The organism is Pseudomonas sp. TE3911, from assembly GCF_054062775.1.
In genome coordinates, this window is record NZ_JBSSFP010000001.1 from 3,206,717 (window position 1) to 3,320,955 (window position 114,239).

A 114,239-nucleotide genomic window follows, 5' to 3' on the forward strand; every position below is an offset into this window, starting at 1 on the left:
ACAGGGTGAGTCGGCTCGAGGCGAAGTTATGCATGTGAGCCATCGAGGGCACGACAAACACCGAAACGTCGCGGGCCTGGGCAAACGCACTGGGCTCCCGCTGCGGATGCTGACTGACATCCCGCTCACCCATGGCCATCAGCACAGGGACCGTGATCAGGTTCGCCTCTTCACGAATAAACCCTTCAGACATCATCGCCACGGCGCAGGGCGGAACGGTCAGGCTGCCAAACGGAGGGGCTTTGAGTCGGATGGGGTAGCCACCGCTCATATCAGCCTCGAGGATGTCCCGAGGAACGTCTTCCCAGTGGAAGGGGTAGACGAAATCCACGACTTGCAGGCTTGATTGCTGCACAGACAGCTCGGCTGGAGTGGCCTCGCGTCCTTGGTTGTGGGCGTCGATACCGCGCTTCACGTCCTCGGGATTACGTTGTGGCAATACCGTATGCAATGCGCTGTAGCCCAACGCCGCCACCGCATCAAAGGTCGCGTGCCGCCCTTGCATGATCAGCGTGATGCAGCCGCCCATCGATTGACCGATGCCCACCTTGCGCAGCATTGGCAACGCTGCGTAGCCCTCGGTCAACGTGCCGCTGCGCAATAGCTCGATCACTTGACGCACTGAGCTGTCATTCGCCGCAGCCAGGTGCTCGACGGTATAGGCGCCGAGGTGCTCCGTGGAGCTGTCGCCAACACCCAGATGATCGTAGGCAATGAAAATCACCCCCTGCGCGCAGTGATATTCAGCTTCGCTGTAGCCTGCGTGGCCGACAAATGACATGTCGTAATAGTGACGCGTGTAGCCGCCACCCGGCGAGGCGAAGATAGCGACCGGCGGCTGGGCCAAGCATTCGACATCCGGCAAATACACCGTCATCGCCACCCGATGCGGGCCTGGCAGGGGAATCACCGCACTGACATCGACGTGCATATCCAGGCGTTTGCTGATAGAGGAAGCACTCATAGATCACTCTCGTTTTTGTTGTGAGCATCAAGGATGGGGAGAGCACGTAGGCTCGCGCCATACGTCGGCACTCCCCTGTGAGGAACTTACGGCATGCAATTTATATTTGTAAACACCGTTCACAATAACTGAATAGTGTGGGAGGATGAGTGCGTTCGAGGCCTTATCGACACCAGCGCAGGTTGCGGTTGGAACAGGTGCTGGACTTTCCAAGACACTGCTAACAGGCAGGTAAAGACATGAAAACAATAATAAGCACGTCTGTTTTGTTACTTTCGATCATGGTGTTTGCTGCCGCAGTGAATGAAATTCGCATCGCGAATCCTCAAGCGGCAATCAATAATTGCAAGATGAATCCCCTTCAGTGCGTGACACCCTCCGTGAGCTTTGCCTCATTGCGTTGAAGCGTCGGCTGGCATCCGGGGTCATCTGTGCTCGCTCGCAGCCATTGCTGCGAGCGAGTATTCGACTGCCCAGCGATATCCAGCGCCGGGATTCACCTCAGGACAACAACGCCCGTAAAGTACTGATCAAGCCCAATGGCTGATCCAGCATCAAATGGTGATGCCCCTGAGGCATGACTACCGGTCCTCTGGCATTGGGCAGTGTCGCCAGGACTGCGCCAATACGTTCCGCACGGGCGCTACTGACCACCTGGCTAAGCTCACCACAGACGAAATCCAGCGGCACCTTGATCTGTTGCAAGACAGACTCACCGTCGCGTTCGAATATTGCGAACGGCAGGTCGGGATCGAACTTCCAGGTCCATCCCTGTTCGGTCTCACGCAACGAATGCCGCGCGATGTATTCACGCGCCCATTGGTGGGCCGGCTGCTCAGGCATCAGACGAAAGCGCTGCATCGCGGTGTCTGCATCCGGATAGACAGTGCCGCCGTATTGACGCGGCACAGGTGGCGTATCGGTGTCGATAAACGGGACATAGCTGTCGACCACCACGGCGCGATGAATCAGCTCGGGGCAGACCGAACACGCCCGAAGTACACGGGTACCGCCGTAGCTGTGGCCCACCAGGGTAGCGGTGCCCATGTCGGCGTGTTCGATCACCGCTCGTAAGTCTTCGACGAACACTTCAGCGCTGTACTGTGTCCGCCAGGCGCTGTCGCCCATGCCGCTGAAGTCCAGGGCAAACACCCGATAGTTTTCGCGAAAAAACGGCGCGATAAAGTCCCACCAGTGCGCATGTCCACGGTAGCCATGGGCGAACAGCAACGCCGGTTTGTGCCGCTCCTCTTCGTTCCAGGCCAGGTAATGCACCGCGACGCCCTCGCTCGTAGCGAAATGAGAGCGTGCGGGACACCCGATAGCCTGGTCGAACCAGGCCGGTGTTTGCTCATTGAAGGTCGTCATATCACAGCAGTTCACTGTAGCGTTCGACATGGTGATCAGCGTCTCCCCAGGTCATGTCGATGCAGGTCAGTCGCTTGAAATACCAACCCACCGCCAGTTCATCGGTCATGCCCATCCCGCCGTGCAATTGCACCGCCTGTTGCCCGATGAGGCGCCCTGCCCGCCCGATCAAGGCTTTGGCAGCCGACACCGCCTTGCACCGTTCTACGGCCGGCAAGTCGAGGCAGGACGCCGCATACAGGGTGATTGAGCGGGACTGTTCGACATAGCCCAGCATGTCGGCAAGTCGGTGCTGAAGTGACTGAAAGCTGCCAATCGCCTTGCCAAACTGCTTGCGGGTCTGCAGGTAGTCGACGGTCAGCTCGGTGAGTCTGGCCATGCAGCCCACAGCCTCGGCACACAGGGCAAAGAGCCCCCGATCAACCGCCCAATCCAGGTCGTCGAACCCCAGATCAACCCGGCCCATCAGGGCTTCAGCGTTGACATGAACATCGTTCAGCCTGATCTCGGCGACACGTTGACCATCGAGACCGGAAAAGCCCCTGGTTTCAAAACCGGCGGCTGTGGCGGGGACCAGGAACAGACTGATACCCTGCCGGTCGCGCTGCCGGCCAGAAGTGCGCGCAGAAACGATCAGCCAGTCGGCCGAATCACCATGGGCCACCACGGCTTTTTGCCCGTTAAGCACATATCCATTATTCGAACGCTTGGCGTCGGTCAATACATCACTCAAGTCGAAACGAGCCTGTGGCTCCAGTGCCGCCAGCGCTACGCGCAACGAGCCAGCCGCCAACTCGCCGAGCAAATCGCTTTTGAGTGCGTCAGTGGCCGATTTACCGATCAGCGCTGCACCGACCACGGCGGTGGGCAGATACGGCTCAAGCAACAAACCCCGGCCAAACGCCTCCATGACTATCATGGTTTCTGCCGGACCGGCCGCCAGACCGCCATAAACCTCGGCAACGTTCAACGCCAACAACCCGGTGTCGGCCAGCGCGGCCCAGTTTTGCGTCGACCAACCCTGTGCGGTCTGCGCCAGCGTGCGGCGGTTTTCAAATGCGTACTCGCGCTCAATGAAGCGGTTGACCAGGTCGGTCAGCATTCTTTGTTCTTCGTTCAGCGAAAAATCCATGGCAGTACCCTCATGGCCAACCCACCCGCACGCTCGTCGTCCGGGCGTCGTTCAAGCGAATGGACCGATCCGTCGACAGTCAGAGACCAAGCGTCAACTTGGCGATAATGTTCTTCTGCACCTCGTTGGAGCCGCCATAGATCGAAATCTTGCGCCAATCGAGGTAGTGCGCCGCCAAGGCGTTGAGCAACTCGCCATTGGCCGTGTCGACCTGCGCATCGGCCTCCATCGCCTCGCTGGTGAACGGCACGGCGTAAGGGCCGGCACATTCCATGATGAGCTCGGTCAGGGTCTGCTGGATTTCAGATCCGCGCACCTTCAGCAGTGATGCTTCGATGCCTTTGCTTTGCTGCTTCTGTTCCTGGTCGATCAGCCGCAGTAAAGACCACTCATGGGCCAACAACTCCATTTCGATACGTACTACTTTGTCGCGAAAGCGCACATCTTCGATCAGTGGTTTTCCGTGTTTGCTGACGCTGGCGGCAATTTCCTTCAAGCGCCGCATGAAGCGCTTGCAGTTACCCAGCCCGGCAATATTGGTTCGCTCATGGCCCAGCAAATATTTGGCGATGTTCCAGCCGCGGTGTTCTTCGCCCACCAGATTCTCGACCGGGACCTTGACGTTATCGAAGAACACTTCGTTGACGTCATGACCGCCATCCAGGGTTTTGATCGGGCGCACCTGGATGCCGGGGGTGTTCATTTCGATCAATAGAAACGAAATACCTTCCTGCTGGCGTCCCGACGCATCGGTACGCACCAGACAAAAAATCCAATCGGCCCATTGGGCAAACGAGGTCCAGATTTTTTGACCGGTGACGTGATAAAAGTCCCCCTCGCGTTCGGCCCGGCAGCTCAGTGACGACAGGTCAGAACCGGCTCCGGGCTCCGAATAGCCCTGACACCACCAGTCCTCCATGCTGAGAATGCGTGGCAGAAAGCGCTCTTGCTGAGCCGTAGTGCCAAACTTCTGCAGCACCGGCGCGACCATCGATAGCCCGAACGGCATTTGTCTGGGTGCGCCGGCACAGAAACACTCTTCGTCGAATATATTGCGCTGGGCTGAGTTCCAGCCGGCACCACCGAAGGACTGCGGCCACGCTGGCGCGCCCCAGCCCTGGGCCGCGAGAATGCGCTGCCAACGAACGTAGTCTTCACGCACCAGGTGCTTGAAGTTGAGCACCCGGTCGCGAATGTCAGTTGGAAGTTGGGTAGCAACGAATTCACGCACCTGCTGGCGGAAGGCTTGGTCTTCCGAGCTTTCACTTAGGTTCATAGGCTTATCTCAACTCAGTATGATCAGGCCGTTATTCAGCACGATTACATCCCGTGCATCGATCCGCGCGAGCAAGTGCCATTGACCGTTATCACCTTTCCAGAACTGAAAGCGCAGGGTCTCGCCGGGATAGACCGGTGCGGTAAACCGCGCGGCGACACGCTTGAGTCGACGGGCATCGCCCCCCGCGAGACAACTGATCGCCGCGAACGCCGCCATGCCGTAAGTCGCCAGACCGTGCAGGATCGGCTTGCTGAAACCGGCTTTGGCCGCGATCTCCGGGTCCGCGTGCAGCGGGTTGGAATCCCCCGACAAACGATAGATCAAGGCCGCCTGGGCCGGAGAGGTCAATTCGAACTCCGCATCCGGTGCGCGCTCAGGCACTCCTGGTAACCCCGCGGGGGGAGCGTCGGTCACGCCTGAAACTTCGCTGAAGCCACCGTCGCCACGTAAAAACGAGATTTGTCGGGTTTCGGCAATCCGTTCGCCGCTGGCGGTATCGATGATGTCGCGCAGCAGCTCTACAATCGCGCCCTTACCCACGCCCTTGTCGCAGATCCGGCTGACCCGGGTGCGGCTGGTCACCGTGCCACTGGCTGGCATTGGTTTGAACAAGCGGGTGTCTTGCTCACCATGAACCAGTTTGAGGTAGTCGATACCGGTCTCGGGATTGCGCATCCACGATTTTGGCCAGGCAATCGCTGCCGCCAGCGTCGGCACAGCTTGCAGATCTTTTTCGTAGGTGAACCGCAACTGGTTGGCATCCATAGGATCGCCACCCACGCCCAGCCCCAGTGCGTAGAGGATGCTGTCGCGCTCAGTCCAGGTCTGTGTGACGTCTTCTATGGGCCAGTGTTTGACTTTGTCGTAGTTCAGCATGTTCGGGTCCTCAGGGTTTCCAGACGCAGTGATGGGTTGACCGACGGTTCAGATCGGGTCCCAGCTGTAGACTTCATGGGTCTGTTGCAACGGCAGGAAACTCGCGCGCAACGCCGGAATAGCGTGTTCGGCGACCGATTGCGCGGTCCAGCCAGCGTCGCGGTGGACTGAACGAACCACCCGTGGCTGGCTGACCAGCATGATTTCGTTGGAGCGCACATAGAAAATCTGACCCGAAACATCCTTGGCCGCATCACTCGCCAGGAACACCGCCAAGGGCGCCTGCTTGGAGGGGTGCATCATTTTTTCCATGCGTTCGGCTTGCAGCTTTTTCTCCGGAGTGTCGGTGGGGACCGCGCCGATCATGCGGCTCCAGGCGGCCGGCGAGATGCAGTTGGAACGCACGCCAAAGGCCGCCATGTCCAGCGCTATCGCCTTGGACATACCCACGATACCCAGCTTGGCGGCGGCATAATTGACCTGGCCGACGTTACCCACCAGGCCGGTGTTGGAGGTCATGTGAATGTAAGAGCCGCCGTTTTGCTGGCGAAAGTACGGTGCAGCAGCACGCGCCAGAAAAAACGAGCCGTTGAGATGGACGCTAAGCACCGCCAGCCATTCTTGCTCGTCCATCTTGTGGAACATCCGGTCACGCAGAATGCCCGCATTGTTAACCACCACATCAATACGCCCAAAGGTGTCCATGGCGGTCTGCACGATACGGTGCGCGGAATCCCATCCCGCAACGCTGTCGGTACTGGCCACGGCATCGCCCCCCAATGCCTTGATCTCATTGACCACTTTCTGCGCAGGACCTGCATCCTGGCCCTCGCCGTGTACCGAAGAACCCAGGTCATTCACCACCACACGGGCGCCTTCAGCCGCCATTTCCAGGGCGATTGCACGACCGATGCCGTTGCCGGCGCCACTGACGACTACAACCTTACCTTCCAGCATTGCACTCATGTCTGCGTCCTCTTGTCATTATTTGAGCGCCGGGAGCAGTTCCCGCAACGCTATCGATAGCTTTCGTCTGGCCTGTAGCCCACGGGTGATGCTTACAGGTCGTCCGGGAATTCGGGTTTGCGTTTTTCCATGAAACTGGCGATGCCTTCTTTGTAGTCGGGGCTCTGATTGGCAATCGGCATGTCCAACCCGGCGCTCATCACCGCTTCATGACAGGTCTGGAATGGCACTTCCCAGAGTTGCTGCTTCATCACTCGCATTGAACGTGGAGAACAGTTTTCAGCCAGATCCCGGGCATAGGCGTAAGTCTCTTCAACCAACCGATCTGCCGGGATAGCCCGGTTGACCATCCCCATGCGCTCGGCCTCACGACCTTTGATCTTGCGGCCCGACAACAGCAGGTCGAGGGCATGGGCATGGCCGACGTGACGCTCAAGAATCCACGCCATGCCATATTCAGCCGTCAACCCGCGACGAGCGAAGGCGGTGGTGATGGTGGCGTCTTCAGCCACAAACCGGATGTCGCAGAACAGCGCGTGAATCAGTCCGATCCCGACCGTAGCGCCATTGAGCATGGCAATCACCGGCTTCGGAATCGCCGGGTAGTAGGAACAACGCGTCTGCCAATCCGGACGCTGGCGCATGTCGAACGGGCGCGGCAGCTTGGTCATCAAGCGGTTCGGGTCGCCGCCAAAGCTGTTGATGTCGCCGCCGGCACAGAAGGCCTTGCCCGCGCCGGTGAACACGATGACCCGCACGCCTTTATCCGCCCCGGCCTTTTGCATCGCGTCGTAGACGTCGGTAGCGACCGCGTCGTTCCAGGTATTGAGCTGATCGGGTCGGTTGAGGGTAATGGTCGCAATGCGATCCTTGACCTCATACAGAATCGTTTCATAGCGAGGGGCTTCAACGCTCATGGCGTGACTCCTGTCAGAAAGAACGTGGCAGACCGAGGATGTGCTCGGCCACGTAGGAAAGGATCAAGTTGGTGGAGATGGGCGCAACCTGATACAGACGCGTCTCTCTGAATTTGCGCTCGACGTCATATTCACACGCGAAACCAAAGCCGCCATGGGTTTGCAGACAGGCATTGGCGGCTTTCCAGGACGAGGTCGCCGCCAGGTGCTTGGCCATGTTGGCTTCGGCGCCGCACGGTTGATGACTGTCAAACAGCGAGCAGGCCTGGTATCGCATCAGGTCGGCGGCGCGAATGTCCATGTAGGCTTCGGCAATCGGGAACTGGATGCCCTGGTTCTTGCCGATCGGTCGGTCGAACACGATGCGCTCATTGGCGTACCGCGTCGCGCGATCAACGAACCAGTAACCATCACCGATGCATTCGGCAGCAATCAATGCGCGTTCCGCGTTCAGGCCATCAAGGATGTACTTGAACCCCATGCCCTCTTCGCCAATCAGGTTTTCTTCAGGAATCTCCAGATTGTCGAAAAACAGCTCGTTGGTCTCGTGGTTGACCATGTTCGGAATCGGCTGCACGGTCAGGCCGTTGCCAATTGCGCTGTGCAGGTCGACCAGAAAGCACGACAAGCCTTCGGACTTTTTCTTTACGTCAGCCAGCGGCGTGGTACGCGCCAGCAGAATCATCAGGTCCGAATGCTGTACACGGGAGATCCAGACCTTCTGCCCGTTGACCACGTAGCGACCGTCTTTTTTGACGGCCATGGTTTTCATTTTGGTAGTGTCGGTACCCGTCGAAGGCTCGGTAACCGCCATGGACTGCAAGCGCAGTTCACCACTGGCGATTTTCGGCAGGTACAGCTGTTTTTGGGCTTCAGAGCCGTTACGCAGCAGGGTATTCATGTTGTACATCTGGCCGTGACAGAAACCGGAGTTGCCGCCATTGCGATTGATTTCTTCCATGATCACCGACGCTTCGGTGAGTCCAAGACCCGAGCCGCCGTACTGCTCGGGGATCAGCGCGGCCATCCAGCCGGCATGGGTCAGCGCATCGACAAAGGCTTCCGGGTAAGACCGTTCATGGTCGATCTTGCGCCAGTACTCGTTCGGGTATTCGGCGCACAGGTCGCGCAAGGAGTCGCGCAGGTCACGGTACGGATCGTTGTTGGCGTGTTTCATCGTGCTCTTCTCCGGAAAAATCAGGCGTTCTCTGCGATCAGGCCGCCATCGCGGGCCAACTGCGCCAAGTGATGGTCGGTATCACCGAACATGAATTCGAGCATCGACAAGCGACGCATGTAGTGGCCGACCTGGCACTCTTCGGTGACGCCAATGCCGCCATGTAACTGCACCGCTGTTTGCGAGACGAAACGTGCCGAGCGACCGATTTGCACCTTGGCGGCCGAGATCGCCCGGCGGCGCTCCAGAGGGTCCGGGTCATTGCTCATCATGCTGGCGTAAAGCGCCATGCTGCGGGCCTGCTCGGTCATCACCAGCATGTCTACCGCCTTGTGCTGCAGACTCTGGAAGGAACCGATGGCCACCCCAAACTGTTTGCGCACTTTGAGGTACTCCACAGTCATCGTCTGCGCTTGTTCCATAGCACCCACGGCTTCAGCGCACAGCGCCGCAATGGCGGCATCGACCGTCTGCTCGATTGATTCAAGGGCCTTGCCGGCTTCACCCAACAGGGCCGCCGACCCGACCCGGACCTGGGACAAACGGATGTCGGCGGCGCGCAGTTGGTCCTGCATCCTGTAGCCACGCCGCGAAACGCCTTCGGCCTGCGCATCGACCACAAACAAAGCGATACCGTCACGCTCGCGTCGTCCACCACTGACACGAGCCGAGACCAGTAGCGTGTCGGCGCAGTCACCATGCAGCACGAAGCGTTTGGCGCCGTCGAGAATCCAGTCATCGCCGTCTTGCCGGGCGGTGGTCGCCACATCAGCCAGGTCATAGCGCGACTGGTCCTCACTGTGGGCGAAGGCCAGCAGCCGTTCTCCACCGATCAACGCCGGAAGCCAATCTGCACGTTGTGCGGGGCTGGCCAATGCGCGTAGCAACCCGCCCGCGAGCACCACCGTCGCCAGGTAAGGCTCCAGCAGCAGGGAGTGTCCCATGGCCTCCATCACAATCATGGTCTCCACGGATCCACCGTTGAAGCCGCCGTCTTCTTCCGAAAACGGCAACCCGAGCAGCCCCAGTTCGGCAAACTGCGCCCACAACCGCCGGCTCCAGCCGTCTGGCTGCGCCAGGTAACGCCCCCTCTGGTCAAAGCCGTACTGATCGGCTACCAGACGCTCGACCGCGTCCTTGAGCATGCGTTGTTCTTCGTTAAGATCGAAATTCATGCTTAAAGCCCCAGCAACGTCTTGGCGAGAATGTTGTGCTGAACTTCATTGGAGCCGCCGACAATGGAAACGTGGCGGACCCAGTAGTAATTCGGCGCGATGGTCAGGGCCCAGTCATGCTCGCCGGACGACGTATTTTCGCCGGTGACAAACGACAGATCGAATTCCAGTGCGTTGTAGCCAGCGACCTCCATCAACAATTCAGTGGCCGCCTGTTGCAGTTCGGAGCCTTTCATCTTCAGGATCGAGCTGCGCGGATCCGGGACATGGCCATATTTTTCGCTGTCCGCGATAACACGCATCTGGGTCATTTCAAGCGCTTTGAGTTCCACCTCGATGGACGCTACCCGCTCGCGAAAACGCGGTTCGTCCGCCAGGCAACCATCACCGACGCTCACGCTGCGGGCCAGTTGTTTGGCGCGCCTTACGCGAAACTTCGACAGGCCAACCCGAGCAATCCCTCCGCGCTCACTGCCCAGCAGGAACTTGGCGACATCCCACCCCTTGTTCACTTCTCCAATGACATTGGCGATCGGCACACGCACGTTGTCGAGGAACATTTCGTTGGTTTCGTGATGCCCATCCAGGGTGATGATCGGCCGCACCGTGATACCCGGCGTGCGCATGTCCATCAGCAAAAACGTGATGCCCTGTTGTTTTTTCGCGGTGGCATCGGTACGTACCAGCATGAAGCACCAGTCGGCATGGTGCGCGGTCGAGGTCCACATTTTCTGGCCGTTGATCACGTACTCGTCACCGTCACGTACCGCGCTGGTACGCAAGGAGGCCAGGTCCGACCCTGCGCCCGGCTCCGAAAAGCCCTGGCAGAACCAGTAGTCCATGTTGGCGACACGCGGCAAGAATTCGCGTTTCTGCGCCTCGGTACCAAAGGCAATCAACACCGGACCGATCATGTTCATATTGAACGAGATCGGTTCTGGCGCCGGCGCCATGTGCAGCTCTTCCTTGAAGATGTATTGCTGGGTTGCGGTCCAGCCCTGCCCTCCCCACTCCGGGGACCAGGCAGGGGCCGCCCAACCCTTGGCGTTCAGAATGCGCACCCAGTCGACCATCTCCTCTTTGGAGATGCGCTGGCCAGACTCCACCTTGCGCCGAACCGCCACCGGCAGCGCACTTTTAAGGAATGTCCGCACTTCATCGCGAAAGGCGACTTCCTCAGCCGTAAAGCGTAGATCCATGGAAACATTCCTTCTCAGTCGATGATGCCGTCGCCACGCAACGCGGCAATTTCGCTGGCACTGAACCACGCGGCGAGCGCGGCATTGGTGTTCTCAGGGGTAACCGGTTTTGGCGCCGTCGGGGTCGAAGGCTCGCTGCGGGAAAAACGCGGTGCCGGGGCTGGCTGCACTACGCCATCGACCTTCACGAACGTGCCGCGCGCTTTAAGATGTGGATGCTCGGCGGCTTCGGTAAAACTCAGTACACCGGCGGCACACGCATCGCTGGCCTCCAGCAGGCTGACCCATTCGTCACGGCTGCGACTGAGGAAGCGCTCGGCGATAATCTGTTTGGCTTCAGGCCAGGCACTACGGTCCATCTGTGCTCCCAAGCTGACGGGATCAATATCCATCAGGCTCAGCAACTGATCGTAAAACTTGCTTTCGATCGGCCCGACGCTGATGAATTTGCCGTCCTTGCAGGCATAGCAGTCATAGAAAGGTGAACCGCTGTCCGTGATGTTGGTGCCCCGCCCTTCTTTCCATATGCCGGCGGCGAGCATGCCGAAAAAGGTGGTTGCCAAGTGCGCTGCACCATCGACGATCGCTGCATCGACCACCTGGCCTTTGCCGGACTGCCGAGCTTCCAGGACACCCGCCAGAATACCCAGGGCCAGGTACAGCGAACCGCCCGCATAATCACCCAATAGATTAAGAGGAATGGTGGGTGGTTGACCTTCACGACCAATGGCATCGAGCACCCCTGTCAGTGCCAGGTAGTTGAGGTCATGACCGGCATACGCTGCCATCGGGCCTGTCTGGCCCCAGCCCGTCATACGCCCATAAATCAGTTGAGGATTACGCGCCAGGCAGTCATCGGGCCCCAGCCCCAGACGCTCGGTAACACCGGGACGGAAGCCTTCGATCAGCGCATCGGCTTGCTCGACCAGCTTAAGCACGGTCTCTACGCCCATCGGGTCTTTGAGATCCAGGGCAATCGCATAGCGGTTGCGCAATAACGTGTTGTATTGCAATGGGCGCTCGATCCCCAGCTTGACCGGTTCCTTGCGATCGACCCGAATCACGGTCGCGCCCAGGTCGGCCAATAGCATCGCGCACATTGGCCCAGGGCCGATGCCGGCCAGTTCGACCACCTTGAAGCCGGTTAGCGGGCCGGCCATGGTTATTTGCGCCCCTTGTTGCGCATGGCTTCCCACTGATCGTCCGACCAGCCCTGCATGGCACGGGCAGTCGGGCCGCCAACGCCCTGCATCCAGCGTCCGCCATCGATCACGATCATTTCACCGGTAATGTACCCAGAGCCATCACAGGCAAGGTAGCTGTACAGATCAGCCAATTCCTGATGCTCACCAAAACGCCGTAGCGGCACACTCAGGTCTTGCGGTTCCACTTGAGAGCCTTGCGGGTAGAGCTGCTCCCAGGCGCCCGGAGTCGGAAACAACCCAGGCGCCACACAGTTCAAGCGAATGCCTTTAGGGCCCCACTCCACTGCCAGGCTGCGGGTCATCGCCAGCACGCCGGCCTTGGCCGCGGCGCTGGGGGCGGTGAATGCCGAACCGGTCATGGTCGGCGTTGACACCGTACTGATGACATTGCCCGGCCGGCCTTCAGAGATCCAGCGCTTACCTGCGGCGATAGCGCAATAGAAGCTGCCATGCAGCACGATATCCAGCACCGCATCGACCGCCCGAGACGAAAGGGTTTCGGTGCGCGCGATAAAATTCGCCGCTGCGTTGCACAACAAAACGTCCAGGGGACCGTCCCGCCAGATAGTTTCCATCATCGTTTCGACCGATTCGGCGTCGCGTACATCGACCTGCACCGCGCTGGCGCGAACCCCTGGCATGGCCTCGCGGAACTCGTCCAGCGTCGCGTTCAGGACCTCAAGGCGACGCCCGGCGATCACCAGTTCGGCCCCCAGCTCCAGGTAACGTCTACCGATGCTTTTACCCAACCCTGTGCCGCCACCGGTGATCAGGATTTTCTTTCCGGCCAACAAATCACTTGCATACATGGCATCAGTTCCCGCTAAAGGTCGGTGGGCGTTTTTCCATAAAGGCCGCAACGGCCTCCAGGTGATCCTGGGTCTGGCGGGTCAAGGGGTTAAGATCGACTTCCCGGCGCCAGGCCGCGCTGATGGTGTTATTGCCGTTGACCAGGCTTGCCTTGAGCAGCGCGAGGGTGACGGGCGGAAGTTGTGCCAGCTGAGAGGCACGCGACACCGCCAGGGCCAATGCTTCACCGGGCTCGGCGACTTGATTGAACAGGCCGATACGCCCAGCCTCAACGCCATCAAAGGCAGCGCCACTGAGCATCAATTCCCGCGCCTTACCACCGCCCACTTTTTGCGGCAGGGTCCACAGCAAACCGGTATCCGGCAGCAAGCCGACCTTGACGAAGGCGCAGGAAAGCTTCGAAGCAGAGCTGCCGATGGCCAAATCGCATGCAGCCGCCAGCGAGACCCCGGCGCCCATGCAATTGCCTTCGACGGCGGCAACCACAGGTTTGCTTCCCGTGAAGATCATGCGAAACAGGCGCGTGCCGATGGCGATCCGTTCCCGCATGGCGAGCAGCGACGGGTCTACAGAGGTCATCTCCGACAGGTCCCCCCCGGCACAGAAATGACCACCAGCGCCGGTCAGCACGATGGCCCGACTCTCGCTGTCTTCGTTAAACAGCGTATGGAAGGTGTCCAGTAGCGCCAGACGCATCTTCATCGAGAACGCATTCCTGCGGTCCGGGCAGTTCATCGTGACCACAGCCACCGCGCCTTCGCGGTGCACCTGGACGATGTCGTTGTGTTCGCTCATCGGTATCTCCCTACTGGCCGGTGAAGACAGGCGCGCGTTTCTCGATAAAGGCGTTGGCGGCCTCCAGATGGTCTTTGGATTGGCGCAGCAATGGCTGAAAGTCGATTTCGGCACGCAATGCGGCGTCCATGTCATCGGCACCGAAGGTCAGTGCGGCCTTGAGCAGCGCCATGCCCAAAGGCGGTTGTTTGGCCAGCTCCTTGGCATAGGCCATGGCCGCCGCCAAGGCTTGCCCAGGCTCAACCAGCTGATTGACCAAGCCAATGCGCGCCGCTTCGACGCCATCGATTTCGCGCGCCAGGGACAGCAGTTCGCGCGCTTTGCTCATACCGATTTTTTTTGGCAGCGTCCAAAGAATGCCAGTGTCGGGAATCAACCCGATGCGCAGGAATGCCGCGCAGAAACGCGCCGAAGAGGACGCCACGATGTAGTCGGTTGCCACGGCCAGCGACAGGCCAGCGCCGAACGCAATGCCCTCTACCGCACAAATCACCGGTTTCGGGCCGCCCAGCATGTGGCGCACGACCTGGCAGGATTCATCGAGTATTTCCCGGCTTTGCAACACGGTGCGCTGGACCATCTCGGAAATATCGGCACCCGCACTGAACTGGCCGTCGGCGCCCGTCAGCACGATGACCCGCGAATCCTGGTCGGCCACCAATAGGTGATGGAGGGTGTCGCGCAGGGTCAAGCGCATCTGCCGCCCCAGTGCATTGCGTCGCTGCGGGTTAGCAATGGTCAGGATTGCGATTTCACCGTCGCGAGTGACCTGGATACGCTCGTCCGCATGTTTCAGGTTAAAGGCATTCATGTCTGCTGCTCCTTAGTTGCCGACGAAAACCGCGGGGCGTTTTTCCATGAAGGCTTTGGTCGCCTCGACGTGGTCCTGGCTGCGACGCAAAATCGGTTGCAGATTGACTTCGGTTTCGATCGCTTCATCCAGTGAATCGATACCGTTGGCTAATGCAGTCTTCAGGTGCGCAATGGCCAGCGGCGGCATCAGCGCATACTCATGGGCAACCTTCAGCGCGGCGGCCAACGCCGTCCCCGGCTCGACCTGTTGATTGGCAAAGCCGATGCGAGCAGCCTCTTTCCCATTGAATTCCTGGGTGGTCAGCACTAATTCTCGAGCCTTTGCGGCGCCCACACGCTGGCTCAATGACCAGAACAAACCCGTATCCGGCATCAGCCCCACCTTGAGGAATGCGCAGGCGAAGCGGGCATTGGATGCGCAGACCACATAGTCGCTGGCCGCTGCCAGCGACACCCCAGCGCCCATGGCAACGCCTTCGACGGCAGCGACTATGGCTTTGGGGCCTTCGACCATTAGCTTGAAAATGTCCAGAGGCAATTGGTTACGTTCGCGGTATTCCAGAACGGTGCGCGCCTGCATCTCGGAAATATCGCCACCTGCGCAGAAAGTACCAGCGGCACCTGTTAGAACAATGGCCCGGCACGGATCGCGGTGCATCAGTTGATTCAGACGTTTAAGCAGGGCTTGGCGCATCCTCAACGAGAACGCGTTGCGCCGCTTGGGGTAGTTGAGGGTAACGATAGCCACCGCGCCTTGATGCTCGATGTAAACGATGTCATCCGAAGCCACGTGCTCAGAAGTGCTCATAGTGTGTCCGCCGTACCAAGAATGAGGGTCGCCTGGCTGGACAGAACACCGCCGTTACCATGGGCAATCGCCAGTTTCGCCTGCGGGACTTGTCTCGCATCGCACAGCCCCATCAGCTGCTGCGTGGCTTCGACCATGGTGAACAGCCCGTACATCCCGGGGTGCACACAGGAAAGACCGCCGCCATTGGTGTTGACTGCCAGATGGCCACCGGGGGCTATGCCTCCATTGGCGACAAAGTTGCCGCCCTCGCCCTTCGGACAAAAACCCAGGTCTTCGAGAAACAGGATCGGGTTGATGGTGAACGCGTCGTACAACATCACCACATCAACATCAGCAGGCCCTACGCCGGCCATGGTGTAGGCGCGCTGTCCAGACTCGCGCGCCGCCGTCACGGTGAGGTCGGCCATGGAAGCGATTTCGCGGTGGCTGGTGGCCGAACCCGCGCCCAACAGGTAGGCCGGTTTGCTGGCCAAATCACGTGCACGATCGGCACGGACCATGACCACTGCGGCAGCACCATCGGTCACCAGGCAGCAATCGCGTACGCTCAATGGGTCGGACACCATCCGGGCACCGAGCACATCGTCAATGTTCAGATCATCACGCATGTAGGCCTCAGGGTTGAGCTGCGCCCATTTACGGGCCGCCACCGCCACCTCAGCCAAATGCTCGCGGGTGGTGCCGTACTGGTGCATATGGCGAGCGGCTGCCATGGCATAAGACGAGACTGGATTCATCGGACGGTAAGGCGCTTCCCACGGCGAGGGCCGTGAGGACTGGATCAGTTTCCCGGAGGCGCTTTTCTGGTTACTGCCATAGGCGATTAACGCTACGTCAATCTGCCCGGTCGCCAGGGCCATCGCCGCCGTATGAGCATAAATCTGGAACGCAGAACCGCCGGTACGGTTGTTGTCGGTAAACGTCGGGTGAATACCCAGGTATTCGGCAAAGGTCAGTCCAGACAACATGTCATCCGGCACACACACAAACAGTCCATCGACGTCAGCCGGGGTTAATCCCACCTGGGCCAGTGCCTTGACGCTCGCACTGGCGGCAAGGTCCATGGAAGAAAGGCCGGGCGCTTCACCGATACCGTAAGTGGCAGCGGCAACAATTGCCGTACGCCCACGCAAGTTGTAATCCATAGGGTCCTGCCTTGTTGTTATGGCTGCAGGTAAATAGAAAGACACTGGCTCTTTGAAGCGATGCCCGTTAAACCGGTTCGAAAATCAGCACCGCCACATCACTGGCGTCACGCACGATACGGGCTTGAACGTTTTGCCCGATCTGCACGGCCTCAGGCGCGATCCCTTCGACGCGGCTCATCATGCGCACGCCTTCAGCGAGGTCGATCAGGGCTACGTTGTAATGAGGTGTCGGAGGGCGCTGACGAACGACGGTGGTGGAATACACCACGCCACGGCCGCTGGCCGGGACCCATTCAAGGTCAGTGCGCCCGGATCCCGGCTCGGCAACACGCGGGTAGAACACGAAAGCACCGCTCTGCCGACTGCGCTGCAGCATGAATCGCCCCTCGCAGAGGTGGCGCTGGTAATCAGACTCAGGGAGCAAGGCATCCATGGGTTTTACCTTCGTATATTCGCAGAAAATAAGTTGTTTTTATGAACGTCATTCCGAATAGTAAACGCCGTTCTTCTGCAACGTCAAGCATGCTGCATCTATTGCGTACTCACAAGACATACATAATACCGAACGGTATTTTCATATTTTTTGCCTGATCCCCCCTCAAATATCTCCCCTGCAGATTTTTTGAAAGCCTCCAAGACGCGCCAGCCACCCGGAAAATCTCGGATATACAGGGTTCTCAGCCCTCTGCGAGGGTCCATCCCCTGCATTCAGCTTAAATGCGCTTGACACAAAACCTGAACGACGTTTACTTTTACGAACGACGTTCAGAAACATGGATGCCGGCTTCTGACAGCGTTGCATTGGCCGACCCCGTTGGTAGGTTCGAGCCGCCGCCGTAACCAGTGTGTTTGGGGAGTAAGCATAACCGTGACGTACGAACTGACCGATGATCAGCGTGAAATTCAGGATCTGGTCCGCCGGGTAGCGAGGGACAAGGTTGCCCCACGTGCCGACGCTATCGACCGCACCGGTGAATATCCTCACGATATGTTCGCCCTTCTCAAAGAGCTTGGATTGTTTGCCCTGCCATTCCCCGAGGAATACGGCGGCACCAACAGCTTGTTGTCTGCGTGTATCGCCGTCGAAGAGCTGGGTCGGGTTTGCTACAACACCGGCTATCTGTTGGTGGTTCAGTGGACGCCGTTCGGCGCGATCCTGGGCGGCGGGACTGAAGAACAGAAGCAGCGATTGTTGCCGGGCCTGGCGTCGGGTGATTTACGCGGCGCGCTGTCATTGACCGAGCCGCAGAGTGGTTCTGACGTTTCCGGAATCAAGACCACAGCGCGCAGAACCGAAGGCGGTTATGTGCTCAATGGTGCAAAAATCTGGTGCACCAACTCGCACATCGCGGATTTCATCCTCGTGGCGGCCAAAACCGTGGCCGAAGACGGCACCGCGCTGGGGATCAACCTGTTCATTGTCGACCGTACAACACCAGGCCTGACCATTGGCGCCCCCGAACACAAGATGGGGGCACGCGGCATTCCGGCCTGCCCGCTGTTTTTCGATGATGCCTTCATCACCGATGACAACCGCCTCGGCCCCGAAGGCGGCGAAGGATTCAAAGTCGCCATGGAAGCGCTGAATACCAGCCGCCCGTTGATTGCCGCGAGGGCTGTGGGCCTGGCCCAGGGCGCCACCGATCACGCCATCGACTACATCCAGAACCGGGTGGCGTTCAAACAGAAAATCAGCGATTTCCAGGGCATTCGCTGGATGGTTGCCGACATGGTGACCCAGACCGAAGCCGCCCGCCAATTGGTGTACCGCACCGCCTCAATGGTTGACGCCGGTATCAGCGGGAGGGCTCTCGCGCCAATGGCGGCCATGGCAAAAATGTTCGCCTCGGACGTCGCCATGAAAGTCGCGACCGATGCCGTGCAGCTATTCGGTGCCGCCGGTATTTCCAATGAGTACCCGATCAACCGCTATTTCCGTGACGCCAAGGTGATCCAGATCATTGAGGGCACCAACCAGATCCAGCGAAACATTATCGCCGACAGCGTATTGGGCCGAGTGGCCCGGCGCGACGCCTCATGACTTCAGCGCGCGGTGACCTGTCACTCGCACTCACCAACAAAAACGAGAAAGGACAAAACCATGGAGCAGATTGAGACCGTAGGCCTGGGCATCCATTGGGAAGATCTGCCTGTCGGGAGGAAATTCCAGACCGTTGGGCGCACCGTGACCGAAACCGATGTCGTCAACTTCGTTTCCGTGACAGGCATGCTCGAAGTGTTGTTCACCAACATTGAGTTTCTCAAGGAACAATCTGCGATCAAAGGCCGCGTTGCACCCGGCGCACTGGTCTTTACCTTCGCGGAGGGGCTGCTGACTCAAGCCACCATGCAAGGGGTTGGTTTTGCCTTCCTAAACATGGAACTGGACATCAAGGCACCGGTGTTCGTCGGCGATACCATTCACGTCGAATGTGAGGTCATCGAGTGCCGCGAAAGCGCCAATCGCCCTGGGCTCGGTCTGGTACGCACGCGTAACCGGATCATCAAGCAAGATGGCACGCTGGTGCAGGTCTACACCCCGCTGCGCCTGGTCAAAGGCAAAGACTATAAGGGTAATTGACCATGGCCCAGCAGGAATTGGAGAAACCGACCGGCCCCCTCGCTGGTCTGCGGGTCATTGATTTGTCGATCAACGTCCTCGGCCCGGTGGCGACCCAGATCCTCGGTGATATGGGCGCTGACATTATCAAGATCGAACCGCCCTCCGGAGACCAGAACCGGCAGAATGGCCCAGGCAAAAACCCGGACATGGCGGTGTTTTACCTGATCATGAACCGCAACAAGCGCAGCGTGGTGCTCGACCTCAAGCAGGCCGAGTGCATGGAGGCACTGCTCAAGCTGGTAGAGACCGCCGATGTGGTGGTGCACAGCATGCGTCCCAGTGCTGCCAAGCGCTTGGGTATTTGCTACGAAAAGATCCGCGAGCGAAACCCGAAGATTATCTACGCCTTCGCTCCGGGTTATCGCGGCGACGGTCCGTACAAGGACATGCCGGCATTCGACGATGTCATTCAGGGCGAAAGCGGTTTGGCCGCGATCAACCGGGGGCTCGACGGCCAACCTCGCTACTTCCCGACGGTCATCGTCGACAAGTTCTGCGGTTATGTCCTGGCCTCCTCAATCAGCATGGCATTGCTGCACCGCGAGCGCACCGGAGAAGGTCAGCAGGTGCTGGTGCCCATGCTCGAAACCATGCTGCAGTTCAATCTGTTCGAGCACCTGTGGGAAGGTGCGTTGGGCTCATCCAACGGTGAAGGTCTGGGCTACACGCGGATGTTTTCAACCCACCGCAAACCCTACGCCACCCTGGACGGGCACATCTGCCTGCTGGCGGTCAACGACGAGCAATGGCGACGGGTGCTCAAGGCCATCGGCAGGCCCGAGCTATTGGAAGACCCGCGCTTCTGCCGCATGAGCGAACGCATGCTCAATATCAACGAACTCTACGGAATTCTCGGTGAGGCCATTGCCACCAAATGCTCTGCCGACTGGGAAAAAATCTTCGCCGAAGCCGATGTGCCTCACGGCCAGGTGCGCGAGCTGAACGATTTGATGAAGGACGAATACCTCAAGGAGACCGGGTTCTTCCAACACGTGGAGCACCCCACTGAGGGAGAACTGGTGATGACCTCCATCCCTGTTCAGTTCTCGGCGTCCCCCGGCAATGTCCGTTATCTCCCCCCGAATCTGGGTGAGCACAGCCTGGAAATTCTGGCCGAGGTCGGTTACAGCGCTGAGACGGCAACCCGACTGTCGCAAAGCAAGACGAAAAAAGCCGCTACGGCGAGCAGTACGGCCGCCCAGCCCATGCCCTTGGCTGCGGCCGAGTCTCCAAAACAATAAATGCCCTTGGGGCCAGTCCGCGAATCGACTGTTAGAAAAAGGTATTGAGCATGAAAGGATTGAAAGACAAGGTCGTATTGGTCACGGGCGGTGCCGGCGGAATCGGCGCCGCCATCTGCCGCCGCTTCGCCGAAGCCGGTTCGACCGTCGCCGTGTTCGACCTCAATAGCGACGCCATGCAAGAGCTGACCAGCGGCCTTGAGGCCTCGGGTGTGCGCGCGCGCGGCTACAAGGTCGATATCACCGATCACGACGCTGTGAACGCGGCCGTTGCCAGGGTTGAGGATGAGCTCGGGCCCATTGATGTGCTGGTCAATAACGCCGGTTGGGACATTGGGGCGTTTTTCCTGCAAACCGAAAAACCGTTTTGGGACAAGGTCGTTGCGATCAACCTTTACGGTCCGCTGAACATGCACCACGCCGTACTCAAGCGCATGAGCGCACGCGGTACCGGGCGCGTGGTGAATATTTCCTCGGACGCCGGTCGGGTCGGATCTTCGATGGAGGCGGTCTACTCGTTCTGCAAAGGCGGCCTGATCGCGTTCAGCAAAACCATGGCCCGTGAAATGTCGCGCCAGCAGATTCCCGTCAATGTCGTGTGCCCAGGCCCGACCGAAACCGCGCTGCTGGACAACCTGGCCCAAGGCGAAAAAGGCGAAAAAATCAAAGCGGGCCTGGTCAGGGCCGTTCCGTTCGGTCGCATGGGGCAACCCGACGACGTGGCAGGCATGGTGCTGTTTCTGTCCAGCGACGATGCCGCGTTTATCACCGGCCAGGTCATCAGTGTGTCTGGTGGCTTGACGATGGTCGGCTAAGCCCACTCATTTCATTCAGGAACTGCCCATGGAATTCAAAGACATTCTCTACACCGAAGACAACGGCATCGCGACCATCACGATCAACCGTCCGCAGGTGTACAACGCCTTTACCGCCAACACCTGTGAGGAATTGATCCAGGCGTTCAGCAAGGCTGGCTACAGCAAAGACATTGGCGTGGTCGTGTTGACCGGCGCCGGTGACAAGGCGTTCTGTACTGGCAGTGATCAATCCGGTGGTCGCCATGCGGGTCGCGGCGTGGTCGGCCTGCCCATCGAAGAGCTGCAAAGCATCATTCGCGACATCCCGAAACCGGTCATTGCCCGCGTCAACGGTTATGCCATCGGCGGCGGTAACGTACTGGTCACGCTCTGTGACCTGGCCATCGCAGCCGACAGCGCGCAACTGGGCCAAGTCGGGCCTAAAGTCGGCTCGGTCGACCCCGGCTTTGGTACCGCCCTGCTCGCCCGACTGGCAGGTGACAAGCGCGCTCGAGAAATCTGGTACCTGTGCCGCCGTTATTCCGCCAAGCAAGCGCTGGACTGGGGGCTGGTCAACGCCGTCGTGCCATTCGACCAGCTCGACGCGGAGGTGAAGAAGTGGTGCGACGAAATCCTGATGATGAGCCCGACCGCCATCGCCTTGGCCAAGCGCTCGTTCAACATGGACAACGAAAACATCCGTGGGATTGGTGCATTCGCCATGCAGGCGTTGGCCATGTACTACGAAACAGAAGAGTCCAAGGAAGGCGGCAACGCGTTTCGCGAGAAGCGCAAACCGGAGTTTCGCAAGTACGTGAAATAGCCCCGGGCGGCAGTCTTGGCTTCAGCGGGCTGCCTTCTCCTTGAGTACGATCAGGAATAACAAGAATGGCAACGTTATCGAGCCAAGGGGCAAGGCGCTCCAGGGTGGTTCTGTTTTGGGCGGCGTTGGGTGCGGTTTTTCTGGCCACCCAGCTGTATGTGTATGGCGCCTGGATCACCTCAGCTGACTTTCGCCCGACGTTGCGTGGCGGCGACCCAATACCCGAGTACTCCCGAATGGCGATGACGGTGTACGAGACCCTTAACCTGGTGACACTGGCCTTCGTTCTACCCTGGTTCTTCAATGGACTGCGCCGGGGCAGGGAAATCGACAGCACCCGCTTGATGATGATTGGCTGGCTGTCCGCCTACTGGCTGGATCCCTTCCTGAACTTCTTGCGCCCCATGTTTACTTACAACGCCTATGCGCTGAATTATGGTTGCTGGTGCGAGTTCATTCCAGGCTGGCAATCAGTCAACGGATCGAGGATCGCCGAGCCGCTGCTGATTGACGGCCCATCCTATTTTTATGCGTTTACCGGCACCGCGCTGATTGGCTTGTCCTTCATGAAAAAGGCCAAGGCGCGCTGGCCTGGGGTTGGTAACGCCGGCCTGACGCTGGCGGGATTCGTTGGGGTCTGGGTGTCGATGGGGCTTCTGGATGTGGTCGCGACCCGTTACTTGCACTTCGATGCCTGGCCGATCGCATTTCAAGGCCTGTCATTCTGGGGCGGGCGCTTTTATCAGTTTCCTGTTTACGAGTTCCTGCTGTTTCCTTCGACCTTCATTGCCTGCGCGTTCCTGCTGCTGCATGCCGACAGCAACGGCAGGACCGCCATCGAACGCGGCGTTGACACATTGGGTATTTCCCGAGGCACACGCACCCTGTTGCGCATACTGGCCTATATCGCTTTTTGCAACCTGTTGAACCTCACCTACACCTCAGCCATGGGGGTACACGCGTTGTATGCCGACCCATGGCCCACAGACATGCCAAGTTGGCTGAGCAACGAGCAGCCAAAATAAGAGCATAAGTCCTCGTCCCTTATCGGATGATTGACAGCCGCCTGTTCCACGACTGGCGGCTTTTTTCATCCTCATGCGCAAAGGCTCATACGACTGCAGCTATCCAGGGCCCAATAGTGTTTATGTCTGATTCCTCAAAAATAACAACAAGGAGAACACGATGGCTTCACGTCAAACGACTCACTGGCTGATCACTGGCGTTTCCAGTGGCTTCGGCCGAATACTCGCTCAAGCCGCGCTGGCGCGTGGCGATTGCGTGGTCGGAACCCTGCGGCGCACTTCGCAGATCAGCGAATTCGAAGCCTTGGCGCCAGGCCGTGCCCATGGTGTCCAACTCGATGTCACCGACGCTGAGCGCATCGCTCCAGTGATTGCTGAATCCCTCGCGGCGCTGGGGCATATCGACATCCTGGTCAACAACGCCGGCTATGGCTTGTTCGGCGCCATCGAAGAAGCCACGGATCAAGAGCTGCAACAGGTGATGGACACCAACTTCACCGGTCCGCTGCGTCTGATTCAAGCCGTCCTGCCACATATGCGCGCCCGTAAACAGGGGCACATCATCAATTTCTCCTCGCTTGCGGGGATGATTGGCATGCCGGGCGTCGGCCTCTATTGCTCGGCGAAATTCGCGCTTGAAGGCATGAGCGAGTCGCTGGCGGGAGAGCTTGCGCCGTTCGGTATCCAGGTCACGCTGATCGAGCCGGGAGGCTTTCGTACCAACTTCGCCAGCAGCTCGCTGGCGATTGTGGCCAACCCCATTGCGGCCTATGACGCGACACCGGCCGGGCAGACACGCAAACACATCACCGGCTACGCCGGCCATGAGCCTGGTGACCCAGTCAAAGGCATGCAGGCGATTCTGGACATGCTTGACGCACCCAAGGCGCCGCTACGGCTGGTGTTGGGCGCCAATGCAGTCGCAGCGATCCGCGCAAAGCTAATCCAGGTCAGCGCCGAGATCGACAGCTGGGAACGCATCTCTGTCGCCACCGCCTTTGACTGACCATCGCCGGCATGAACTACGACGCGATTCAAGACATGGACGATTGAGTCGCTGAACTGCGCCGTAATGATCACTACCTCATGAGTGCCAGCGGCACGTCAGCGCAACAACTCCAACGTGCCATGAGTCAGTGCAGCATCGCCAAAACGCGCCGCATAGGCGGTATTGACCGACTCGCTTTGAAAGCGGGTTTCATTTATCAGGAACACGAACAACCCCCAGGCAATTTCGCGGCGATAACACTCCAGCGCGTCTTCAAAAGCCGGCACGTCTATCCCTTCCTCGGTCAGGCATTTCAAGTAGTGTTGAAGCAGAGGCAGTTCCCATTCGCGGCGATCGACGATGTCCAACGCGCAGATCAGGTGGTAAGTCACGTCAGCAAACCACGGCGCCCGGTTGATTTGCATATCGAGAAAACCCGGCGTCCCCAGAGGATCTTCGTACAGATTGCCCAGGTGAGTATCGCCGTGACTGAGGGTCGGCGGATGAGCCTCGTGCAGTCGTGCCAGCTCATCAAAGGCATGGCGCATCCACTCCAGGTCATGCAGGCGCGTCGACACTGCGGCACCACGGGGCGATTCAATGTAGCCACGCCAGACCTCGGGCTGCAGATAACGCTCGGCGTACATCAGCGTGTCACCGGTCATGCGTGGTTCGACCCACGCCATGGGCGCGCCCGCCTGGAAATCCGAGTGATCCCACCATTGGGCATGATAGCGGGCCATCGCCTGCAGACGTCTTTTGACCTGGTCGGGACGTTGTGGCAGCAGCGCATTGCAAAATCGTACGCCGGCCAGATTCAGGTCCTCCATCAATATGATGGACTGGTGGCTCGCAGGGTCCTCATCGCTCTGCGCGAAAAAACACCGGGGCGTGTTCATGGCGACCCGAGGCAGTACCTCACGGTAGGTGCGCGTTTCCTTGGCATACATGAACCCCATGGACGCGCTGTGTGCTTCGAACCCACCTTTAACAATCATGCGCCGTGGCAACCCGGCCAGCTCACCCACCGCGTTGTAGCGCAATTCAACCCGGATCTTGGTCGAGGTGCCGAGCAGGACATCGACGACCCTGACCTCTCGCACCTCGACCCCGGGCCAATTCAAGGCCAGCGCCTCGCTCAACCATTGTGCGGTGATGCCTTCGATCGTCAGTGGAAGCCGCATGCTGCTACCTCAATCGAAACAAAAAACACCGGCACGCTCGCCTAGGAAGGTCGCAACTCAATAAACGGTAGAGCTGGGCACCTTGGAAATGGGTTTTGACTCACTCGCCTCACCCGTGGCCAACTCGTCCGCGCATGATGCGCTGACATCGTCGGACCGAAAGTCCGCCGGGCCTCGCAACAGGAAATAGGACATCGCTGGTATCAGAATCAATGCGCCGACCATGTTCCCCAGGAACAGGAAGGTCAGCAGGATGCCCATGTCGGCCTGGAATTTGATCGGCGACCAGACCCAGGTCACCACGCCCGCCGCGAGGGTCAGGCCCACTAAGGCCACGACACGTCCGGTAAATTGCAAAGCATGGCGATAGGCTTCGAGCAGACTTTGGCCGGCCCGCTGTTGTTGCAACTGGACACTGAGCAGATACAGCGCGTAATCCACGCCAATCCCGACGCCCAGCGTAATCGCGGGCAAGGTCGCGACTTTCATGCCAATCCCCAGCGCCACCATCAACGCCTCGCATAAGAGGGTGCTGATGAACAGCGGTACCACGGCAATAACGGCGGCTTTCCAGTTACGAAAGGCGATCAGACACAGCAAGCTCACCGTCGCATACAGCGCGATCAACATCTTGGCATTGGCGCGTTCCACCACAATGTTGGTCACCGCTTCGATCCCGGCGCTGCCTGCAGCCAACTGGAATTGGCGATCTTCGGTGTCATGTTGTTTGGCGAAGGCTTCCGACGCTTTGACCACACGCTCCAGCGTGTCGGCCTTATGGTCTTGAAGATAAGCCACGATAGGGGTGACCGAACACCGCCGGTCTACCAACTCGGGCTTATCCACCTGAACCTGCTCAATCGCGCCATTGAGGTTGCTGGGATTGCGCGGAATGCTCAGCCATTTGGGGCTGCCCTCATTTTGACCGGAAAACACCATGCGTACCGAGTCAGCCGCTGACATCGTCATCTGCACCCCGGGGACCTGACGCAGCATGTTGCTCATGCGGTCGGCCTCGACCAGGGATGAGTATTGCTGGCAGCCACCTTCCGGAGTTTTCATCATGATTACGAACATGTCGCTGGACAGCGCGTAGTGCTGGGTCAAATAACGCACATCCTTGTTGTAGCGCGAGTCAGGACGCAGCTCCGGAGCGCCGGCGTCCAGGTCGCCGATCTTGAGTTGGGTACCAACCACGAAACCGCCGATAGCCAGAAAAACCGCAACCGATACGGCTTTTATCGCCCGGCCACGTTGGGTGAAACTGGCGAAAAACTCCCAAAATCGACTGGTTCCTTCTCCACGTTCCTGTCGAATGCTGCGCTCGGCGGCGCTTTTGCTCACCCCGACATAAGACAGCGACACCGGCACCAGAACCAGAATGGTGAAGATCAGAATGCCGACACCAATCGACATACTGATAGCCAGCTCCTTGATCACCGGAATGTCGATGATGATCAACACAGCAAAGCCCACCACATTCGCCAGCAATGCGGTCAACCCGGCGCGGAACAAACGGCGAAAGGTATAACGTGCGGCGACATATTTATGCGTACCACGCCCGATATCCTGCATGATCCCGTTCATTTTCTGCGCGCCATGGGACAAGCCGATGGCGAAGATCAGAAAGGGCACCAGAATAAGATACGGATCCAGCACATAGCCGATGACACTGAGAATACCAAGCAGCCAACACACGCCCAGCGTGGCGTAAAACACCAACAATAAGGTGCTGCGAATGCAGCGCGTGTAGAGGAAGACAAACAGCGCAGCGATAGCGGCGGCAAAGGCAAAAAACTCGCTGACCTGCCATAACCCATCGATAAGATCTCCCACCAGTTTGGCAAAACCAACGATGTGAATTTTTATCTTGTCGGTTTCCAGAACCCGGACTTTGCTTTCCAATTGATGAGAAAAGTCGTTGTAGTCCAGGGGCAGATTGGTGTCCTGATTCTTGTCCATCAACGGCACGATGATCAGGCTCGAACGGAAATCGGACGCGACGTAGTTGCCGACGATCCCCGACTGCAGAATGTTGCCACGCAAGGCAGCCATCGCCGCGGCGGACCCATCGAAAGGATCCGGCATGACCGGCCCACCGCGATAGCCCTCCTCCGTCACCTCGGTCCAGCGCAAACTCGATGTCCATAGGCTGCGCAATGCCGACCGATCGACACCAGGCATCAGGAACAAGGTATCGCTGGCTTTTTGCAAGGTCTCAAGGAAGTCTTTGTCAAAGATGTTGCCTTGGGTATTCTCCACCACCACGCGTACGGAGTTACCCATCCCGCGCAGCGCATCCTTGTTCTGAAAGTAGTTCTGAATATAGGGATGGGACTGGGGGATCATTTTTTCGAAACTGGCATTGACCGGCAGTTTCGAAGCCTGCCAAGCCCAGAACACAGTCGCCAGCAGACAAATCAGGAGGATCGGCAGACGATGGTTGAAGATAAACCGTTCGAACCAGATGCCGCTGTTTCGATCAAAATCCTTGGGATCGCGGATGACTTGCATGTCACCCTGATTGCCGGCAGGAATAGCCATAAATGTCTTCTCGATTATTATTGTTCAGTAAGACTGGCCATAGCACGATAGCCGCCCTGATCAATCCCCGGCTTTCACCGGTTACTGACCACTTGCACACCTGACAAGCCAACGATGGCGACCTGCCCTTTGAGCAGCGCCAGCCCGGCAAATAATGCAGGGTGAACGTCTGGCAATGGGGCAAAGCTCTTGCCCTGATCGGTGCTGACAAGGACCGCACCGGCTTGACTGGCCAGCAGAATGCGCCCCTTCTCATCGATAGCACCGTCGACTAGCCCTGCACTGCCAGCGGTTTCCACGCGTGCCCATGTGCTGCCCTGGTCGCTGGACTTGTAAGCGTTGCCGCGCAATCCGTAGGCCATCAGATAGTGCTCGTTACCCAGCACCCCGAAAAAGCTGCCGGGGTAGCCTGTGGAAAGCTTGATGAAGCGTTGCTGGTCAGTATCGAGCACAAAGACCGCGCCTTGCTCGCTGGCGATATAAAGGCGCCCATTTATCCCGGTAATCGAGTTGTAATGGAACATCTCGGGGTTATCGACCTTCTCCACCCAGGATTCCCAGGTTTTACCGCCGTCATGGGTCCCCACGATAGTGCCGAATGCGCCAACGGCGAACCCGTTTAACGGATCACTGAACCAGACGCCCAGCATCGGCTGTTCAGGTCCGTTGGCAAAGTTCAGCTTGATCAAGTCCAGGTACTGGGCGGCTTTTTCATCGCCCTGGCTGGACAGGGTTTCAAAATGGTCGACCAACAGTTTCTGCAGGCTGTTGCCGTCGAGCTGTTTCTCCCAGGTGCTTGCACCATCCCCGCTGTGCAAGACGATGCCATCGTGGCCCACCGCCCAGCCCTGCTGGTCAGTGACAAACTGCACGGAGACCAGATCAGAACTCGCCGGCACCTTGGCTTGTTGCCAGCTTTTGCCTTGATCGTCGGATAACAACACCATGCCTCTTGCGCCGACTGCCACCAGGCGCTGGCCGGCCAGCGTCACCGCCGTCAATTGCGATGTACTCGCGAGCCGATTGATCTGCGCGGGCGCATTCAATGGATCTTCATAGGGTTGTGCGTGCAGCGCGGCATAAGGCAGCAACCCTAACGACAACACTCCGAAGAGCAGTTTGCGGTAACCCGTCAAGAGCACCTCCAAAACGGTCAAAACAGGGGGTAGCAATCACCACCCCGCCCTGTGTTAATGGCTGGATCCGGGCGCAGCAGGTTATCGCCGCTCGCCCAGAATATCCTCAGCGAATACCGGCCCCGGCCATAGCGGCAGGCGACAGTAAGTTGGGGGAGAAAGGTTCCGATGTGTACCAACCCGTGCGGGTGTCAAAAGGAATCGATGCCAAACCGTAGGAGCCTTTGGTATGGTCGTACATCAACACCCCTTCACTTCGCATCATCGGTGTGCCCTCATAAGCGACAAACGGCAAAAAGTTCTGCGAGCGATACAACTTACCTGCAGCGTCATAGGCGTTGTACATCGTCGTGTTCCAGCTGTCTTCGTCGAGGTAAAACACCTTCTTGGAGTTGACGTGACGCTGACCCGCTTTGAGCGTTGCTTCCACAACCCAAACCCGATGCAGTTCCCAGCGGACTTTGTCGGGGTTGGCAAAGCCTTTCTTGACCAGTTCATCCACCTTTGCCGAAGCAGTGCGGTAGGTGTTGTAAGGAACGTACATCTCCTTCTTGCCAAGCAGTTTGAAGTCGAAACGATCCATCTTTCCGTCAAAACCGCTAATCTCGTCGAAGGTAATCAGGCCCCCGTACTGCGCAGAAACGGTGTCGTACTTGAACTCCGGCGCGAGTCGCACCCGGCGCTGGCCTGGAGAATAGGACCAGGCGCTGTCAGCCTTGATATCCAGTCGTAGCGGCGAGTAGCGCATATCTTTGGAGCCCGACTTGGACGCGGGCGCATTGTTGGTATTGAGCAAACGGTTACTGTACTCAGAACTGGTTTTGGAACCGTCCCAGTACTGATGCTCGTAATGCACGTTAGAGTCGGTCACCAGCGTTTTTTCACCCGCACTGTCGATCAGGTAGGTCGCAAAATTGCCCACTTCGTAGGGCCGGAAAAAGCGTGTGGAGAAGTTCCACATGGCCTCATAACCCGTTTTTGGAATTGGAAATGCGATCTGTGCATGCGCATCGGCCAGGCCAGTGTTATCGCCCTCAGTGTGAGGCTTGGCGATATTGTTGATGGTATTGTCGTGAGCAAACTTGGGCAGCGGTGGCGCACTTCGATGTGTGGGGTAAACATCGATGCGATAATCTGGGTAGCGAGACAACAGCGCCTTGTTACCATCATCGATTTTATCGGCATACTGCGCCATGTTTTTGCCGGTGATGGAAAATAACGGCTTTTCATTGGCATAGGGGTCGATGTAAGGGAACCCACCGGCAGCGTTGATCGGTTTGTACCCTGCCGGTGGCGTGGTCAATGCCTTGGCAGGATCATAGGCAGGAATGCTGCCATCACTGTTACCCGCGATGGTCGCGCCAAACTCAGTCAAGGTGGTGCCGATCTGCTTGATCTCGTCGGCACTAGGAGCACCGAAGCCTTGGGCCGCCATGGCATAGGAGACTGCGATGGAAAGAAGGTATTTCTTGTAGTTCATGTTTTTCACCCGTCCGTTCCGCACTGTTGAAAAAACTCAGAAAGAAGTTTTCAAGCTCAACGACAGCCAACCATGATCGTTCTGCGACCAACTCCCGGCACCGGTCATGCCTTCTCCTCCGGTCGCTGGATGGGTCGTATGGTTAGGCGACCAGGAATCGTTCCATGCCAGCTTTACAACGTGTGTCTGGTAAATATCCGCTTGTACGCCAAACGAATAAGTGATCTGCCCTTCCGCACCGGTCATACCGCCGGTGGCTGAGTTGCCTTGAAGGCCATAGCTGGCAAACACCGGCGAGCTGATATCGACGCCCGGGAACACTTGCAACCAGCGTGGCGTGAAGTTGGTGGAGAATACCGTCGAGTTGCGAGTCACACACCCGTAGGTTTCATCGCCTGAACCCGGACGGCCGCTACGATTGGCACACAGTGGCGAATCGGACCCTTTCAGCGGGTAATTATTGCCACCCAGAGGGGTGAACACGCCGCCTGCACTGATGCCAAATTCCGGGTTGTAGGTGACCTTATCCAAATGCTGGAACGCCAGTTCGGCGGACACTTCACCCGCGTCCCAAAACATGGTTTCAGGCAATAGCTTTACCGCGTTCAGTACCAGGCCATAGACGTTTCCGCGGGGAGCATTTTGGGAGTCGAACCCAGCGATCACTCCTGGGGCAACTTGAGCAAGCCGTCCCGTTACCGGCGTAAATAACTGCGCATTGCGTCGATAGGTTGCTTCCATCCCGAAGTTAACGCCTTCGATGTTTTGCTCCATCGCAAAACCAAAGAGCTGGTTCTTTTTCGGGTTGTAAAAGCTATCCAACGTACCGTCAGGCGCGGTCGCAAACGGATTCGGGGTCTTCTCGTAGAACTCGCGGTAAACCAGGCTCATGTTGCCGCCATCGAGGAAATCGGGTTGCCATTTGGCCATAATCCCCCAGTCGTGGTCGCCGCTGCCCGGTTTATTGTGAGTGGAGCCGATCAGCGGGCCGTCAGCCCCATAGAAAGCCGGCGATGCGGCTTCAAAATAAGTACCGCCCTCTGGATAGCGATCACGACGCCATTCCAGTGAGTACTGCCAGGCAAGCGAGAACTCAGGCGTGAGCTGCGTAGTACCGGTAAATTGATTCTGCGGCAGAAATAGCTCCTTGGCTTCCAGGCCAGGACTGAGTGCCGCCTTCTGTAGGTCCATCGCCGCTTGGCTATAGGCGATCGACGACTGCTTCGATTGCGGGAAGAGCGAGTTCCCCCAATAGATGTTGTGTCTGCCGAATTTTACCGATGTTGTGGTTTGACCAAGGTCAAAGGTATTGAACACAAAAGCATCAAGCACTTCAGCATACGGCCCGCTTGTGTAGTTTCGGGTGTAGTCCGAATACTTGCCGTTTTTGAAAAACCCATTGGAAAGAAAGTTATTCGTTGTGGGGTCATCCACCCCACCACCGTAGGTTGAGTCGTACCAGCCTGCCGCGCTGACCCGCAGGCCGTAGCTCCCCTTGACGATCAAATCGAATTCGGACAGTACGTCGAGGCGATTCAGAATCACATCACCCTTCTTGAAGCGATTATTACCCAACGCAACCGCGTTGTTGTTGGCATCCGCCGTGCCATTAGGCCCCAGCTTCAACCGAGAATCCGTGCCTTCGCCGCGGATACCCAGGTTGTAGCGAACCGTGGTGTCCAGACGGCTCTGAATGTCCGGATTGCCAAAATCAAGACTGATTGCGTTGGCGTCGTTGATCACACCGGCCACCGCCAATGCCAACACTGACACCTGCAGGAGATTACGCCGGTAAAGCCTATGCTGAGGTTGTGCGAAGCGAAGATTCATTATTATTGTTCTCCATCTCTGATGCCACACCCGCCAGGTGCCCATAGGAGCCGCCAGATACCGGCAACCGCTCCCGTTTTTTATTTTTATCTACTCCCTCGCCAGGTTTCGCGAAAGAGTGCCTATCGCCCCATTTTGATGAACGACGTTCAGATAATTGTACATGAGCACTCAGTTGTCAATCCCACCCCAGTAACGATTCGCTCGCCCGACCATCCCTACCCCGCCCCTCACGCACAGAGACCAATCAATTGCTGAAGCGACTTCATCACTTGATCAAGACTGCATTGACGGTGGACACATATATGAATACCGTTCAATAATAATTCTACAACACCATACAACACCAATAACAATCAGAGGGTCGTTTTATGAGCAAGGTGGATTTCAGCGGACGTGTCGCCATCGTCACGGGTTCAGGAGGCGGCCTTGGCCGGACCTACGCGCTGGAGCTCGCCGCACGCGGCGCTTCAGTGGTGATCAATGATTTGGGCGGTAGTTTTGATGGCAAAGGTGGCTCTCATCGGATGGCCGATCAGGTGGTCGAGGAAGTCCGCTCTGCCGGCGGCAAGGCGGTGGCCAACTATGACTCAGTTGCAACCCGCGCGGGAGGCGAGGCCATCGTTCAGGCTGCGTTGGATGCCTTTGGCAAAGTCGATATCGTTATCAATAACGCGGGTCATCTGCGCAATGCGCGGTTTGAAGACCTGAATGACGAAGACCTGGACTCGCTCCTTGATGTGCATCTCAAAGGCGCGATCTACGTCACCCAGCCTGCGTATAAGATCATGAAAAAGCAGGGCTATGGCAGGGTGGTATTCGCCTCCTCAGCGGCAGGCGTTTTTGGCAATGCACAACAGACTGCTTATGGAACAGCCAAAGCGGGCTTGATCGGTCTGATGAATATCCTGTCACTTGAAGGCAAGGAACACGGCGTCCTGTGCAACGCGTTGCTGCCGACAGCCAACACGCGCATGGGGGCAGCCATGGACCCTAAACAACTCGAAGCCTTCGGCGCCCAATACGCCGCCTTCGGTGAGTATTTGGGTAATACCCATGAGCAGGTGTTTGTCACCCCCTTGGTGGTGTATCTCGCCAGCGAGGCATGCCAAAGCACTCACGCCATGTATTCGGCCTCGGTTGGTCGTTACGCACGCGCCTTCATCGGCGTTGCCGATGGCTGGAACGGTCCTCGCCTTGAACCTGCCACGGTTGAAGAGGTGGCGGCCAACTTCGAGCAAATTACCGACACCCGCAGCTATAGCATTCCCGGCTCGTTGTCCGACGAATTCGACATCATCAATCGTAATTTCCGCAAGTAAAGCGCTACCGACAGCAACCGCCTCATGGAGGCGGTCGCATCGCTGACGAAGCCCGCCCCTAACAATAATAAAGGCACGCAACCATGGGCAACTTCTCGATCAAATCGAAACTGGCTTTCCTGGCCGGGTTTGCAACGTTGATGCTGGTGCTGGTCGGTCTCAGCGGCTGGAATGGCATACGCCAATTGAACGCCGCGCTAGACCACATCAGCAACGAAACAGATCCTGCGGTGAGTCATCTGCTGACCCTGCGCCTAGGGCAACTTGGCACGGTCAACTCGACCCGGGAAATGATCGGCTGGAATCTGGACCAGTTCGATACCATCGACGATAAAACCTTGATCATTGAAGAGGCCCACGCCTTCTACAGCAGCGTGGCACAGGACAAAGAGTCGGCAGAACGCATGGCCGCTCAAGCCTATGACAGCTACGCAAAACTGCCTAAAAACCCGGAAGAAATCGAGTCATGGAAATCCGTTCAGAGCGAATGGGCGAATTTCAAAGACAGCAATGACTCAATCCATCGGCTACTCGAACAGTTGCGTACGGCCACATCCTGGAATGCATTACGGCAGAACATGAGCGAGGTAACCGGTCTGGATCAGGTCGCCCAAAGCGCGGTCAACAACCTGGCCGTGGCACTGGATAAACTGATCAAGCTCAACAAAGGTTATGCCAACCAGGCAAAACTCGACGGCGAACATGCCCAACAACGCGCACTGCAATGGATCCTGCTCATGTCTGGCGCAGCCGTGATCGGCCTGAGCTTGATCACCTTTCTGGTCGCCCGCAACATTGTCGGTGCCCTCACCACTATGCGCGGCACCATCGTCGAAGTCGCCCAAAGCAATAATTTCACCTTGCGCGCTCAGGTTCGCGGACGTGATGAGACCAGCCAGACCGCCGGCGCCTTTAACCAATTACTCGATAAGCTGCAGCTGTCGTTGCGAGAGGTGCTGAACAACGCCGACCAACTCACCCAAGTGGCCGACAGCGCCTATAACGCCTCGCGCCACGTGTCAGCCTCCTCCACCAGTCAGAGCGAGGCTGCGACCCTGATCGCTGCGGCGGTCGAGCAGATGTCGGTCAGCATTGGTCAGGTCAGTGAAAGCACGCAGGACGCACTGCTGCGCGCTCAGCAAGCCGGCGAAACAGCAAGTCAGGGCAGCGCCATTATCACGCGCAATACCCTGGAAATGGATCTGATCGCCTCAACGGTCAGTGATACCGGCGTCACCATTACTGATCTGGGGCAGCAATCAGACAAAATATCCCTGGTCATGCAGGTTATTCGTGACGTCGCGGAGCAAACGAATCTGTTGGCGCTTAATGCCGCCATTGAAGCTGCACGCGCCGGCGAGCAAGGACGCGGTTTTGCCGTGGTGGCAGACGAAGTTCGCAAGCTCGCTGGGCGCACCTCAGTGTCATCGGATGAAATCGCGCAGGTGGTGACAACGATCCAGGCATCCGCGCGCGAGGCGATGAGCCGAATGCTCAGCGTCACCGATCGCGTGGTGGCCGGCAAGCAGCTGTCGGACCAGGTAGCTGATCGGATGCAGACGATTCGTGTCAGCGCCAGCCAGGTCGGCGATGCCATCGACTTGATCGCCAGCGCCATCGATCAACAGAACACCGCCACACAAGACATCGCACGCCGGGTAGAATTGGTGGCGCGCATGAGTGAAGAAAACAGTCATTCAGCGAGTCAGACGTCGGAAATCTCCAACCAACTCAATACCCTCGCGCGCTCGCTGCAGGCCACGGCTGGCCAGTTCCGGGTCTGAATCGGATGTACCACGGGAAACGTTATGCAAGATGACTTGATTCCACTGAACGCTTTTTACGGTCAGGGCTGTTATCGACGACGGATATTGCTTCAACGCAATGGCCGCACCGTAGTCGCCGAACTGGAAGATGACTATCACGGTTTTCGCCTGGCGCTGGAGCATGACGAGCAGTACTTGACCCACATTACCGCCCAGAGCCTGCGCATTCCGACCACCGCCTGCCTGGAAGCACCAGCCTTGTTGCACGCGTTGGTGGGTCACCCTCTGACGCCGGATCGTCTGCAATTTCGCAAAGACACGGCGCCTCGCCTGCATTGCACGCACTTACATGATTTGCTGTGGTTGGCGATGGCACACGCTGGCCGGTGCGAGAACACGCGCCTTTACGACATTGAAGTACCGGACGTGCGCGAGGGTATGACTCGGGTCAATGTGCAACTCAACGGCCGGGAAATCCTGGCCTGGGAGACTGATCTCGACGCCTTGCTGGGGCCTGCCGAACAAGCGGGAAAACCCTTGCGCAATGGCTTTTCACACTGGGCCGCGCAGGACTATTGCGGTGACCGGCTGGAAGCGGCCTATATCCTGCAAATTGCAATGATGGTCGCTCGCGCCCGCCGACTGGATGTGGAGGCGATGCGTGCCGCTCGGGACCAGCCTGTCAAAGCACTGCTGGGCGCTTGCCATGCGTTTCAAGCCAACGTCATTGACCGCGCCCTGCCCGTATTGGGCACCGTGCGCGACTTCAGTGAGCGACCGCAGGACCTGTTGCTGTTCGAGTGAAGGGCCCGATGGCACCTCATGCCAGCATTGGTATCTACACAACTTCCATAGGCTGACAAATCTCCCTGTGGCGAGCCCACTTTCCATAAATTTTGCGTTCGCAGGAAGTTGTGTAGATACCTATGCTCATGCCAGTCAGTTAAGGCTTTTTTGTAGGAGCGAGCTTGCTCGCGAAGAACTCCAGCACACCGCGTCAAACCAGGCAGTACGCGTTATCGTTGGCGTTTTTCGCGAGCGAGCTCGCTCCTACGGCATTACCCGTTGGCGCCCTCCTCTTCCGAGTGCCGCTCAGACAATCCGCTTTTTTCGCAAGTCCTGGACCGCAAAGTCATCCAATCCCAATAAACCCTTGAGAATTTCGTCCGTGTGTTCTCCCTGGATCGGCGGCGCCGTGTACTCGGTGATCGGCGTCCCGGAGAACTTCACCGGGTTGGCCACCAGCTTTACCGTGCCACTGGCTGACAAGGCATGTTTGGCCTCAACACACATAGTGCGCGACTGAACGTGAGGGTCGGCAAACACCTTGTCCAGGGTATTGATGGGACCAGCAGGCACTCCGGCCTCATCCAGCGCAGTCAGCAAATCGTTTAATTGCCACGTGGCCACCAGCGGTTCAAACACTTCTCCCAACGCGCGACGATTGACCACGCGCAAGGCGATTTCCGAGAAACGCTCGTCGGTGGTCAACTCCGGATGACCGAGCACATCGCACAGGCGTGCGTATTGCTCGTTATTACCGGCGACCACCATTATGTCGCCGTCTGCACAATGGAACATACGTGACGGCATGCCGCCATTGCCCTCGGTCCCGCGCCGTACCGGCACGTCGCCGGAGACCAGGTACTGACTGGCGTAATGCGAGGTCGCGGCGATCAACGAGTCCAGCAGGGCGACGTCGATATGCTGCCCCGGCTCGCCATTCAGATCCCGAGCATAGAGGGCTGCCTGAATCGCATACGCCGCATATTGACCCGCCAGGATGTCGGCCAGGCTGGGTCCGGTTTTCATCGGGCCACCGCCCGGGACATCGTCCGGCAGACCGGTGATACTCATCAACCCCCCCATGGCCTGGAAGATCGAGTCGTAACCCGGACGAGGCGCATAGGGGCCAGTCTGGCCAAACCCGGTCAATGAACAATAAATAAGGTTCGGGTTGACCTGTTTGAGGCTTTCATAATCAAGCCCGTAGCGCTTCAGATCACCGACCTTATAGTTTTCCAACAGCACGTCGCACTTGGCGACCAGTGCGCGGATCAACGCCTGCCCCTCCGGTTTCGCAATGTCACAACTGAGGGATTTCTTGTTGCGGTTGGTGCTGATGTAAAACGACGACTCGCGCGTGTTGTTACCCTCGGCATCCTTGAGGAAGGGTGGACCAAACTGGCGTGAATCATCGCCCTTGCCTGGGCGTTCGATCTTGATCACTTCGGCGCCGAGGTCGGCAAGCATCTGTGCTGCCCAGGGGCCGGCGAGAATTCGGCTCATATCCAGCACGCGGATACGAGAAAGCGGGCCTTTAGCCATTTTGTTATGTCCTTTCCTTAACGTCCGATAAAACGCGCAGTACGTTTTTCGACAAACGACTGTACGCCCTCTTTGGCGTCTTCAGTGTTGTAGAGAAACTTCTGCGTCGATTGAATCTTCGAGTACGCCGTCAGCCAGCCTTGCCCGAGGGAAACACGCGCATTCTCACGTGTTGCCTGAACCGCCAGCGGCGCTTGAGCCGCGATTTTTTCCGCGTACTCAAGGGCCTTTGCAAACTCTTCGCCGGGCTCAACCACATCCTGCACGAAGTTCATGCGATAGGCCTCCTGGGCACTGAACTCGTCGCCGGTCAGGAGCACCTTCATCGCATTGCCCCAGCCTGTGCGCTCGACCATCCTGATCGTCGCGCCGCAGCCGGCCATGATCCCGCGCTTGACCTCCAACTGAGAGAACCGGCAGTTGCTCGCAGCGACCGCAATGTCGCTGGCCAGCATTAACTCGACCGCAACCGTGAAGCAAATACCTTTGAGGGCGATGACCACCGGCTTTTTGCGTAACGGTTCACGCAGGTTGAAAGGGTCTGCCTCACTGGCCGGAAACAGCGCTTTGCCTTCCTTTCGCAGCGGCGCGATCTTTGGCATGTCCAAACCGGCGGTGAAGTGATCACCTTCGGCGTACAACAATCCGCAAAACAATTGCGGCGACGCTTCCAGTCGGGTAAACGCCCTTGCCAGTTCTTCGAACATTTTGGGTGTGAAGCCGTTGCGCTTTTCTGGCCGATCGATGCCGATCAGCAAGATATTGCCCTGTTGCCGGGCGGTTACTTGCCCGTCTGGATCGCGTGTGTCGGTCATGCCCCTGCCCCCTAGTTGACTGCCTTGCATCGTGACATCGGTACCCTGCTCAACCCGCCATAAACCCATGCAAGCGCATTGACAGCCACCAAAGTCGTGTTCAGAATGATAAACACTGTTCACAATATTGACAATAGCATCAGTCCTGTTCAAGGACCGTTCCGACACCGGGTGGACACATGCCGCAGCGTGAACCTGAAACCTCTGCCGTCTCCTTGTCGCCGCTGCACTATCCGCTGTTTCGCGCAGTTTGGATTGCCACGCTCACTGCCAATATCGGTGTCTGGATGCAGAACGTCGCGGCGGCCTGGCTGATGACGTCCATCAGTGACTCACCGCTGATGGTCGCGCTGATTCAGACCGCAATTACGTTGCCTGCCTTTATGTTCGGGTTGCCTGCGGGGGTCATGGCCGACCTGGTCGAAAAACGCAAGTTGTTGCTGCTGACCCATACTTGGATGTTGATCGCCACGGGACTGTTATGCCTTCTATTGCAGCTCGATGCCATTACCCCATGGAGCCTCTTGCTCCTGACCTTTTTGCTGGGCAGTGGCAGTGCCGCAAGCATCCCCGCCTGGCAGGCCTCCACCTCGGACGCTGTACCTCGCGTCGCCTTGCAGGCGGCCATCAACCTCAACGGCATTGCCTATAACGCCGCTCGCGCTGTCGGACCGGCCCTCGCCGGGCTGGTCATCGCAGCAGCGGGTGCCAAAATGGTGTTCACCATCAACATCGTGTTGTTCCTGATTGTGCTGTCGCTCTTCATCTTCGCGTACCGCCCCAACGTTGCCCCACCGCTGACAACAGAGCGACTGTTTCCTGCCATGCGTGGAGGATTGCGCTACGTCCGACATGCCAAACCCTTGCATGGCCACATCATTCGCACCTTCGCCTTTATCGGCTGCGCGAGCGGTTTATGGGCGCTACTGCCACTGGTGGCAAAAAATATCGAGGCAGGAGGTTCCAGTGTTTATGGGCTGTTGCTAGGCAGCCTGGGCGTGGGTGCGGTGGCGGGCGGTTTATTGCTACAACGCTTTCGCAATCACGTCAGCAACCTGCAGCAGTTGGTGATGGTGTCGAACCTTGTGTTTGCCGGCGCCATATTAATTGCCGCCTGGGCGACTTCACTCTGGGTGATCTGTCCTGCTCTGATCATGGGTGGCGCGAGTTGGATCAGTTTCAACTCAACCATCAGTGCAGCCTATCAGACCAGCCTTCCCGCCTGGGTCAGGGCGCGGGCATTGGCCATTTTCATGCTGACCTTTCAGGGTTCCATGGCTCTTGGAGGGGTGTTTTGGGGCAGCATTGCCAGTCATTTGAGCGTCGCACAGACGTTGACGCTTGCAGCTGGCCTGATTGGCCTGAGCCTGTTACTGACCCGTAGGTTGCCCGTTCGCATGGGCCACGATGACGATGTCACATTGTCTCAACACTGGGCAGAACCAACGATCGTGGGCCACCTGGGCCCCGACGATGGCCCGGTAGCGGTGCAGGTCGACTATCACATCCCGTACGAAAACCGTCTCGCGTTCACCCAAGGCATTTATCAGTTAGGCAAGGTTCGCCGTCGTGACGGGGCAAGCCATTGGCTGTTGTACCGTGATATCGCCGACCCGGAGCATTTCAGCGAGCGCTTCATCATTGCCTCCTGGGGTGAACATCAACGCCAGCGGGGACGCTCGACGCTGGCCGACCGAGAGCAGGAACAAGCACTGAGTCAGTTCTTCAAGCCCGGTTCAAGCGCGGTGATGTCGCTGTATATCGTCGCGCCCTATCCCGACGCCGCGGCAGATACCGCTATCCGAAAAACAACCGAGGCCATCGTAGCCGCCGGTACACCGCCCCCTGGAGGAAAGAGTTTTGTCTGATCGTGAACACATGGAATTCGACGTGGTCATCGTCGGTGCCGGCCCCGCCGGCCTTGCCGCCGCTTGCCGTCTGAAGCAGAAGGCCGCCGAAGCCGGTAAGGACATCAGCGTCTGCGTGGTCGAAAAAGGCTCCGAAGTCGGCGCACACATCCTCTCCGGCGCCGTGTTCGAACCCCGCGCCCTCAACGAACTGTTCCCGGAATGGAAGGCGCTCGGCGCCCCGCTCAACACCCCCGTGGTGCGCGATGACATCTATGTGCTGCGCAGCGCCGACACCTCGACCAAGGTGCCCGACTTCTTTGTGCCCAAGACCATGCACAACGAAGGCAACTACATCATCTCCCTGGGCAACCTGTGCCGCTGGCTGGCCCAGCAGGCCGAGAACCTGGGCGTGGAAATCTACCCAGGCTTCGCCGCCCAGGAAGCGCTGTTCGACGAGAACGGCGTGGTGCGCGGGATCATCACCGGCGACCTCGGTGTCGACCGTGAAGGCAACCCGAAAGAAGGCCTCTATACCCCCGGCATGGAGCTGCGTGGCAAGTACACGCTGTTCGCCGAAGGCTGCCGTGGCCACATCGGCAAGCAACTGATCCAGCGCTTCAACCTGGACAGCGACGCCGACGCCCAGCACTACGGCATCGGCCTCAAGGAAATCTGGGAAATCGACCCGGCCAAGCATCAGCCAGGCCTGGTGGTGCACACCGCCGGCTGGCCGCTGGACATCATGCGCAACGAAAACACCGGTGGCTCGTTCCTCTATCACCTGGAAAACAACCAGGTGGTGGTTGGCCTGATCGTCGACCTGTCCTACAGCAATGCCTTCCTGTCGCCGTTCGATGAGTTCCAGCGCCTCAAGCATCACCCGGTGATCAGCCAGTACCTGGAAGGTGGCAAACGCATCAGCTACGGCGCTCGTGCCATCTGCAAAGGCGGCCTCAACTCGCTGCCAAAAATGGTCTTTCCGGGCGGCGCGTTGATCGGCTGCGACCTCGGCACGCTGAACTTCGCCAAGATCAAGGGCAGCCACACTGCGATGAAGTCCGGCATGCTCGCCGCTGACGCCGTGGCTGAAGCGCTGTTCGCGGGTAAGGAAGGTGGCGATGAGCTGAACACCTACGTCGACGCGTTCAAGTCGAGCTGGCTGTATGAAGAGCTGTTCGCCAGCCGTAACTTCGGCGCGGCACTGCACAAGTTCGGCCCGATCCTCGGCGGCGCGTTCAACTTCGTCGACCAGAACCTGTTTGGCGGCAAGATTGCGTTGACCCTGCACGACACCAAGCCGGACTACGCCTGCCTGAAGTTGGCCAAGGACAGCCAGAAAATCGACTACCCGAAACACGACGGCAAGCTGAGCTTCGACAAGCTGAGTTCGGTGTTCCTCTCCAGTACTAACCACGAAGAAGAACAGCCGTGCCACTTGAAGCTCAAGGACCCGAGCATCCCGATCGGCACCAACCTGCCGCTCTACGATGAACCGGCGCAGCGCTATTGCCCGGCCGGCGTGTACGAAGTCATCGCCCGGGAAGACGGCGAGAAGCGCTTCCAGATCAACGCCCAGAACTGCGTGCACTGCAAGACCTGCGACATCAAGGACCCGTCGCAGAACATCACCTGGTGGGTGCCTGAAGGGGCCGGTGGTCCCAACTATCCCAATATGTAAACCGCCGCAGACCGTCCTTGCGACGTCCAGCAACCTGGAGCCAGACATGAGCTATCAACACTTGACCCCGCACACGCTGATCCTTGAGGTGCATGACCGGGTCGGCCTGATCCGCTTGAACCGACCCGAAGCCTACAACGCCCTCAACGATCAGTTGATGGATGAACTGACACTGGCACTCGATGCTTTCGAAGCTGACGACGCTATTGGCGCGATTGTCATCACTGGCAGTGACAAGGCCTTCGCCGCCGGGGCAGACATCAAGATGATGCGCGAGTGGGACATGATGGACGTGTTCAAACGCCAGTTCATCACTGCCAATTGGGAGCGCGCAACGCGCTGTCGCAAACCGGTTGTGGCGGCAGTCGCCGGTTTGGCATTGGGTGGCGGCTGCGAGCTGGCGATGATGTGCGACATCATCCTCGCTGCCGACAACGCACGCTTCGCCCTGCCGGAAATCACACTGGCCACGATTCCCGGTGCCGGCGGTACGCAGCGGTTGACCCGCGCCATTGGCAAATCCAAGGCCATGGAAATGATCCTGAGCGGGCGTCCCATGCTCGCCAAAGAGGCCGAACACTGTGGATTGGTCAGTCAGGTGCTACCCGTCGCCGAGCTGCTGGATCAAGCCCTGCTGCTGGCGAAGAAAATTGCCAGCTTCTCGCTGCCGGTCTCGATGATTGCCAAGGAGTGCGTCAACCGAGCGTTCGAAAGCTCCCTGACAGAAGGTGTGATGTACGAGCGCCGCATGTCCTATGTCACATTCGGCACTGAAGATCAGAAAGAAGGAATGGCAGCCTTCAGCGAAAAACGCGCTGCCGTGTTCAAACATCGCTGAGGGCGGAGTCATGACCATAAAAAAAGATAGCGCAACGCTGATGCCCTATTCCGAATACCGCATGGAAGTACCGTTTCTCGATCACTTGAACGTTATGGTCGAGCGCCAGGACAAAGGCGCAACCATGGTGGTTAATCTCGATAGAAAGCACATGAACGGCGGCATGCAGGCCCATGGGGGCTTGATCATGACGTTGCTCGACATGGCGATGGCCAGCGCCGCCCGGCATGGCGATGACCTTGATCGTTCCAGTGTCACCGTGGAGATGAAATGCAACTTCATCCGCCCCGGTGGTGCGGTTGGCGCAACCTTGCGCGCCAGCGGCCGATTGCGCCACGGGACTCGCTCTCTGGCATTTTGCGAAGGTGACGTATATGACCGTGAGGGGCAATTGATTGCCACCGCCAGCGGCACATTCAAGTACATGAACAAGCCGCTCAACGGCGATATCTGAACCTGACGATAACTCGGAGACTCTCAATGCGTGAAGCTCTGTTCAAGACGCGGATTACCGAAATGCTTGGTATCCGCCACCCCATTCTGTGCGGCGGCATGGGGCCCAAAGTGTCTGACTCACGCTACGTGGCCGCCGTTGTCAAGGCTGGCGGCATGGGCTTTATCGTCGCCGCTGGTTTTCCGGACCCCGACGAATTTCGTGACCAACTGCGTACCTGCAAAGCATTGACCGGTGGAATGCCTTTTGGCGTAAACCTCTATATTTCCCGCCAAGCCGGCGGTGCCGAGCGCCTGGACCGTCAATTGCAGATCCTTATCGACGAAGAAGTGATGTGCGTGGAGACCGCCGGGGCCAGTCCGGAACCCATCGTGGCGCGCCTTAAAGAAGCCGGGATCAAGGTTCTGCACAAGGTACCCGCCGTGAAATACGCTCATACGGCTGCCCGTTTTGGCGTCGATGCCGTAATCATCGTCGGGAATGACTGCGGGGGACACCCCGGTATATTCGGCATCAGCAGCATGGTCCAGGGCGCACATGGTCCCGCCGTCATTGATCTGCCGGTGATCATCGGCGGCGGTATCGGCACGGGTAAGCAAGTCGCGGCAACCCTTGCCATGGGGGCCGATGCAGTGATCATGGGCTCGCGCATGCTGGTGGCTGAAGAGTTGAACATTCATGAGCACTACAAACAACTGGTAGTGAGGGGGGATGGCAGCGAAAGCGTAGTGGTCAAGAGAGCCATCCGCGACCACCACCGGGTATTGCACAACGACAGTGCTCGGGCCGTGATCGAGCTGGATGAAGCCCAGGTAACCGACTTCGAACAATACCGTCCGCATGTGATCGGCGCTCTTGCCACCCAGGCCTACGCTTCGGGGGACAGCAGTAAGGGCATGCTGGACTATGGGCCAGCGGTGATTTTTGCCGATGCCATCAAGCCGGTCGAACTCATCTTCGATGAAATGCTCGACGACGCAATGCAAGCCATGCGGCGTCTCAACGAATTGGCACTGGTCGACAGGCACTCCGTATGACGACTGACGTTCTGATTCAATCCCGAAGTAAAGGCGTGCTGGCACTGACCCTTAACCGCCCGGCAGCGCGCAATGCGCTTAATCTGGAACTGGCCCGGGCGCTGATCCTGGCGCTGACGGCGTTCGAGAATGATCCCGAGTTACGCGTGGCCACCTTGACTGGGAGTGACCCGGCATTTTGCGCCGGGCTCGACCTCAAAGACTTTTCAGCACCCGATGCACCTCGCCATGAAGTCGCGGCACTGCTCGACTTGGTGCCCAACCTGAGCAAGCCGATTATCGCCGCCGTGAACGGAGCGGCCATGACCGGCGGGCTGGAACTGGCCTTGGGCTGCGATTTCATCATTGCCTCCACACTGGCTCGCTTTGCCGACACCCATACCAAAATCGGCGCGTTGTCGGGAAGCGGTGCGACATCGCGCTTGCCTTTCGCTGTTGGCGTGCGGTGGGGCAAACAGCTGAGCCTGACCGGCCAGCCGATCGACGCCGAAACAGCCCTGCGCATCGGGCTTGTCAACGAATTGCAGGCACCAGAGACCTTACTCGCTTACGTGCAGAGCCTTGCAGAATGCATCGCAAGCCACGACGCTCATCTGGTGGGCACGGTCAAACGTGTACTGGATGATGGCGCGCGCAGCTCGTTGGCCAACGCCCAACAGCTGGAAAAGAAGGCGCTGGCGGCCAGCAAGCTAAAGGGCGGCACAACATGGAAAACTCCCTGAAACAACCGCCTTACTCTGGAGCTGCGATGAAACTTAACGGCGTAAAAGTCTTGGACCTGACACAGTTCATGCCCGGTTCCGTCCTGACAGGGATGATGGCCGACCATGGAGCCGAGGTAATTAAGATCGAATCCCCTGGCGGCGACCCGACCCGCCAACATGAACACCGCGACGATCCTGATCTAGCTGCTGCAACCGTGGGATTTTTTGCCAGTTGCAACCGGGGCAAATACAGCCTGTCCCTGGACCTTAAGCACATCGCCGCCAAGGAGATCCTCTACAGTCTGGTCAAAGACGCCGACGTGTTGGTCGAGTCATTTCGTCCGGGCGTGGCCGAACGTCTTGGCATGGATTACGAGACTCTGCGCCAGCGTAACCCCCGGTTGACCTACTGCTCGTTGAGTGCCTTTGGCCAAACCGGCCCCTTGCGCGACACCCCGGCCCATGACAGCGTTGTTCAGGCGTTTGGAGGCTCCCTCCCCTTGGCCGATGACGCAACGCCGGTGACCGACTGCCTGCCCACTGCGGCGCTGGCCGGCGCACTGAACGGGTTAGTCGCGATTCTGATGGCATTACTCAGCGCCCGCAGCAACGGTCGCGGTGAACGCATCGACATAGCCATGCGCGACTGCCTCTTGCCGGCGCAACCCTTCCGCTCCCGTACAGGCGACCCTGCGGAGAATCAGAGTCTGGCAATGTGCAGCGCTTACCGTACCTCTGACGGTCTGTGGCTTTGCCTGGGTGGCCGGGAGCGCGTGTTCTGCGAAAACCTGCTGAGGCCTCTGGGCCGAGCGGACCTGATCGAAGCCGCCACAGGAGCGACGAGCGGTGACCAAGGGCCCGTGCATGCCTTCCTTGCAGAGGTTTTCAGCAAACAGCCGCGGACCTATTGGCTACCCTGGCTGGAGACGCGTGGTATCAGTGCCGCGCCAGTGCTTGATTTGCGGGATGCCCTCAGGCACCCGCAGACGCAAGCGCGACAGATGCTCCTTGTCGATAATCAAGGCCGTGAGCACATTGGCACGCCACTCAAATTCCAAGAAGAGCCCGGCACTCCGAACCTGCGCGTACCGCGTTTGGGTGAGGACAACGCCACGATATTGGCGGCGCTGGGTTATCGCGAACAGGAGATTGCCGCATTGCGTCGCGCGGGGGTCATCCACTCACACTGAATGATCAACGGGCACTTCGTCGGGTGCTGCACGCTCACGCTCGGCAATGCGTTCGATCAGGCTGATCATCGCCCGCAGGGCAGGGGTCAATGCACGAGGTACCCAGGCGACCGCTGCTTCACCATGCATCGAATCAGGCAGGTCTCGTACCGTGACGAATCGCACACCTTCTATCGGCAGGTGCCGCGCAGTGTCCTGCACGAAACCGATCCCCAGCTCGTTGGCGACCAGATTGAACATGCTGTACGGCTGCGCAACTTGTTGAATGCGCTTGGGTGAAAACCCGGCTTTGCGGCACGCGGACTCAAGTGCCGTGTGAAAGTGAGGCGTCAGATGCTGCGGCGACAGCACAAACGAATGACCGGCGAGTTCTGCCAGCCGCAAGGTTCCATTCTCGTCAGCCAGCTTCCACCTGGCGGGTACCGCTGCAATGACTCGGGAATACTCAATGACTCTGACGTCAAGGCCGTCGGTATTGACCATGTTGCGGTTGAGAATGCCGATGTCCAGGCTACCGTTACGCAGCCCCTCGATCTGTTGGGTGCTGAGCTGTTCATCAAGGTGGACTTCGATATTGGGCCAGCGCTCATTGAACACCTTGACCGCCGCCGGCAAGATCCGCATCGCGCTCATCGGTGAGAACGCGATTCGCATTCGGCTCAATTCTCCCCGCGCCTGGCGGCGTACTGCCTGCTCGGCAAAATCAACCTGAGCAATGATAGTCATGGCCTCTCGCTGCAGGACTTTGCCAGCAGGCGTCAAACTGACTTGTCGGCTGGTACGGTCCAGCAAGCGCGCATCCAGTGACTCTTCCAACCGCTGAATGGATTGGCTAAGAGGGGGTTGCGCCATTCCAAGCCGCGTGGCCGCTCGACCGAAATGCAACTCTTCGGCTACCACGATGAAGTGTCTGAGCTGCCGCAGTTCCATCATTGATACCTGCTCATAGGGACTTGGGGGAAATCAGATTGCGCTCCAACGCGGGGCTGAGAAGTGCTCGACCAGACCGGCGTGAACATCGGGGTGCAGGCCGGCAACGCCCGGCTGGATCAAGTTATAGGCGAATTGCGTGTCCCCGTACCAGATCGCCCCGTCGCTAAGGTCGGCCCGCCAGCTGGCTGCAATGCTGCCATTGGGAAAATGCTGTTTGAGCAAGCGAATCAGGAACAACTCAGCCGCCTTTACCGTGGCGGGCTGAAGTTCAGCTTCCATTCTGAAATCTACTTCCAACTGGCGGCGCTTGCTGGTCGGAGCACTCGTGTCCTTTATCAGTGTTTTTACGCGGCTACTTTGGGAGCGTGTTTCGCCGCTCTGCCATGCCTGTTGGTGGCTGGAAACGTCACGACTGGCACGCGCCAAAGAACCGGGCTTGGCGAGCAAGGTGTCGAAATACAGTTCGGCCGTTGCCACTTCCTGAGGACGGAGTGTCGGCGAAGGGACGCAGATCACCAGAAAATCGTCGATAAACTCAGGAGTTCCTTCAATGAAAAGCGTGACCATCACCTTCGCGACAGTTGGAAAAGCGGGCAGATGTGCCATGTAAACCTCATGGGATGCAGTGAGCAGATACGGCAGCGGCCAAAAGGCAATAAATTGAACGCCGTACACAAATATAAACATACGCACGGTCTTCAGCGCTACAGGGCTTCCTGAGATTGTGCCAGCCACTCCAACAGAAACCAGATCTCGTCAGTCTGGTTTGTGTGTACATCGGGTAAGGCATGGGCCCTTGAGGCGAAAATTTTCTGTGGGATCAATATCGATATGATATCAATCGTGCGAAATACGATATTGCGTTTGCACATACCGGACCTTTCTATAAGAATGACCCAACGCACACAAGCGTGAACAGCGTTCATAAAAAAGCAACCGGAGATTAGTGATGACCACGTACACAGGCGCGATTTTCGACGGCGATACGCATATCTACGAGCAACCCGACTCCTGGAGTCGTTACCTGCCCAAGGAATTGGAAAAGGATTGGAGCTTTCAGTGGCGTGTCGGCGCCGACGGCGAGTACGCGCTTTATGTAGGTCAGAAGAAGGTGGAGGTCAGCGCCGGTTACTTCACCGCCGACGGCAAGGTACCGCCACCTGGCAAGCTGCATGAATGGTTGCGCGCAATGAAAGACGGTCATGGTGAAGTTGAAATGCGCGTCGACATGACGCCAGATATGTACAACGCCGCAGACCGCCTGAAAAAAATGGACGAGTTTGGCGTAGAAGGCTGCTTCATGTACTGCGGCAACATGGTCGCAGCGGTCAGCTACCTCAACGACCCCAAGCCTGCGGCCGGGGTATTGCATGCCTATAACCGCTGGATGCTCGACGAGTGGAAATTCAATCACTCCGATCGGATCTACTCAGCTCCGCTCATTTCCCTGGCCGACATCGATTCGGCCATTAAAGAAGCCGAGTTCGTGGTCAAGAACGGCGCCCGTCTGGTGCTGATGCCAATGGGCCCGAACGAAATCGGTCGCTCTCCTGCCGATCCTTACTACGACCGCTTCTGGTCAATTCTCAATGAAGCGCATGTACGTGTTGTCTATCACGTCTCGGAAGCCATCTACCTCAAACACCACATGGCGGTCTGGGGCGAGTTGATGCAGCAATCGCGGATGCGCCAGTCGGCGTTCGTCTGGATGCACGGCTACAGTGAACGCCCGGTGATCGAGACCCTCTCGAACTTCATATTCTGGAACTTCTTCGAACGTTTCCCGAACATCAAGCTGCTTTCGGCCGAGAACGGTGCCGAGTGGGTCCCAAACATGCTAGTGAAAATGGACAAGGTCCGCGGCATGGCGAAGATGGGTCTATGGCCAGCAGGGCAGTTGAAAGAGCGCCCAAGCGCAATCTTCAAACGCCACGTGGGTGTAGTCGCCTACCCGGAAGACAACATTCGCAGCCTGATCGATCAAACGGGCAGCGCCGATTGGATCATCACCGGCTCCGACTATCCCCACGCCGAGGGTGTACCGACCCCGGCCGACTTCATTGGTGAGGCATTGACCAACTGCAGCGTCGAAGAACAACGCAAAATCATGTATGAAAACGGCAAGAACTTCATCGCCATGAGCTGAAATTCGCTGCCGCGCAAAAAAGCCCTCACTGTGTGAGGGCTTTTTTGTTGGCGTTGAAAAAGCACTTGCGACTTGTCCTCAGCACCATGCTATTCTGAACGCAGTTCATAATAACGAATGACGTCATGACTCTGCATACCTCCGTCGAACGCATCGACCTGTCCCGTTGGATCCTGCCCGGTGATACCGTCCTTTGGGGTCAGGCGAATGCCGAGCCTCTTCCCCTGACGCAAGCATTGATGGCGCAACGGGCTGCAATCGGCCAGTTCAGAGTCATGCTCGGCATCAGCAACAGCGACACCTGTCGGCCCGAACATGCCGACTACGTCAGCTTTCTTTCCTACTGTGGCGCAGGAGCGAATCGCGCACTGGCCAAGGCCGGTGTGCTGGATATCCTGCCCTGTCATTACTCGCAGTTTCCCGAAATGATCCGGGACGGTTCGTTAAAGATCGATGTGCTTTTGCTGCAACTTGCGCCTCCCGATCAGCACGGCCGTTACAGCCTGAGTCTGGCCCATGAATACCTGCTGCCAGCGCTTGAGCACGCTCGCGTGATCATCGCTGAGGTTAATCAGCAGGCGCCCTGGACCTTCGGTGAGCGCTATCTGTACGAAGAAGACATTGATTGCATGGTGGAGACTTCGCGGTCGCCGCTTGAAAGCTCTGCGTCGAAGCCCGGTCAGGTCGAACAGGCAATTGCCAATCGGGTCGCTGGCTTGATCGAGGACGGTTCCACTTTGCAGTTCGGCCTAGGGGTCATTCCCGAAGCGATCCTTAGCGCCCTCGGAAACCATCGCAATCTCGGTGTGCATTCCGGTGCAATCGGTGATGGCGTCGTCGACCTGATGGAAAAAGGTGTGATCAACAACGCACACAAAACCGTCGATCGTGGCGCCACAATTGCTGGCGTGCTCATGGGCAGTCACCGCCTGAACCTTTTCGCCCATTGCAATTCAGCCATCCAGATGCGCTCGACGGCTTACACGCATGACCTGCAGGTGCTGAGCAGCCTGGAGCGTTTCGTGGCGCTGAATTCGGCCATCGAAGTCGACCTGAGCGGCCAGATAAACGCTGAAACAGCTGGCGGTACCTATATTGGCGCAGTCGGCGGCGCACTGGATTTCCTCCGTGGTGCACGGCGGTCCCGGGGTGGTTTACCCATTATTGCGCTGCCCTCCGTTTCCGGGAGCCACAGCCGCATCGTCTCGCGCATCAACGGTCCTGTCAGTACCCCGCGCAGCGACGCGGGCCTGATCGTCACCGAATACGGCGTAGCTGATCTGCGAGGCCTGAGTATCAGCCAGCGCCGGTCAAAGATGCTGGACATTGCTCACCCCGATTTTCGCGAACAACTGGAACAAGCCGCCGGCCTCTAAAGGCAGGCCTTACCTGGAGAATAAGTGATGAGACGTGCCGCGATCGTTGCGCCCTTACGCACCCCTGTTGGAACCTTTGGCGGCACTCTGCGGCCGGTGTCCGTCGAAGTGCTGGGCGCTCATGTCGTCAAGGCGATACTGGAGCGGACAGGTCTGGATCCAGCCCGTATCGAGGACATCGTTTTTGCTCAGTCCTACGCCAGCAGTGAAACACCATGTATTGGACGCTGGATTGGGTTGCAGGCCGGGCTGCCCACCGAAGTCCCCGGCATGCAACTCGATCGTCGCTGCGGAGGTGGCCTGCAAGCGGTCATTACTGCCGCCATGATGGTTCAGACGGGGGCCGCCGATGTCGTACTGGCCGGCGGCGTAGAAAGCATGAGCAACATCGAATATTACTCGACCGATATGCGCTGGGGCTCACGCGCCGGCAGTGTAACGATGCATGATCGACTCGAGCGTGGACGTGAACGCTCGCAACCCGAGGAACGCTTTGGCCAGATATCGGGAATGATCGAAACGGCCGAAAACCTCGCTCGGGAATACCACATCAGCCGAGAGGAAGCAGATGCTTTTGCCTTGCGCAGTCATCAGCGCGCAGCCCAGGCATGGAGCGATGGTCGTTTCAATGACGAGGTCGTGCCTATCAGCGTGCCACAACGCAAGGGCGAGCCAATTTTGTTCGAACGAGATGAAGGCTTTCGTGCTGACTCGAGCCTGATTTCACTGGGGAAATTACGCCCGCTGATCAAGGACGGAACAGTTACCGCGGGCAATTCAAGCCAGCAAAACGATGCGGCGGCGGCGTGCTTGATCGTAGCGGAAGACAAGCTTGAAGAGTTAGGTCTCAAGCCGATGGGCTTTCTAGCGGGCTGGGCAGCCAGCGGTTGCCATCCTGCGATGATGGGCATCGGTCCGGTGCCTGCCGTGCAAAAGCTGATGGCCAGGACAGGACTGACCCTGGACCAAATGGATCTGATTGAGCTCAACGAAGCGTTCGCCTGCCAGGCACTCTCGGTGCTCAAGGGGTGGGGTTGGAATGATCCGGATCGACTTAACGTCAACGGCTCGGGCATTTCACTGGGCCATCCAATCGGTGCGACCGGTGTGCGCATGCTCAGCACTCTGCTCCATGAACTGGAACGCCGCAAAGGTCGGTATGGGCTGGAGACCATGTGCATCGGCGGAGGTCAGGGGCTGGCGGCGATTTTTGAACGCACCTGACTTTGCTGAGTGATGCCACTGCATCACCGCGCCATGACCCCATGAGCAGTTGCCATAAGAACAAGGATCAAGCATGAGTTCCACAGAAGTATTTATCGTCAGCGCTACACGGACCGCCATTGGTTCTTTTGGCGGATCACTCAAAGACGTGCCGATGGCGGATTTAGCCACCATCGCCGTTAAGGCAGCCTTGCAACGAAGCGGCGTCGATCCGGCGCAGGTCGACCATGTGGTGATGGGCAATGTTATTCCCACCGAACCACAGGATGCTTACATTTCCAGAGTGGCCGCGATGAACGCCGGCATCCCGAAAGAAACACCCGCGTTTAACGTTAACCGTTTATGCGGTTCAGGACTGCAAGCCATCATCTCGGCGGCACACACTCTCTTACTGGGTGACGCCGAAATCGCCATCGGCGCCGGGGTCGAGTCCATGAGCAGAGGCCCCTACCTCTTGCCCGCCGCTCGCTGGGGCGCACGAATGGGCAACATCCAGGCTGTCGACTACATGCTCGGCATCCTGCATGACCCCTTCCATGGCATCCACATGGGCATCACTGCCGAGAACATCGCGGTACGCAATAACATCAGTCGCGAAATGCAAGATGCGTTGGCCATGGAAGATCAGACGCGTGCGTTTCGCGCCATCGAGAACGGTCGGTTCATCGAGCAAATCGCTGCCGTTGAAATACGTACTCGAAAAGGCACGCAAGTGTTCGACGTCGACGAATACCCTCGGCTCACCTCTACAGAACAACTGGCGCAAATGAAGCCGGCGTTCAAGAAGGACGGTTCGGTCACTGCTGGTAACGCCTCAGGACTTAACGATGGCGCCGCAGGACTGGTAATGGCCACCGGCGCAGCGGTACGGGCTAATAATCTGCGTCCCCTCGCCCGCCTGGTTACCTACGCCCATGCGGGTGTAGAGCCCGAGCTGATGGGGTTAGGACCTATTCCGGCCACACGCCTGGCATTGAAGCGTGCCGGCCTGACGATTGCAGATCTAGACGTTATCGAAGCCAACATTGCGTTCGCAGCCCAAGCGTGCGCGGTGAATCAGGAACTGCAGTTGGACCCGGTGAAGGTCAACCCGAATGGTTCGGGGATTTCCCTTGGCCATCCGGTAGGGGCAACCGGAGCGATCATTGCCACCAAAGCCATTCATGAGCTGCATCGTATTGGCGGTCGTTATGCCTTAGTCACCATGTGTATCGGCGGCGGCCAAGGTATCGCTGCTATTTTTGAGCGTGTATGAGGAAATATTCGTGAGCATTCAACATATCGCAGTGATTGGCGCGGGCACGATGGGTAACGCAATCGCGCAAATCTGTGCGCTGGCAGGCATCAATGTCGCTCTGGTTGATGTCAGCGACGAGGCGCTGGAAAAAGGCGTGGCGACTCTCACTGCAAACCTGGAGCGTCAGGTTCGCAAGGAAAGCATTAGTCCCAAAGACAAACAGGATGCCCTCGCCCGAATATCACCAGGCACCGACTATGCCGTACTGAGCGCTGCCGATCTGGTGATTGAGGCGGCCACTGAGAATCTGGAACTGAAGAAGCGCATTCTCAAACAGATTGATAGCGTCGTGAGTGATCAATGCATTATCGCAACCAACACATCTTCGCTGTCGATTACCGAATTGGCGGCAGTCGTTACCCAGCCGAGCCGCTTTATAGGCCTGCACTTTTTTAATCCAGTTCCCCTGATGGCATTGGTTGAAGTCATCCGCGGTATACAAACCTCGGATGTAACCCATGCCCTGGCAATCAAACTCGCTGAGCACATTGGCAAAAGTGCAGTGATGGTGCGCAACAGTCCAGGCTTTGTCGTCAATCGCATCCTGTGCCCGATGATTAACGAAGCGATCTTCGTCTTGCAGGAAGGATTGGCCTGTGCCAAGGACATCGATACGGGTATGCAATTGGGCTGTAACCATCCTATCGGTCCACTGGCTCTTGCCGACCTGATAGGTCTGGATACCATGCTGGCAATCATGGAAAGTTTCCACCAAGGCTTCGACGACCCTAAATATCGGCCGCCGCAGTTACTCAAGGAAATGGTTGCCGCAGGTTATCTAGGTCGTAAAAGTGGGCGTGGTTTCTACATCTATCAATGAATACAAATACTCTTCAATAAGGATCCAGAGTGATCGGAGAAATGAGCTTTAAAATCGGGTAAAAACTCGTTTAACTGGAAATGGAATGACCTCACCGAATTGTTCGACGGGGGAACAACTAGCGTGATTAGCTAGTTTAAATTTACAGATAATCGGTGAGAGGTCTATCCATTAGGAATGGAGGTCCGCCGCGTTATGACTATTGATGTTTTCAATCCTCATAGCAAAAGCTTCTATCGCCCTATAGACGCGGCATTGCGCTGGTGCAATCTCACTCGCTACGAAGCCCAAATTATCCGGGCGGATTGGTCTCGTCCTGAGAACCTTGCAACCCTCTTTCCCCAATGGCCCAATCTTCACATCGCTGTCGAAAGAATTTTAGACGCCATACGCAATGGTGAGCTGCCGTATGGCTGCCTCGGCATTTCTGTTCCTTTGGGAAGCTATGTAGAGCCCTATCAGCTGACCATCCGCCATTCGGACTTACGCCGTTGGATGGAGATTCATTACCCCGACCACAAGCCCAGTTTTTTATTCGAATCTGGTGAAGATGCGCCTGCAAAGGTCAGTCTAGGAACTTTTCTCTCCTTGAAAGCAGATCGAGACGAGCTATCGAGGGCGTTCAAAGCGCAACAGCAACACATTCAAGAAATCTTGGGAGAGCTCCAGTCGATTGGACTTGAAAGAGATGATCTGAAAGCCTTGGCCAAAACGAATGGCCAACTCAGCGAGCGCAGCGAACTGACCTATCACAACATCATTGGGGCATTGGTCAGTCTCCTCTTGGACCATTCGCCCGCCGGAAAACCTCTTTCGGTATTCACGAATCAAGCAGCCATCGTTGATGCCATTGTCGCTCGTCACAAAGATGTGCCCGGCCTCAGCAAGCGCACGCTGGATGAAAAGTTTGCCGTGGCCAATCGTAGCCTCAAAAAAAATACCTAATCGAGCCAATTGCGTTGCAATAGGGTTGATTGCAATGCAATGACTCATCCGCCCTGGTGCGATTCAATCCATGTCACTTCCCACCACGCGCCAACTGGCGCCAGGAGTGACTAGCATGTCCAGCCCATCGGCACCCGCAGTTGAAGCACCTCAACCCCAACGCCACATCATGCGACGTGATGAGGTGGAGCAAAAAACCGGCTTCAAACGTGCGCACATTTACAACCTGATGAGGGAAGGAAAGTTTCCGCGGGCGAAGCGTATCGGGCTGCGCGCAGTCGGCTGGGACTCTCTGGAAATCGAACACTGGATTGCAGAACGCCTTTCGCGACAGGAGTGAGGGTGATGCACGTGGTCTCGGTGGTTTCCACCAAGGGTGGGGTAGGCAAAACTACAGTAGCGGCGAACCTCGGTGGCCTGTTGGCCGATGCTGGTCTGCGTGTTCTGCTCTTGGATCTGGATAGCCAACCCACCCTCTCCAGTTATTATTCATTGAGCCAGAAAGCTCAGGCAGGTGCGTACGAGCTAATTGCACTCAATCTAACAATACCTGAACGAATAATTTCTAGGACTGCAGTCGTCGGTCTCGACCTGATTTTCTCCAACGACGATCAAGGTCGACTGAGCACGTTGTTGCTGCATGCCCCTGATGGACGACTACGCCTGCACAATCTGGTCAACGAGTTGTGTCTCAATTATGACCTGCTTTTGATCGATACTCAGGGAGCACGCAGTGTACTGCTGGAAATGGCAATCCTGGCCTCCGATCTCGCCCTCTCTCCCATCACGCCAGAAATGCTCGCTGCCCGCGAAATGCGCCGTGGCACCTTGAAGCTACTGAGTGAGCTCGAACCGTTTCGCCACCTAGGCATCGACCCGCCGCCCTTACGGCTCTTACTGAACCAGGTGAACGTCAATCGAGTGGACACCCGGATGATCATCCGAAGCCTGCGCGAGACTTTCGCAGAAGCTACCAATATCTCGGTGCTAGACACCGTGATCCCGGACCGGGTGGCATATATCAATGCCGCATCCCTCGGCTTACCGGTCCATCGAATAGATAAGTGCCCGTCGAGTAAACGCCGACGCTCGCAATGTGCGTTAGAAATCATGCAAGCGCTGGCCATCGAATTATTCCCTGAATGGCGCGAAGCGATCTCATCGGTAATGAGGTGTGCGGAGCCTCAATGAAACAAATCGCCCAATCAGCATTTCACCAATTTATTTTTGTTTGATCAGCCTTGAGCCCAGCAGGGCTTGGTAAGGAGTTTTCTAATGTTGGATCAGTTTCCTATCGTTGTTCAGCCTTCCATTCGGCCACGCGACGCGGCTTGCGAGGAGTACTGCACCGTGGTTTTTCGTTTGCAAGGAGGGCGCTCGGCCATGGTTTGGTTCCTCGCAGAACTCTCCCAACATTTCGAAGGTTCAGGGACTGCCGAAATCGTGAAGTTCGAGGTCGGTGACCATTTGCTTAGCCGGCGTTAACCGAGGCGGTTCCGATGAAGAAACTCAGTCAGGAGGAAGTCACCGATAAGCTGCACCAGGACCACTTCACTCAAGGTCCTGGACTGGAGCGACTCTCCGATCCAGTCATCGACACTCCCATGCTGGTCACTCTGGAACAGTTACGCCCCTACGAACACAATCCCCGCTTCATCCGTAATCCGCTGTATGAAGATATCAAAGCCTCGATCCGTGAACGCGGGCTAGATCAACCGCCACCGATTACCCGCCGCCCGGGTGAAACCTCTTTCATCATCCGCAACGGCGGTAATACGCGCTTGGCGATTCTCGGCGAGCTGTGGCAGGAAACTCGCGACGAGCGTTTCTTTCGAATTCACTGCCTGTTCCGACCTTGGAGCAATGAAACCAACGCCCTACTCGGCCATTTGGCGGAGAGCGATCTGCACGGCCAACTCACGTTTATCGAACGGGCTCTGGCGGTAGCCAAACTCAAAACCATGCTGGAGTCGGATGGCCCAGAGCTCTCACAACGGGAGCTGGCTCGACGTCTTGCCGCTGGAGGCTATCCGGTTTCGCAGTCGCATATCAGCCGGATGCTGGACACCCTCGAACACTTATTACCCGCCATTCCACAAACTCTGTATGCCGGCTTGGGTAAGCCTCAGATAGAACGTCTGATCGGTCTACGTAGTCAGGCTGAGCGAACCTGGAACCGCTATCCAACCGCCACAGTCGCGTTTGCAGAGTTCTGGCTGGAGACCATGGGCTACTTCGATGGTGATCCTGAATCCTTTGATCTTGAGCAGATCCAGGACGAATTGCTCGAACGCATGAGCCACTTGCTCGGACAGTCCTACCGTATGCTGGCCCTGGAGCTGAGCGATACCCAACGGGTCGTCTCCACGCCTGGGGCTGTCACCACCACGCCCTCAGAAAGCAGCCATCGACCAAGCGTGCATGAAACTGCGGCAGAGTTGCCCTCTCCCGACACTAAACCCGAATCAACTGATGCCAAGAGCAAGGTAGAGCCAAATCCAGAAGAACTGCTCAGAGCACCCGAAACAAATGCTTCACCTGCGGTCAGCCCTCTACCACGCGTTCAACAGATTCGTGAGCAAATCAATCGCGAGATCATTCCCGAAGCGGAGCCTTCATTCGAAACCTGCACAATCGACGACCTCTGGACCATCGCACCAACGCTGGATACGCCCGAACAACTGCGTTTAAGCATTGCAGGACTGGCTCGGGAAATGGCGGCCTATGCCGGAGATGCCGAGTGCATCATTGATCAAAAGCTTGGATTGGGCTTCGCGTTGGACATTGAGCGACTCAATCTTTCAGCGCCTCGCTCGACCGGCGTGCATCTAATGCTCCTGGCCCTGTTGCGGGCTCAAGACAAGGTGAACTGGGAGGACCGCAAGCAAATACCCTCCGCACTGTTCGGGCAGCTGTTGCTGGGGGTCTATCAACTCCCTTTACCAGATCGACCGGTCACGGACGTGGGTCTGGAGCGACTGCCTGACAGTCTGTTAATCAAACTGTTTCGCCTGATCCGCCTGGCCCGGCGTCTAATCGACTTAACGCTCACCGCTGAAGACAACTCACCGAAGGAGCCGAGATGAACCTGTCCTTCAATATGCTCAATCAAGCCATGCTAACCCAAGTACTGCACGAACTACGTCTGGGCAACCTGCAACGCTGCAAGGCACTTGGACTGAGTGAGGATGACATCTTCGTGCTGCAATCCTTACCACCGACCACGTTATCGCGCCTGGCCCATGCCACAGTCCCTTGGCTTGAGGTCAAGATTGACTCGCCAGTGCTGCATCGTTTGATTGAACAAGCTGAACGCGACGAACAGAACGAACGGTTGATCAACCGAGCGCTCAAACTCGGCGCCAGCAGCACCATTATGTACCAGTGTTTTGGCTTGGCGCATTCGGAAACAGCCATGCGTCGGCGTCTACTCAAGATAGAAACTCGTAAAGGCCGCCCCCAACATTTAAGCGAAGCGCAGGAGCATGCGTTGTGGCAACGTTGGTGCCAAATACGAACAGAGGACGGCACCGAGGATAAACTCGACGCCATGATGATGCTTGCTGAAGAACAGCAGATCAGCTTGACTATCGTTTGGCAGCAAATCGACCAGTACAGCAACAAAACATGAATGCTGTTCCTGCCAGTCGCTGGCAACGTGTCCTGCAGCAATGCACACAGCAGCTGCATGAGCGCTGGCCAGCACGCCCTACCACTGAACAGCCCTCCAACCAGGCTCTACAGGCTGGCTTTCTGTTTAGTGGCCAATCACACGAAGTCGTGCCACGTCGGCTGCTGTTGGATAATCGGCTGACGCCATTGGAGCGAAATGCTTGGCAGGTATTTCGGCTCATGCTGCAAGGCCAGGGCGTGGCTACGCCACGCTATGAGGATTTGCAGCCTTACCTCTCGAGCGTGCCCTACGGTGCGTCAGCCTCGCGTGAAACCATTGCACGAGTGTTGACGATGCTCAGGCTCACTCGTTGGCTCAGTTTGGTTAGCCGCGGTCGCGATCAAATCAGCGGGCAGCTACAAGGTTCTTTGTACGTTCTGCACGATGAGCCGTTAACCCCCGCCGAAGCCATGGAGCTCGATCAGGACTACCTAGAACTGGTCGGACATGCCCTCGGTCATGCGACAAAGGCCGTGCGTATTGTCGCTCAGCACATTGTGGAGGAGGTCCGACAGGACACGAATATCGATCAGGGTCGGTTACCGACGCGGCTGGACAGTTGGGGCGAACAGTGGGCGCAGCAAGGCTTGGATCAGCCACCCGGTGATGCATTCCACGATTCCGAACGTGGGGAAGATCACCACGTTCGGAATCGTGCAGGCCCTCGTTCGGATTCCGAATCAGGCTCGAACCCTAACGTTTCCAGCACCGTTCGGAATCCGAACGCTGCCTGTACTGTATTAAAAGAAAGTAAATGTACGGTACCGCGCGCGACCTCTACTGTGGATAACCTGCACTGGCCCACTTCGCTGCGCCTGAACCCAAGCGAACGTCAGGCCATCGCCGTGGCGCTGAACAAGCTCAACCCAGCGGATCAGCAGGCGGTGCTTAACGAAGCGGGGGCACGCTGTGCGGCCGGTGGTATACGCAAGCCAGCTGCCTATCTGATGGGCTTGGCCCAACGTGCGCTGAAGGGCGACTTTCGTCCTTGGGCAAGTCAGGCCGAATCATCACCCATCACAGAACCGCCCCCAACCGCCCCCTCGCGGCCATCTCGAAAAAAGGGCGAACCTGCATCAGCCCTCGCCCAAGCGTGCCTAAATGAGCTGCGCCAACTGTGTGGAGGCAGTGGACGTCAGTAGATTTGATGCCAGTGGCATCAAATCCATAGAGTTCCAATCTACGAAAATATCGGACCGAACCATGGAGCGTTTAGGGAAACGCCTGGGCGTAGTTCCAATAAACGTAGACGTCAGGCATTTGCCCTCTCTCACCAAACCGAATAGACCGCATTCAGCTTTTTGGCTTTCCTTGACCCTCATCTGTCGCAACGTTCCGTCCAAGCCAATGCGAGGACAACACCATGGCCGATCACTATCAACTCAATCTGGGTTCATTGCGCAGCAGCATCACCCTGACCCTGCATACCCACCATGCAGCCCGTATCTGGCAAGGTCGAGCCGCACGCGAAGGCGTCCACTCGATCATGGGTATGGCCGGTTACATCAGTGTCACCAACCTGATCAAACAAACTGCGGCTCAGGACGATCCCTATGCAGATTGGGCCATCGTGCAGCTCGAAGAAAAATTGATGCAGGCAAAGGCTGGAATGCTGGAACTGACTCAACAGTTAGACCGAATAAGACAGGACCTGCCGACACAGATCGACATGGGGGACAACCTCAACATCCACCCCGTTACTTTGCCATTGTACATCGGTAGTCAGCTGGGTTTTCTAGCCGTCTACCTGCTGACCGATTACGACACTCTGGTACGCCATACCCTATTGGCCCATCACACCGCCTTGATCGGCCGAAGAGACATGGAAGCGTGGATCGACGACGGAGCCCACCTGTTACGCAGCTTGTTCGGCCAGGCGCAACGTTATAGACATGCTGGCGTTACACGCGATGATATGGCCGCAAATAATGCTCGCGCACTGGCGGCCGTGGAGAAGTATGGATTGCCCCCGATGGACATCCTTGAGGGTCATCGCCGTTCTCAGTTTGCGCCGCCGATCATTCGCCGTGGTGCTGTAGCAGTGGATGACGCTGACGCGTTGGCAGAGGACGTGGATGGTCCGTCTGTGACCGTGAATGAGCCGGAGGCTGACGCGTGAATCCCATGACCCCGATTCAACCAATGCCCTTCGAAGCGTTGACACCGGATGCCTATCGGCAGCTCGAACACGCAGCCTCCCTAAAAGGCCTTTTAAAACCTTTTAAGGGTAAGGGGGAGTTGGAGCACCTGGCGCAGGTGGCGAGGGAAATCGAGGCGCAGTTATGTCGCCTGATGGAGGCTGTCGTGCAGCAGGCCGGGCAGCCGCCGTACTCGCTATTGAAGATACGATTGGTGCTGCAGAAGACCAGCGCGGGCAGCACCTTTTTGCGTTGGCGCACCCGTGATTTTTCTCGCATGGGTGTGGCGGTTTGGGAACGTCAGATCTCCAACAAAGCATTGCCGCAGATCGTACGAAAGGAATTGCACCGTTTCGAATGCGCGCGTATCGCACTAAACCTTCAGATGAGTGTGGTGCATTCGCTCTACCGCCAGGCTACGACCTGCGCGATCAAAATGGCCAGTGCCGAACAGTTGCTGCGCCAGTTCACACCCGCAGTGGAGAAAACACGATGAGTACTTTTTTCGTCGGCGAAGGCAATATCGGCAGTGCGCCAGAGTTCCAGGAGTTCGCCTCAGGCAATGACGAGCCACGGCGTTTGCTACGGCTGAATGTGTACTTCGACAACCCCATCCCACGCGAGGGCAGCTATGAGGATCGGGGCGGCTATTGGGCGCCGGTTGAGCTCTGGCACCGTGAGGCTGAACACTGGAGCACGCTGTACCAGAAAGGCATGCGCGTACTGGTCGAAGGTCGTACGGTGCGCGATGAGTGGGAGGACAGCGAAGACAATGCGCGGGTGACCTTCAAGATCGAGGCCCGTCGAGTCGGCATCCTGCCTCACCGGGTGCACAGCGTGGTGATGCGGGAACGCTCCAGTGAACCGACGGCCGCTCAAAATACTGAGCAGGCCAACTCGTCGACGTCGAAACCCAAGAAACACAGAGGGCAATCACCTAAGGCCTGAACGACTTCAGGCATAAAAATTGCGCCTCTGCGCGAAGTTCCAGGCCTGTCATTGCTCGCTGCTCATGAAGTCCCCCACCCATTTACAAACGCTCCAAAGATAGCAGCTTCAGCCAACTCAAAGCCGCCCTCACCGACTAATATGAGGAACCTGCAATTCGGGTTTCTCATATCTCGCCCCTGCTACTTCGAACAACGCTGCTCCGAACTCAATCCGGAGTAGTTATATGCGCCTCTTCCTCTGCGAAAAACCTTCCCAGGGTCGTGACATCGCCAAGGTTCTCGGAGCCATCCAGCGTGGCGATGGTTGCCTGATCGGCCCCGAGACAACTGTCACATGGTGTATCGGCCACCTACTGGAAATGGCCCCGCCTGAAGCCTACGGCACTCAATACAAGAACTGGTCGTTGGACCATCTACCGATCATTCCGGCGCAGTGGCAAGTGCAGGTCAAACCCAAGACTGCCGCGCAGTTCAAAATCATCAAACGCCTGCTCAGCGAAGCCACCACCGTTGTCATCGCAACCGACGCCGACCGCGAAGGTGAGATGATTGCCCGCGAATTATTGGAGCTCTGCCGGTACCAAGGCACTGTTCAGCGCCTCTGGCTGTCCGCACTCAACGAAGCATCGATTCGCAGGGCACTGACCTCGCTGAAGTCTGGTCAGGAGACCTTCCCGCTCTATCACTCGGCCCTCGCCCGCAGCCGTGCCGACTGGCTCATCGGCATGAACCTCAGTCGTTTGTTTACCCTTCTTGGTCGGCGGGCAGGCTACGACGGCGTTTTGTCAGTGGGGCGCGTCCAGACACCCACCTTACGTCTGGTGGTCGATCGGGATCGTGCGATTGCCGGCTTCGTCCCGGTGCCCTACTGGAACGTTGAGGTAAACCTATCCTCGATGGGCCAGCGGTTCATCGCGTCGTGGTTACCACCATGCTCAGGACGGGACGAGTCGGAGCGTTGCCTACAACAGGCGCTTGCCCATCACGCAGTCCAAACGATCACCGACGAGAAGTCCGCCACGGTACTCTCGTTACATACTGAGCATTTCCGAGAACCGCCGCCCCTACCCTTCGACCTAAGCACGTTGCAGGAAGTCTGCTCGCGTAAGCTGGGGCTCGGCGTCCAGGAAACCCTGAACATCGCCCAAGCCCTGTATGAAGCCCACAAAGCCACCACCTACCCGCGCAGCGATTGCCGCTATTTGCCAGAGAATATGTTCAACGAGGCTCCCGCCGTACTCGACGCCCTGCTCAAAACGGATCCTGCACTCAGACCTGCATTCGAGGACCTCGATCAATCATTGCGCTCCCGCGCATGGAACAATGCCAAGGTCACTGCGCACCACGGCATCATCCCCACCACCGAACCGGCAAACCTGGTGCGGATGTCCGAACAAGAACGCCATGTCTACGAACTGATCCGTAGCCACTACCTAGCGCAGTTTCTTCCTCATCATGAGTTTGATCGGACCCAGGTCGAACTAACGTGTGGCGAAGAACGATTGACCGCTGTGGGCAAACTTATCTTGGTCCAGGGCTGGAAAAGCTCGCTCGCCGAAAACACCGAGGAGGATGAGCCCAGTCAAAAATCCCAAGTCTTACCCATCTTGCAACAGGGCACGCAGTGCGCAGTGGACGATGTCGAACTCAAATCCATGCGAACTGCCGCTCCTAAACCTCTCACCGAGGGTGATCTGATCAAGGCGATGAAAAACGTCGCCAAGCTTGTCAACGACCCACGCCTTAAACAGAAACTTCGCGACACCACCGGTATCGGCACCGAAGCCACACGAGCTGGCATCATCAAGGGGTTGATTGATCGCGGTTACTTGCTGAAGAAAAAACGCGCGTTAATAGCTACGGCGGCGGCCCATACGCTGATCGAGGCGGTACCCGCTGCAGTTGCGGATCCTGGCATGACCGCGATCTGGGAGCAGGCGCTTGACGAAATCGAAGCGGGACGCCTGTCCTTGGAGGCGTTCGTCGCAAAGCAGGCGAACTGGATTGTTAAGCTGGTCGAACACTATGGAGCGCTCAACTTGTCGATACCGGTCGAAGCCGGCCCGGCCTGCCCCATTTGCAATGCCTCAATGATCAAGCGGAAGGGCAAATCTGGGCCGTTCTGGTCATGCTCGCAGTATCCGAACTGCAAGGGTACTACGCAGTTCAGAAAAGAGACGCGCCGCCCACGACAGTTCGGTTGAGATCAACATGACGTTGGGTTGGTACACAGCTCAGTGCATCATCAGTGGCGCCTGATCCCGCTCCAAATCGATCAAAGGTTGTCCGACTTCACGGGCCAAAGCGATACCTGTCGAAATCCATATCTGCCCCAGTTCGTTGAAGGCTTTTAGGTGGGCAGGATCTTCGTTGAGCCAAAGAACAAGGCGTTCGAAGTGTTCGGGGTTATCCGGGCAATCATGAATCTTGATGAACAGCTCCAGTGTTCGATCCCAAATCACATCCATGACGTCCTTTCTCTCATCTTCCATGTTCAACCATCCCTCAACATGGTCCTTTCAGACCGTCGCTCTTACTAACCAATCTTGACTCTGATCCCTGAAGGGACAGAAACCACGTCGCGATACTCAGCTGTTTCAGTCACTATAACAACCCAATGAGTCGATACTCAACCCTTAAGGATGTTCATGTCAACGGGTCTTTGCTCAACCATTCGGGTTGAACTGGAGAACTCATCACTTGGCACATAAACATCCAACCCAAGCCCAAATCGGGCGCATGATCGCGAAGCACCGCAGCGAGCGTAATCTGACCCAGGAAGAGGTGGCTGAACGTTTAGGGATCGGTAGCGAAGCTATATCGCGCCTGGAACGGGGTGTAGTGGAGCTTTCAGTGGTCAAGCTGATGCAACTGGCTGATATTTTCGATTGCCGGATGGATGAACTCCTGACGGCATCGAGTAATCGCCCCAATGACCAGGGTCAGATGATCGCCGGCCTGCTGAGTGGACTGAAAGAAAGCGACCGTGCCTTTATCTTGGCAACCGTCGAACAATTAGCCGCACATCTCGGCAGTAAGTGACCTCTTTTATCGTGCTAAACGTAGCGTTTTATGAAGGGAACCTGCAGGCTTGACGTCGTGTTGACCTCTCTGCTGTAGTAACTTCGGATAATCGCCAACGGCGACCCAAGACCGATTAGCTCCGGGCAGTTCGGTCAAACTCTTCGAGTTCGGAGCCTCCTCTTCTGCGGGATCTCGTTCCCGTTTTGTGCTCGACCTGATTGTGGTGGCGGATGACCACTGTTGCCTCTACCCGACAATAGCGGTCATCCGCTTCGGCGATCGTATTCAGTCCCGGAGCCCACCGGGGAAACACAGGGCACCCTTTGTGCGCGGATGCGTGCCAGCATATTCCGACCCAGGCCACGACAAGGGTCGGTTGGCGAATCATTGCGCAGTTCAACCAAGTTTTGCGAGGAGCTTGTCGACTGCGTTGGACCGTCAAAGGTGGTTTTTCTCTTCCTCGCCTGGCACACCGCTAGGCCCACTCTTCTTTTTTTTCATTTTCTTAATTCCAGTGACTACCAACGTATTCCGGCCTAAAAAAATCGGGTTGTAGCGTCTTGACGCTCCCCTGTGACAGGCTTATACAAAGGGCGTGGTTCGCTGTCGTTGACAGCCCAGGTAGCCAAAACCTTCAAGGCTACGCCACGTTCGTGGTGGTTTACCCAAGTGCGATCAGCGTTCGGAAGCTCGCGCGGTTACCGCTTAAGCGGTGATGAATGCCGACTACTCCATGCCTGCGGATTACCACCGCAGACGTCCCTCTGCTGCACAGCTATTACCCCAGAAGCATCATTCTGATGGTCATCGGCTTGCCGGTGACGAGTCGTTCATCGCTCGACTTCACCTCACCCACCCTGACGGGGGCTCACTTTCCCGTCAGGGGCTGTGCGTCGCCGTTTTCCCTTGAAACAGGAGAACAACCATGGCCTACGCCAACCAATCCCAAGAAGCGACCTCTTACTTCAACCTGCACACCGCCGGTATCGGCTACCTCAACCGTGTTCGTGAAGTACAGGTCCGCCGCGGTCAGCCATTCATGGCCTGCGATATCGCAGCCTTGCATGGTGCCTCCGATGCAGTGGAGTACACCCGCTTTGATTGCAAAGTCGCTGGTGGCGAAGCTGACCGTTTGATTCGTCTCTATATGGACGCCGTCAAGGCCCAGAAAAAGGTCTTGCTGTCGTTCCGTATTGGTGACCTGTGGATCGACCCATTTCTCTATGAGAAAGGCGATAAACAAGGCCAACCTGGCGCCAGCTTGAAAGGTCGTTTGCTGTTCATCGACTGGATCAAGGTCAATGGCAAGTTCGAATACAAAGCGCCCGCCAGGCAGGAAGCAACAGCACCTGCTGAGCCAGCGCCGATCAATGAACCCTCTCCAACGTCGGCTGATGCCGAAGCGGAGGATACCGACAACCCTACAGAGGCCAGGATTGAACCTGAATCTCCAACCACTCCCCGCAAGGCCCGCCGTGTCGCCACACGTGCTGTTCAGTCCGCCTGAACAATGCATGATGTTTTACATCAAGGCGCTCAATCGAGCGCCTTTTCTTCAACTAGCACAGGAGAACCAATATGGAATGCTTCTGGCTTTGCGACGACTGCCTGTTCGGTGCGGCTTACGAGGACTACAGCACGTTATCGCTGTATTACTCGCCTGATAAGACCGAACAACGCATTGCCGCGATACATCGTGGGCTGGTTCGCCTAATGCCCATCAGTGCCGACTTCGATCCCGAAACCGGCTGGGGCATAACAGCCTTTTCTCCGTTGCCTTGCGACAGTTGTGGTTCACCTATGCACGGTCAACGCCACCGATACACTCGGCTGTAAACCCTACATCACCTGCAAACGCCTGCAACTCCACATCCACCCTGGGGATACCACTCCCCTCGGGCGTGTACCCCCTGATTATTCCCTTCGGAGGTAGCGCCATGAGCACCCCACTCACACTGATTGAGACCTCGGATTTCGAGGCTGATCGCATTATCCAAGAAAACCATCTGATCGACGAAGCGCTGCATATTCTGGATCGTCGGTTTTTCTCCCGCGGGCCTATCCTGACGTCGCCCGACACCGTAGCGGCTTACCTAAAACTGCGTCTTGCGCACCAAGACCATGAAGTCTTTGGTGCGATTTTTTTTGACGCCCAGCACCGGGTGCTGGCGTTCGAAATCCTCTTTCACGGCAGCATTGATGGCGCCAGCGTTTACCCCCGCCAAGTCGTTAAGCGTTCCCTCGCGCATAACGCTGCGGCCGCCATTTTTGTTCACAACCACCCCTCAGGCTGTACGGAACCCAGCCAGGCGGATCGTGTCTTGACCGCTCGGTTGAAAGAGGCATTGGCCTTGATCGACGTGTGCGTACTGGATCACTTCATCGTGGGTGAAGGTCGCCCGCTCTCCCTTGCCGAATACGGCTGGCTTTAACTCTCACAGGCGCCTACGGGCGCCTTATTCATTTTCATTCTGGAGCACGGTCATGAACCCCACACACCAAGCCCCCGCCCTGCTGATCGCCTCAAATCCATTTACTCGCGGCTACGACAAACTTTATTTCGAACGGCTGTTAATGATCGCCTACGAGGAGGGTTGTCCTCCCTGCTTTCGGCCTATGCACGACTCCCAGGCGCATCTGCCCGACGATACGTTGCAACTGGTCCCCTGCATCTTCAATGATGATTTCGCCTTGATCAGCGAAGGTCAATCCATTCTGAATGAATTGGATGGTTGCTGCCCGTCCAACGGACTGGTGCACCAGGTGGTCTATGCCGTAATAGGCGAAGTGTTCAACGAGCAGTGCCACGTCGCGGACTTTGACTCCTTGAAGGAAGCCAAGTCCGTGGTCCATCAATTGAGCTTCGAGACTGGACACTACAGCCGAGCTTGGGAGATCAGTACCGCACACCTCACTGAAGAAGCATTGCGCTACTTGGAGCGCCGGGCTGGCAATTTCGACTCCAGACCAGCCGGTCTGCTGTTTGAACCCTTTGTCCTGACGGACTGCAATGGCTTCGGGTGTAAGCTGATCTGCACGCCCTGGACCGACGATAACCTGGTAAAAATCGAGGGCTGTTCTTACTCATCGCTGAGGCAAGAACAACTCGATGCCGGTACGCCGGCAGCCTTGGTCAACGTACTGTATTTGGCGGCATTGGCGGATGTGCGATTGTTGATCTTCGATCCCGACGCTGCTGTCTTGAATGGGCTCGCCATTTTCGATGAATAGCAACGCGTTCAGCGTTAACACGACCCTCCTTGAATCGACTTTCTAAATGAATCGCTCCTTCACCTCATGTCAGGTTCTGCACTGAATCTGACACGAGGTTTTTTCATGGAGCGTTTTTTTACGCCTGTCTGCCTGCTGGGTCTTTTGAGTGCCTGCAGCGCGCAAATCCCCACCCCATTGCCGACTAATCCAAAGATCGACAGTGGTTCCAATCGGACCCAATTATCAAGGAGCCCGGCCGAAGCAAGCCATCCGGCGGAGATCCGTTATGGTCGCTATACGCTGGTGAGCACAGAGCCCACCACGGAGCAACGTGATCTTCTCGCTCAAATCATTGATGTGAACATACCGTCCAACCTTAATCCCTCGGTACAGGAGGCGATGCACTACGTGCTGCAGCGCTCGGGTTATTCGCTCTGCCCTACCACCGAACTAGTAAAGACACTTTTCACTCGGCCTCTGCCTGCTGCCCATTACCGGCTCGGCCCGATTGCGTTACGCAGCGCACTACAGGTACTGGCGGGCTCCGCCTGGCAACTCACGACCGATGAGGTCAGCCGTTCGGTCTGCTTCGAACAGCAGAAAGCTGATGTCGGCATCGTGCGGGCTACACCAGACTCGTCCCATCAGGCGGAGGCACGTCCATGAAAGCCTCGACGTTTCAAACCATCATTATTGGCTTACTTTGCCTGGCAGTCGCCGGGCTGAGCGGCGGTTTGTTTAACCAGTATCAGCGCATGGCAGAGCTACAGAGTACGAACACCCAGCGCCTAAAAAATTTGGACACCTTGCAACGTGATTTAAGCGCGCTCAAGGACGCACAGGAGAAAATGCAGTACGCGCTGAAAGACCTGAAGCAGATGGTCGATACCGGTGAACAACAGGCCAATACCCTCGATCCGATGCTGGATCAGTGGGCGCAAGAGATACAGGAGATGCGCGACGGTCTGGCAGACCGCGCCACCGTGAAAGACCTGATAGCTCTAAGCGGACGCTTTGAGCACGTCGAACAGCAGCTCCTTGAGCTCAAGACTCAGCCACCCCTCCTACCGCCAACCTCTTCCGCGAACAAGCCGAAAAAGACGGCTCGCCCAAAACCCGTCCCGCTATCGCCACCGTTCTCAGTGTTGGGTGTCGAGTCCCGCGGGGGTGAGCGCTTTTTGGCAGTCGCACCTCATGACAGTAGCTCTCTCATAGATGTTCGGCTGCTGCATGCCGGCGAGCGGTTCGGAGCCTGGCACCTGAAAGTGCTTGAGCCGCACTCAGCCATCTTCTCGGTGGCCGCTCAGCCAGATCAGACCGTGCAACTCCCTTGAGAAGCGATCATGAACAGAGTGCCACTACTCCCCGTCGTTTGTCTCGCGTCGCTACTGGCCATAGGCACTGCGATGGGCACCCCTGCCACGACACGGTCACGGATCCAGGACACAAAATCCACTCCGCTGGGACGCTCGCACTCTGAACAGGCCGCAAGCTGGGGGCTCACGGAGCAGGAGTGGACACACTTCGAACAGATCCAAGCCGGCCCACGCGGTTTCTGGAGCCCGAACCTCGATCCGTTGACCGCCCTCGGGGTTGAGGCCCAGACCGACCAAGAACGCCAGCGCTATGCCGAATTACAGGTAGCACTGGAAGCCAAACGTGCCGAGCGTGAATTGGCCTACCAAAACGCTTACACCGCGGCCTGGACCAAGCTGTTTCCCGGGCTGCTGCCGATCCAGGGCATGGCATCCCCGTCCCCTGTCAGCTCATCGGTCGTGCCGCGCCAGTCTCTATTTGTCGAGGACCACTGCCCGGCATGCACCGCCGAAGCGCAGCGTCTGCAAAGCAGTGATACGGCGTTCGATATCTACCTGGTGGGCAGCCAGGGCAAGGATGAACGCGTCCGCAGTTGGGCTCGGCAAGCGGACATCGATCCGGCTAAGGTTCAACGCCGGCAGATCACCCTGAACCATGACCATGGTCGCTGGTTCAGCCTGGGGGCTCCGGGGCCATTGCCCGCCGCATTTCAACAGGTGAATGGACAATGGCAACGTCTCGATTGATTGCTATTGCCCTTCTGCTGACGGTGCACGCGGTTCGGGCTAACGAACTTCCCCCTCCGGCTTATCAACTGGCGGCGCATGACGCCAACATCCCTTCTACGGTGTTGTTCGCGATTGCCTTACAGGAGAGCGGTATTCGCGTCCGTGGTCGACTGCTGCCGTGGCCTTGGACCCTGAATATCGCCGGAACACCCTACCGTTTCGCCACTCGCCAGGCCGCATGTCACGCCTTGCTCAAGGCGCTCACACAATATGACGCTAAACGGGTCGACGTCGGACTTGGGCAAACCAACCTGGGTTATCACGGACAACGTTTTTCCAGTCCCTGCGAAGCTCTCGAACCCTACCGCAATCTGGCTGTGACTGCCGCCCTGCTGCAAGAGCATCACGCCGTCACCGGTGACTGGGTTTCAGCCGCTGGGCGTTATCACCGCCCTGCGGGAGGTTTACCCGCCGCGCGCTACCGCGATGGATTCTCCCGGCAACTCGCGCGACTGCAGGCTTCTGCTGAACAGGGCACACCACCATGAAACGAATTCCTATTGCTTGTTACTTCTCCCTGCTCTTGACTGCTTGCTCCCATTCGGAACAATCCGTTGCAGAGGACCAGTTTGGCGGCCTCACCCGTACCCATTTTCAAGTTTCCAAGCCTCCGATCAACGACAAGATCCAGCCAGCTCGGGCCATACGTGCGGACCTATCTGCATTGGCTGATGAGTCTTGGATACTACCCGTGCGCAGCTCTTATTTGAGCCCAGGCCAGATCACGTCTCGCGTCCTGAACATGCCAGGCTTGCAGCCATTTTTTCTAGTCGGTGAGGATCCCCAATCATTGGCTTGGCTGCATCAACGTGCGGCTGAACTGCGGGCAATAGGTGCAGCAGGCCTCGCCGTTGAAGTGGCCGATACTGAAGCCCTGGCCCGGATTCGAGCCGCCGCCCAGGGGATCACCATCCTGCCGGTCAACGGTAACGACATCGCCACCCGCTTGAAGATCGAGCACTACCCCGTCTTGATCACCGCCACCTCATTGGAACAATGAGTCCAGGTCATGGCCGAACATGCGATGGAGTCCAAGCTCCGGCCGGCGGTGGAGTTGTACACCGTAGCGATCTGCATCGCCGCCGCGGTGTTGTGCGTGTACTCGCCCTGGGCCGTGGCCCTGTCACCCGAGATCGGGCTGATTGCGGCGCTGGCCTATACCCTATTCGGCCTGATCCGCCTGCGACAAGCCTGGGAGGTGTTGCGTTATCGACGCAATATCCGCCGGCTGCCCCGTTACGAGCTGACCAGTCGACAGATTCCGATCAGCCGCAAGCGTCTGTTCATGGGCCGCGGCTTCCGCTGGACCCGCCTGCACACCCAGCGCCTGGTCGAAGCCCAGGATCCGGCGGTTGCCCACTATGTTGACCAACCGACCTGTTACCGTCTGGCCCGTGGACTCGAACGGCGCCTGGAGCATGCACCGTTTCCGCTCTCGACATTGGCCCGTGTCACCGCCTGGGACAGTGCCTTCAATCCGTTGCGCCCTTTGCCCCCGGTAGGTGGCTCGCCGCTGTTGCATGGGGTCGAGCCCAATGAAACGGAGGTCAGTCTGCCACTGGGCGAACGGGTCGGACACACCCTGGTGCTAGGCACTACTCGCGTCGGCAAGACGCGACTCGCCGAGGTGTACATCACCCAGGACATTCACCGCGTCGAACATGAGGTGGTCATCGTTTTCGATCCTAAGGGCGATGCCGACCTGCTCAAACGCATGTACGTCGAAGCCAAACGCGCCGGTCGGGAAAAGGAATTCTATGTTTTCCATCTAGGCTGGCCAGAGATCTCCGCGCGTTACAACGCCGTAGGACGTTTCGGGCGCATTTCGGAAGTGGCGTCGCGCATCGCCGGGCAGCTCAGCGGTGAAGGCAACTCCGCGGCCTTTCGTGAGTTCGCCTGGCGTTTCGTCAACATCATCGCCCGCGCTCTGATCGAGTTGGGCCGGCGTCCGGACTACCTGCAGATCCAGCGACATGTGGTCAACATCGACGCCCTGTTCATCGAGTACGCCCAGCAGTTTTTCGCCAAGACCGACCCGAAGGCCTGGGAGGTGATCGTCCAGCTCGAAGGCAAGCTCACCGAGAAGAACATTCCCCGGCATATGATAGGACGCGAAAAGCGGGTGGTGGCCATCGAGCAATACCTGGCGGTGAAGCGTGTATTTGATCCGGTAATGGACGGACTGCGTTCTGCGGTGCGCTACGACCGCACTTACTTCGACAAAATCGTAGCCTCGCTACTGCCGCTGCTGGAGAAACTCACCACCGGCAAGACCGCTCAGTTACTTGCTCCCAACTACACCGATCTGAATGACCCGCGGCCGATCTTCGATTGGATGCAGATCATCCGAAAACGCGGCATCGTCTACGTTGGCCTTGATGCGCTGACTGATGCCGAAGTGGCCGCCGCCGTGGGCAATTCAATGTTCGCCGACTTGGTCTCGGTCGCGGGACATATCTACAAACATGGCATTGACCATGGGCTGCCTCAATCTGGCAACGCTGGTGACAAACTGCCAATCAACCTGCATGCCGATGAGTTCAACGAGTTGATGGGCGATGAGTTCATTCCGCTGATCAACAAGGGGGGCGGTGCCGGTATCCAGGTAACCGCCTACACCCAAACCCTCAGCGATATCGAAGCACGTATAGGCAACCGGGCCAAGGCCGGCCAGGTGGTCGGCAATTTCAACACCCTACAGATGCTGCGGGTGCGCGAAACCGCGACCGCGGAACTGCTCACCCAGCAGTTGCCTAAGGTTAATGTGCTGACCAAGACCCTGGTCTCGGCCGCGACCGACACCTCCGATCCGGAGGCCAACACGGACTTCACCTCGTCCTCACAGGACCGTGTCAGCAGCACCAGCGTGCCGCTGATCGAGCCTGCTCACATCGTCAGTTTGCCCAAGGGGCAAATGTTCTCCCTCCAGACTGGTGGCCAGCTTTGGAAAGTCCGCATGCCGTTGCCAAAACCCTCCAACGATGATGCCATGCCCAAAGACCTACAGGAGCTCACTCAACGGATGCGGGCAGCCTACAACGCGCAGGCGGGGCAGTGGTGGAGCACCAGTAGTGGAGGCCCAACAGCAAACTTCGATTGGGATCAGGTGGGATAGCTGCCCCCCGCCACAGGCTTCGACTCAGCAGAAAAATATCCAGAAGATGTAGTACCCAAATCAACTCTGCAGCGCGCTATGGAGTGAACGATGGCGACTTCCGTCCAGAACACGCCACGACAACCGATCCAGAGGCCAGGACTAATCATCTCGACCATCAGCCTCGTCCTGCGCATCATCGCCGTTCTGATGGCCTCATTGCTGTTCTCGATCCTCATAGAGTTCGCTGGTTTGCTGCTGTTCTGGGGCGATCAGGGTTGGCGGCACAGCCAAGCAATGCTGGAGAACGAAATGGGCTGGCTGAGTGAGCACTTCAAATCTTCTCTCATTCTCCAAAAACCTGGACAGACGATTGTCCAGTGGCTGGACTTCCTCAGCCAATGGTTGTTGGTTAAGACTGGCTTTGCGAATTTTGCCCAGCAGGCGCGGGTATCAAGCCATGGCAACGGCTTATGGAACTGGACTAACCAGCTCTACGTGAGCATTGAAGATTTCGTGCTAGCCGCGGTGTTCGTTACTTTCACATTTGTGGTGCGGTTGACCATACTGGTATTGATCACGCCGCTGTTCTTGCTAGGCATGCTCACTGGCTTTGTCGATGGTTTGATACGCCGTGACCTGCGCAAATTTGGCGCGGGTTTAGAAAGCAGCTTTGTCTATCACCGCGCCAAGCGAGCAGTGTTACCTCTGCTGATCTTGCCCTGGATTATTTACCTATCCATACCGTTTTCACTCAATCCCATTGCGATTTTCCTTCCTTGTACGGTGATGCTCGGAATAGCAACCGCGATCACCGCAGCGACGTTCAAAAAATACATTTGATAGAACATATCCGCATCCACGGCAAAGCCTTCACCTTTGACAAAGATGGCGAAACAGATTGAGGTAAGACCACGCATAGCGAAGGTTGAAATCAGGTCGTCGCTAAAAGGCCAAGAGCAGACTTCCGCTATCCCAGGCGATATAGCGCTTGAACGTGGGATGTCGCTAGCCCTGTACGCTGCAAGTTTCGGCGACTTTGCGAACAGGGAAGCGCGGTTGCGGCGATCACTAGACTGCCGTGCTTTTTTGCTTGTTTTATCCGATGAGATATAAGGGCTCCATGGTAGCCCAGGCCTCGTGCATTCTTTCGGGTAGCAGCCGTCCCAAGGTAGGCAACCCCATTGCAGGCCAGGTAGATCAACGCTCCAGCAACGACCTTTCCATCAGCTTTAACGACGTAGATTTTCAGACGTTCATTTGACATCAGTCCTGCGAACGAAGCCTGGCTCAACTGAAGGTGCTCTGGCTTGGTGTGAAATCCACTCGCATGCAAGGCTGCGAACTCAGGAAGCGTTTGTGAGGTGGCCTCTTCGATTTCGAATGAGTGGTGGTTCAAGATCACGTCCTCGATGGAGCACGCGAGTTGCAGATGCGTCCACCCCCTCAGACGCTCCAGTCGCTTCTCCCCCACAAACACGTAAGGTTCCAACGTCGAGGCCTTTCCGATAAGAGGCGTTACGGTCGAATACTCTGCTGATTCCTTGAGCAAGCTCAAGAGTGACTGGGGGCTGCCGGTGCTATCGCCGTAGATGCGATTGAGCATCGGGTTAGGTGATGCCTTCACTTGAAAGCATGGAAAAGTTTCGTTGAAAAACACACGAGCACCAAAAGGGTTTCCACTTATCCGAGACAAACTCTCGACGCGTGCACACAAATACTCGTTTTCTGCGGCCTCAATCGCATGAGCCATTCCGACATTCATGTGCGTAATCCTTATTGCGTGATTTCCCAGAAAGGTAGCGGCAAATTAAACAATACGCACCTGCAAATACACCTTCTGGTAGATAATCTGCTCTGGCGTCCCATTTGGGTCGAGGCTATATAAAAAACGGTTTTGAGCACGTCAGGTGTTCAAAACCGGCATTCAGAACGACGCGACAGGCTAGAACACGCGACTCAGTTCAGTAGCACTGTAAATCGTTCTTCTGGAAGTCCCGCAGCGACAATCGCTTCGGCTTTTATCAGCGTGCCATCGAAATCTGCCGGCTTATCCAGCCCTATCCGTGCGCTGGTGCAGTAAAGCGTTTCATAACCAGGTCCGGCTAACACCGGGCAAGTGGTCTGAATACACGGGGAGTCGATCACGCTGTCAACTTTGCCGTCCGGCGCGTAACGCACGACTCTTCTACCGCCCCATTCCGCATTCCAGAGAAAACCCTGCGCATCAATGCAAGAGCCGTCTGGCGCGCCCTGACCGTCGACTTTTTTGGTGAACACACGCTGGTTTTCCAACGATGGGTAATCGCAGCAGGAAATGCATCCTCGCAGGGAGTCCGCGTAATACAGGATGGAACCGTCCGGGCTGAAACAGATGCTGTTCGGGATCGACACTTCGGGAAGGTCCAGCGTTTCTGTCTCGAGCGTCGCGACATTGAGCCGGTGAAATCTGCCTATGGTTTGCACCTGCTCACCGGCGTCCATCGTGCTGAATACAAAGTTGCCCATGCGGTCGCAGCGGCCATCATTGATTCGGGTTCCGGGCACGCCAGGGGTGGCTGTGATTTTGCTGAAACGACCGGTGCTCACGGTGTAGTAGCCCAGGCAGGATGCCAGTCCCATCAGCAATACGTCTTCGTCTGCGGTGAGGGCAAATGATCCTAGCGGCTCTGGCAGGGACCAACGCTGCACGTTGCCGCTTTCGGGGTCCAGAGCACGCAACTCGCAGCCGGGGATGTCGGTCCAGAACAGGCGTTCGGTTCTTTCACACCAGACAGGACACTCGCCAAGAAGACTGGTGGTGCTGATTAGGGTTTTAAACATGGTTGCGTCCTACGAAACAGGATGGGGCAAACAAGACTGTCAGTTGGAGAAAAGCGCTGACCACCTGTCACCGAACAGGGCGATGGCCAAGCCTGCTAGCATCACCATCGACCCGGCCAACTTGACGAGAGACACCGGCCTTTCCGATGCCCCCATCAATCCGAAATGATCGATAACCAGTGACGAGATAATCTGCCCTGCGATAGCGAGGCCCAGCAGGGCTGACAGACCGATTTTTGGCGCAAGCACCACATAACTAAGCAAGGCACCGGCACCCAGCAGACCGCCCAACAGGCTCCACCAGGGCTGGGCAGGTATAGCCGCCAGTGAAGCCACTATCCCGCCGCGCATCAATGAAAAGAAGCCCAGGCATACCGCACCGGCAGTAAATGAGAACAGCGCCGCCGCTACGGAATCTCCACCCACACCTTTAGCGAGTTGACCATTCAGCGTGGTCTGCAGGGTTATGCCAAGCCCTGCGGAGATAGCCAGCAGGTAGTAGGCTGCGTTCATCTCGCGTCTCCTTACTTGGCTGACTCAAGCGGCATGAATGTCTCGGCAAAAATGTCCGACTGGTAGCCTGCGGCAGCAAACAGATGCTCACGGGATTCGTCGATTGCTGCGCGCAGCCTTTCGCTGTCCACGCCCAGCACCTTGCCGCCGCGCTTGACGATGCGACCGCCAATGATGACCGTGTCGACATTGCTGCGTTCGGCTGCATGTACAACGGTGCCGAATGCGTTACCCGACGGGTAAAGGTTGATGTCCTGCGCATTGATAAGGATTAGGTCGGCCTGTTTGCCGGGGGCCAGGCTGCCGACTTTGTCCTGCAATCCGGCACAGGTAGCGCCGTCGAGAGTGGCGGCTTTGAGCAGGCCATGAGCAGGCAGGGTCACCGGATGATGTTCTGCGCCGCAGCAGCGCTGCTGGTGCATGCCCATGACGCGCTGCAGGTAGAACGCCACCCGCATCTCCATGAACATGTCACCGCTGTAGGAGGTTTCGTTATCGACACTCAGTCCCGGACTGATACCGTGACGCAGGGCCGACTGCATGGCGAACATTCCATCTTCAATGCCGTAGTGGGCATCTGAACGCGGGCATACGTTGACCCGCACGCTAGCCTCGCGAAGGATTTTCCAGCCGGCGTCCGGCAGCGCTGTGCAGTGGTTGAAGATGTTATCGGGGCGCAGCAGACCCTCGCGATGCAAACCCTCCAACTCAGCTGCCATGTCCCCGCCGAAAAATTCGGTAATGATCGGCAGCCCCAAGCGCCGGGCTTCAGCCCAGAGCTCAGGCTCCAGCTGCGCCATCACCGCCAGCGAGAGCAGTGGGTTGTCGCCGTTCTTGACGTATTTTTCCTGCAGACGCTCCAGGTTGCCGGGCCAGTGGGCTTTGTCCCATTCACCGGAAACTGGCGCACCGGAGGCGTGAACGGAGCGGATACCCGCATCGAGCAATGCCTCGACCGCAGCATCGGAGTGCGCGCCGGTGCGGCTGTTGTGCGAGTTATCGACCACGGTGGTGATGCCGGCATCGATGCAGCCCAATGCAGTCAGCAGATTGCCGATATACATGTCAGCCGGGCGATAGTATTTGGCGAACGAGAAGTGCGTTGCGTTGCAGTAGTCTTCCAGGGTTTCGGCATTCGGATTTATTCGACGCAGTTGGCCCTCCCAGGAGTGACGATGCGTATCGACCATCCCGGGCATGGCAATCATGCCGGATGCCTCGATAACCATAGCTTCGCCGGCCTCAAGGTTTTCACCTATGGCCGTGATGGTGCTGCCTTCGATAAGGATATCGCCGCGCGCCAGATTGCCGATATCGCCATCCATGCTCAGCACAGTGGCGCCGCGGATAAGTGTGCGGGCGGCCGGAGCGGCCGGAGCCTGCACGATGCTGCGGTTATATTCAGCCATTTTCTGTACACCTCCTCAAATTTCGTTGGAGGCAATGTACGCAATGCGGTACTGCGGGAAAAAGATGGTTAAACTGTTTTTATTATTCAATATTTACGAATAATAACGACTTCCCCCGATCACTGCTTTGAGGCTGCTAACAGTCATGGACCGTATTCAAGCGATGCAGGTTTTCGTACGTGTGGCTGAAGCAGGAAGCTTTATCCAGGCGGCGCAGACGCTCTCTCTGCCGGCCTCGACAGTTACCAGCAGCGTTAAAAATCTTGAGAAGTACTTGCAGGTGCGCCTGCTGAACAGAACCACGCGGCGAGTCAGCCTGACGCCTGAGGGCGCTCAATATCTGACGCAATGCAGGGAAATATTGGAGCTGATCGAACACACAGAGACCAGCCTGACGGATTCCGTAAAACGGCCACAGGGGCGTTTGCGTGTCGATATGCCGGGTGGCATTGCACACTTCATCGTCATGCCAAACCTGCAAGACTTCTACAGGCGCTACCCGGATATCTACCTGATGATAGGCGTCAACGATCGGCAGGTTGATCTGGTTCAAGAGGGTGTCGATTGCGTTATTCGTACAGGCGAGCTCGATGACTCAACGCTCGTTGCGCGCCCACTCGGCCGGTTTCGCTGGGTGACCTGTGCTTCTGTCGCCTATCTCGAAGAAAACGGTACTCCGCAAACTCCGCAAGATTTGTCTCACCACCGGGCCATCCATTACTTCTCGGGCCGCGCAAGGCAAGCAGGCGAAATGCGCTTCGCCCGTGGCACCGAGAAAATCTCAGTCCCGGTGAACGGCACTGCGGCAGTCAACGAGACCGGGCTTTACATCAAAATGTGCCTGGAAGGCTTCGGGCTGGTGCAGCTCGCTGAAAACGTGGTCAGCGAGCATCTGCGAGAAGGGCGGCTGGTCGAAGTGCTTGCTGACTGGCAGCCCGCATCGGTTCCTGTACACCTGCTATACCCGCATCAGCGCTTTCTATCGCCAGCTGTGAGCGCATTCGCTGACTGGATTGCTGGGCTTGTTCGCGACGATGATTCAGCAGGTTCAAGTTGAACGTTGCGCCCGGCCAGCATTCCGGTGAATGCACCGGCTACGGAGATTGCGGCTGTGATCAGCAGCGGTGCTGTCCAGCCACCGGTCCAGTCGTGCAGTTGGCCTAGCAGCAAGGGGCCTGCGGCTGCCATCAGGTAGCCGACGCACTGCGCCATTCCTGAAAGTGCCGCCGTGTCACCGGCATTTTTTGTGCGCAAGCCGATGAAGGTCAGGCCAAGCATCATGCTGGCACCAGAGCCGAAGCCCAGGAACGCGGCCCACAACATGGCGTAGTCTGGCGCGTAAATGAGCCCGATCAGGGATGAGGCGGTTAACAGGCTGACGGTAGCGGCTGCCAGTTTCTGGTCTTTGAGACGGCGAAGCGTGGCCGCCAGAATCAAGCCGGGAATGGCCGTTGTCAGTTGAAGCGTGCCGTGTACCGTGCCTGCTTGCTCCGGGGATATGCCATGGTCCATCAGAATGGTCGGCAGCCAGCCGACGGCGACATAAAAAGGCATCGCGTTCAGCCCCATGAACAGTGTGACCTGCCATGCCAGCGGCGAACGCCAGACGGCCACGGTTGGCGCTTGTTTCGGACCGGACAGATTTACGTGTTCGTGTTTTTTCAACTGCGGCAGCCACACCACCAGCGCCAACAACGGGGCTGCGACCAACAAACTCAGGGCAATCGGCCATCCCCATGATTGGGTCAGCGGAATTATTACGGCTGAACCGACAGCGCCCGCTGCACCCATCGTGATGGAATAAGCGCCGGTCATGGACGCCATTTTTGTCGAGAAGTCGCGTTTGATCAGGCCGGGCAGCAGCACGTTGCCCAGGGCGATCCCAGTGCCTATCAATATCGTACCGGCGTACAACGCCCACGCGCTGCCTGCGGAGCGGAGCAGGATGCCCGCTGAAATAACCAACAGTGCACCGAAAAGCGTGCGCTCGATGCCGAACCTGCGGGCGACCGATGCGCTGAGCGGGGAGAAGGCTGCAAAGGCAAGTAATGGCAGTGAAGTAAGCAGGCCTAGAGCTGAGGCGCTCAAACCAAAATCATTCTGGATCAGCGGCAAAACGGGCGCGATGCTGGTAAAGGGAACGCGCAGGTTCACGGCGATAAGCAGAATGCCTGCGACGAGCGCGATGGCATGCCACTTGTTTTTTGTATCTGACATATTCTTTATCTGTCCTCTTAATAGAAGACAACTGTAGAGAACTTCAGAACTGTATAATATAGATATCAAGACATCTGACACCTAAATTATGCCAAGCCCAAAAAATGTCGTTTCCTCGCCGGAAGATTTCGATTCAGACCTTTTCGCCCAAGCAGCGATTGCCCTCAAGGTTGCGCCTGACCTCAGTGATTCGGGTGCCCGCCCGCATGACCATCGCAAAGGCCAGCTGATCCTGTCTTTGCATGGCGCAGTGAGCTGTGAGGTGCAAAATGCACTCTGGCTTGTCCCTCCCCAGCACGCTGTATGGATCCCGGGCGGTACGCCGCATAGTTGCCGAGTGACCGAAAACGCCCGGACCTGCTTTTTGTTCGTTGAGCCCGGTGCGGCAGCCATGTCTGAAGAATGCTGCACGGTTGCCATTACGCCCCTTGTTCGGGAGATGATCCTGCATCTCGCTGAACAGGAACCTGCTTACCATTCCGAGGGCAAGACAGCGCGGCTGGTTGCAGTGCTGCTTGAGCAGCTTTCCGATGCTCCGCTGAAAGAGCTGCATTTGCCGATATCAGCCCACCCCAAGATCAAACAAATCGCGGATACGCTCTTTGCAGACCCTGGAGACAGAACCACGTTGCGCGAGTGGGCCACTCGGCTTGCAACCAGTGAACGAACGCTGGCCAGGCTTGTAGAAAGCACGACCGGGCTGAGCTTCGGACGCTGGCGTCAACAATTGCATTTGATGATCGCGCTGAGCCATTTGGCAGAGGGGGTATCCGTGCAGCGTGTGGCGGGCATTCTAGGATATGACTCTGTTAATGCCTTCATCACGATGTTCAAGAAAGCCCTGGGTAAACCGCCTACTCAGTATTTTTCCTCTCTGCGTTGATGCTCTGTTGGTTTATACAAAGCACCGACGCTGTAGAACGTTCAGCGGCTATCTGCTATTGGCCGATTCCGTTGTAGAAGTCGTCTTTTGTCTAAATGGCAGAAAAGTTCGCGCTCGATATTGAAATCTGTGTTTTGGGCGGAGGACTCACGACTCGGATTTCACGTAGCAGCACGCAAAACAGGTGTTTACCTATCAGTACCCGAGCGTTTTGGACAAACCGACTGTTTCAACAGACGCGGCCGGAATCTACCCCTCAGGAGCGACCCCCTTCAACGCAGAGCATGTAATAACGCCAAGGGGTTTCACTTTTAGGTTCTTCATCTGTCGGAAATCTATAAGCCTCGTGTCCCCGCACTCATACCGTCTTGACGTTAATAGCTGCGCCGATAGTGCCTCCGGAAACAGATACGATGTAGCCGGCCGCTCTTGGCGGTTAGCTTTTTCCGGACATCGAGCAGAAACATGGTTCTGCTGAATTGACAGGCTACAGACCTTGGTGAGTGCATGCTGTGAAGAACGGCCGAGGAACGGCTTGCCAAACCCTGCAGACATTTGGCAGATAATATACTTCTTGACCTGTTGGGTAACCCACTCGGATTTCAAGCTGTCGAAGACTCTCTCGAACGGGTCGAACTGGGGATCTATCAATAACGTATTGGTTTGATCTAGATGCCTGAGCGCTACCAAAGAGGTCGCAAACTATTGAGCGTCCTCCGTCTCCTGAAGGAGGATTTCGAGCTTTGGAACTTCGATCATTTGGCTGTTTTACCATGAATATCTCGGGACGCTCCTTCGAGCGTACTCCACAAGCTGCGCATCGTAGGATTCTCATTAGTTATCGAGCAGTATGAGCGTATCTCTAGCCGCGTACTCCATTCATCACCACCAGCTTTCACCAACTGACCTAGTTTGAGTTCGTCGATGACAGCGCTGTGGGGCAACCATGCCACCCCGTAACCCTCTATAGCCATTCGCATCAAAAGCATCGCCATGTCCGCTTCATAGCAGCGCTCCAGTACGCTCACACATGGGCCATTTCTGATGACGATGTTCGCAACACGCCCCAAAAAAGTGGTAGCCGTATAAGCGAGGTGTGGAACGGGTTTACTGGAAGTGCCAGGTAAGCGATAAAGCGGCTGCCCCTTTTTGTCAGGTGCGCACAATGGAATGAAGGCATCATGTCCCAACGTCAGACTGCCGAACTTTGCCGGGTCTAGAAGTATGGGCGCCAAAGGATGGTGATAGACGATCATCAGATCGCACCCCCCCTCCTCCAAGGCGATGACCGCGTCATGTATGTTCGCGGCGACGACTCGAGCATTGAACTGTTCATTATGCTGCTGAAACTGAGTTAGCCACTTTGGTAAAAATGTCATCGACAAGCTATGGCCAGCGGTCACCTGAATGGAACGGCCTGGCATCCGCTCTACCTCCCGCAGGCTAGAGCGCAACTTCATTAGTCCCGCCAATGCTTCGCGGCTTTCCTCACAAAATGTGCGACCAGCCGGCGTCAGTTGGACAGGATAGGTTCCACGATCCACCAACTCTGCGCCTACCCATTCTTCAAGCGACTTGATACGCCTCGACAAAGCCGACTGGGTCACACAGCGAAGCTCCGCAGCTCGAGAGAAATTCTTCCACTCCGCGACCGCCAGAAGATCATCCAGCCATTTGATTTGCATACCGATACCCCATTCCAGAATGAGCAGCTTACTGCCCCGCAGCCTCAATAAATCAGCAATTTGGAAAGCTATTCCAAAAGCGCATGAGCCTATCGGGATTACTCATCATGCCACTGCATACCCGACCATAGAATCGAAATCGTAGAAGCGAGGCCAAAGAGCTTTGACCGAATGCCACTTGTCTCCTGCCAAGTAAAAAAAGCTAAAAAACCACTTGAGGATAGCTCCGTGAGGAAAAATAAACTTCCGCGTCGAATCGCAATTGGCATCGTCTTAGGCGTGCTTGTCGGTTGGGCGTGCCATCACTTCGCAGAGGGTGAACAAAGCGCCAAAGAGATAGCGTCTTACTTCTCAATGGTCACTGACATATTTTTACGCATGATTAAGATGATCATTGCGCCGCTGGTGTTCGCCACCTTGGTGGGCGGAATTGCCAGCATGGGAAACTCCCGCTCCGTTGGGCGCATAGGCCTGCGAGCCATGACCTGGTTCATCACCGCTTCGATAATATCACTGACAATCGGCATGGGACTGGTGAACCTATTTCAACCCGGTGCAGGACTGAACATGGAGGTCGTACAACATGCGGCGAGCCCCGTTGTAAACACCGGGGATTTCAGCCTCAAGGTTTTCATCAGTCACGTGTTTCCACGAAGCATTGCTGAAGCGATGGCCAACAACGAAATCCTGCAAATCGTGGTCTTCTCGTTGTTCTTCGGATTTGCCTTGGCGAGTTTGAAACGAGCGGGTTACCCAGCGATTTTCGATAGCATCGAAGAGCTGTCCAAGGTGATGTTCAAGGTCACGGACTTCGTCATGGCCTTCGCACCAATTGGCGTTTTCGCAGCCATCGCATCGGCGATCACCACTCAAGGCCTTGGCTTGATAGTCGATTACGGAAAGCTGATTGCAGAGTTCTACTTGGGAATCGTGATTCTGTGGTGTGTGTTGTTCGGTGCTGGCTACCTGTTCCTGGGCCGCTCAGTATTTACCCTGGGTAAGCTGATTCGCGAACCTGTTCTGTTGGCGTTTTCTACTGCCAGTAGCGAGTCTGCATATCCCAAAACCATGGAGGCACTTGAGAAATTTGGTGCGCCGAAACGCGTTTCCAGCTTCGTTCTACCGCTAGGCTACTCATTCAACCTTGATGGTTCAATGATGTATCAAGCGTTCGCCATCATGTTCATCGCCCAAGCCTACAACGTCGACCTGAGTTTCACACAGCAACTGCTAATCCTGCTAACGCTGATGATCACCAGCAAGGGAATGGCAGGTGTAGCGCGAGCATCGGTGGTTGTCGTGGCGGCGACATTACCCATGTTCAACCTTCCCGAAGCAGGTATTTTGCTGATCCTTGGCATTGACCAATTCCTCGACATGGCCAGGACTGCCACCAACGTGGTTGGCAATAGTATTGCGACTGCAGTGGTTGCCAAATCAGAACCACATGAAGAGGCTGAGGGTGAGTTCCAAAACGCATCTGTACTCCCTACCCAAATTGTAGCCCGCGCTTGAGAGCATAGAGATGAAAGGTAAATCGAAGCCGTCCAGCAAGTCATCGTTTGCTCGCAAATTAGGTATCGTCGGCGGACTTGGATCACTGGCCGGCGGCGACCTTTTCTACAAGATGGTGAAGTCCCGAGCTTTTTTGGAAGATCAAGGCCGCTATCACTTCCTTTTTGAGCAACACCCCTTCAAGGACGTTCTGATGCCACTGGATCAGGAAGCCAGCATGACCTCTAGAAAGTTCTACGTGTTTCAGGTTTGCCAGACGTTCGAGGCAAGCGAAGTCAATGCAGTCTTACTGCCTTGCTTCGCCAGCCATACCTTTCTAAAGGAGATCCAGGAAGAGATAGGAATACCTGTCTTGGACATGATGACGGCATTGCGGAAGCACATCCATCATGTCGCGGAGCCTGGTACCACGTTGGGTATAGTCGCTTCTGACTATGTCCGGCACTCCGGGTTATTCGAGCGCTATTTTGGCACCGACTTCAATCTGGTCTATCCCCACGAGAACGAGCAATCTGGGTTGATGGAGGCCATGTATGGGGTTAACGGTATCAAAGACGGACACCTGGACGGGGTACCACTGGAATGCGTGTATCAGGCCTGCCTCTCGCTTCAAAATCAGGGAGCCACAATTATCGTGCCGGGTATGACTGAGCTCTCCTTGGTCTGTGGTGATCTTCAAAGACGTGGCCTGACTGTCCTGGATATCAACGAGATTTATGCGACTTTTGCAACCGAAGAAAAAGGCCGGACAACCCGGCCACCATTCAAGCTTGGTATCGTAGGCGGAGTTGGACCGGCGGCAACGGTCGACTTCATGGGTAAGGTTGTGGCGCATACATCAGCTGGTCGCGATCAAGAGCACATCAAAATGGTGGTGGAACAAAACCCCCAAATTCCTGATCGGACAGCCAATTTGCTGAATGATGAAACTGATCCTACGATGGCGATGTACGCAACCTGCAAACGACTGGAAAGCGCTGGGGCCAATGCCATAGCGATTCCGTGTAATACCGCTCATGCATTTGTTGAGCGCATACAGGCACACCTTCGCGTACCTATTGTGAACATGCTCACTGAAACGGTAGAGGCAATAGTACAGCGGTATGGTGCAGGCAAAACCGTTGGACTGCTTGCAACCTCGGGGACGATAAAAAGTCAGGTGTATTACGAGGCAGCCCGGCGTGCCGGACTTCAAATCATCATCCCAGGCACGGATTACCAAGCGTTGGTAATGGAAGCGATTTACGGAAACCATGGAATCAAGGCAGGTTTCAGGGAGGGGATCTGCAAGGACCAGCTACTGACCGCCGCAGAGCACCTATGTGAACTGGGTGCAGATGTCCTCATCCTAGGGTGCACAGAGTTACCCTTGGTGCTCAAGCACAACGAATCCTACATGATCAAAAATCATGAAGTCGCATTAGTCGATCCGACAACTATTTTGGCACTAAAATGCATTGAGCTCGCCGGCAAAAAAAAATATGGTCAAACCTCTAGTAACTTATAAAAAATTAATAATTTCAAACTTGATCGAACAGCTACCAGACTTACAGTCGTGACTGTCAGGCCAAACTCAGTTAATCAGATTGGTCTGCCACGCTTTCTTAGCATCCTCAAGTGTCGCTTCCGGCGTGCAACCACAGCAAATTCTTCCTTCATAAGTTCATTAATTAATATAGTAGGCGGCCCAACTATCAAGATAAACCTGCGACTGCTCAGGGCTTTGCAGATCTGAATCATCCCGGATTTTGCAGCCTCATCTTTGCCTTAAATTATTATTTAGAGCTGACGCTCTCTTTATGTTTTTTGAGCAGCCTGAACGCTGCAACTTTTCAGCTCGAGCGGAAAAAGTTCTCAGATGAGGAAGCTTTGTCACAGTCTGTAGCTTTTTTGCAGCAATGGGTTTTCTTTAACAATTGTCGGTAGCGAAATTAGATCCGAGATGATTGATGTCCCTGACGTCTCAAGACGAAAGACTCATCAAAGTTCTGGCTCTGGCCATTACGCTCGCCCCCGCACTACGTTTAAGGAACTTGCTGAGGCCGCTGGTTTGAGCAGAGCAACTCTGCATCGCTTTCGCGGTACTCGAGATAAATGCGTGCAGATCATAGAAAGCCACGATGACACGATACTAAACCAGGTCATTACCACCATGGCCCGGCGTGGTTGCATTCGAGCGTAATGTCAGCGGTGAGTGGGTCTGAGATGACCGAGAAAGGCTGATCCAGATCCACGCTCCGGCACAGGTCATCGATGCTGCCAAAGCTGAAATAGGCAATCCACGAGTACTGATAAAGTTCGGGTGGTCAGCGAGATAGATCGCAGTTGGCCGACGCAAGAGGATCCCGTGTCGATCAACCTGCAACCCCTAGAAGTGGTCGATCACATACAGTTTTCAGAACCCTCGTTGCCCGACAAACTCACCCGCTGGGGGGGGGCACAGCTGGCGCGTCGACTGGCAAACAGATAGGAGCATCGCAACAAATCCCGCGAGCACGTGGGCCGTCGTCGCGTCGGTGCCGGCACGCATGCCATAAGGGCTATCGCGGCCACTTAAAAAATAGTAACCGTCCGGGCATTCCACCTTGCGATAGAGGCAAGTTGATAGTCCAAAAGTCGTATTAAGCAGGCGCACCTGCAAATATTCTTATAGTTTTTTACGCTGCTGGTCACCGTGGAGGCCGGTAAGGAAAGCTTTGCGCCATGTGAATGAAGCTCACCGACTCTGTCACACGAACAAAAATCTGCATTGCCTGAATACGATCCATACTTTTATCCACAAGCCAAAACGGCGCCAACCGTTCGGCAATCATTGTTCGTGATTAATGAATAATTAAAATAGCTTACCGCTCTTTTTCTGGAGCATCTTTTTCTGTACCTTTTTCTGACGGTATTTAATAGGTGAGTTGAAAATGGCTGTATATAACCGGAATCTTGTACAGGCCCCGGCCTCACAGACTGCTCGCACGATTATCCGCGGAGCTACTGTTCTGAGCATGGACAGTGATGTAGGCAACCTGGTGCGCGGCGATATCCTTATCGAAGGCAGCAGCATCAAGGCCGTTCAGGAAAATATTGAGACCGGCGACGCCGTTGTTATCGAGGCATCCGGCATGATTGCTATGCCCGGCATGGTCGATACGCATCGTCACTCTTGGGAGGGGCAGCTGCGCCGGCTCAATCCGAATGCCGAAACGTTTGAAGACTACTGCAACGCAACACACTACTCGTTTGCCAAATACTATCGCCCGGCTGACATGTATATTGGCAACCTGCTGACCGCATTGGGCTGCATCGACGCCGGCATCACTACCGTGATTGACAACTCGCACAATAGCCGCACCGGCGCTCATTCCGATGCAGCGGTCGAGGCACTGCTTGACACAGGTATCAGATCGCTACACGCCCCCGGTGCGCCAATGACTGGAGAATGGGACAGAGCCCACTGGCCCGGTAATCTAGAGCGGCTGCAGGACAAATACTTCAAAAACGGTGATAACTCGCTGGTCTCGCTGGCTGTGATGGCACAGCTGGAACCTGAGTTGTGGGCTGAAGCCCGGCGCCTGGGCTTGCCTATAATTACCGAATTTTCTGAAAGAGAACTAGCCGCTGAACTCGAAGGGCTCCATCGACAAGGGCTGTTGGGCCCCGATAATATCTTCAACCACTGCACCGCGGTGCCGGACGCTGGCTGGGAAATCCTTCGCGAAGCTGGCGTGCGGGTCAACGTGTGCCCACGCTCGGATGCTCACTACGGCTTGGAGGACGGAATGTTCGCCATGCAGTCGGCCCTGCGTCACGGTATCAGTCCGGGACTGAGCGTCGATAATGAAACGTCCTACAGTGGCGACATGTTCATGGAGATGCGGGTGGCGTTCTACCTGCAGCGCGTCATGGGCATGCACCAGCAGCGCTGCTGCGGCGCAGAACATCATCCGATAACATTGCCGGCTCATAGCCTGCTCAAAGCCGCCACTCTCGACGGCGCCACCTGTGCCGGATTGCAGGACAAAGTCGGCAGCCTGGCCCCCGGCAAACAGGCCGACCTGATCCTTATAAACGCGCACGACATTAACCTTTACCCATCAGGCAACGCATTCGGCACCGTTGTACACGCGGCCGAACGCAGCAATGTCGACACGGTCATGATTGGCGGACGCATCGTCAAGCGAGGCGGCAAGGTGCTGGGCGTGGACAGCGAAAGACTGCGCGCAGCAATCGACGAATCCCGTGAGCATCTGTTTGCTGCCGCAGGCTACCAGCCCGATATTTTTGCCGAGACCTTTGTGCAGCTTGAATCCGCTCGATAAGTAGGCAGGAGATGAGCACGGCCGATTGCCTGGAGGCATCGGGGCCGGGCCAGACAAACTCTGCATATCACACTGAACGGTCAGCTTGTTAAGGCGTGGGGAGTTCCGTGGCGGCGGCTATATCCTTTAAGGACTTGCCGTTGCACTCAGGACAATCAGGCAGCGCTTAATGGGCACCTGCGAGATCACAGCTTTCCATCCCGGCAGATTACCAGCAAGGCCCTGTCGGAGCCGAACTGGCTCATTGCGTCCCGTTAAGCACTTCATTGAAAGTCTCGACGCGGCCAAAATCCACAGCGATCTTCAGCTCTATTCCACCGGAAAACCTGCATCTTTTGGCGAAAACGACTGCCAGGCGGTATAGGTCTAAGCAAAGGGGGGGCAATCGAACACCACGGGAGGCGCCTTTCAGGTTATTTGATGAAGGATTTTCAGCACGTTGCTTGTACTCGTATGTTAAATCGCGTATTTAACAAGCTAAATCTTGTTTAATTGGCGCGTAAAATATGTCGAGGCACTCGTTTTCAAATTCGAACGACTGGTTAATGAGCTCCCCAGCCCAACGCATTTTGATGGTGCTGAAAATGCAGGGGCCGCAAACCGGTCCCGGTCTCGGAAAGCGCCTCTCCATTTCGGGCGAGGCCGTACGACAGCAACTTGTACGAATGTCCGAGGAGGGCCTCGTTGTTAGTCGTTCGGAAGCCAGGGGTGTCGGTCGGCCATCACAGGTCTGGGAGCTAACGTCAGCCGGCAATGCGCAGTTCCCTGACAAGCACGCCGATCTGACGGTGCAATTGTTGCAAACCATACGCACTACTCTCGGGGAACCTGCGCTTGACGCCATCATCATGGTAAGGGAGCAGGAAACCCTGGCGAGCTATCAGTCCCAACTCGAAAGCTTGCCGATGCTACGTGACCGGGTCGAGCATCTGGCCCGTATGAGATCGGCGGAAGGTTATATGGCGGAGTGGCATGAAGCGCCCGATGGCTCGCTTCTACTGATCGAAAACCATTGCCCAATCTGCGCCGCCGCGACCGCATGCCAAGGCTTTTGTCGCTCGGAGCTTGCCTTGTTCAAAAGCGTGCTCGGACCAGACGCCCATGTCGAGCGAATCGAGCACATTCTGACCAGTGCGCGGCGGTGCGCCTACAGAATCATGAGCGAAAGGGTTAGCGCCGGCGCTAGCCAGTCATGACGGCGGAGACATTGCAGATCAATACAGCCTTGTAGCTGCATCAGCATAAACGCCACCAGCGGGAGCCGTCCGCTCAGTATCTTTTTACTCTCTTTCGTCACAGCAGATCCATTGCCAGCAACGCTTATACGCGCAAAAGGCAATCTGTATTCATCCGACGAAACATACTCGAACAGGTGTCGATCATTGCCAAATCGAAGGGAGTAGCAAAGTTAAAATTCGGCGCATGGCCCTAGCAGCCGGAGTCACAACGGGTGGTGTACTCCACCATTTAATCAAGGAGTCGAAAGTGTCCGACGTTTGCAATGAAATTCCAACACAGGTCAGCCCTGATCCGGGTCAACACTGGCAGTTGCGCTATTGGTCGGTATTTCTTGGTCAGGCATCGTCGCTTATAGGCTCGGCCCTGACCCAATTTGTTTTGTTGTGGTGGATCGCCGATACAACTGGCAGCGTTGCGGCGCTTTCGCTTGCCGGGCTGTTCGCTCTCTTGCCTCAGGCTTTACTGGGTCCTATCGGCGGCGCGCTCGCCGATCGCTGGAGTCGGCGCTTGCTGATGATCGTCGCGGACTTGGTGAGCGCTGCCTGTATGCTGGTGCTGATCGTTTTGTTCCTGACAGAACGCGTAGAGCTTTGGCATATCTATACGATGATGTTCATCCGCAGTGCCATGCAGGCCTTTCAAGCTCCTGCCGCTGCTGCCAGTACCGCGATGCTGGTGCCACAAAGCTTTATCGGCCGTGCTGCGGGCCTGAACCAAACTCTACATGGCATGATGTTGGTCGCTGCAGCCCCGCTCGGTGCCCTCGCGATTTCCATCATGCCGATGGGCTTTGCGCTGGCCATCGATGTGGCGACTGCCCTGCTGGGCATCGTGCCCTTGTTGATCTTCCGCATTCCCCAGCAGCGCATTGCCCGCGAAGATCGGCTAGGCTTCTGGAGCGAATTGCGCGAAGGCTTCGTCACAGTATGGAATAATCCCGGCTTTCGCTGGCTCTACCTGCTAGTGGCCTTGGTTCTCATGACCATGATGCCGTTTTATACACTCTTGCCATTGTTCATTAAGGAGCACTTCGGTGGCGGCGCCCCGGAGGTTGCACTGATGGAAGGCCTGGCCGGTGTGGGTATGTTACTGGGCGGTCTCCTGGCCACCCTGTTCGCGCCTAAACGCAGAATTCTCTGGATTTTGTGGAGTTTCTCACTGACAGGATTCCTGATGGGCTTCATTGGTTTTGCTCCCGGCAACATGCTGTGGCTAGCCATTATCTTCTGGGTGCTCAGCAGTGTGATCTATGTCTTGGGCAATGCGCCCATGATGGCACTCGTGCAAACAACCGTGCCTAACCATTTGCAAGGCCGCGTCCTGTCCTTGTTGACAACAGTCATGGCCCTCGCTGCCCCGGTCGGTCTGGCACTAGCGACTCCGATTGGTGACCTCATTGGCATTCGATGGCTGTTTGTAGTGATGGGTTTTGCCTCGGGAGCCATCGCTCTGCTTGGTTTACTATCCAAGTCAATGATGACCATTGAGGACCATCCGCTGAGGTAATTTGCAGCGCAGAAGCGTGCGGCATTACGGTGAAAACCGTCGATGACGAACCGCCGCTTCAAGGCGATTTGCTAGCCGTCCCTATAGGCTTCCACCTCTGGTGTTTCAAGGGGTTAAAGCGGATCCGTTGGAAATCGAGATGGCTGATCACCCGTGCAGTCAACCTTGCCCTCATGCTGACCATGCTGCGCTGCTAGTCGCCAGCGCACATCTCGGCCTGCAGTGGACGGTGCTTATAGCTGTAGTCTGCGGTCTGTTTGGACTAAAGGATGCGCGCGGCCTTTCGTGTGGCGTGACCAAGGCGTCCGATAGCGTCGCGCCCTCGTGAAGGACTGGAATAAATATCTAAAAAATCTTCAGCGCCCATTACTGACCATATTTACGGTCTGACCGCCGCAATTGTGGGATGTGAGGCTGACCGAACCCCACTTAAACTACGGGCCTAAGCACCTTTAACGATGGGAGCTTAAGCCCGTAAATAGCTCGTTTGCCTCGGCGCACTTTAAGTGGGTCTTCAACTCACCGCCCACGACCTCCAACTTCGGGATGTTGATGACGGCATAGCGTCTTACGAAGCAATCTTAATCTCCTGCTGGTTACTAGAATCGTTGTGAAGGACGGTCGCTTTACTAAGAAACGCCTCCCGACTATTCGTATTTACCAGCCTACGTAAAGACTCTGGAAAGTTCCCTCTACATTTCCATCACGCCACTCTTTGTAATTTCCCCATTTGTCATAGCGCGTTAAGTCGACCTCCTTAAGTGCGATGGACAAGGTCTCCTCGGGGCCTTTACTTTCAAGGTTTGCGTCGATAACAGCTTTAACTTGGTCGATCAGATCCGTCAGGAAACCAATGAACTCTGTCACCTCTGCGCGTCCAAAGGTCGGGCCGTGGGTCGGTACTACGATCTCGTATTCGGTGGCATTGATCGCTCGCAGCGTCGCAAGTATACCGCGCGGCGAATAGTCGTTGAGGCCGTACCACAGCAACCGCTGTGGATAGACAATGTCTGGTATCACCACTGCCTTGGCTTCAGGGATGCGCATCACAGTGACGCCAGTCCCGTGATTGAAGCCATAATCCTCCAGCATCACGGTGACCCCTCCCACCTCTAGCGTGAGCGACTTGTCGAAGAACCGCGTGGGCCGGTGGATGGACGGCTCGAAAGGAATAAGGAAGTTCAGCCTGTCCAGCTGTCGCTGCTGGGCGACGTACTCTACCTTGTCTCCAAAGACAGCGCTCCCGCGCAGATGGTCGGCATGTGCGTGACTGTAGACGACGTAACGAACAGGGACGTCGAACCGCTTTCTTATCTGCTCCTTGAGGACCTTTGCCTGCGCCTCGGTGTAGGTATCCATTACCAGTGCTTCGCCGCGTCCGACGACCACGACGGTATTGCTGCCGTCCATAGTGAAAAGGTGAGCGTTCGGCGAAAGCTCTTGCCATCCGGATGCCAACCCTTCCGAGGCGCGAACCGGAGTGCTTGTCATCGCCGCGATGGTCACAAAGGCCATTATGCCGGCGAGGGTCAGAGGCGCACGTGCAAGCCCCCCCAAGTAGCTCATGTATTCAGTAATCTTCGCCTTCATACACCCCATATTCTCACCCCTTTATCATCAATTTGTGCTTGTGATGCCGTGCTAAAGCATTCTAATCGCCTTAATAAATCGAACGTTCCCAAAAAATCATTTCAAAATGAGTTTTTCAGTATTACAGCTTGGTGTTTACGATCGGTGTATGTGGAAGTATGTGGTATCAGTGGGAAGGCTATACACACAACTCCTGATACTGCGTCTTGGAGCCATTAAGGCACTTCGCTTATCGGCGCAGTCCGGCTAACGACCGCGTCACCCTCTTCGTCTCGTGATTAAACACAACACTCACAGATCGTTACAGAAAAGGATCTTGAGCGTCATAAGCAAAAAAATATGATCCAGCCTGTTCCGTATTTTTTACTGCTGAGCCCTAGTCGTCAGTTGGATGCTAGCCCCAATAACCAAATGGGCTATCCACATGCCGACTGTACTTTGCCGAATCTGCTGTCTGCTCGTACTGCTCACGCTCAATAGTGAAAGCTACGCCGCATCTGCTCATGAACAGGACCAGTTGAGTCTGATTTTGCAGCAGCTCGACACTATCGAATATCTTGCGATAAGAGCCCAGACAGCTAGCTCGGCTGAGTCAACCGAGCGTTTTCGCTTCGACTATCCCCACCTAACTCAAGACATCCAACGCATTCGTCAAGGTGTCCAGGGCTATTTGTCCCCCTCTCGCGCTCAACCTCGCGATCCTCGTGAAATGGTCGGTGATTACCGACTTGAGACCCCTTTGCGGAGCCTTCGCCATGAGCATGACTGACGCTCAGATCGCGGCCTTCCAAAACGCCTCCGGCTTTTCGGCAAAGAGCAGCTCGACACTGTGGCTGTCCCTGGTTCTCGTCCTTGCTTTGCTGTGGTGTGCCTGGGTGATGTGGACGGCTTACCGGGGCTGGGCGACAGGAAGCGTGAGCTTTGGTGCCTTTGGCGGCAGCGCTGCACGCGTGCTGCTCGCCTTGCTGATTTTGATGTTCTTCACCCTGTCCTAACATCGGAGATCGCCATCATGCTCAAGTGCCTTGTCCCCCTTAAAAACAACCTGCTTGATCGCACAAGCCAACGCTTGATCGGTCTGCTGCTTGTGCTTGGTCCAGGCCTAGCTTTTGCCGAGCTACCGACCATGGAAGCTCCTTCACGTGGTGAAGGGTCCGGATTGATCGAGACGATCAAAAACTACGCCTACGACGGCGGCATTCTGCTCGGCCTACTGATTGCACTGCTCGCGTTTCTCGGCGTGGCCTGGCATTCCCTGACTGTATTCGCCGATGTCCAAAACCAGCGCAAGACCTGGAAAGATCTCGGCGCGGTAGTTGGTATCGGCGCACTGTTGGTGGTGATCATCATCTGGTTCCTCACCAAGGCTGCCGCGATTCTGTGAGGTTGGTATGAACGACACTATCGAACGTCTTGCCGACGGCACTCTGGTCTTTCTGCCAGAGCGACTCAATCGTGATCCCAACGTATTGCGTGGTTTGACCAATGATGAGATGTGGGTGGCCCTAGGCACCGGCGCCGTCATTGGCCTGCTGGTGGGCATTCCTCTGGCGATCGTCACCGCCTCGATTGCGGTGGCGCCGACCAGCATGATCGCAGGCATGACAGTGGTCTTATTGATCGGGGGCACACTACTGCGTCGAGCCAAACGGGCTCGTCCGGAGACCTGGTTGTACCGCAAGCTCGAATGGATACTCGCCAGCCGTTGGCGCCTCGGGCGTGGAAGTTTGATTATCCACTCCGGTGCCTGGACGGTTCGCCGTTCGCGTCGACTGCGCCCTGCCCTGTCCCGGTGGCAGCCATGAGTCGATTTCGAAACAAGGTCGATGCTCAACAGGCCCATATCTTCAGCCTGCGCCTGGCGGTAGTGATGCTAGCCCTGCTCAGCGCCGGACTATGGTATGGCTGGCGCTCAGCACCGACCGATCTGACCGTGCATGTCCCTCCTGATCTGCGCTCGGGAAGCACACGCAAGTGGTGGGATGTTCCTTCAGAGAATGTATATGCCTTTGCCCTTTACATCTTTGGCCAACTCAACCGCTGGCCCTCGGATGGCGAGCAGGATTATCGCCGCGCCATCTACGGCTTGCAGTCCTACCTGACACCTGCCTGCAAGGCCTTCCTCGACGGCGACTACGAGTATCGCAAGGCCGCCGGCGAACTGCGTCAACGGGTGCGTGGCGTCTACGAAATTCTTGGCCGAGGCTACAGTGAAGATCCGGAACTGCGGGTCAAGCAACTTGATCGCGACAGCTGGTTGGTCACACTCGACCTCAACGCTGATGAGTATTACGCCGCCGAACCGGTGAAACGGGTGGTCGTGCGTTATCCGTTACGGGTAGTGCGTTTCGATCTGGACCCCGAACGCAATAAGTGGGGCCTCGCATTGGATTGCTATCAGGGTACGCCGCGAAAAATCTCCCTGCCTGGAGGTGAGCCATGAAGCGGATTTCTACCCTGGGACTCACCCTCTCACTGATCCTATCGGGCTCTGCAACGCAGGCCGTCGAACTGATGCACTGGGAACGCCTACCGCTCGCGGTCCCACTGGTGATCAATCAGGAACGAGTGGTCTTTGTCGATGAAGCTATTCGTGTCGGCGTGCCTTCCACTCTGAAGGATAAACTACGCGTGCAATCAACCGGAGGCACGCTGTACCTGCGCGCGTCGGAAGCCATTGCACCGACACGACTGCAACTGCAATCGGTCAAGACGGGCGAGATCATCCTTCTGGATATAGCGGCCACGCCTGGCGATCAACCGCTGGAGCCCGTGCGTATTCTCAAGAATTCTCCGGTGCAAGCTATCGAGTCTGAATCGAGCACCGTCGCTGTTCCAGAACGTACGCCGATCCCGGCCGCTTTGACGCGCTACGCCGCGCAAAGCCTGTACGCCCCAATGCGCACCGTGGAGTCCCTGCCCGGCGTACACCGCGTCCCGCTCAAGCTGCGCACCGAACTGCCGACCCTGCTGCCGAGCGAAAACGTTTCCAGCACACCCATCGCCGCCTGGCGGCTCGGTGACTATTGGGTGACGGCCGTGAAGTTGCGCAATCGAGGTACAGCGGCGGTGCAACTAGATCCGCGTCAGCTTCAGGCAAAACTGTTCGCAGCGACCTTCCAGCATGCTTTCCTCGGGCCGGTCGGCAGTGCGGAAGACACCACGATTGCCTACCTCATCACGCGCGGTGTCGGCCTCGAACACGCCGTGATGCTTCCGCCCGTTGCGCGAGGTGCTGACGATGAAGGCTAACGCCTTACTCAAATGGCTGGTACCGGCTGCGCTGCTGGGCGTAGTGCTGATCATCATGAAAAGCTGGGTCGCGGGAGGCAGTACGCCCTCTCCAGAGCACCCAGTTGATCAGGGCGATATTCAATTATCTGCCGAGCAAGCCAAGTCGCTCGGCATTGCGGGCGATACCCCACGCGACACGGTCGCCACCTTGGTAGGCCAAGTGAAGGCCATGCGCAGCGACATGCTCGGTTTGAAGAAACACAATGATTCACTGCAAACGGAAAACAACCGTCTACGTGAGCGGGAAAACAGCGTCGACTCGCGTATTCAGACGGCACTTGGCAGTGTGACCCAGCAGGTAGACGAAGGCCGCCGACAAGCCAATGAAGCACGCCTCAAAGCGGAACAAGACAGTCGTCAGGCTCGCGGTCTGCTGACGCAATTGCAGGAACAGTTGTCGGGGCTGACCGGCAAAGGCAAGGATATGCCGATCGGACTGGGTCTTGAACCGGGCGATAGGGACCAGTTCGAAGGGCGGCATTCTGCCAACGATGCGCTGCAGTGGATTGAACCCTCGGATGCTCCCTCCACCGAAGCCCGAGGTAAAACCAAGACCTCTTCCGCACCGAGTCTGCCTAATGCCTTCAACTCGCTCAAGGGCTTGAAGGACAATGCCATCGACCGCAGCCAAAAGCAGTTACGCGAGGTCACCAAGGGTGAGGGTGAGCGTGACCTGACGCGATCCGGTGATCGTACCGAAGGTGCGCAGCCGGTCTACACCATTCCCGAAAATGCGACATTGATGGGCTCGGTCGCCATGACCGCGCTGATCGGCCGAGTCCCTGTGGACGGAACCGTGAATGATCCCTATCCCTTCAAGGTGCTGGTCGGCCCCGAGAACCTAACGGCCAACGGCATCGACCTGCCGGACGTCGCTGGGGCCGTGATGAGCGGCACGGCGTCCGGTGACTGGACCTTGTCCTGCGTACGCGGACAGGTCGAGTCGATCACCTTTGTATTTACTGATGGCACCATCCGCACGGTGCCTCAGCCAAAAACGGTCGCCAACCGCAATGCCTCGGCCACCCAAAGCTCAAACACTGACAAGATCCGCGGTGGACTCGGTTACCTCTCCGATCCGTATGGCATTCCTTGCATTGCCGGCGAGCGTCGCTCGAATGCCCAGCAGTACCTCGGCAGCCAGACTCTGATCACTGCCGCCGGTGCTGGAGTTGCCGCCTTGCTCGGGAATGAACGGAACAACAGCAGCGTCATCAGTTCGGGCGGCAGTGCCTTCGGGCTCACTAACAACAGTGGTAATAGCGCACTGACCTCCATTCTCATTGGTGGGGCCAGCGACATTCGAGAATGGGTCAACAAACTGTATGGCGAAGCCTTTGCTGCCGTGTACGTACCACCGGCGGCAGAGGTCGCCCTTCACCTCGACCATGAGATCACCATCGACTACGAGCCTAAGGGCCGGAGCGTTCGCCATGAAAAAGATCCTACGTCTCTATCTGATCTGGATTAGCTTGCTCTGCTGGGTCCTGACGGGGTGTTCCACCGACAAGGACACACTTTTGCCGCATGGCGAGCAAACCATGCTGGACATCTGGAACGGCGCCGGCTCACAGGGTACTCAACAGCAACTGTTGGACGCTCGGCAACAGTTGCGTCGCCCGTTGGCTCAAACAGATCTCTCCGCTGCGCTCCAGGAACCGTATACGCGTACAGCAGCGAATGAAATTCGCAACCTGTTCCCTCGCCTGCCCAATCCTGATTTGGTGATGTACGTGTATCCGCATCTAAGTGGTACCGAGCAGGCACCAGTGCCGGGGTACTCGACCGTCTTTCCATTCTACCAACGGGTGCAGTACGCACTGCCGGGTGAACGTCAGGAAGATCTGTAATGTGTAGCGACGATACGGGCAACTGCACGTCTGCATGGAAAGCCTGGCGCAACCCATTGCGCCCACGCGCCACATTGGCTGACGAAGCTGCACTCTATGCGCACAACCCCAGCTTCACCGATCATCTGCCGTGGGTCGAATACCTCGACACCGAGCAGTGTTTTCTACTAGATGACAATCGCTCTGTGGGTGCGATATTCGAGTTACTGCCCATAGGCACCGAAGGGCGCGAACCCGATTGGCTAACGGCAGCCCGCGATGCCATAGAAGATGCCCTGCAGGATAGCTTTGACGAGCTGGATCAAGCGCCTTGGGTGGCGCAATTTTTCTGCCAGGACGACAACGACTTCACCCCCTACCTGACCCGGCTCACCGATTATATCCAGGACAGCGTGCGAGGCACGGTCTTCACCGAGGCGTATTTGGAGCTTAGCCGCCGTCATCTGAAGGCCATCGCCAAGCCCGGCGGTCTGTTTGAGGATAAAGTGGTGACGCGCCTGCCCTGGCGTGGCAATAACCGTCGGGTGCGCCTGGTGGTCTATCGCTGGATCGAGTCTGGCGATGATGAGACGGGATTCAGCCCAGTGCAATCCCTGCATCAGACTTGCGAACGTATCGTTGCTTCGCTGCAGGCGTGCGGTGTGCAATCGGCACGAGTCGATGGCCGAGGTTTGTATGCCTGGTTGTTGCCCTGGTTCAATCCGGCACCCAGGCTCACCGATGAAGGGCCCGAGGAGTTCTACTGCCGCGTGACCTATCCGAAGTCGGGCGACGGCGAGTCGCTGGAACTGCCCTTCGATCATGACTTCGCCGAGCGGCTGTTCTTCAACGAACCGCGTTCGGATGTCCAGCACGGGCTCTGGTTTTTCGATGATCAACCCCATCGGGTCATGGTGGTGGACAAGCTGCGCCGAGCGCCCTTGATTGGTCAACTCACCGGAGAAACCCGCAAAGGTGACGCGGTGAATGCCCTGTTCGACCAGTTACCCGAAGGTACAGTCATGAGTCTAACCTTGGTGGTCAAACCGCAGGATGTACTTGAGGAGCAGTTGAACCGTCTGGCGCGCAAAGCTATCGGTGAAAACCTCGCCTCGACCCAGACCCGTCAAGATGTTGAAGAGGCTCGTGCAATCATCGGTCGCCAGCACAAGCTGTACCGCGGCACCCTGGCGTTCTACCTGCGCGGTCATGATGAACAGCAATTGCACCAGCGATCGGTCAGCCTGGCCAACGCGCTGTTGGGCGCGGGGCTGCAACCGGTACGTGAGGGTGATGAAGTCGCCGCGTGCAACAGTTACCTGCGTTGGCTGCCGATGGCTTACAACCCGGCCCGCGACACACGCAACTGGTACACACGCCTGATGTTCGCTCAACACTTGGCAAATCTCGTTCCGATCTGGGGTCGCAGCACCGGCACCGGCCACCCGGGTATCACACTGTTCAATCGTGGTGGCTCGCCGTTGAGCTTTGATCCGTTGTCACGCCTAGACCGAGCCATGAACGGCCATCTGCTATTATTCGGCCCGACCGGCGCCGGTAAATCGGCCACCCTGGTCACCCTGCTGATGCAGGTCATGGCGGTGTACCGCCCTCGCTTGTTCATCGTTGAGGCCGGTAACTCATTCGGTTTACAGGGCGACTACTTCGCAACGCAAGGCCTGTCGGTCAACAAGGTCCAATTGAAACCTGGTACCGCGGTCAGCCTCGCCCCGTTCGCCGATGCCTGGCGCCTGGTCGAGCAGCCGGATCAGGTGGCGAGTCTATCGATCGATGAGTGGGACGATGAGGTGGTAACCAGTCGCGAAGACCAGCGCGATGTTCTCGGCGAACTGGAAATCACCGCCCGCCTGATGATCACCGGCGGCGAAGCCAAGGAAGAAGCGCGCCTGAGTCGAGCCGATCGCAGCTTGATCCGCGAGTGCATCCTAGATGCGGCACAGACCTGTGTCGCAGCGGAGCGCCAGGTACTGACCCGCGACGTGCGCGACGCGTTGCTGCGCGTCGCCGCCGACCAGCACTTGCCAGAGAAACGTCGCGAGCGTGCCCAGGAAATAGGCGAGTCCATGGACCTGTTTTGCCAGGGTTTCGAGGGTGAACTGTTCGATCGTGAAGGCACGCCTTGGCCCGAGAGCGATGTGACCATTGTCGACCTGGCCACTTACGCTCGCGAAGGTTACGAGGCGCAGATGTCCATTGGCTACATCAGCCTGATGAACACCGTGAACAACCTTGCCGAACGCGACCAGTACCTGGGCCAACCGATCATCATGGTTACCGACGAAGGCCATATCATCACCAAGAACCCGCTGCTGGCGCCGTTTGTGGTCAAAGGTACGAAGATGTGGCGCAAACTCGGCGCCTGGTTCTGGCTAGCGACCCAAAACCTGGCCGACTTCCCCTCTGCTGCGCAGACCATGCTCAACATGATCGAATGGTGGATTTGTTTGAACATGCCGCCCGCGGAAATCGAAGAGATCGCACGGTTCAAGAAACTCACGCCGGCGCAGAAAGCCTTGCTGCTCTCCGCCAGTAAGGAGCCTGGGAAATACACTGAAGGGGTCGTGTTATCGAAGAAGCTCGAAACGCTGTTTAGGGCCGTGCCGCCCAGCCTTTATCTCGCCCTGGCCATGACAGAGCCCGAGGAAAAAGCCGAACGCTGGACACTGATGCAGAGCACCGGCTGCTCGGAACTGGAGGCGGCTTACCGGGTAGCTGAACGGATCGATAGGATGCGAGGAATTAAGTGAAACGGAGCTGATCCTAGGTTTCGATCAACCCGGCAGCAAATCCTTGAACACCTTCTCCACGTAGGCTTGCATGAACCAGTCAGGGATCTCATCAGCCCTGAATTCAAGGTCAGTCCCGTCTGTTACTTCAGCGAGCAGCACCAGATCAGCGCCGGAGTTATCAAAGATATAAGCCCGGTTCGAGGCTGCGATGGCTGTTGGCAATAGGTTCAGGCAACGACCGTAGCGCTGCACAATTTTTTCCGTGGGGACCGGGTGCCCACCTGCCGCGACACGGTTCTTAACCCTATTGATATTGATGTCAGGATCTTCAGTGGCGACAAAGTAGAGGTAGTTTCGATATCCCGACGCTTTTGCCTTAAGCATAAAAGCGACTTTGTCCTCGCTAGACATCACTGTTTCGAAGGTGAAAGACAACTGGGCTTCAAGTAGCTTGTGCCGCATGAAATCAGAGAGCACGGAAGCAAAATAGGAGTTCATCGCAACGGACTGGAAATTCAGGCCGTTGCTGCTGAAGTCTATTTTGGCCGCCTCCTCATCAAGCTGGGCCGACCGGATCAGTCGGTGCGCCTTGATAAAGTCGAGAACCTCGTCACCTTCGACTTCCAGTTGAAAATCGCTGAACTCCAGGCGTCCGCCCTCTTTGGCAGCCTTTTCGATTTCATCCGGGTTAATGTAGATCCCGATCAGGTGGGAAGGGACGGCACTTTTCATTGTGCTTTTACCGGAACCATTAGGGCCGGCAAACACCCTCAGCCGAGGGACGGTCATGAGCAGCGGTTCACCTTGATAATCCCGCCCAAGGTCACTTTATGCTTGGGCTTGGCCACTCGAATAACCTTGTGCTTACCGTCGGCAGTCGTCTCAACGAGCTTGCCGTCCATCACTTCCATCACGCTGCGTCCGGCCGCCAGCGCGTTGATATAGGCCGTATTGATCGCACCTTCAGCCATGGCTGGGATTTTACCCTCCAGTCGGCTCACCAGATCGTCACTCAACACTTGGTCGGCTTTCATATCGCGCTCCACGTTCTTAGAGCGTGCAGAATCTGCACTTATCAGAATCCTAGCTACGTAAATCTGTTTATCACAGACCAACGCCACTTCTGTCAGATCTCCATTCTAGAGGAATGGAGCCTGGAACCATACCTTCCAACAGATTTTCGTGCCGTAAGCCAATATCACCATGACTGGGAGCCGTATGGTTACGATGACACGCCCCGAAGCCGTTGCTGAATTCTCAATAAAAAACCGGCTTCGAAGGCATCTTGGCTGTCTCCTGCAAGACAGGTCTTACGTGCCTGCGCCAGCTCCCACCACAGAGGTATATCACCCGGTGTTTCGAGCCAAGTTTGGGCGCATTGCACGCCACGTTCGATCATAGGCGCAAATTCGCGGCCCCACGGCGTCAAAAGACTCGGGCAGCCGTCCGCCGCCGGAATTGAAACGTAATTTTCGTCCATAGACACCTTAGCTTTCGATTTAATTATTAATGCTGGGTCTGTCCCAAGCAGCATAGAAACAAAACTGGCACTTCGCTTAAGCATCAAAAAAGAGCCCAATCGGGCCAATGTAGACTATATCCCGTGGATTGAGAGTCCCTCAAGGCGCAGTTTGCGCGCATGACTCAAGACTTCGAACAGCTCCGTCTGCAACTCGCGGAAAATATCCGCTCGATGCGACGCATGAAGAACCTTACCCAGGAGCAATTGGCGCTCATGGCCGAGGTGGATCGTACCTATGTGAGTCAAATCGAACGAGGGGTAGGCAACCCGTCGTTGTTGGTCCTCTGCAAACTCGCCAACATTTTCGAGATCAAAACGGATCAGCTGCTAATTGAGTCTGACGCGCTTGCTCGTACGTTGAACGCTGAATGACCCTCTGCTGAGCTAGAAAATCGCTGTAAACCGACGATCCTACGTTCGGCTTTCTCACTGACACCCCTCTCTCGATTATTGAACCTGTCCAGGCCATACACCCAGAGCCAGGATCATGTCTGCTGCCTGCCCGCACATTTCGCCCCGGAAGTTACATCCTTTGGTGCTGAGCATTCTGCTGGCATCCGGATCAAGCGTGGCGCTGGATACCGGCAGCATTACCGCCTCCGTACTTTCTCCAGACTGCCTCGAGTACAGAGTCGTCGGCATCTGCTTCTGGTTGCTCTGCACCCCCTTCGGCTGCACGGTTAAAACCTCAACCAAGGTTCGTCACTTCATTCCTGAGCTGGTGGTCTCGAGCTATGCCACCACCGGTGCCAATCCTTGGACCGAGATGGCCGCACTCTCCTCTCCCACCAGCGGTGCGGAAGGTGGCGGAAACCTGATCACGCCAAACACGCTACGCGACAACCTGCCTCGTTTCAAAAACGTTGACGGCATCGGGCATCCCGGTGGTTGGGCTGCCACCCAACTGGCCTCGCAGTCCGGCTACGCCTGCGCCAGCGGCGCCACAGCGTTCATGCCCTATTACCTGAGTACTTGGGACTCACTGGCCTGGCGTCATGGCATCCCGGAAAGCCTTTACCCCGAGTCGCTCGTGCCCGAGATCCGTGAAATCGGTCGACAGCTTTCGGGCAACATGTGGGGCAACGTCTATCCCCGACAAGGATTTTTGGTGCAACCCGACGATTTCAAAGCCGCTGCGGTGATGGCGCAGCGGGCGGGTGATGTCATTACCCGCAACTGGCAACCGCACGTGTATGTCCCTGTCACACCCGTACCACGCGATGGTTATTGGCCACCTGGCCCAATCGTTGAAAACGACGCTTCGACCCACAAATGGCAATTGCTCTCCCCTTTAGTTCAACCCACATGTGCCATCTTCCCCAGCGACCCGGTGCAGAGCGCGGATGGCGGCTACGCCTGGTCGCTGTGGCGTCCCTATAGCTGCTGTAAGCGTGAGGGACAGACCTTCCTGTTCAGCATCGACTTCGAAGGCGGTGCTTCATGAGTCGGCCTCTTGCAGGACCATGGTTGAGCCCGAGGAGTTTGTTGCTCTGCGGACTGCTCGCCGTGGCCACGTATGCGCACGCCGCCGAGGACGATTACCGTCTAGGTACTCAAGGCGAAGTGCTCGACGACCGGGTGATGTACACCATCGGTGGCGGCTCGGCAGCGGGCTCGCCGAGCTCGCTCTATCGCCCCAACGGGCTCGGCGTCGGCGCGTCCTGGCGAGCAAACATGATGTGCGGAAACATGAGCCTGACCAATACCCTGCAAAACCAACTGAACGGCGTCACCGAAGGCTTCCAGCAGATCATGGGCAGCATTGTGCAGAACGCGACCCAAGCGGTGATGTCGCTGCCTGCGTTGATCATCCAGCGCGCCAACCCCGGGCTTTATGAGTTGTTGAGTAACGGGGTGATGCAAGGGCGCATCGATTTCGACCGTTCCAAGCTGACCTGCCAGGCCATGGCCGAGAAGATGGCGGACAAGGTCGGTCAAGCCGGCTGGGGCGCATTGGCCAAGAACCAGGAGATGCAGGGTAACCTCGAACAAACCGGCGGTGATGCGGTGGCCGCGGTGAAAAACACCGAGGCCCGTAATGGCAATAATGGGGTGTCATGGGTCGGCGGGCAGAAGGCTGGAGGTAGCGGACAAACACCCATCCGGGCAACTTCCGATGTGGTGCGCGCGGGCTACAACCTGCTGCATAACCGGTCCGTGGATGATAGCGCCTCGATCAGTAGCAGTGATTGCCTGGGCGGCGCTATATGCCAGGCATGGACCTCACCCCAAGAGGAATCCGAATGGGCTGTTCGAGTGTTGGGCGAGACCGAAGTCGCAACCTGCGACACCTGCGAGACTCTGCGGACTACCGCTGGCAGTGGACTGACGCCGCTGATCCAGGACGCCTACGGTGAACATCTCAAGATCCTGCAAGGATTGCTGTCCGGTTCTCTGCCGCCTACCCCTGACAATCTGAGCAAAGCCTCCAGCCCGATGCTGCCAGTGACCCGTGGTGTGATCGAAGCCCTGCGCGACGATCCTGATCAGGAACTCCTGGCGCGGCGCCTGGCCAGTGAGACGGCCCTGTCCAGCGTGCTCGACAAAGCGCTCCTGCTATTGCGCACGCTGCTGGCAGGCAGCCACGAACCTAACATCGCTTCCGCCGAACCGGCTCAAACGGCCTTGACGAAAAACATCGACACACTGGAGCGCGAGATACGCCTGCTACAAACCGAGTTGCAGGTCCGGCAGATGCTCACAACCAATACCGCCAGCCTCGTGCTCGATCGACATGCCGGAGGTGCCGATGCGTCACGCATCGTCGAGCAAGGCGACCCCGAACCTGGCCGACTCAACGACGCTGATGCCAGGCGCAAGTGAGCCATGAAACGCTCACTGCTATTCACTTTGCTTGCAAGTCTAGGGATCGCAGCGGGGATGATCCTGACCGCCGCACTTATCGCATGGATCGGCTGCACTGCGCTGGGCAGTTTCGGGGCCTGGCAGCAAGCCTTGGAATCGATACGGCCTTATCTGCGGTGGTGGCGTGTCCTGCTCTACGGCGTCCTCTTTACACTTTGGTGGGACCTGCTGAGGCGCTACCGACATCGACCACAGGACCGACTGCGCGTGAAACGCGCCGGGACATTAGGGCTCTTGCTCTTTACCTGCGTCGAGCTCACTCGATTGTGAGGTAACCACCATGCTCATGAGCACCAACAGCTACCTGGAGTTTTACCTCTCCCTGCTGGCATGGATCGTCAACAACGGTATCTGGAACGTCATGTCCGATACTGGATTGTTCGCCGCGCCCTTCGGCGCGATCATCTTGCAAGAGTGGTTGTCGGCCCGTCAGCAAGGCGCGGATGAAGGCAACAAGGGATTGCTCTCGGTGCCGCGGATTGAGAACCGATTATGGCTGGCCTATATCGTCGTACTGTTCGCCTGTGCGCCCGTCTTTCCGTTGAGCCTTGCCTCAATGGCGTTCGACGATGCAGCGAGCCAACGCTGCGGTGTCAGCGTGGCCAAGCCAGCGGAAACCGCCTGGGGTACCACTTTCAACACTATCGGAGAACGCTCTGCCAACGTGCCAATCTGGTGGTTTCTGGTGCACGCCTTAAGTAAAGGAGTGACCGCAGCGGCCACCGCCTCCATTCCCTGCGCACCGGACATCAGGCAGATGCGCATGGAGATCGACAGTTCTCGCATTGATAACCAAGTGTTGCTACAGGAAGTCGCCGATTTTACTCGCGACTGCTACGGCTATTCCCGCTCTCGGCTGTTCACCAATCGTCCGCAGCTGGAGAAGGCGCAAAGTCATGATGCGTCCTGGATCGGCTCACGCTATTTTCTCGACACTCCGGGCTACTACGACACCGATCGCTCACGGACACCGCGAGTCAGCTGGCCCTATGATGAAACCCGCGATGTTTCATTGCCACGGCTGGAGAATGGCGCAGGCTACCCCACTTGCAAACAGTGGTGGAGTGATAGCGGTATGGGGTTGCGAGCACGCTTGATCGAGCAAGTCGATCCTTCGCTGCTGACCCAGCTGAAAGGCTGGTTGACTGGTCGCTCAAGCAGCGAGATCGAGGATGCCACGCTTCGCGAACTGGTCAGCCCGCGCCAACAATCGATGTCCATGTCGCCCGGACAGGTGTACCAAGACTATGGCTCCAGTGCTCGCGGCGGATCGATCAATCAGGGGCTTAATAACCTGGCCACCAACACTGGGCTGGCTCTCGGCTCCTTCAGCAATTTCCCGGCGATGAACGCGCTAAGCGCCGCTCTGCCGATGGTGCAGGCTTTCCTGATCATGGGCGTCATAATCAGCTTGCCGCTGATCCTGCTGGTCAGTACCTACCAGCTAAAGACCGTCATGACGGTGACGTTCGCGCTGTTCACGCTGCACATGCTGACCTTCTGGTGGGAGTTGGCCCGCTGGGTCGACTCCAGCATGCTCGATACCTTGTACAACCAAGTGTCGGCGTCCAATCAGGTGCTGCTGTCGCTGCCCACATCCGGTTTTATGGACGGAACCGTCACGGCACAGGTGATTGAGTATGTGATGGGGGCGATGTTCTTGGTTCTGCCAGGACTATTTCTAGTTGCCATGAGCTGGGCAGGCTACTCAATTGGCAGCAGCCTTGAAGGGATGCTAGGAAGTGCGAGCAAGGCAGCGCATGGCGCGGCAAGCAAAGGCACAGATCAGTTGATGGGAGCTACGAAAAGGATCATCTGACGTCACTACTCGATGATTTGGAATGCCCGATGTAATGGCCGTTGTCGTCGTAATTGCCTAGATAGGAGTTGGCCCCTAAAAAGTCTGGACTTGGATCATTGCCTTCAAGATCCCCATCAATGGCAGCCCTGGACAATAGGAGACCAATCACAGCAATCATCGTTACGACAGAAGCTACCAACCAGAAACCGATAAAGAGCAACCCAAGGATGAGTGCCAGCTTCGTAACCAGAAAGCTCCCACGAACCAATAGCCCACCCGCAGGCATACCTGTCGCCACCGCACGTTTAGCCACACGAGATTCAAATCCTTTCAACCTGCGATAAACACGTTTTACGGACATACCGCATGCATATGCCCAGCGGTGTGCGCGGGAGGTCTGAAGTGGCTGCTGAGCCGGCATGGTTGCGCCCTCTTCTGAGCGTGTTCCTGTGGAAATCGAGATTACAGACTACTACTGAAAACCGCCCATGCTTAACCGTTTATCAGCTTACTCGGTCGAAAAACTCTTCACTGGAAGACAGAAGACGCAGCTCGTGCACCAGCGCCTCTATGGCCGTTGACCCATCTATATCATCCAGCTACATAGAGGGTACGGATCGCTGTTATCGACAGCACCTTCCCAGGTAGCCAGAGCCTTCAAAGCTACGTCACTCCGGTGATGGTTCCCCCCAAGTGCGATTAGCGTTCGGTGGCTCGCACAGTCACGTTTCACGGGTGATGAACGCCTACTGCTCTTCCGAGCGTCTTTCAAACTCGGCTCGTCCCAAACCCTCTTGTTTTTCTTCAACCCACTGCGGGGAAATTCTTTCCCCTATGGGACAGGTTTCTTCGCGCTATCAACGGAGGCACACCATGTCCGACTCACTCACAAGCAAAGCACTGAACACTCTGCGCTTGCCCGTTGTGTTCACTCCAGACGCGTGGCAACACGCAGTATTGCTCGATGGCTCAAGTCATCCTGAAAAGCTGCAGCTCGATAGGCTGAGCAACGTCGTACGCGCAGCCTTCAACGCTCACCTGGCCAATCCAAACAGACCCTACGCGGTGTTCGAGGTAGCCAAGTTCGGCTCAGCGAGTGATGCAGATCACGAGCCATTACTGCGACTGAGCCTCAGCCTGCTTCAGGCATCAGACCAACCTAACGCCTTGCTGATAGCGCTTGCGGAAGAGCAACAACGCTAAACGCAAACGGCCATACCCGGCCACTGATCCAACTCAGGCTATACGCAGTCCTGCACCAATCCAATCAACACCCACCGGGGAACCCTCCCCGACGGGCAAGGCGTTCCTCCGGTTTTTCGAGGAAAATGCCATGCGTAATATCTACCAAGACGTGACTGACAAAATTGTTGCCGCGTTAGACCAAGGCGTAGCCCCTTGGATCAAACCCTGGTCCTCAAGTGGCTCAACTGACGTCGGTCATCACCAACCCTATCCCATTAACGCCATAACCCAGCGTCCCTATTCTGGCATCAACTTACCGTTGCTCTGGGCCGAGGCCAGGTTGCAGGGGTTCACTCAAGATCGCTGGCTGACCTTCAATCAAGCCAAAAAAGCCGGCGGGCACATCCGTAAGGGTGAGCACAGCACCCTGGCGGTGCTCTACAAACCGATGGAACGCGAGGAACAGACCGAATCAGGCCAACCCGTACTTGATGAGAACGGTCAGCCCAAGATCGCTCACTTTGGCATTCTCAGGACGCATTTTCTGTTCAACATCGAGCAAACGGAGGGGCTCGAAACGCTCAACGAAACTTTGCTCGAGACGGAACCGAGCGATCCCGTCTTCCCCAACGCTGCTGCAGAAAGTTTGTTGCTAAGTTCGGGCGCACATATCATCCATCGATTTGCCGACGAAGCCTTTTACCACCCGATCAGGGATCTCATCCAACTGCCGACAAAATCGCAATTCCACGATCAAGGTGGATACTACGCCACTGCACTTCACGAGCTGACGCACTGGACCGGACACCACTCTCGATTGCAGCGCGAAGGCGTGACCTCTCCGTGTCCATTTGGCTCGCCAGGCTATGCATTTGAAGAGTTGATCGCCGAAATGGGCGCCGCTTTTTTATGTGCCTACGCCGGTATACGGGGAGAGCTTCGGCACGAGGGCTATATCGACTCCTGGCTCGGCCTGCTCAATTCTGACAACCGCGCGATTTTCCGCGCCAGTGGCCAGGCCCGATGCGCCTCGGAGTATGTGCTCGACCTGGAGCAGCAACAGAAGCAGACGGTAATGGATAATTCGCGATGCATGAACGATGGAGCTTGATCGTTACCTCACTGCTGCAATCGCTTCACAGGGTCCAACACGAGTTGGACCCTTTTTCTATGCCCAGAAAAATCCCCACACTGCGGAGCTCTGACGCAAAGAACATGAGGTAATCCCGTAACCGCAGTACACCGTTACGTATCCAGATTCTCAGCCAGGTAATCCACCAGCTCGAGTGGACTTCGGCTGTCGATCACCTTGTAGATCAGATCGCGTTTGCTGCGCGGCAGCTTCTTGACCACGCTCTTCGCCGAGGCCCTGACAGCTTCGTCTGTCCCATGGATACGTGCCGCGAGCAGCAGCACGAGCGTGGCGTCAGTGAGATTCATGACAAGACCCAATAAAATTCGCACCGCAGTGTACCGACACTTTCCTTTTTTGCGCCAGCATGCGTACTCAGCAAAAAACGGCACCAGCATTAATCGATATTCCTATTGCTGCACAAACGGAAACGCGCCAAAAGGATAGGCAAGGGTTGGAACGGGAATGGGGATTCAACGGTAAGAGCCCTATCCGAAAAGGCTAAAAGGCCACTGATTCCGCCATTTCCCGGGAGGCCACGATGCTCAGTCTGTTTCGGCACAAAAGGCAAAAGCCTCCTGCGCCACCAACCGTAAACGTCGCCGATGGGTACCTGCCCATCGAATCGTCCCAGAGCTTGTTAGCAACCGAGCATCGCCGCCAGTTGCTTGATCGCATTTGGCAGTACACCGCCCTCTCCCATCCGCAATTCAGCCAGTTCTATTTAAATCCGATCCATCGATACGCCGAGCTGGTCCAGCAGCTTCCTGCCAGCGAGACGCACCATCATGCTTATCTTGGCGGCATGCTCGACCATGGATTGGAGTTGGTCGCTTGTAGTTTGAAACTGCGTCAGTCGTATCTGCTTCCCACCGGTGCCGCACCTGAAGACCAAGCCGCCCAGACCGACGCCTGGTCCGCTGGCATCGCCTATGGCGCGTTGCTCCATGACATCGGCAAGATCGCCGTGGACCTGCTGGTCGAACGCCAAGACGGTAGTGTCTGGCATCCTTGGCAGGGATCCATGGATCAGCCGTATCGTTTTCGTTATATCAAGGGTCGCGACTACCACCTGCATGGCGCGGCCGCAGGCTTGCTCTACAACCAGATTCTCGACCGCTCGATCCTCGATTGGCTCAGTGGATTTCCATCGCTCTGGGCCAACCTGCTGTATGTCTTAGCAGGTCAGTATGAACGTGCCGGCGTGCTTGGTGAGCTGGTGATGCAGGCAGACCGTGTTTCCACCGCACAGAACCTCGGCGGAAACCCGAGCAAGGCGCTGCAAGCGCCGATTTATTCGCTGCAACATCACTTGATCAGCGGACTGCGTCATCTGGTTCAGCACGAGTTGAAACTCAACCAGCCAGGTGCTGCGGGATGGTTGACTCAAGACGCACTCTGGCTTGTCAGCAAGACGGTCACTGACAAGCTGCGAGCCTATCTGCTGTCGCAATCGATTGAGGGCATTCCCTCTTCCAACCTAGCGGTGTTCGACGAGCTGCAATCGCATGGATTGGTTGAGTCCACGCCGGAAGGCAAAGCCATCTGGACCGCGCTTGTGGCACAGGGAAATTGGCAGCAGAGTTTCACCTTTCTGCGCCTTCAACCGGCACTGATTTGGGGGAACGAAGACCGGCCCGAGGCTTTCAGCGGAACGGTGAGCATTGCGACGCATGACCACTCAACTGACACCCCGGCACCAATACCAGCGCCCGAGACAGCCAATACTAGATCAGGTCAAAGTCAACCGCAGCCGGATACCCTGACGGTAGAGGATGCCGACTACCTCGGTGCGCTGCTGGACATGTTCGAATTGGAAGAGCCTGAGGCCAGAGACGCCCTGTCAGAAAGTGCTGTCGAAACTTCGACGCTTCAATCGGATAGCCCAGGCCAGGTATTCCTGAGTTGGGTCAAGGAAGGCATTCTGAGCCACAAGCTGATCATCAACGACAGTAAGGCCAAAATCCACACGGTGAGTGGCAGCGTGTTCCTGGTCACGCCAGGCCTCTTCCAACGCTACGCGCAGGAGTTTCCCGGTATCTCTCAGGGCGCTTGCCAAGAGACGGAAGAATGGCGCTGGGTACAAAAGCAGTTTGAGAAACTAAAGATCCACAAAAAGCGTGAGGATGGCTTGAACATTTGGATCTGTCAGGTAGAAGGTCCACGGAAAAAAGGAACCCTCAAAGGCTATTTGCTAGAAAATCCAGCACTCTTGTTCGAAACTGGGCCGGTGCCTGCCGACAATCCTTTCCTTAAAGTGGAATAGCATAAACGTCCGTAGCCCCCGAAAGAGCTCAACACGCAAAGTCGACGCTGGAACACCCGCCACTGGACCATACTCTTGCAGCCTCTCAGCTGCCCAAATGTTTAATGACGGACTGAACGCAGTAAGTACACTTTCGAATCAAGCTGGCATTGGTACCATGGCGGGCTCCGATAGTGCACACAAAGGGGATGGGGGATGTGCATTGAAACCCGCATTCTGAATTTGTTAGCCACGTGAAACGGCATCAAACCCGGCCACTGCATGAAACCAGGTAAGGAGCTCCCAAAAATGAGGAGGTATTTATTATTGTGGCTGCTGGCCTCAATGGCGAACCAGTTACCCGCAGAGTACTCAGTCTAAATGGCTGAAGCGACTCGGCTGCCGATTCCAGATCGAATAGAGGTTTTGCCCATCCCAGTAGCTCACCCGCCCCTGATCATCCAATTTCCGTTTTGCGCGGAAGACCGTATCTGCATTTTTGGCAGTCAGTATCTGTTTATCCAACATTGGGATTTCATGCCCCTCAAGTCCATGCGAATCCTGGCTAATAATCCGCCGTGGCAGACTCAGGAGGAGAGCCGCGTACTTGGTCTCCTTAAGCACGAGTGCAAAGCTGTTTCCGATTGTTCGATACCCAGTGTGAGCGTGAACGACTAACGCGTGACTTCCATCTTCAATACGACGCAGAATAGATAATAGATGCGTATCCGAAATTAATACGGACTTGTCTTGGACAATGCCCGCCTGAGCTTGCTGACACCACTGAGCGACGTCTGCAGAGGTCTTCAGCTCCAGTATTCCTGATGATCGATGTGCAAAGTTCTGCGCTCCCTGTAAATAACGGGAGGTGGTGACAAATATGCCCAAGTCAGCGCCATCGTTTGCTACCGCCCCACGCAATGCTTGCACAGCCTCAAGGCCTATGGGCCGGTAAGGGGCATATCGCTTAGCTTGGACATAAGCGAAAGTATCCCCCAACGGACTCCGCTGAAGTAGTTTGACGTCAACCCCTCCATCTCCAACTCCCGGCCCCAACTCTGATTCGTATCCCAAGCTCTGGAATACGCGGTAAAGCAATATTTCGAATTCGCGGTGATGCAGATTGTAAAGCCGCTCAGGGCGAGCCTGAAAATACTGATAGAGCTCAGCGTAGATATCGCCGAAATCTTCGATGATCAGACTGCAGACCCATTTCCAGTGAAAGAATTGGTCGTAGGCTTCTTGGAGTGCTTCGGTTGTGGCGTAAAAGTAGTAGGAACAGCCGTCGTAGTTGTCATACCAGAAACCATGCGAGTCAGCAATTTCATCAAGCTCCGCTCGAAGCTTCGGATCTAGATCCTCATCAAGCATGCGTGCAAGCTCTCCACTGCTGTAGAGAATGAAAGCCACCGCCCCTTCGCCAGGCTCTGCTTGTACGCGCTTGGCATAGGAGGTAAACCCGCTATCATGCCAAAGATCGTTGGTGACAGCCCAGGCTTGTAAGTCCTTTTGGGCAGCTACGATTTTCCGCTCAAGGTCCCGGTCCGTGTATGCGCTCAATCGCCCACCTTCTTGTACATATTTCACGTTGGCCGATGTCATCAAAATACTCTTTTCGGCACTATCCATCGTGCATCGACAAGTTCATTTTTCCACTCCATCAGCCGCAACATGGTAGGGACGGCCATTCAGGACTAATGGCCACCATCTCCAAGCACTTCAAGTGAGGCCAGCAACTTCTCAAGCTCTGGCAAATTCGCCGCCTTCAAAATATCGTACTCCCCACGGCTGCTCAGCATGTAGACATCACGAGCCCTCTTGATTCTTTCCAACTGCGGCACAATTTGCCCAGATGTCATTCTCAGGAAATCATTGATGTCAGCCCGTGTTTGCGGAATCTTGTACCCCTTGGATGCACTGGTGATGATCACATTGGAATCGCGAAGTTTGGCAATCCCGCTTGACTTGATTTTCTGGTCGCTGAGATCGCCGAATCCACGATCAGCCAAATGACTTTTTATGTCACCCATCGTCACGTAATCCCTACTGACAAACTCGCTTTGAAACCGAAGGTAGTCAAGGATACAGCACTGTAAGCGTTCGTCTTCGTCAGGATGCTTGCCAACCTTAACGATGAACTGATCTGCCTGTTTAAGTGCCTCCTGATGCACTCGATAATCTGCGTACTGAGAATCGTCGGCAGGAGCAGCAAGCAGCGATTGATATTTCGGAGGCCACTCAACGAGACCTAGCGTCAGATCACGCAATATCCTTTTATAGGCTTTAACGACCTCCTCGCCAGCCTTTCCCTCATAGATTTGGGCGACCGAACCGGCGAAAAAGTCTGCTACCTGTATGAGAACATCGTTTTTGCTGCTCTTGGTCTGAAAGGATTGATCATCGCCGAACAGATCATCGACGTAACGGGCCTGAACATAGGCTTTCAGGCTCTCCTGAAACTCTGCACCACCGTGTTCATCGACGGTCATCTGGAGGTTTGGGCGGTCAATGAAGAGCCGCTCATAGAGCATGCCGTTGATGTGCTTAATAAAGGACTTTTTGAACTGAAGCCCCCCATCTCGGTACACCCTCGACTTGTCGACGACCGTAAAGTAGAGCTTTAGAGGAAGCTCTGCGAGGTCACTCAGAATGCGGACACGCCGCTCTGTATCCTTGACCTTAACTTTGCTGGATTTGATC

At 56.8% G+C, this 114,239-nt stretch carries 109 protein-coding genes and 2 pseudogenes (2 of these 111 running past the window's edge); 70 read left to right on the forward strand and 41 right to left on the reverse strand.

Translation table 11 applies throughout. The features are described from left to right. The 17 genes from ACVWXD_RS14365 to ACVWXD_RS14445 all read right to left on the reverse strand — a co-directional run. Positions 1-964, reverse strand: the 5' portion of a protein-coding gene (locus tag ACVWXD_RS14365) for an alpha/beta hydrolase (RefSeq protein WP_183702085.1). 47 nt of this gene lie to the left of the window's left edge; only the first 964 of its 1,011 coding nucleotides appear in the window; it begins with the start codon at positions 962-964; the stop codon falls past the left edge of the window. Between the two features lie 501 nt (positions 965-1,465). Then, the gene (locus ACVWXD_RS14370; protein ID WP_183702088.1) at positions 1,466-2,332 is read right to left on the reverse strand and encodes an alpha/beta fold hydrolase; all 867 of its coding nucleotides are present in this window, start codon (positions 2,330-2,332) and stop codon (positions 1,466-1,468) included. Position 2,333: 1 nt separating this feature from the next. Then, a complete protein-coding gene (locus tag ACVWXD_RS14375; RefSeq protein ID WP_457371135.1) occupies positions 2,334-3,464 on the reverse strand; it encodes an acyl-CoA dehydrogenase family protein in 1,131 nt (376 codons plus the stop codon). A gap of 79 nt (positions 3,465-3,543) precedes the next feature. After that, positions 3,544-4,740 carry an acyl-CoA dehydrogenase family protein gene (locus ACVWXD_RS14380; protein ID WP_183702094.1) on the reverse strand — a complete coding sequence of 399 codons (1,197 nt, stop codon included), beginning with the start codon at positions 4,738-4,740 and terminating at the stop codon, positions 3,544-3,546. Between the two features lie 9 nt (positions 4,741-4,749). After that, positions 4,750-5,619, reverse strand: a complete 870-nt coding sequence (locus ACVWXD_RS14385) for a MaoC/PaaZ C-terminal domain-containing protein (protein ID WP_183702097.1) — start codon at positions 5,617-5,619, stop codon at positions 4,750-4,752. 48 nt (positions 5,620-5,667) lie between these two features. Further along, a complete protein-coding gene (locus ACVWXD_RS14390) occupies positions 5,668-6,585 on the reverse strand; it encodes an SDR family oxidoreductase (RefSeq protein ID WP_221214851.1) in 918 nt (305 codons plus the stop codon). A 92-nt stretch (positions 6,586-6,677) separates the two neighbouring features. After that, positions 6,678-7,502: an enoyl-CoA hydratase gene (locus ACVWXD_RS14395; protein ID WP_183702100.1), complete on the reverse strand. Its 825-nt coding sequence runs from the start codon at positions 7,500-7,502 to the stop codon at positions 6,678-6,680. Between the two features lie 13 nt (positions 7,503-7,515). Continuing rightward, positions 7,516-8,679 carry an acyl-CoA dehydrogenase family protein gene (locus ACVWXD_RS14400; RefSeq protein ID WP_053136261.1) on the reverse strand — a complete coding sequence of 388 codons (1,164 nt, stop codon included), beginning with the start codon at positions 8,677-8,679 and terminating at the stop codon, positions 7,516-7,518. A 20-nt stretch (positions 8,680-8,699) separates the two neighbouring features. After that, positions 8,700-9,854, reverse strand: coding sequence for an acyl-CoA dehydrogenase family protein (locus ACVWXD_RS14405; protein WP_183702103.1), 1,155 nt, complete (start codon positions 9,852-9,854; stop codon positions 8,700-8,702). 2 nt (positions 9,855-9,856) lie between these two features. Next, positions 9,857-11,053, reverse strand: coding sequence for an acyl-CoA dehydrogenase family protein (locus ACVWXD_RS14410; protein ID WP_183702106.1), 1,197 nt, complete (start codon positions 11,051-11,053; stop codon positions 9,857-9,859). Positions 11,054-11,067: 14 nt separating this feature from the next. Continuing rightward, entirely contained in the window at positions 11,068-12,213 is a 1,146-nt protein-coding gene (locus ACVWXD_RS14415) for a CaiB/BaiF CoA transferase family protein (protein WP_183702109.1), read from the reverse strand. 2 nt (positions 12,214-12,215) lie between these two features. Next, complete coding sequence (locus tag ACVWXD_RS14420; RefSeq protein WP_183702113.1) at positions 12,216-13,067, reverse strand: SDR family oxidoreductase; 852 nt, start codon at positions 13,065-13,067, stop codon at positions 12,216-12,218. A 4-nt stretch (positions 13,068-13,071) separates the two neighbouring features. After that, positions 13,072-13,863 (reverse strand): enoyl-CoA hydratase-related protein, encoded by a 792-nt coding sequence (locus tag ACVWXD_RS14425; RefSeq protein WP_183702116.1) that lies wholly within the window; start codon positions 13,861-13,863, stop codon positions 13,072-13,074. Between the two features lie 10 nt (positions 13,864-13,873). After that, on the reverse strand, positions 13,874-14,674 hold the full coding sequence (locus tag ACVWXD_RS14430; protein ID WP_183702119.1) for an enoyl-CoA hydratase-related protein: 801 nt from the start codon (positions 14,672-14,674) through the stop codon (positions 13,874-13,876). A 12-nt stretch (positions 14,675-14,686) separates the two neighbouring features. Beyond that, positions 14,687-15,484: an enoyl-CoA hydratase/isomerase family protein gene (locus ACVWXD_RS14435; protein WP_183702122.1), complete on the reverse strand. Its 798-nt coding sequence runs from the start codon at positions 15,482-15,484 to the stop codon at positions 14,687-14,689. Further along, complete coding sequence (locus ACVWXD_RS14440; RefSeq protein WP_183702125.1) at positions 15,481-16,632, reverse strand: thiolase; 1,152 nt, start codon at positions 16,630-16,632, stop codon at positions 15,481-15,483. The genes ACVWXD_RS14435 and ACVWXD_RS14440 overlap by 4 nt, the downstream gene beginning before the upstream one ends. Before the next feature lie 67 nt (positions 16,633-16,699). Further along, positions 16,700-17,068 (reverse strand): Zn-ribbon domain-containing OB-fold protein, encoded by a 369-nt coding sequence (locus ACVWXD_RS14445; protein WP_183702128.1) that lies wholly within the window; start codon positions 17,066-17,068, stop codon positions 16,700-16,702. Positions 17,069-17,503: 435 nt separating this feature from the next. Here ACVWXD_RS14445 and ACVWXD_RS14450 point away from each other — a divergent pair, with 435 nt between their 5' ends. The 7 genes from ACVWXD_RS14450 to ACVWXD_RS14480 all read left to right on the forward strand — a co-directional run bounded on the left by ACVWXD_RS14450 (position 17,504) and on the right by ACVWXD_RS14480 (position 24,150). Further along, entirely contained in the window at positions 17,504-18,676 is a 1,173-nt protein-coding gene (locus ACVWXD_RS14450; RefSeq protein WP_183702131.1) for an acyl-CoA dehydrogenase family protein, read from the forward strand. A 60-nt stretch (positions 18,677-18,736) separates the two neighbouring features. Beyond that, on the forward strand, positions 18,737-19,216 hold the full coding sequence (locus tag ACVWXD_RS14455) for a MaoC family dehydratase (protein WP_053136292.1): 480 nt from the start codon (positions 18,737-18,739) through the stop codon (positions 19,214-19,216). A gap of 2 nt (positions 19,217-19,218) precedes the next feature. Continuing rightward, a complete protein-coding gene (locus ACVWXD_RS14460) occupies positions 19,219-20,499 on the forward strand; it encodes a CoA transferase (RefSeq protein WP_221214852.1) in 1,281 nt (426 codons plus the stop codon). Between the two features lie 50 nt (positions 20,500-20,549). Then, positions 20,550-21,314, forward strand: coding sequence for a glucose 1-dehydrogenase (locus tag ACVWXD_RS14465; RefSeq protein WP_183702137.1), 765 nt, complete (start codon positions 20,550-20,552; stop codon positions 21,312-21,314). 28 nt (positions 21,315-21,342) lie between these two features. Continuing rightward, on the forward strand, positions 21,343-22,119 hold the full coding sequence (locus tag ACVWXD_RS14470; RefSeq protein WP_183702139.1) for an enoyl-CoA hydratase-related protein: 777 nt from the start codon (positions 21,343-21,345) through the stop codon (positions 22,117-22,119). Positions 22,120-22,223: 104 nt separating this feature from the next. Beyond that, the gene (locus tag ACVWXD_RS14475) at positions 22,224-23,144 is read left to right on the forward strand and encodes a spirocyclase AveC family protein (protein ID WP_457371136.1); all 921 of its coding nucleotides are present in this window, start codon (positions 22,224-22,226) and stop codon (positions 23,142-23,144) included. Positions 23,145-23,304: 160 nt separating this feature from the next. Then, complete coding sequence (locus ACVWXD_RS14480; RefSeq protein WP_183702145.1) at positions 23,305-24,150, forward strand: oxidoreductase; 846 nt, start codon at positions 23,305-23,307, stop codon at positions 24,148-24,150. Positions 24,151-24,248: 98 nt separating this feature from the next. Here ACVWXD_RS14480 and ACVWXD_RS14485 read toward each other — a convergent pair whose 3' ends face one another. From ACVWXD_RS14485 to ACVWXD_RS14505, 5 genes are all read right to left on the reverse strand, one after another. Continuing rightward, positions 24,249-25,316, reverse strand: coding sequence for a hypothetical protein (locus tag ACVWXD_RS14485; RefSeq protein ID WP_183702148.1), 1,068 nt, complete (start codon positions 25,314-25,316; stop codon positions 24,249-24,251). A gap of 57 nt (positions 25,317-25,373) precedes the next feature. Then, positions 25,374-27,860 carry an MMPL family transporter gene (locus ACVWXD_RS14490; protein WP_183702151.1) on the reverse strand — a complete coding sequence of 829 codons (2,487 nt, stop codon included), beginning with the start codon at positions 27,858-27,860 and terminating at the stop codon, positions 25,374-25,376. A gap of 74 nt (positions 27,861-27,934) precedes the next feature. After that, complete coding sequence (locus tag ACVWXD_RS14495) at positions 27,935-28,996, reverse strand: YCF48-related protein (RefSeq protein WP_457371137.1); 1,062 nt, start codon at positions 28,994-28,996, stop codon at positions 27,935-27,937. Positions 28,997-29,102: 106 nt separating this feature from the next. Further along, positions 29,103-30,476: a DUF1329 domain-containing protein gene (locus ACVWXD_RS14500; RefSeq protein ID WP_183702154.1), complete on the reverse strand. Its 1,374-nt coding sequence runs from the start codon at positions 30,474-30,476 to the stop codon at positions 29,103-29,105. A gap of 36 nt (positions 30,477-30,512) precedes the next feature. After that, positions 30,513-32,306 (reverse strand): DUF1302 family protein, encoded by a 1,794-nt coding sequence (locus ACVWXD_RS14505; RefSeq protein WP_183702158.1) that lies wholly within the window; start codon positions 32,304-32,306, stop codon positions 30,513-30,515. A 371-nt stretch (positions 32,307-32,677) separates the two neighbouring features. Between ACVWXD_RS14505 and ACVWXD_RS14510 the strand changes: the two genes are divergently transcribed. The 3 genes from ACVWXD_RS14510 (at position 32,678) to ACVWXD_RS14520 (ending at position 36,198) form a co-directional block, all read left to right on the forward strand. Beyond that, positions 32,678-33,628, forward strand: coding sequence for an SDR family NAD(P)-dependent oxidoreductase (locus ACVWXD_RS14510; RefSeq protein ID WP_183702161.1), 951 nt, complete (start codon positions 32,678-32,680; stop codon positions 33,626-33,628). Between the two features lie 737 nt (positions 33,629-34,365). Next, the gene (locus ACVWXD_RS14515) at positions 34,366-35,412 is read left to right on the forward strand and encodes a methyl-accepting chemotaxis protein (protein WP_457371593.1); all 1,047 of its coding nucleotides are present in this window, start codon (positions 34,366-34,368) and stop codon (positions 35,410-35,412) included. Positions 35,413-35,436: 24 nt separating this feature from the next. Further along, positions 35,437-36,198: a DUF2889 domain-containing protein gene (locus tag ACVWXD_RS14520; RefSeq protein WP_183702167.1), complete on the forward strand. Its 762-nt coding sequence runs from the start codon at positions 35,437-35,439 to the stop codon at positions 36,196-36,198. Positions 36,199-36,486: 288 nt separating this feature from the next. Here the strand turns inward: ACVWXD_RS14520 and ACVWXD_RS14525 are convergent, their stop codons facing one another. Both ACVWXD_RS14525 and ACVWXD_RS14530 read right to left on the reverse strand, forming a co-directional pair. Beyond that, positions 36,487-37,722 (reverse strand): CaiB/BaiF CoA transferase family protein, encoded by a 1,236-nt coding sequence (locus ACVWXD_RS14525; RefSeq protein ID WP_183702170.1) that lies wholly within the window; start codon positions 37,720-37,722, stop codon positions 36,487-36,489. 17 nt (positions 37,723-37,739) lie between these two features. Continuing rightward, positions 37,740-38,690: a crotonase/enoyl-CoA hydratase family protein gene (locus tag ACVWXD_RS14530; RefSeq protein WP_457371138.1), complete on the reverse strand. Its 951-nt coding sequence runs from the start codon at positions 38,688-38,690 to the stop codon at positions 37,740-37,742. Between the two features lie 26 nt (positions 38,691-38,716). On the opposite strand from ACVWXD_RS14530, the gene ACVWXD_RS14535 reads away from it, so the two are divergent. The 7 genes from ACVWXD_RS14535 to ACVWXD_RS14565 are packed head-to-tail and all read left to right on the forward strand — an operon-like array spanning position 38,717 to position 46,288. Continuing rightward, on the forward strand, positions 38,717-40,405 hold the full coding sequence (locus tag ACVWXD_RS14535) for an MFS transporter (protein ID WP_183702173.1): 1,689 nt from the start codon (positions 38,717-38,719) through the stop codon (positions 40,403-40,405). 10 nt (positions 40,406-40,415) lie between these two features. Then, positions 40,416-42,065 carry an electron transfer flavoprotein-ubiquinone oxidoreductase gene (locus ACVWXD_RS14540; RefSeq protein ID WP_183702332.1) on the forward strand — a complete coding sequence of 550 codons (1,650 nt, stop codon included), beginning with the start codon at positions 40,416-40,418 and terminating at the stop codon, positions 42,063-42,065. A gap of 46 nt (positions 42,066-42,111) precedes the next feature. After that, the gene (locus ACVWXD_RS14545; RefSeq protein WP_183702175.1) at positions 42,112-42,903 is read left to right on the forward strand and encodes an enoyl-CoA hydratase; all 792 of its coding nucleotides are present in this window, start codon (positions 42,112-42,114) and stop codon (positions 42,901-42,903) included. Between the two features lie 10 nt (positions 42,904-42,913). Continuing rightward, positions 42,914-43,357: a PaaI family thioesterase gene (locus tag ACVWXD_RS14550; RefSeq protein ID WP_457371139.1), complete on the forward strand. Its 444-nt coding sequence runs from the start codon at positions 42,914-42,916 to the stop codon at positions 43,355-43,357. 26 nt (positions 43,358-43,383) lie between these two features. Continuing rightward, positions 43,384-44,394, forward strand: a complete 1,011-nt coding sequence (locus tag ACVWXD_RS14555) for a nitronate monooxygenase (protein WP_183702178.1) — start codon at positions 43,384-43,386, stop codon at positions 44,392-44,394. Further along, positions 44,391-45,116: an enoyl-CoA hydratase-related protein gene (locus ACVWXD_RS14560; RefSeq protein ID WP_183702180.1), complete on the forward strand. Its 726-nt coding sequence runs from the start codon at positions 44,391-44,393 to the stop codon at positions 45,114-45,116. Before ACVWXD_RS14555 ends, ACVWXD_RS14560 begins: the two co-directional genes overlap by 4 nt. Positions 45,117-45,142: 26 nt before the next feature. Next, complete coding sequence (locus ACVWXD_RS14565; protein ID WP_457371140.1) at positions 45,143-46,288, forward strand: CaiB/BaiF CoA transferase family protein; 1,146 nt, start codon at positions 45,143-45,145, stop codon at positions 46,286-46,288. Here the strand turns inward: ACVWXD_RS14565 and ACVWXD_RS14570 are convergent. Further along, on the reverse strand, positions 46,280-47,218 hold the full coding sequence (locus ACVWXD_RS14570; protein ID WP_183702183.1) for a LysR substrate-binding domain-containing protein: 939 nt from the start codon (positions 47,216-47,218) through the stop codon (positions 46,280-46,282). The genes ACVWXD_RS14565 and ACVWXD_RS14570 overlap by 9 nt on opposite strands. Positions 47,219-47,251: 33 nt before the next feature. Next, positions 47,252-47,827: a hypothetical protein gene (locus tag ACVWXD_RS14575; RefSeq protein WP_183702186.1), complete on the reverse strand. Its 576-nt coding sequence runs from the start codon at positions 47,825-47,827 to the stop codon at positions 47,252-47,254. Positions 47,828-48,170: 343 nt separating this feature from the next. Here ACVWXD_RS14575 and ACVWXD_RS14580 point away from each other — a divergent pair, with 343 nt between their 5' ends. From ACVWXD_RS14580 to ACVWXD_RS14655, 16 genes are all read left to right on the forward strand, one after another. Beyond that, positions 48,171-49,367, forward strand: coding sequence for an amidohydrolase family protein (locus tag ACVWXD_RS14580; protein ID WP_183702188.1), 1,197 nt, complete (start codon positions 48,171-48,173; stop codon positions 49,365-49,367). 125 nt (positions 49,368-49,492) lie between these two features. Further along, positions 49,493-50,743, forward strand: a complete 1,251-nt coding sequence (locus ACVWXD_RS14585) for an acetyl-CoA hydrolase/transferase family protein (RefSeq protein WP_183702191.1) — start codon at positions 49,493-49,495, stop codon at positions 50,741-50,743. Between the two features lie 27 nt (positions 50,744-50,770). Then, positions 50,771-51,967: an acetyl-CoA C-acetyltransferase gene (locus tag ACVWXD_RS14590; protein ID WP_183702194.1), complete on the forward strand. Its 1,197-nt coding sequence runs from the start codon at positions 50,771-50,773 to the stop codon at positions 51,965-51,967. Positions 51,968-52,040: 73 nt separating this feature from the next. Next, positions 52,041-53,222: an acetyl-CoA C-acyltransferase family protein gene (locus tag ACVWXD_RS14595; RefSeq protein WP_183702197.1), complete on the forward strand. Its 1,182-nt coding sequence runs from the start codon at positions 52,041-52,043 to the stop codon at positions 53,220-53,222. A gap of 10 nt (positions 53,223-53,232) precedes the next feature. After that, positions 53,233-54,084 (forward strand): 3-hydroxybutyryl-CoA dehydrogenase, encoded by an 852-nt coding sequence (locus ACVWXD_RS14600; protein ID WP_183702200.1) that lies wholly within the window; start codon positions 53,233-53,235, stop codon positions 54,082-54,084. A 195-nt stretch (positions 54,085-54,279) separates the two neighbouring features. Beyond that, positions 54,280-55,029 (forward strand): hypothetical protein, encoded by a 750-nt coding sequence (locus tag ACVWXD_RS14605; RefSeq protein ID WP_183702204.1) that lies wholly within the window; start codon positions 54,280-54,282, stop codon positions 55,027-55,029. Positions 55,030-55,144: 115 nt separating this feature from the next. After that, positions 55,145-55,369: an AlpA family transcriptional regulator gene (locus tag ACVWXD_RS14610; RefSeq protein ID WP_183702207.1), complete on the forward strand. Its 225-nt coding sequence runs from the start codon at positions 55,145-55,147 to the stop codon at positions 55,367-55,369. Between the two features lie 5 nt (positions 55,370-55,374). Further along, entirely contained in the window at positions 55,375-56,220 is an 846-nt protein-coding gene (locus ACVWXD_RS14615) for a ParA family protein (protein ID WP_183702210.1), read from the forward strand. 84 nt (positions 56,221-56,304) lie between these two features. After that, complete coding sequence (locus tag ACVWXD_RS14620) at positions 56,305-56,514, forward strand: hypothetical protein (protein WP_442116705.1); 210 nt, start codon at positions 56,305-56,307, stop codon at positions 56,512-56,514. Positions 56,515-56,528: 14 nt separating this feature from the next. After that, complete coding sequence (locus tag ACVWXD_RS14625) at positions 56,529-58,115, forward strand: ParB family protein (RefSeq protein WP_183702213.1); 1,587 nt, start codon at positions 56,529-56,531, stop codon at positions 58,113-58,115. Further along, positions 58,112-58,660 (forward strand): DUF2857 domain-containing protein, encoded by a 549-nt coding sequence (locus ACVWXD_RS14630; RefSeq protein ID WP_017530160.1) that lies wholly within the window; start codon positions 58,112-58,114, stop codon positions 58,658-58,660. The genes ACVWXD_RS14625 and ACVWXD_RS14630 overlap by 4 nt, the downstream gene beginning before the upstream one ends. Continuing rightward, complete coding sequence (locus ACVWXD_RS14635) at positions 58,657-59,844, forward strand: STY4528 family pathogenicity island replication protein (protein WP_183702216.1); 1,188 nt, start codon at positions 58,657-58,659, stop codon at positions 59,842-59,844. The genes ACVWXD_RS14630 and ACVWXD_RS14635 overlap by 4 nt, the downstream gene beginning before the upstream one ends. Before the next feature lie 221 nt (positions 59,845-60,065). Then, positions 60,066-60,821 carry a PFL_4669 family integrating conjugative element protein gene (locus ACVWXD_RS14640; protein ID WP_053136396.1) on the forward strand — a complete coding sequence of 252 codons (756 nt, stop codon included), beginning with the start codon at positions 60,066-60,068 and terminating at the stop codon, positions 60,819-60,821. Then, positions 60,818-61,336: a DUF3158 family protein gene (locus ACVWXD_RS14645; RefSeq protein WP_053136400.1), complete on the forward strand. Its 519-nt coding sequence runs from the start codon at positions 60,818-60,820 to the stop codon at positions 61,334-61,336. Before ACVWXD_RS14640 ends, ACVWXD_RS14645 begins: the two co-directional genes overlap by 4 nt. Continuing rightward, complete coding sequence (locus tag ACVWXD_RS14650) at positions 61,333-61,788, forward strand: single-stranded DNA-binding protein (RefSeq protein ID WP_183702219.1); 456 nt, start codon at positions 61,333-61,335, stop codon at positions 61,786-61,788. Before ACVWXD_RS14645 ends, ACVWXD_RS14650 begins: the two co-directional genes overlap by 4 nt. 226 nt (positions 61,789-62,014) lie before the next feature. Continuing rightward, the gene (locus tag ACVWXD_RS14655; protein WP_183702222.1) at positions 62,015-63,994 is read left to right on the forward strand and encodes a DNA topoisomerase III; all 1,980 of its coding nucleotides are present in this window, start codon (positions 62,015-62,017) and stop codon (positions 63,992-63,994) included. Between the two features lie 30 nt (positions 63,995-64,024). On the opposite strand, the gene ACVWXD_RS14660 is transcribed toward ACVWXD_RS14655, so the two are convergent. Further along, positions 64,025-64,282 carry a hypothetical protein gene (locus tag ACVWXD_RS14660; protein ID WP_060550355.1) on the reverse strand — a complete coding sequence of 86 codons (258 nt, stop codon included), beginning with the start codon at positions 64,280-64,282 and terminating at the stop codon, positions 64,025-64,027. Between the two features lie 208 nt (positions 64,283-64,490). Between ACVWXD_RS14660 and ACVWXD_RS14665 the strand changes: the two genes are divergently transcribed. The 12 genes from ACVWXD_RS14665 (at position 64,491) to ACVWXD_RS14720 (ending at position 74,069) form a co-directional block, all read left to right on the forward strand. Beyond that, positions 64,491-64,832 carry a helix-turn-helix domain-containing protein gene (locus ACVWXD_RS14665; RefSeq protein ID WP_003235829.1) on the forward strand — a complete coding sequence of 114 codons (342 nt, stop codon included), beginning with the start codon at positions 64,491-64,493 and terminating at the stop codon, positions 64,830-64,832. Between the two features lie 907 nt (positions 64,833-65,739). Further along, complete coding sequence (locus ACVWXD_RS14670; RefSeq protein ID WP_183702225.1) at positions 65,740-66,321, forward strand: STY4534 family ICE replication protein; 582 nt, start codon at positions 65,740-65,742, stop codon at positions 66,319-66,321. 71 nt (positions 66,322-66,392) lie between these two features. Then, on the forward strand, positions 66,393-66,650 hold the full coding sequence (locus ACVWXD_RS14675) for a hypothetical protein (protein ID WP_457371141.1): 258 nt from the start codon (positions 66,393-66,395) through the stop codon (positions 66,648-66,650). Between the two features lie 101 nt (positions 66,651-66,751). Continuing rightward, positions 66,752-67,246, forward strand: a complete 495-nt coding sequence (gene radC, locus ACVWXD_RS14680; protein ID WP_183702227.1) for a RadC family protein — start codon at positions 66,752-66,754, stop codon at positions 67,244-67,246. A gap of 52 nt (positions 67,247-67,298) precedes the next feature. Next, entirely contained in the window at positions 67,299-68,045 is a 747-nt protein-coding gene (locus ACVWXD_RS14685) for a DUF5983 family protein (protein WP_183702230.1), read from the forward strand. A gap of 105 nt (positions 68,046-68,150) precedes the next feature. After that, on the forward strand, positions 68,151-68,693 hold the full coding sequence (pilL2, locus tag ACVWXD_RS14690) for a PFGI-1 class ICE element type IV pilus protein PilL2 (protein ID WP_183702233.1): 543 nt from the start codon (positions 68,151-68,153) through the stop codon (positions 68,691-68,693). Continuing rightward, a complete protein-coding gene (locus ACVWXD_RS14695) occupies positions 68,690-69,361 on the forward strand; it encodes a chemotaxis protein (RefSeq protein WP_183702236.1) in 672 nt (223 codons plus the stop codon). The genes pilL2 and ACVWXD_RS14695 overlap by 4 nt, the downstream gene beginning before the upstream one ends. 9 nt (positions 69,362-69,370) lie before the next feature. Then, positions 69,371-70,090: a TIGR03759 family integrating conjugative element protein gene (locus ACVWXD_RS14700; protein ID WP_183702239.1), complete on the forward strand. Its 720-nt coding sequence runs from the start codon at positions 69,371-69,373 to the stop codon at positions 70,088-70,090. After that, entirely contained in the window at positions 70,072-70,620 is a 549-nt protein-coding gene (locus ACVWXD_RS14705) for a lytic transglycosylase (protein WP_183702242.1), read from the forward strand. Before ACVWXD_RS14700 ends, ACVWXD_RS14705 begins: the two co-directional genes overlap by 19 nt. After that, positions 70,617-71,132, forward strand: a complete 516-nt coding sequence (locus tag ACVWXD_RS14710) for an integrating conjugative element protein (protein WP_183702245.1) — start codon at positions 70,617-70,619, stop codon at positions 71,130-71,132. The genes ACVWXD_RS14705 and ACVWXD_RS14710 overlap by 4 nt, the downstream gene beginning before the upstream one ends. Before the next feature lie 9 nt (positions 71,133-71,141). After that, complete coding sequence (gene traD, locus ACVWXD_RS14715) at positions 71,142-73,247, forward strand: type IV conjugative transfer system coupling protein TraD (protein WP_183702248.1); 2,106 nt, start codon at positions 71,142-71,144, stop codon at positions 73,245-73,247. A gap of 90 nt (positions 73,248-73,337) precedes the next feature. Continuing rightward, a complete protein-coding gene (locus tag ACVWXD_RS14720; protein WP_183702251.1) occupies positions 73,338-74,069 on the forward strand; it encodes a TIGR03747 family integrating conjugative element membrane protein in 732 nt (243 codons plus the stop codon). A gap of 127 nt (positions 74,070-74,196) precedes the next feature. Here the strand turns inward: ACVWXD_RS14720 and ACVWXD_RS14725 are convergent, their stop codons facing one another. From ACVWXD_RS14725 to ACVWXD_RS14740, 4 genes are all read right to left on the reverse strand, one after another. Further along, positions 74,197-74,991 (reverse strand): GNAT family N-acetyltransferase, encoded by a 795-nt coding sequence (locus ACVWXD_RS14725; protein ID WP_183702253.1) that lies wholly within the window; start codon positions 74,989-74,991, stop codon positions 74,197-74,199. A 194-nt stretch (positions 74,992-75,185) separates the two neighbouring features. Further along, on the reverse strand, positions 75,186-76,049 hold the full coding sequence (locus tag ACVWXD_RS14730) for an SMP-30/gluconolactonase/LRE family protein (protein WP_183702255.1): 864 nt from the start codon (positions 76,047-76,049) through the stop codon (positions 75,186-75,188). A 39-nt stretch (positions 76,050-76,088) separates the two neighbouring features. Continuing rightward, on the reverse strand, positions 76,089-76,562 hold the full coding sequence (locus tag ACVWXD_RS14735; RefSeq protein ID WP_105162213.1) for a DMT family transporter: 474 nt from the start codon (positions 76,560-76,562) through the stop codon (positions 76,089-76,091). Positions 76,563-76,573: 11 nt separating this feature from the next. Further along, positions 76,574-77,971 carry an amidohydrolase family protein gene (locus tag ACVWXD_RS14740; RefSeq protein ID WP_183702257.1) on the reverse strand — a complete coding sequence of 466 codons (1,398 nt, stop codon included), beginning with the start codon at positions 77,969-77,971 and terminating at the stop codon, positions 76,574-76,576. A gap of 145 nt (positions 77,972-78,116) precedes the next feature. On the opposite strand from ACVWXD_RS14740, the gene ACVWXD_RS14745 reads away from it, so the two are divergent. Beyond that, positions 78,117-79,028 (forward strand): LysR family transcriptional regulator, encoded by a 912-nt coding sequence (locus ACVWXD_RS14745; protein WP_183702259.1) that lies wholly within the window; start codon positions 78,117-78,119, stop codon positions 79,026-79,028. Here ACVWXD_RS14745 and ACVWXD_RS14750 read toward each other — a convergent pair. Continuing rightward, positions 78,941-80,188, reverse strand: coding sequence for an MFS transporter (locus ACVWXD_RS14750; RefSeq protein ID WP_183702261.1), 1,248 nt, complete (start codon positions 80,186-80,188; stop codon positions 78,941-78,943). The two genes, ACVWXD_RS14745 and ACVWXD_RS14750, sit on opposite strands and share 88 nt — an antisense overlap. A gap of 88 nt (positions 80,189-80,276) precedes the next feature. Between ACVWXD_RS14750 and ACVWXD_RS14755 the strand changes: the two genes are divergently transcribed. Beyond that, complete coding sequence (locus ACVWXD_RS14755; RefSeq protein WP_183702263.1) at positions 80,277-81,071, forward strand: AraC family transcriptional regulator; 795 nt, start codon at positions 80,277-80,279, stop codon at positions 81,069-81,071. 755 nt (positions 81,072-81,826) lie between these two features. Here ACVWXD_RS14755 and ACVWXD_RS14760 read toward each other — a convergent pair. After that, positions 81,827-82,756: a LysR family transcriptional regulator gene (locus ACVWXD_RS14760; protein ID WP_183702265.1), complete on the reverse strand. Its 930-nt coding sequence runs from the start codon at positions 82,754-82,756 to the stop codon at positions 81,827-81,829. Positions 82,757-82,984: 228 nt separating this feature from the next. On the opposite strand from ACVWXD_RS14760, the gene ACVWXD_RS14765 reads away from it, so the two are divergent. The 6 genes and pseudogenes from ACVWXD_RS14765 (at position 82,985) to ACVWXD_RS14790 (ending at position 91,326) form a co-directional block, all read left to right on the forward strand. Continuing rightward, on the forward strand, positions 82,985-84,271 hold the full coding sequence (locus ACVWXD_RS14765; RefSeq protein ID WP_183702340.1) for a dicarboxylate/amino acid:cation symporter: 1,287 nt from the start codon (positions 82,985-82,987) through the stop codon (positions 84,269-84,271). A 10-nt stretch (positions 84,272-84,281) separates the two neighbouring features. After that, positions 84,282-85,778 (forward strand): cysteate racemase, encoded by a 1,497-nt coding sequence (gene cuyB, locus ACVWXD_RS14770; RefSeq protein ID WP_183702268.1) that lies wholly within the window; start codon positions 84,282-84,284, stop codon positions 85,776-85,778. A gap of 442 nt (positions 85,779-86,220) precedes the next feature. Then, positions 86,221-86,417: pseudogene (locus ACVWXD_RS14775) on the forward strand (helix-turn-helix domain-containing protein); the annotation flags it as partial. Positions 86,418-87,183: 766 nt separating this feature from the next. Then, positions 87,184-88,581, forward strand: coding sequence for an amidohydrolase family protein (locus ACVWXD_RS14780; protein ID WP_183702271.1), 1,398 nt, complete (start codon positions 87,184-87,186; stop codon positions 88,579-88,581). 545 nt (positions 88,582-89,126) lie between these two features. After that, positions 89,127-89,777 (forward strand): helix-turn-helix transcriptional regulator, encoded by a 651-nt coding sequence (locus ACVWXD_RS14785; protein WP_183702273.1) that lies wholly within the window; start codon positions 89,127-89,129, stop codon positions 89,775-89,777. A 289-nt stretch (positions 89,778-90,066) separates the two neighbouring features. Then, complete coding sequence (locus tag ACVWXD_RS14790; protein ID WP_457371142.1) at positions 90,067-91,326, forward strand: MFS transporter; 1,260 nt, start codon at positions 90,067-90,069, stop codon at positions 91,324-91,326. A gap of 657 nt (positions 91,327-91,983) precedes the next feature. Here ACVWXD_RS14790 and ACVWXD_RS14795 read toward each other — a convergent pair. Beyond that, entirely contained in the window at positions 91,984-92,916 is a 933-nt protein-coding gene (locus ACVWXD_RS14795) for an MBL fold metallo-hydrolase (protein ID WP_183702279.1), read from the reverse strand. Positions 92,917-93,340: 424 nt separating this feature from the next. Here ACVWXD_RS14795 and ACVWXD_RS14800 point away from each other — a divergent pair. The 9 genes and pseudogenes from ACVWXD_RS14800 (at position 93,341) to ACVWXD_RS14840 (ending at position 100,807) form a co-directional block, all read left to right on the forward strand. Continuing rightward, a pseudogene (locus ACVWXD_RS14800) lies at positions 93,341-93,675 on the forward strand (integrative conjugative element protein, RAQPRD family). Then, entirely contained in the window at positions 93,672-93,911 is a 240-nt protein-coding gene (locus ACVWXD_RS14805; protein WP_183702284.1) for a TIGR03758 family integrating conjugative element protein, read from the forward strand. The pseudogene ACVWXD_RS14800 and the gene ACVWXD_RS14805 overlap by 4 nt, the downstream one beginning before the upstream one ends. Before the next feature lie 17 nt (positions 93,912-93,928). After that, positions 93,929-94,300 (forward strand): TIGR03745 family integrating conjugative element membrane protein, encoded by a 372-nt coding sequence (locus tag ACVWXD_RS14810; protein ID WP_183702286.1) that lies wholly within the window; start codon positions 93,929-93,931, stop codon positions 94,298-94,300. A gap of 7 nt (positions 94,301-94,307) precedes the next feature. Continuing rightward, positions 94,308-94,721: a TIGR03750 family conjugal transfer protein gene (locus tag ACVWXD_RS14815; RefSeq protein ID WP_183702289.1), complete on the forward strand. Its 414-nt coding sequence runs from the start codon at positions 94,308-94,310 to the stop codon at positions 94,719-94,721. Continuing rightward, positions 94,718-95,359 carry a PFL_4703 family integrating conjugative element protein gene (locus ACVWXD_RS14820; RefSeq protein ID WP_183702292.1) on the forward strand — a complete coding sequence of 214 codons (642 nt, stop codon included), beginning with the start codon at positions 94,718-94,720 and terminating at the stop codon, positions 95,357-95,359. The genes ACVWXD_RS14815 and ACVWXD_RS14820 overlap by 4 nt, the downstream gene beginning before the upstream one ends. Next, positions 95,356-96,168: a TIGR03749 family integrating conjugative element protein gene (locus tag ACVWXD_RS14825; protein ID WP_183702296.1), complete on the forward strand. Its 813-nt coding sequence runs from the start codon at positions 95,356-95,358 to the stop codon at positions 96,166-96,168. Before ACVWXD_RS14820 ends, ACVWXD_RS14825 begins: the two co-directional genes overlap by 4 nt. Beyond that, positions 96,158-97,681 carry a TIGR03752 family integrating conjugative element protein gene (locus ACVWXD_RS14830; RefSeq protein ID WP_183702300.1) on the forward strand — a complete coding sequence of 508 codons (1,524 nt, stop codon included), beginning with the start codon at positions 96,158-96,160 and terminating at the stop codon, positions 97,679-97,681. The genes ACVWXD_RS14825 and ACVWXD_RS14830 overlap by 11 nt, the downstream gene beginning before the upstream one ends. Further along, a complete protein-coding gene (locus tag ACVWXD_RS14835) occupies positions 97,644-98,060 on the forward strand; it encodes a TIGR03751 family conjugal transfer lipoprotein (protein ID WP_032871020.1) in 417 nt (138 codons plus the stop codon). The genes ACVWXD_RS14830 and ACVWXD_RS14835 overlap by 38 nt, the downstream gene beginning before the upstream one ends. After that, positions 98,060-100,807, forward strand: a complete 2,748-nt coding sequence (locus tag ACVWXD_RS14840; RefSeq protein WP_183702302.1) for a conjugative transfer ATPase — start codon at positions 98,060-98,062, stop codon at positions 100,805-100,807. Before ACVWXD_RS14835 ends, ACVWXD_RS14840 begins: the two co-directional genes overlap by 1 nt. Positions 100,808-100,831: 24 nt before the next feature. On the opposite strand, the gene ACVWXD_RS14845 is transcribed toward ACVWXD_RS14840, so the two are convergent. The 3 genes from ACVWXD_RS14845 to ACVWXD_RS14855 form a co-directional block, all read right to left on the reverse strand. Further along, entirely contained in the window at positions 100,832-101,578 is a 747-nt protein-coding gene (locus tag ACVWXD_RS14845) for a zeta toxin family protein (RefSeq protein ID WP_457371143.1), read from the reverse strand. Further along, positions 101,575-101,823: a hypothetical protein gene (locus ACVWXD_RS14850; protein ID WP_183703976.1), complete on the reverse strand. Its 249-nt coding sequence runs from the start codon at positions 101,821-101,823 to the stop codon at positions 101,575-101,577. Before ACVWXD_RS14850 ends, ACVWXD_RS14845 begins: the two co-directional genes overlap by 4 nt. A gap of 188 nt (positions 101,824-102,011) precedes the next feature. Then, entirely contained in the window at positions 102,012-102,353 is a 342-nt protein-coding gene (locus ACVWXD_RS14855) for a LasR-specific antiactivator QslA (RefSeq protein ID WP_457371144.1), read from the reverse strand. Positions 102,354-102,428: 75 nt separating this feature from the next. Here ACVWXD_RS14855 and ACVWXD_RS14860 point away from each other — a divergent pair, with 75 nt between their 5' ends. The 5 genes from ACVWXD_RS14860 to ACVWXD_RS14880 all read left to right on the forward strand — a co-directional run bounded on the left by ACVWXD_RS14860 (position 102,429) and on the right by ACVWXD_RS14880 (position 106,995). Beyond that, positions 102,429-102,683 carry a helix-turn-helix domain-containing protein gene (locus ACVWXD_RS14860; RefSeq protein WP_183703970.1) on the forward strand — a complete coding sequence of 85 codons (255 nt, stop codon included), beginning with the start codon at positions 102,429-102,431 and terminating at the stop codon, positions 102,681-102,683. Positions 102,684-102,798: 115 nt separating this feature from the next. Then, on the forward strand, positions 102,799-103,755 hold the full coding sequence (locus ACVWXD_RS14865) for a TIGR03756 family integrating conjugative element protein (RefSeq protein WP_183703967.1): 957 nt from the start codon (positions 102,799-102,801) through the stop codon (positions 103,753-103,755). Further along, positions 103,752-105,134, forward strand: a complete 1,383-nt coding sequence (locus ACVWXD_RS14870) for an integrating conjugative element protein (protein WP_183703964.1) — start codon at positions 103,752-103,754, stop codon at positions 105,132-105,134. The genes ACVWXD_RS14865 and ACVWXD_RS14870 overlap by 4 nt, the downstream gene beginning before the upstream one ends. Positions 105,135-105,137: 3 nt before the next feature. Next, the gene (locus ACVWXD_RS14875; protein WP_323146296.1) at positions 105,138-105,446 is read left to right on the forward strand and encodes a hypothetical protein; all 309 of its coding nucleotides are present in this window, start codon (positions 105,138-105,140) and stop codon (positions 105,444-105,446) included. Positions 105,447-105,456: 10 nt separating this feature from the next. Next, complete coding sequence (locus tag ACVWXD_RS14880) at positions 105,457-106,995, forward strand: conjugal transfer protein TraG N-terminal domain-containing protein (protein WP_183703961.1); 1,539 nt, start codon at positions 105,457-105,459, stop codon at positions 106,993-106,995. Here ACVWXD_RS14880 and ACVWXD_RS14885 read toward each other — a convergent pair. Then, positions 106,988-107,398, reverse strand: coding sequence for a DUF3742 family protein (locus tag ACVWXD_RS14885; protein WP_183703958.1), 411 nt, complete (start codon positions 107,396-107,398; stop codon positions 106,988-106,990). The two genes, ACVWXD_RS14880 and ACVWXD_RS14885, sit on opposite strands and share 8 nt — an antisense overlap. A 452-nt stretch (positions 107,399-107,850) precedes the next feature. On the opposite strand from ACVWXD_RS14885, the gene ACVWXD_RS14890 reads away from it, so the two are divergent. After that, positions 107,851-108,180 carry a hypothetical protein gene (locus ACVWXD_RS14890; protein WP_183703955.1) on the forward strand — a complete coding sequence of 110 codons (330 nt, stop codon included), beginning with the start codon at positions 107,851-107,853 and terminating at the stop codon, positions 108,178-108,180. A 130-nt stretch (positions 108,181-108,310) separates the two neighbouring features. Beyond that, positions 108,311-109,273, forward strand: coding sequence for a zincin-like metallopeptidase domain-containing protein (locus tag ACVWXD_RS14895; RefSeq protein WP_183703952.1), 963 nt, complete (start codon positions 108,311-108,313; stop codon positions 109,271-109,273). Positions 109,274-109,407: 134 nt separating this feature from the next. Here ACVWXD_RS14895 and ACVWXD_RS14900 read toward each other — a convergent pair whose 3' ends face one another. Beyond that, positions 109,408-109,602, reverse strand: a complete 195-nt coding sequence (locus ACVWXD_RS14900; RefSeq protein ID WP_025214500.1) for a DUF7740 domain-containing protein — start codon at positions 109,600-109,602, stop codon at positions 109,408-109,410. A gap of 233 nt (positions 109,603-109,835) precedes the next feature. On the opposite strand from ACVWXD_RS14900, the gene mobH reads away from it, so the two are divergent. Next, positions 109,836-111,560, forward strand: coding sequence for a MobH family relaxase (mobH, locus tag ACVWXD_RS14905; RefSeq protein ID WP_183703949.1), 1,725 nt, complete (start codon positions 109,836-109,838; stop codon positions 111,558-111,560). Between the two features lie 351 nt (positions 111,561-111,911). On the opposite strand, the gene ACVWXD_RS14910 is transcribed toward mobH, so the two are convergent. Both ACVWXD_RS14910 and ACVWXD_RS14915 read right to left on the reverse strand, forming a co-directional pair. Continuing rightward, the gene (locus tag ACVWXD_RS14910; protein WP_183703936.1) at positions 111,912-113,141 is read right to left on the reverse strand and encodes a restriction endonuclease; all 1,230 of its coding nucleotides are present in this window, start codon (positions 113,139-113,141) and stop codon (positions 111,912-111,914) included. Between the two features lie 92 nt (positions 113,142-113,233). Next, positions 113,234-114,239, reverse strand: the 3' portion of a protein-coding gene (locus tag ACVWXD_RS14915; protein WP_457371145.1) for a DUF3800 domain-containing protein. It continues 215 nt past the right edge of the window; 1,006 of the gene's 1,221 nt are visible here — the last part of the coding sequence; its start codon lies beyond the right edge, outside the window — the gene reads right to left on this strand; it ends in the stop codon at positions 113,234-113,236.

Bases quoted from the DNA above. Each gene is read 5' to 3' on its own strand.
- ACVWXD_RS14615 (WP_183702210.1), top strand. From the start codon at position 55,375: ATGCACGTGGTCTCGGTGGTTTCCACCAAGGGTGGGGTAGGCAAAACT.
- ACVWXD_RS14430 (WP_183702119.1), bottom strand. From the start codon at position 14,674: ATGAATGCCTTTAACCTGAAACATGCGGACGAGCGTATCCAGGTCACT.
- ACVWXD_RS14465 (WP_183702137.1), top strand. From the start codon at position 20,550: ATGAAAGGATTGAAAGACAAGGTCGTATTGGTCACGGGCGGTGCCGGC.
- ACVWXD_RS14460 (WP_221214852.1), top strand. From the start codon at position 19,219: ATGGCCCAGCAGGAATTGGAGAAACCGACCGGCCCCCTCGCTGGTCTG.
- ACVWXD_RS14480 (WP_183702145.1), top strand. From the start codon at position 23,305: ATGGCTTCACGTCAAACGACTCACTGGCTGATCACTGGCGTTTCCAGT.
- ACVWXD_RS14890 (WP_183703955.1), top strand. From the start codon at position 107,851: ATGTCCGACTCACTCACAAGCAAAGCACTGAACACTCTGCGCTTGCCC.
- ACVWXD_RS14695 (WP_183702236.1), top strand. From the start codon at position 68,690: ATGAAAGCCTCGACGTTTCAAACCATCATTATTGGCTTACTTTGCCTG.
- ACVWXD_RS14850 (WP_183703976.1), bottom strand. From the start codon at position 101,823: ATGAAAGCCGACCAAGTGTTGAGTGACGATCTGGTGAGCCGACTGGAG.
- ACVWXD_RS14415 (WP_183702109.1), bottom strand. From the start codon at position 12,213: ATGGCCGGCCCGCTAACCGGCTTCAAGGTGGTCGAACTGGCCGGCATC.
- ACVWXD_RS14445 (WP_183702128.1), bottom strand. From the start codon at position 17,068: ATGGATGCCTTGCTCCCTGAGTCTGATTACCAGCGCCACCTCTGCGAG.
- ACVWXD_RS14705 (WP_183702242.1), top strand. From the start codon at position 70,072: ATGGCAACGTCTCGATTGATTGCTATTGCCCTTCTGCTGACGGTGCAC.
- ACVWXD_RS14835 (WP_032871020.1), top strand. From the start codon at position 97,644: ATGAAAAAGATCCTACGTCTCTATCTGATCTGGATTAGCTTGCTCTGC.
- ACVWXD_RS14895 (WP_183703952.1), top strand. From the start codon at position 108,311: ATGCGTAATATCTACCAAGACGTGACTGACAAAATTGTTGCCGCGTTA.
- ACVWXD_RS14575 (WP_183702186.1), bottom strand. From the start codon at position 47,827: ATGGCACATCTGCCCGCTTTTCCAACTGTCGCGAAGGTGATGGTCACG.
- ACVWXD_RS14390 (WP_221214851.1), bottom strand. From the start codon at position 6,585: ATGAGTGCAATGCTGGAAGGTAAGGTTGTAGTCGTCAGTGGCGCCGGC.
- ACVWXD_RS14710 (WP_183702245.1), top strand. From the start codon at position 70,617: ATGAAACGAATTCCTATTGCTTGTTACTTCTCCCTGCTCTTGACTGCT.
- ACVWXD_RS14485 (WP_183702148.1), bottom strand. From the start codon at position 25,316: ATGCGGCTTCCACTGACGATCGAAGGCATCACCGCACAATGGTTGAGC.
- ACVWXD_RS14860 (WP_183703970.1), top strand. From the start codon at position 102,429: ATGACTCAAGACTTCGAACAGCTCCGTCTGCAACTCGCGGAAAATATC.
- ACVWXD_RS14735 (WP_105162213.1), bottom strand. From the start codon at position 76,562: ATGAACGCAGCCTACTACCTGCTGGCTATCTCCGCAGGGCTTGGCATA.
- traD (WP_183702248.1), top strand. From the start codon at position 71,142: ATGGCCGAACATGCGATGGAGTCCAAGCTCCGGCCGGCGGTGGAGTTG.
- ACVWXD_RS14535 (WP_183702173.1), top strand. From the start codon at position 38,717: ATGCCGCAGCGTGAACCTGAAACCTCTGCCGTCTCCTTGTCGCCGCTG.
- ACVWXD_RS14570 (WP_183702183.1), bottom strand. From the start codon at position 47,218: ATGGAACTGCGGCAGCTCAGACACTTCATCGTGGTAGCCGAAGAGTTG.
- ACVWXD_RS14440 (WP_183702125.1), bottom strand. From the start codon at position 16,632: ATGGATTACAACTTGCGTGGGCGTACGGCAATTGTTGCCGCTGCCACT.
- ACVWXD_RS14635 (WP_183702216.1), top strand. From the start codon at position 58,657: ATGAATGCTGTTCCTGCCAGTCGCTGGCAACGTGTCCTGCAGCAATGC.
- ACVWXD_RS14545 (WP_183702175.1), top strand. From the start codon at position 42,112: ATGAGCTATCAACACTTGACCCCGCACACGCTGATCCTTGAGGTGCAT.
- ACVWXD_RS14565 (WP_457371140.1), top strand. From the start codon at position 45,143: ATGAAACTTAACGGCGTAAAAGTCTTGGACCTGACACAGTTCATGCCC.
- ACVWXD_RS14755 (WP_183702263.1), top strand. From the start codon at position 80,277: ATGCCAAGCCCAAAAAATGTCGTTTCCTCGCCGGAAGATTTCGATTCA.
- ACVWXD_RS14500 (WP_183702154.1), bottom strand. From the start codon at position 30,476: ATGAACTACAAGAAATACCTTCTTTCCATCGCAGTCTCCTATGCCATG.
- ACVWXD_RS14420 (WP_183702113.1), bottom strand. From the start codon at position 13,067: ATGTATGCAAGTGATTTGTTGGCCGGAAAGAAAATCCTGATCACCGGT.
- ACVWXD_RS14385 (WP_183702097.1), bottom strand. From the start codon at position 5,619: ATGCTGAACTACGACAAAGTCAAACACTGGCCCATAGAAGACGTCACA.
- ACVWXD_RS14660 (WP_060550355.1), bottom strand. From the start codon at position 64,282: ATGGAAGATGAGAGAAAGGACGTCATGGATGTGATTTGGGATCGAACA.
- ACVWXD_RS14605 (WP_183702204.1), top strand. From the start codon at position 54,280: ATGACTATTGATGTTTTCAATCCTCATAGCAAAAGCTTCTATCGCCCT.
- ACVWXD_RS14760 (WP_183702265.1), bottom strand. From the start codon at position 82,756: ATGCAAATCAAATGGCTGGATGATCTTCTGGCGGTCGCGGAGTGGAAG.
- ACVWXD_RS14435 (WP_183702122.1), bottom strand. From the start codon at position 15,484: ATGAGCACTTCTGAGCACGTGGCTTCGGATGACATCGTTTACATCGAG.
- ACVWXD_RS14845 (WP_457371143.1), bottom strand. From the start codon at position 101,578: ATGACCGTCCCTCGGCTGAGGGTGTTTGCCGGCCCTAATGGTTCCGGT.
- ACVWXD_RS14550 (WP_457371139.1), top strand. From the start codon at position 42,914: ATGACCATAAAAAAAGATAGCGCAACGCTGATGCCCTATTCCGAATAC.
- ACVWXD_RS14685 (WP_183702230.1), top strand. From the start codon at position 67,299: ATGAACCCCACACACCAAGCCCCCGCCCTGCTGATCGCCTCAAATCCA.
- ACVWXD_RS14855 (WP_457371144.1), bottom strand. From the start codon at position 102,353: ATGCTTAAGCGAAGTGCCAGTTTTGTTTCTATGCTGCTTGGGACAGAC.
- ACVWXD_RS14730 (WP_183702255.1), bottom strand. From the start codon at position 76,049: ATGTTTAAAACCCTAATCAGCACCACCAGTCTTCTTGGCGAGTGTCCT.
- ACVWXD_RS14510 (WP_183702161.1), top strand. From the start codon at position 32,678: ATGAGCAAGGTGGATTTCAGCGGACGTGTCGCCATCGTCACGGGTTCA.
- ACVWXD_RS14830 (WP_183702300.1), top strand. From the start codon at position 96,158: ATGAAGGCTAACGCCTTACTCAAATGGCTGGTACCGGCTGCGCTGCTG.
- ACVWXD_RS14820 (WP_183702292.1), top strand. From the start codon at position 94,718: ATGAGTCGATTTCGAAACAAGGTCGATGCTCAACAGGCCCATATCTTC.
- ACVWXD_RS14655 (WP_183702222.1), top strand. From the start codon at position 62,015: ATGCGCCTCTTCCTCTGCGAAAAACCTTCCCAGGGTCGTGACATCGCC.
- ACVWXD_RS14520 (WP_183702167.1), top strand. From the start codon at position 35,437: ATGCAAGATGACTTGATTCCACTGAACGCTTTTTACGGTCAGGGCTGT.
- ACVWXD_RS14455 (WP_053136292.1), top strand. From the start codon at position 18,737: ATGGAGCAGATTGAGACCGTAGGCCTGGGCATCCATTGGGAAGATCTG.
- ACVWXD_RS14505 (WP_183702158.1), bottom strand. From the start codon at position 32,306: ATGAATCTTCGCTTCGCACAACCTCAGCATAGGCTTTACCGGCGTAAT.
- ACVWXD_RS14900 (WP_025214500.1), bottom strand. From the start codon at position 109,602: ATGAATCTCACTGACGCCACGCTCGTGCTGCTGCTCGCGGCACGTATC.
- ACVWXD_RS14740 (WP_183702257.1), bottom strand. From the start codon at position 77,971: ATGGCTGAATATAACCGCAGCATCGTGCAGGCTCCGGCCGCTCCGGCC.
- ACVWXD_RS14395 (WP_183702100.1), bottom strand. From the start codon at position 7,502: ATGAGCGTTGAAGCCCCTCGCTATGAAACGATTCTGTATGAGGTCAAG.
- ACVWXD_RS14810 (WP_183702286.1), top strand. From the start codon at position 93,929: ATGCTCAAGTGCCTTGTCCCCCTTAAAAACAACCTGCTTGATCGCACA.
- ACVWXD_RS14865 (WP_183703967.1), top strand. From the start codon at position 102,799: ATGTCTGCTGCCTGCCCGCACATTTCGCCCCGGAAGTTACATCCTTTG.
- ACVWXD_RS14870 (WP_183703964.1), top strand. From the start codon at position 103,752: ATGAGTCGGCCTCTTGCAGGACCATGGTTGAGCCCGAGGAGTTTGTTG.
- ACVWXD_RS14400 (WP_053136261.1), bottom strand. From the start codon at position 8,679: ATGAAACACGCCAACAACGATCCGTACCGTGACCTGCGCGACTCCTTG.
- ACVWXD_RS14425 (WP_183702116.1), bottom strand. From the start codon at position 13,863: ATGAGCGAACACAACGACATCGTCCAGGTGCACCGCGAAGGCGCGGTG.
- mobH (WP_183703949.1), top strand. From the start codon at position 109,836: ATGCTCAGTCTGTTTCGGCACAAAAGGCAAAAGCCTCCTGCGCCACCA.
- ACVWXD_RS14805 (WP_183702284.1), top strand. From the start codon at position 93,672: ATGAGCATGACTGACGCTCAGATCGCGGCCTTCCAAAACGCCTCCGGC.
- ACVWXD_RS14580 (WP_183702188.1), top strand. From the start codon at position 48,171: ATGACCACGTACACAGGCGCGATTTTCGACGGCGATACGCATATCTAC.
- ACVWXD_RS14670 (WP_183702225.1), top strand. From the start codon at position 65,740: ATGGCCTACGCCAACCAATCCCAAGAAGCGACCTCTTACTTCAACCTG.
- ACVWXD_RS14675 (WP_457371141.1), top strand. From the start codon at position 66,393: ATGGAATGCTTCTGGCTTTGCGACGACTGCCTGTTCGGTGCGGCTTAC.
- ACVWXD_RS14785 (WP_183702273.1), top strand. From the start codon at position 89,127: ATGAGCTCCCCAGCCCAACGCATTTTGATGGTGCTGAAAATGCAGGGG.
- ACVWXD_RS14650 (WP_183702219.1), top strand. From the start codon at position 61,333: ATGAGTACTTTTTTCGTCGGCGAAGGCAATATCGGCAGTGCGCCAGAG.
- ACVWXD_RS14825 (WP_183702296.1), top strand. From the start codon at position 95,356: ATGAAGCGGATTTCTACCCTGGGACTCACCCTCTCACTGATCCTATCG.
- ACVWXD_RS14490 (WP_183702151.1), bottom strand. From the start codon at position 27,860: ATGGCTATTCCTGCCGGCAATCAGGGTGACATGCAAGTCATCCGCGAT.
- ACVWXD_RS14585 (WP_183702191.1), top strand. From the start codon at position 49,493: ATGACTCTGCATACCTCCGTCGAACGCATCGACCTGTCCCGTTGGATC.
- ACVWXD_RS14620 (WP_442116705.1), top strand. From the start codon at position 56,305: ATGTTGGATCAGTTTCCTATCGTTGTTCAGCCTTCCATTCGGCCACGC.
- ACVWXD_RS14410 (WP_183702106.1), bottom strand. From the start codon at position 11,053: ATGGATCTACGCTTTACGGCTGAGGAAGTCGCCTTTCGCGATGAAGTG.
- ACVWXD_RS14640 (WP_053136396.1), top strand. From the start codon at position 60,066: ATGGCCGATCACTATCAACTCAATCTGGGTTCATTGCGCAGCAGCATC.
- ACVWXD_RS14610 (WP_183702207.1), top strand. From the start codon at position 55,145: ATGTCCAGCCCATCGGCACCCGCAGTTGAAGCACCTCAACCCCAACGC.
- ACVWXD_RS14515 (WP_457371593.1), top strand. From the start codon at position 34,366: ATGTCTGGCGCAGCCGTGATCGGCCTGAGCTTGATCACCTTTCTGGTC.
- ACVWXD_RS14595 (WP_183702197.1), top strand. From the start codon at position 52,041: ATGAGTTCCACAGAAGTATTTATCGTCAGCGCTACACGGACCGCCATT.
- ACVWXD_RS14370 (WP_183702088.1), bottom strand. From the start codon at position 2,332: ATGACGACCTTCAATGAGCAAACACCGGCCTGGTTCGACCAGGCTATC.
- ACVWXD_RS14540 (WP_183702332.1), top strand. From the start codon at position 40,416: ATGGAATTCGACGTGGTCATCGTCGGTGCCGGCCCCGCCGGCCTTGCC.
- ACVWXD_RS14375 (WP_457371135.1), bottom strand. From the start codon at position 3,464: ATGGATTTTTCGCTGAACGAAGAACAAAGAATGCTGACCGACCTGGTC.
- ACVWXD_RS14750 (WP_183702261.1), bottom strand. From the start codon at position 80,188: ATGTCAGATACAAAAAACAAGTGGCATGCCATCGCGCTCGTCGCAGGC.
- ACVWXD_RS14725 (WP_183702253.1), bottom strand. From the start codon at position 74,991: ATGAATGTCGGAATGGCTCATGCGATTGAGGCCGCAGAAAACGAGTAT.
- pilL2 (WP_183702233.1), top strand. From the start codon at position 68,151: ATGGAGCGTTTTTTTACGCCTGTCTGCCTGCTGGGTCTTTTGAGTGCC.
- ACVWXD_RS14745 (WP_183702259.1), top strand. From the start codon at position 78,117: ATGGACCGTATTCAAGCGATGCAGGTTTTCGTACGTGTGGCTGAAGCA.
- ACVWXD_RS14880 (WP_183703961.1), top strand. From the start codon at position 105,457: ATGCTCATGAGCACCAACAGCTACCTGGAGTTTTACCTCTCCCTGCTG.
- ACVWXD_RS14555 (WP_183702178.1), top strand. From the start codon at position 43,384: ATGCGTGAAGCTCTGTTCAAGACGCGGATTACCGAAATGCTTGGTATC.
- radC (WP_183702227.1), top strand. From the start codon at position 66,752: ATGAGCACCCCACTCACACTGATTGAGACCTCGGATTTCGAGGCTGAT.
- ACVWXD_RS14875 (WP_323146296.1), top strand. From the start codon at position 105,138: ATGAAACGCTCACTGCTATTCACTTTGCTTGCAAGTCTAGGGATCGCA.
- ACVWXD_RS14840 (WP_183702302.1), top strand. From the start codon at position 98,060: ATGTGTAGCGACGATACGGGCAACTGCACGTCTGCATGGAAAGCCTGG.
- ACVWXD_RS14405 (WP_183702103.1), bottom strand. From the start codon at position 9,854: ATGAATTTCGATCTTAACGAAGAACAACGCATGCTCAAGGACGCGGTC.
- ACVWXD_RS14795 (WP_183702279.1), bottom strand. From the start codon at position 92,916: ATGAAGGCGAAGATTACTGAATACATGAGCTACTTGGGGGGGCTTGCA.
- ACVWXD_RS14910 (WP_183703936.1), bottom strand. From the start codon at position 113,141: ATGACATCGGCCAACGTGAAATATGTACAAGAAGGTGGGCGATTGAGC.
- ACVWXD_RS14780 (WP_183702271.1), top strand. From the start codon at position 87,184: ATGGCTGTATATAACCGGAATCTTGTACAGGCCCCGGCCTCACAGACT.
- ACVWXD_RS14625 (WP_183702213.1), top strand. From the start codon at position 56,529: ATGAAGAAACTCAGTCAGGAGGAAGTCACCGATAAGCTGCACCAGGAC.
- ACVWXD_RS14700 (WP_183702239.1), top strand. From the start codon at position 69,371: ATGAACAGAGTGCCACTACTCCCCGTCGTTTGTCTCGCGTCGCTACTG.
- ACVWXD_RS14560 (WP_183702180.1), top strand. From the start codon at position 44,391: ATGACGACTGACGTTCTGATTCAATCCCGAAGTAAAGGCGTGCTGGCA.
- ACVWXD_RS14630 (WP_017530160.1), top strand. From the start codon at position 58,112: ATGAACCTGTCCTTCAATATGCTCAATCAAGCCATGCTAACCCAAGTA.
- ACVWXD_RS14720 (WP_183702251.1), top strand. From the start codon at position 73,338: ATGGCGACTTCCGTCCAGAACACGCCACGACAACCGATCCAGAGGCCA.
- ACVWXD_RS14470 (WP_183702139.1), top strand. From the start codon at position 21,343: ATGGAATTCAAAGACATTCTCTACACCGAAGACAACGGCATCGCGACC.
- ACVWXD_RS14885 (WP_183703958.1), bottom strand. From the start codon at position 107,398: ATGCCGGCTCAGCAGCCACTTCAGACCTCCCGCGCACACCGCTGGGCA.
- ACVWXD_RS14525 (WP_183702170.1), bottom strand. From the start codon at position 37,722: ATGGCTAAAGGCCCGCTTTCTCGTATCCGCGTGCTGGATATGAGCCGA.
- cuyB (WP_183702268.1), top strand. From the start codon at position 84,282: ATGAAAGGTAAATCGAAGCCGTCCAGCAAGTCATCGTTTGCTCGCAAA.
- ACVWXD_RS14590 (WP_183702194.1), top strand. From the start codon at position 50,771: ATGAGACGTGCCGCGATCGTTGCGCCCTTACGCACCCCTGTTGGAACC.
- ACVWXD_RS14380 (WP_183702094.1), bottom strand. From the start codon at position 4,740: ATGAACCTAAGTGAAAGCTCGGAAGACCAAGCCTTCCGCCAGCAGGTG.
- ACVWXD_RS14815 (WP_183702289.1), top strand. From the start codon at position 94,308: ATGAACGACACTATCGAACGTCTTGCCGACGGCACTCTGGTCTTTCTG.